This window comes from Bradyrhizobium sp. WSM1253 (genome assembly GCF_000244935.1).
Taxonomy (GTDB): domain Bacteria; phylum Pseudomonadota; class Alphaproteobacteria; order Rhizobiales; family Xanthobacteraceae; genus Bradyrhizobium; species Bradyrhizobium canariense.
Genome location: NZ_JH600073.1, coordinates 7,254,668 through 7,363,874, shown reverse-complemented (window position 1 = coordinate 7,363,874; position 109,207 = coordinate 7,254,668). Strand labels below are relative to the sequence as shown.

The 109,207-nt window shown below is 64.5% G+C and carries 107 protein-coding genes and 1 riboswitch (2 of these 108 cut by a window edge); of the genes, 48 read left to right on the top strand and 59 right to left on the bottom strand.

Annotated features, from left to right (window positions below; genetic code table 11):
- On the bottom strand, positions 1-49 hold the 5' end (the start) of the coding sequence (locus BRA1253DRAFT_RS35510) for a CmpA/NrtA family ABC transporter substrate-binding protein (protein WP_007602251.1). The gene continues 1,331 nt to the left of window position 1, outside the view; 49 of the gene's 1,380 nt are visible here — the first part of the coding sequence; its start codon is at positions 47-49; its stop codon lies off the left edge, out of view.
- A gap of 159 nt (positions 50-208) precedes the next feature.
- Here BRA1253DRAFT_RS35510 and BRA1253DRAFT_RS35505 point away from each other — a divergent pair, with 159 nt between their 5' ends.
- Complete coding sequence (locus BRA1253DRAFT_RS35505; RefSeq protein WP_007602250.1) at positions 209-2,137, top strand: sigma 54-interacting transcriptional regulator; 1,929 nt, start codon at positions 209-211, stop codon at positions 2,135-2,137.
- Positions 2,138-2,143: 6 nt separating this feature from the next.
- Here the strand turns inward: BRA1253DRAFT_RS35505 and BRA1253DRAFT_RS35500 are convergent, their stop codons facing one another.
- Genes BRA1253DRAFT_RS35500 through BRA1253DRAFT_RS35490 form a run of 3 tightly spaced genes read right to left on the bottom strand, consistent with a single transcriptional unit; the run spans position 2,144 to position 4,758 of the window.
- Entirely contained in the window at positions 2,144-3,022 is an 879-nt protein-coding gene (locus BRA1253DRAFT_RS35500; protein ID WP_007602248.1) for a sulfurtransferase, read from the bottom strand.
- 46 nt (positions 3,023-3,068) lie between these two features.
- The gene (locus BRA1253DRAFT_RS35495; protein ID WP_007602246.1) at positions 3,069-4,181 is read right to left on the bottom strand and encodes an acyl-CoA dehydrogenase family protein; all 1,113 of its coding nucleotides are present in this window, start codon (positions 4,179-4,181) and stop codon (positions 3,069-3,071) included.
- Between the two features lie 34 nt (positions 4,182-4,215).
- A complete protein-coding gene (locus BRA1253DRAFT_RS35490) occupies positions 4,216-4,758 on the bottom strand; it encodes an OsmC family protein (RefSeq protein WP_007602244.1) in 543 nt (180 codons plus the stop codon).
- 245 nt (positions 4,759-5,003) lie between these two features.
- Between BRA1253DRAFT_RS35490 and BRA1253DRAFT_RS35485 the strand changes: the two genes are divergently transcribed.
- Positions 5,004-5,669, top strand: a complete 666-nt coding sequence (locus BRA1253DRAFT_RS35485; RefSeq protein ID WP_007602242.1) for a TetR/AcrR family transcriptional regulator — start codon at positions 5,004-5,006, stop codon at positions 5,667-5,669.
- 78 nt (positions 5,670-5,747) lie between these two features.
- Here BRA1253DRAFT_RS35485 and BRA1253DRAFT_RS35480 read toward each other — a convergent pair whose 3' ends face one another.
- Positions 5,748-7,307: an alpha/beta fold hydrolase gene (locus BRA1253DRAFT_RS35480; RefSeq protein ID WP_007602240.1), complete on the bottom strand. Its 1,560-nt coding sequence runs from the start codon at positions 7,305-7,307 to the stop codon at positions 5,748-5,750.
- A 148-nt stretch (positions 7,308-7,455) separates the two neighbouring features.
- Between BRA1253DRAFT_RS35480 and mddA the strand changes: the two genes are divergently transcribed.
- The 4 genes from mddA to BRA1253DRAFT_RS35460 all read left to right on the top strand — a co-directional run bounded on the left by mddA (position 7,456) and on the right by BRA1253DRAFT_RS35460 (position 11,847).
- The gene (gene mddA, locus BRA1253DRAFT_RS35475; protein WP_007602238.1) at positions 7,456-8,217 is read left to right on the top strand and encodes a methanethiol S-methyltransferase; all 762 of its coding nucleotides are present in this window, start codon (positions 7,456-7,458) and stop codon (positions 8,215-8,217) included.
- Entirely contained in the window at positions 8,214-9,188 is a 975-nt protein-coding gene (locus BRA1253DRAFT_RS35470; RefSeq protein WP_007602236.1) for an NADPH:quinone oxidoreductase family protein, read from the top strand. The genes mddA and BRA1253DRAFT_RS35470 overlap by 4 nt, the downstream gene beginning before the upstream one ends.
- 28 nt (positions 9,189-9,216) lie before the next feature.
- Positions 9,217-9,972, top strand: a complete 756-nt coding sequence (locus BRA1253DRAFT_RS35465; RefSeq protein WP_007602234.1) for a PaaI family thioesterase — start codon at positions 9,217-9,219, stop codon at positions 9,970-9,972.
- Between the two features lie 171 nt (positions 9,973-10,143).
- Positions 10,144-11,847 carry an amidohydrolase gene (locus BRA1253DRAFT_RS35460; protein ID WP_007602233.1) on the top strand — a complete coding sequence of 568 codons (1,704 nt, stop codon included), beginning with the start codon at positions 10,144-10,146 and terminating at the stop codon, positions 11,845-11,847.
- Positions 11,848-11,907: 60 nt separating this feature from the next.
- On the opposite strand, the gene BRA1253DRAFT_RS35455 is transcribed toward BRA1253DRAFT_RS35460, so the two are convergent.
- Complete coding sequence (locus tag BRA1253DRAFT_RS35455) at positions 11,908-13,107, bottom strand: TrmJ/YjtD family RNA methyltransferase (protein ID WP_007602231.1); 1,200 nt, start codon at positions 13,105-13,107, stop codon at positions 11,908-11,910.
- Positions 13,108-13,474: 367 nt separating this feature from the next.
- Between BRA1253DRAFT_RS35455 and BRA1253DRAFT_RS35450 the strand changes: the two genes are divergently transcribed.
- Both BRA1253DRAFT_RS35450 and BRA1253DRAFT_RS35445 read left to right on the top strand, forming a co-directional pair.
- A complete protein-coding gene (locus tag BRA1253DRAFT_RS35450; protein ID WP_007602224.1) occupies positions 13,475-14,689 on the top strand; it encodes an NADP-dependent isocitrate dehydrogenase in 1,215 nt (404 codons plus the stop codon).
- A 123-nt stretch (positions 14,690-14,812) separates the two neighbouring features.
- Complete coding sequence (locus BRA1253DRAFT_RS35445) at positions 14,813-15,328, top strand: DUF3455 domain-containing protein (protein ID WP_007602222.1); 516 nt, start codon at positions 14,813-14,815, stop codon at positions 15,326-15,328.
- Positions 15,329-15,332: 4 nt separating this feature from the next.
- Here the strand turns inward: BRA1253DRAFT_RS35445 and BRA1253DRAFT_RS35440 are convergent, their stop codons facing one another.
- A complete protein-coding gene (locus tag BRA1253DRAFT_RS35440) occupies positions 15,333-16,559 on the bottom strand; it encodes a cyclic nucleotide-gated ion channel (RefSeq protein ID WP_007602221.1) in 1,227 nt (408 codons plus the stop codon).
- 4 nt (positions 16,560-16,563) lie between these two features.
- Positions 16,564-19,257 carry an alanine--tRNA ligase gene (alaS, locus tag BRA1253DRAFT_RS35435; RefSeq protein WP_007602220.1) on the bottom strand — a complete coding sequence of 898 codons (2,694 nt, stop codon included), beginning with the start codon at positions 19,255-19,257 and terminating at the stop codon, positions 16,564-16,566.
- 222 nt (positions 19,258-19,479) lie between these two features.
- A riboswitch (glycine riboswitch) is annotated at positions 19,480-19,569 on the top strand.
- A gap of 142 nt (positions 19,570-19,711) precedes the next feature.
- On the opposite strand from alaS, the gene gcvT reads away from it, so the two are divergent.
- The 3 genes from gcvT (at position 19,712) to gcvP (ending at position 24,286) form a co-directional block, all read left to right on the top strand.
- Positions 19,712-20,860 carry a glycine cleavage system aminomethyltransferase GcvT gene (gene gcvT / locus BRA1253DRAFT_RS35430; protein ID WP_007602219.1) on the top strand — a complete coding sequence of 383 codons (1,149 nt, stop codon included), beginning with the start codon at positions 19,712-19,714 and terminating at the stop codon, positions 20,858-20,860.
- 11 nt (positions 20,861-20,871) lie between these two features.
- On the top strand, positions 20,872-21,240 hold the full coding sequence (gcvH, locus tag BRA1253DRAFT_RS35425; protein WP_007602218.1) for a glycine cleavage system protein GcvH: 369 nt from the start codon (positions 20,872-20,874) through the stop codon (positions 21,238-21,240).
- Positions 21,241-21,421: 181 nt separating this feature from the next.
- Positions 21,422-24,286, top strand: a complete 2,865-nt coding sequence (gene gcvP / locus BRA1253DRAFT_RS35420) for an aminomethyl-transferring glycine dehydrogenase (RefSeq protein ID WP_007602217.1) — start codon at positions 21,422-21,424, stop codon at positions 24,284-24,286.
- Positions 24,287-24,551: 265 nt separating this feature from the next.
- On the opposite strand, the gene BRA1253DRAFT_RS35415 is transcribed toward gcvP, so the two are convergent.
- Both BRA1253DRAFT_RS35415 and recA read right to left on the bottom strand, forming a co-directional pair.
- Positions 24,552-25,526 carry a hypothetical protein gene (locus tag BRA1253DRAFT_RS35415; RefSeq protein WP_007602215.1) on the bottom strand — a complete coding sequence of 325 codons (975 nt, stop codon included), beginning with the start codon at positions 25,524-25,526 and terminating at the stop codon, positions 24,552-24,554.
- 105 nt (positions 25,527-25,631) lie between these two features.
- Positions 25,632-26,720, bottom strand: a complete 1,089-nt coding sequence (gene recA, locus BRA1253DRAFT_RS35410; protein WP_007602214.1) for a recombinase RecA — start codon at positions 26,718-26,720, stop codon at positions 25,632-25,634.
- Positions 26,721-27,011: 291 nt separating this feature from the next.
- On the opposite strand from recA, the gene BRA1253DRAFT_RS43075 reads away from it, so the two are divergent.
- Positions 27,012-27,179 carry a hypothetical protein gene (locus BRA1253DRAFT_RS43075; protein ID WP_007602213.1) on the top strand — a complete coding sequence of 56 codons (168 nt, stop codon included), beginning with the start codon at positions 27,012-27,014 and terminating at the stop codon, positions 27,177-27,179.
- A 701-nt stretch (positions 27,180-27,880) separates the two neighbouring features.
- On the opposite strand, the gene BRA1253DRAFT_RS35405 is transcribed toward BRA1253DRAFT_RS43075, so the two are convergent.
- Positions 27,881-28,138, bottom strand: a complete 258-nt coding sequence (locus tag BRA1253DRAFT_RS35405; RefSeq protein WP_007602209.1) for a DUF2798 domain-containing protein — start codon at positions 28,136-28,138, stop codon at positions 27,881-27,883.
- A gap of 260 nt (positions 28,139-28,398) precedes the next feature.
- On the opposite strand from BRA1253DRAFT_RS35405, the gene BRA1253DRAFT_RS35400 reads away from it, so the two are divergent.
- Positions 28,399-28,587, top strand: a complete 189-nt coding sequence (locus tag BRA1253DRAFT_RS35400) for a hypothetical protein (RefSeq protein WP_007602208.1) — start codon at positions 28,399-28,401, stop codon at positions 28,585-28,587.
- Between the two features lie 162 nt (positions 28,588-28,749).
- Positions 28,750-28,983, top strand: coding sequence for a hypothetical protein (locus BRA1253DRAFT_RS35395; protein ID WP_007602207.1), 234 nt, complete (start codon positions 28,750-28,752; stop codon positions 28,981-28,983).
- A gap of 9 nt (positions 28,984-28,992) precedes the next feature.
- Here the strand turns inward: BRA1253DRAFT_RS35395 and BRA1253DRAFT_RS35390 are convergent, their stop codons facing one another.
- Positions 28,993-29,247 (bottom strand): hypothetical protein, encoded by a 255-nt coding sequence (locus BRA1253DRAFT_RS35390; RefSeq protein WP_007602206.1) that lies wholly within the window; start codon positions 29,245-29,247, stop codon positions 28,993-28,995.
- A 104-nt stretch (positions 29,248-29,351) separates the two neighbouring features.
- The gene (locus BRA1253DRAFT_RS35385; protein WP_007602205.1) at positions 29,352-29,663 is read right to left on the bottom strand and encodes a hypothetical protein; all 312 of its coding nucleotides are present in this window, start codon (positions 29,661-29,663) and stop codon (positions 29,352-29,354) included.
- 361 nt (positions 29,664-30,024) lie between these two features.
- Between BRA1253DRAFT_RS35385 and BRA1253DRAFT_RS35375 the strand changes: the two genes are divergently transcribed.
- Positions 30,025-30,489, top strand: a complete 465-nt coding sequence (locus tag BRA1253DRAFT_RS35375) for a PaaI family thioesterase (protein WP_007602203.1) — start codon at positions 30,025-30,027, stop codon at positions 30,487-30,489.
- Between the two features lie 112 nt (positions 30,490-30,601).
- Here the strand turns inward: BRA1253DRAFT_RS35375 and BRA1253DRAFT_RS35370 are convergent, their stop codons facing one another.
- From BRA1253DRAFT_RS35370 to BRA1253DRAFT_RS35360, 3 genes are all read right to left on the bottom strand, one after another.
- Positions 30,602-30,895 carry an HdeA/HdeB family chaperone gene (locus tag BRA1253DRAFT_RS35370; RefSeq protein WP_007602202.1) on the bottom strand — a complete coding sequence of 98 codons (294 nt, stop codon included), beginning with the start codon at positions 30,893-30,895 and terminating at the stop codon, positions 30,602-30,604.
- A 224-nt stretch (positions 30,896-31,119) separates the two neighbouring features.
- The gene (locus tag BRA1253DRAFT_RS35365) at positions 31,120-33,135 is read right to left on the bottom strand and encodes a pyrroloquinoline quinone-dependent dehydrogenase (protein WP_051058491.1); all 2,016 of its coding nucleotides are present in this window, start codon (positions 33,133-33,135) and stop codon (positions 31,120-31,122) included.
- Between the two features lie 33 nt (positions 33,136-33,168).
- Positions 33,169-33,402: a hypothetical protein gene (locus BRA1253DRAFT_RS35360; RefSeq protein ID WP_007602200.1), complete on the bottom strand. Its 234-nt coding sequence runs from the start codon at positions 33,400-33,402 to the stop codon at positions 33,169-33,171.
- A 229-nt stretch (positions 33,403-33,631) separates the two neighbouring features.
- On the opposite strand from BRA1253DRAFT_RS35360, the gene BRA1253DRAFT_RS35355 reads away from it, so the two are divergent.
- Complete coding sequence (locus BRA1253DRAFT_RS35355) at positions 33,632-34,036, top strand: hypothetical protein (RefSeq protein ID WP_007602199.1); 405 nt, start codon at positions 33,632-33,634, stop codon at positions 34,034-34,036.
- Positions 34,037-34,146: 110 nt separating this feature from the next.
- Entirely contained in the window at positions 34,147-34,479 is a 333-nt protein-coding gene (locus BRA1253DRAFT_RS35350) for a hypothetical protein (RefSeq protein ID WP_035994586.1), read from the top strand.
- Positions 34,480-34,554: 75 nt separating this feature from the next.
- On the opposite strand, the gene BRA1253DRAFT_RS35345 is transcribed toward BRA1253DRAFT_RS35350, so the two are convergent.
- Genes BRA1253DRAFT_RS35345 through BRA1253DRAFT_RS35335 form a run of 3 tightly spaced genes read right to left on the bottom strand, consistent with a single transcriptional unit; the run spans position 34,555 to position 35,834 of the window.
- Positions 34,555-34,911, bottom strand: coding sequence for a carboxymuconolactone decarboxylase family protein (locus tag BRA1253DRAFT_RS35345; protein ID WP_007602197.1), 357 nt, complete (start codon positions 34,909-34,911; stop codon positions 34,555-34,557).
- A gap of 21 nt (positions 34,912-34,932) precedes the next feature.
- On the bottom strand, positions 34,933-35,400 hold the full coding sequence (locus BRA1253DRAFT_RS35340) for a YeeE/YedE family protein (protein WP_007602196.1): 468 nt from the start codon (positions 35,398-35,400) through the stop codon (positions 34,933-34,935).
- Between the two features lie 5 nt (positions 35,401-35,405).
- Positions 35,406-35,834, bottom strand: a complete 429-nt coding sequence (locus BRA1253DRAFT_RS35335) for a YeeE/YedE family protein (protein ID WP_007602194.1) — start codon at positions 35,832-35,834, stop codon at positions 35,406-35,408.
- 88 nt (positions 35,835-35,922) lie between these two features.
- Between BRA1253DRAFT_RS35335 and BRA1253DRAFT_RS35330 the strand changes: the two genes are divergently transcribed.
- From BRA1253DRAFT_RS35330 to BRA1253DRAFT_RS35320, 3 genes are all read left to right on the top strand, one after another.
- Positions 35,923-36,243, top strand: a complete 321-nt coding sequence (locus tag BRA1253DRAFT_RS35330; RefSeq protein WP_007602193.1) for a helix-turn-helix transcriptional regulator — start codon at positions 35,923-35,925, stop codon at positions 36,241-36,243.
- A 34-nt stretch (positions 36,244-36,277) separates the two neighbouring features.
- The gene (gene ccoG / locus BRA1253DRAFT_RS35325; RefSeq protein WP_007602192.1) at positions 36,278-37,717 is read left to right on the top strand and encodes a cytochrome c oxidase accessory protein CcoG; all 1,440 of its coding nucleotides are present in this window, start codon (positions 36,278-36,280) and stop codon (positions 37,715-37,717) included.
- A 351-nt stretch (positions 37,718-38,068) separates the two neighbouring features.
- On the top strand, positions 38,069-39,232 hold the full coding sequence (locus BRA1253DRAFT_RS35320; RefSeq protein WP_007602191.1) for a GNAT family N-acetyltransferase: 1,164 nt from the start codon (positions 38,069-38,071) through the stop codon (positions 39,230-39,232).
- An 8-nt stretch (positions 39,233-39,240) separates the two neighbouring features.
- On the opposite strand, the gene BRA1253DRAFT_RS35315 is transcribed toward BRA1253DRAFT_RS35320, so the two are convergent.
- Positions 39,241-39,906, bottom strand: a complete 666-nt coding sequence (locus BRA1253DRAFT_RS35315; protein ID WP_007602190.1) for a DsbA family oxidoreductase — start codon at positions 39,904-39,906, stop codon at positions 39,241-39,243.
- A gap of 67 nt (positions 39,907-39,973) precedes the next feature.
- Entirely contained in the window at positions 39,974-40,795 is an 822-nt protein-coding gene (locus BRA1253DRAFT_RS35310) for a helix-turn-helix domain-containing protein (protein WP_007602189.1), read from the bottom strand.
- Positions 40,796-40,896: 101 nt separating this feature from the next.
- Here BRA1253DRAFT_RS35310 and BRA1253DRAFT_RS35305 point away from each other — a divergent pair, with 101 nt between their 5' ends.
- Together BRA1253DRAFT_RS35305 and BRA1253DRAFT_RS35300 are read left to right on the top strand one after the other, a co-directional pair.
- The gene (locus BRA1253DRAFT_RS35305; RefSeq protein ID WP_198288280.1) at positions 40,897-41,127 is read left to right on the top strand and encodes a hypothetical protein; all 231 of its coding nucleotides are present in this window, start codon (positions 40,897-40,899) and stop codon (positions 41,125-41,127) included.
- Between the two features lie 37 nt (positions 41,128-41,164).
- Positions 41,165-41,563, top strand: coding sequence for a hypothetical protein (locus BRA1253DRAFT_RS35300; RefSeq protein ID WP_007602185.1), 399 nt, complete (start codon positions 41,165-41,167; stop codon positions 41,561-41,563).
- A gap of 143 nt (positions 41,564-41,706) precedes the next feature.
- Here the strand turns inward: BRA1253DRAFT_RS35300 and BRA1253DRAFT_RS35295 are convergent, their stop codons facing one another.
- Positions 41,707-42,267 (bottom strand): SET domain-containing protein, encoded by a 561-nt coding sequence (locus BRA1253DRAFT_RS35295; RefSeq protein WP_007602184.1) that lies wholly within the window; start codon positions 42,265-42,267, stop codon positions 41,707-41,709.
- Positions 42,268-42,432: 165 nt separating this feature from the next.
- On the opposite strand from BRA1253DRAFT_RS35295, the gene BRA1253DRAFT_RS35290 reads away from it, so the two are divergent.
- Positions 42,433-43,053, top strand: coding sequence for a hypothetical protein (locus BRA1253DRAFT_RS35290; RefSeq protein WP_007602182.1), 621 nt, complete (start codon positions 42,433-42,435; stop codon positions 43,051-43,053).
- A gap of 50 nt (positions 43,054-43,103) precedes the next feature.
- On the opposite strand, the gene BRA1253DRAFT_RS35285 is transcribed toward BRA1253DRAFT_RS35290, so the two are convergent.
- The gene (locus BRA1253DRAFT_RS35285) at positions 43,104-43,829 is read right to left on the bottom strand and encodes a TetR/AcrR family transcriptional regulator (protein WP_007602181.1); all 726 of its coding nucleotides are present in this window, start codon (positions 43,827-43,829) and stop codon (positions 43,104-43,106) included.
- A gap of 106 nt (positions 43,830-43,935) precedes the next feature.
- Here BRA1253DRAFT_RS35285 and BRA1253DRAFT_RS35280 point away from each other — a divergent pair, with 106 nt between their 5' ends.
- The 6 genes from BRA1253DRAFT_RS35280 to BRA1253DRAFT_RS35255 all read left to right on the top strand — a co-directional run bounded on the left by BRA1253DRAFT_RS35280 (position 43,936) and on the right by BRA1253DRAFT_RS35255 (position 48,191).
- A complete protein-coding gene (locus BRA1253DRAFT_RS35280; protein WP_007602180.1) occupies positions 43,936-45,333 on the top strand; it encodes a carotenoid oxygenase family protein in 1,398 nt (465 codons plus the stop codon).
- A gap of 40 nt (positions 45,334-45,373) precedes the next feature.
- A complete protein-coding gene (locus tag BRA1253DRAFT_RS35275; RefSeq protein ID WP_007602179.1) occupies positions 45,374-45,637 on the top strand; it encodes a hypothetical protein in 264 nt (87 codons plus the stop codon).
- 77 nt (positions 45,638-45,714) lie between these two features.
- A complete protein-coding gene (locus BRA1253DRAFT_RS35270; protein ID WP_007602178.1) occupies positions 45,715-46,290 on the top strand; it encodes a hypothetical protein in 576 nt (191 codons plus the stop codon).
- A 10-nt stretch (positions 46,291-46,300) separates the two neighbouring features.
- Positions 46,301-46,855 (top strand): inner membrane-spanning protein YciB, encoded by a 555-nt coding sequence (locus BRA1253DRAFT_RS35265; RefSeq protein ID WP_007602177.1) that lies wholly within the window; start codon positions 46,301-46,303, stop codon positions 46,853-46,855.
- Positions 46,856-46,959: 104 nt separating this feature from the next.
- A complete protein-coding gene (locus BRA1253DRAFT_RS35260; protein ID WP_007602176.1) occupies positions 46,960-47,256 on the top strand; it encodes a hypothetical protein in 297 nt (98 codons plus the stop codon).
- 14 nt (positions 47,257-47,270) lie between these two features.
- Positions 47,271-48,191: an SH3 domain-containing protein gene (locus tag BRA1253DRAFT_RS35255; protein ID WP_007602175.1), complete on the top strand. Its 921-nt coding sequence runs from the start codon at positions 47,271-47,273 to the stop codon at positions 48,189-48,191.
- Between the two features lie 161 nt (positions 48,192-48,352).
- Here the strand turns inward: BRA1253DRAFT_RS35255 and BRA1253DRAFT_RS35250 are convergent, their stop codons facing one another.
- Positions 48,353-50,008, bottom strand: a complete 1,656-nt coding sequence (locus BRA1253DRAFT_RS35250; protein WP_007602171.1) for a fumarate hydratase — start codon at positions 50,006-50,008, stop codon at positions 48,353-48,355.
- Between the two features lie 245 nt (positions 50,009-50,253).
- On the opposite strand from BRA1253DRAFT_RS35250, the gene BRA1253DRAFT_RS35245 reads away from it, so the two are divergent.
- From BRA1253DRAFT_RS35245 to BRA1253DRAFT_RS35235, 3 genes are all read left to right on the top strand, one after another.
- Positions 50,254-50,727, top strand: a complete 474-nt coding sequence (locus tag BRA1253DRAFT_RS35245; protein WP_007602170.1) for a hypothetical protein — start codon at positions 50,254-50,256, stop codon at positions 50,725-50,727.
- A gap of 249 nt (positions 50,728-50,976) precedes the next feature.
- Positions 50,977-51,150, top strand: coding sequence for a hypothetical protein (locus BRA1253DRAFT_RS44775; RefSeq protein WP_007602169.1), 174 nt, complete (start codon positions 50,977-50,979; stop codon positions 51,148-51,150).
- Between the two features lie 115 nt (positions 51,151-51,265).
- Positions 51,266-51,940 (top strand): isoprenylcysteine carboxylmethyltransferase family protein, encoded by a 675-nt coding sequence (locus BRA1253DRAFT_RS35235; protein WP_007602168.1) that lies wholly within the window; start codon positions 51,266-51,268, stop codon positions 51,938-51,940.
- Positions 51,941-51,964: 24 nt separating this feature from the next.
- Here BRA1253DRAFT_RS35235 and BRA1253DRAFT_RS35230 read toward each other — a convergent pair whose 3' ends face one another.
- On the bottom strand, positions 51,965-52,672 hold the full coding sequence (locus BRA1253DRAFT_RS35230; RefSeq protein ID WP_007602166.1) for a glutathione S-transferase: 708 nt from the start codon (positions 52,670-52,672) through the stop codon (positions 51,965-51,967).
- A 186-nt stretch (positions 52,673-52,858) separates the two neighbouring features.
- Positions 52,859-53,539: a hypothetical protein gene (locus BRA1253DRAFT_RS35225; protein ID WP_007602164.1), complete on the bottom strand. Its 681-nt coding sequence runs from the start codon at positions 53,537-53,539 to the stop codon at positions 52,859-52,861.
- 327 nt (positions 53,540-53,866) lie between these two features.
- On the opposite strand from BRA1253DRAFT_RS35225, the gene BRA1253DRAFT_RS35220 reads away from it, so the two are divergent.
- From BRA1253DRAFT_RS35220 to BRA1253DRAFT_RS35205, 4 genes are all read left to right on the top strand, one after another.
- Positions 53,867-54,880, top strand: a complete 1,014-nt coding sequence (locus BRA1253DRAFT_RS35220) for an NrtA/SsuA/CpmA family ABC transporter substrate-binding protein (RefSeq protein WP_007602163.1) — start codon at positions 53,867-53,869, stop codon at positions 54,878-54,880.
- 14 nt (positions 54,881-54,894) lie between these two features.
- A complete protein-coding gene (locus BRA1253DRAFT_RS35215) occupies positions 54,895-55,719 on the top strand; it encodes an ABC transporter permease (protein ID WP_007602162.1) in 825 nt (274 codons plus the stop codon).
- Between the two features lie 20 nt (positions 55,720-55,739).
- Complete coding sequence (locus BRA1253DRAFT_RS35210; protein WP_007602161.1) at positions 55,740-56,579, top strand: ABC transporter ATP-binding protein; 840 nt, start codon at positions 55,740-55,742, stop codon at positions 56,577-56,579.
- An 89-nt stretch (positions 56,580-56,668) separates the two neighbouring features.
- A complete protein-coding gene (locus BRA1253DRAFT_RS35205; protein ID WP_007602160.1) occupies positions 56,669-57,394 on the top strand; it encodes a Crp/Fnr family transcriptional regulator in 726 nt (241 codons plus the stop codon).
- Between the two features lie 10 nt (positions 57,395-57,404).
- Here the strand turns inward: BRA1253DRAFT_RS35205 and atzF are convergent, their stop codons facing one another.
- The 9 genes from atzF to flgB all read right to left on the bottom strand — a co-directional run bounded on the left by atzF (position 57,405) and on the right by flgB (position 66,394).
- On the bottom strand, positions 57,405-58,790 hold the full coding sequence (gene atzF / locus BRA1253DRAFT_RS35200; protein WP_007602159.1) for an allophanate hydrolase: 1,386 nt from the start codon (positions 58,788-58,790) through the stop codon (positions 57,405-57,407).
- A gap of 166 nt (positions 58,791-58,956) precedes the next feature.
- Positions 58,957-59,961, bottom strand: a complete 1,005-nt coding sequence (locus BRA1253DRAFT_RS35195; RefSeq protein ID WP_007602158.1) for a Tim44-like domain-containing protein — start codon at positions 59,959-59,961, stop codon at positions 58,957-58,959.
- 205 nt (positions 59,962-60,166) lie between these two features.
- The gene (gene cckA, locus BRA1253DRAFT_RS35190; RefSeq protein WP_007602157.1) at positions 60,167-62,749 is read right to left on the bottom strand and encodes a cell cycle histidine kinase CckA; all 2,583 of its coding nucleotides are present in this window, start codon (positions 62,747-62,749) and stop codon (positions 60,167-60,169) included.
- 154 nt (positions 62,750-62,903) lie between these two features.
- On the bottom strand, positions 62,904-63,983 hold the full coding sequence (gene flhB / locus BRA1253DRAFT_RS35185; RefSeq protein ID WP_007602156.1) for a flagellar biosynthesis protein FlhB: 1,080 nt from the start codon (positions 63,981-63,983) through the stop codon (positions 62,904-62,906).
- Between the two features lie 11 nt (positions 63,984-63,994).
- Positions 63,995-64,765 carry a flagellar biosynthetic protein FliR gene (fliR, locus tag BRA1253DRAFT_RS35180; protein WP_007602155.1) on the bottom strand — a complete coding sequence of 257 codons (771 nt, stop codon included), beginning with the start codon at positions 64,763-64,765 and terminating at the stop codon, positions 63,995-63,997.
- 17 nt (positions 64,766-64,782) lie between these two features.
- Positions 64,783-65,046, bottom strand: a complete 264-nt coding sequence (gene fliQ, locus BRA1253DRAFT_RS35175; protein WP_007602153.1) for a flagellar biosynthesis protein FliQ — start codon at positions 65,044-65,046, stop codon at positions 64,783-64,785.
- 174 nt (positions 65,047-65,220) lie between these two features.
- The gene (gene fliE / locus BRA1253DRAFT_RS35170) at positions 65,221-65,529 is read right to left on the bottom strand and encodes a flagellar hook-basal body complex protein FliE (protein ID WP_007602151.1); all 309 of its coding nucleotides are present in this window, start codon (positions 65,527-65,529) and stop codon (positions 65,221-65,223) included.
- Between the two features lie 16 nt (positions 65,530-65,545).
- Positions 65,546-65,971: a flagellar basal body rod protein FlgC gene (flgC, locus tag BRA1253DRAFT_RS35165; protein ID WP_007602149.1), complete on the bottom strand. Its 426-nt coding sequence runs from the start codon at positions 65,969-65,971 to the stop codon at positions 65,546-65,548.
- A gap of 18 nt (positions 65,972-65,989) precedes the next feature.
- Complete coding sequence (flgB, locus tag BRA1253DRAFT_RS35160; protein WP_007602147.1) at positions 65,990-66,394, bottom strand: flagellar basal body rod protein FlgB; 405 nt, start codon at positions 66,392-66,394, stop codon at positions 65,990-65,992.
- A 352-nt stretch (positions 66,395-66,746) separates the two neighbouring features.
- Between flgB and BRA1253DRAFT_RS35155 the strand changes: the two genes are divergently transcribed.
- Both BRA1253DRAFT_RS35155 and fliP read left to right on the top strand, forming a co-directional pair.
- Positions 66,747-67,718 (top strand): flagellar biosynthetic protein FliO, encoded by a 972-nt coding sequence (locus tag BRA1253DRAFT_RS35155; RefSeq protein WP_007602146.1) that lies wholly within the window; start codon positions 66,747-66,749, stop codon positions 67,716-67,718.
- Complete coding sequence (gene fliP / locus BRA1253DRAFT_RS35150) at positions 67,715-68,476, top strand: flagellar type III secretion system pore protein FliP (protein ID WP_035994574.1); 762 nt, start codon at positions 67,715-67,717, stop codon at positions 68,474-68,476. Before BRA1253DRAFT_RS35155 ends, fliP begins: the two co-directional genes overlap by 4 nt.
- Positions 68,477-68,765: 289 nt before the next feature.
- Here the strand turns inward: fliP and BRA1253DRAFT_RS35145 are convergent, their stop codons facing one another.
- From BRA1253DRAFT_RS35145 to fliL, 7 genes are all read right to left on the bottom strand, one after another.
- Positions 68,766-69,047, bottom strand: coding sequence for a helix-turn-helix domain-containing protein (locus tag BRA1253DRAFT_RS35145; protein ID WP_007602141.1), 282 nt, complete (start codon positions 69,045-69,047; stop codon positions 68,766-68,768).
- Positions 69,023-69,223, bottom strand: a complete 201-nt coding sequence (locus tag BRA1253DRAFT_RS46380) for a type II toxin-antitoxin system RelE/ParE family toxin (RefSeq protein ID WP_311985937.1) — start codon at positions 69,221-69,223, stop codon at positions 69,023-69,025. The genes BRA1253DRAFT_RS35145 and BRA1253DRAFT_RS46380 overlap by 25 nt, the downstream gene beginning before the upstream one ends.
- A gap of 230 nt (positions 69,224-69,453) precedes the next feature.
- Positions 69,454-73,242, bottom strand: a complete 3,789-nt coding sequence (locus BRA1253DRAFT_RS35140; protein ID WP_007602140.1) for a hypothetical protein — start codon at positions 73,240-73,242, stop codon at positions 69,454-69,456.
- Positions 73,243-73,305: 63 nt separating this feature from the next.
- Complete coding sequence (locus tag BRA1253DRAFT_RS35135; protein WP_007602139.1) at positions 73,306-74,064, bottom strand: MotE family protein; 759 nt, start codon at positions 74,062-74,064, stop codon at positions 73,306-73,308.
- Between the two features lie 9 nt (positions 74,065-74,073).
- A complete protein-coding gene (locus BRA1253DRAFT_RS35130) occupies positions 74,074-74,520 on the bottom strand; it encodes a DUF6468 domain-containing protein (protein WP_007602137.1) in 447 nt (148 codons plus the stop codon).
- Positions 74,517-75,719: a flagellar motor switch protein FliM gene (gene fliM, locus BRA1253DRAFT_RS35125; RefSeq protein WP_007602134.1), complete on the bottom strand. Its 1,203-nt coding sequence runs from the start codon at positions 75,717-75,719 to the stop codon at positions 74,517-74,519. The genes BRA1253DRAFT_RS35130 and fliM overlap by 4 nt, the downstream gene beginning before the upstream one ends.
- A 19-nt stretch (positions 75,720-75,738) precedes the next feature.
- A complete protein-coding gene (fliL, locus tag BRA1253DRAFT_RS35120; RefSeq protein ID WP_007602133.1) occupies positions 75,739-76,239 on the bottom strand; it encodes a flagellar basal body-associated protein FliL in 501 nt (166 codons plus the stop codon).
- Positions 76,240-76,618: 379 nt separating this feature from the next.
- Here fliL and flgF point away from each other — a divergent pair, with 379 nt between their 5' ends.
- Genes flgF through flgH form a run of 4 tightly spaced genes read left to right on the top strand, consistent with a single transcriptional unit; the run spans position 76,619 to position 80,106 of the window.
- Positions 76,619-77,380 (top strand): flagellar basal-body rod protein FlgF, encoded by a 762-nt coding sequence (gene flgF / locus BRA1253DRAFT_RS35115; RefSeq protein WP_007602132.1) that lies wholly within the window; start codon positions 76,619-76,621, stop codon positions 77,378-77,380.
- Between the two features lie 16 nt (positions 77,381-77,396).
- Positions 77,397-78,185 (top strand): flagellar basal-body rod protein FlgG, encoded by a 789-nt coding sequence (flgG, locus tag BRA1253DRAFT_RS35110; RefSeq protein WP_007602131.1) that lies wholly within the window; start codon positions 77,397-77,399, stop codon positions 78,183-78,185.
- Positions 78,186-78,195: 10 nt separating this feature from the next.
- Positions 78,196-79,335 carry a flagellar basal body P-ring formation chaperone FlgA gene (gene flgA / locus BRA1253DRAFT_RS35105; protein WP_007602130.1) on the top strand — a complete coding sequence of 380 codons (1,140 nt, stop codon included), beginning with the start codon at positions 78,196-78,198 and terminating at the stop codon, positions 79,333-79,335.
- A 3-nt stretch (positions 79,336-79,338) separates the two neighbouring features.
- Positions 79,339-80,106: a flagellar basal body L-ring protein FlgH gene (gene flgH, locus BRA1253DRAFT_RS35100; protein WP_007602129.1), complete on the top strand. Its 768-nt coding sequence runs from the start codon at positions 79,339-79,341 to the stop codon at positions 80,104-80,106.
- A gap of 299 nt (positions 80,107-80,405) precedes the next feature.
- On the opposite strand, the gene BRA1253DRAFT_RS35095 is transcribed toward flgH, so the two are convergent.
- The 3 genes from BRA1253DRAFT_RS35095 to BRA1253DRAFT_RS35085 form a co-directional block, all read right to left on the bottom strand.
- Complete coding sequence (locus BRA1253DRAFT_RS35095; RefSeq protein WP_007602125.1) at positions 80,406-81,185, bottom strand: 2-keto-4-pentenoate hydratase; 780 nt, start codon at positions 81,183-81,185, stop codon at positions 80,406-80,408.
- Between the two features lie 521 nt (positions 81,186-81,706).
- Positions 81,707-82,072, bottom strand: a complete 366-nt coding sequence (gene dksA, locus BRA1253DRAFT_RS35090) for an RNA polymerase-binding protein DksA (protein ID WP_008554760.1) — start codon at positions 82,070-82,072, stop codon at positions 81,707-81,709.
- Between the two features lie 216 nt (positions 82,073-82,288).
- On the bottom strand, positions 82,289-82,900 hold the full coding sequence (locus tag BRA1253DRAFT_RS35085; protein WP_007602123.1) for an NAD(P)-dependent oxidoreductase: 612 nt from the start codon (positions 82,898-82,900) through the stop codon (positions 82,289-82,291).
- A 149-nt stretch (positions 82,901-83,049) separates the two neighbouring features.
- Here BRA1253DRAFT_RS35085 and BRA1253DRAFT_RS35080 point away from each other — a divergent pair, with 149 nt between their 5' ends.
- Entirely contained in the window at positions 83,050-83,421 is a 372-nt protein-coding gene (locus BRA1253DRAFT_RS35080; RefSeq protein ID WP_007602122.1) for a helix-turn-helix domain-containing protein, read from the top strand.
- 4 nt (positions 83,422-83,425) lie between these two features.
- On the opposite strand, the gene BRA1253DRAFT_RS35075 is transcribed toward BRA1253DRAFT_RS35080, so the two are convergent.
- Entirely contained in the window at positions 83,426-83,839 is a 414-nt protein-coding gene (locus BRA1253DRAFT_RS35075; protein ID WP_007602121.1) for a flagellar assembly protein FliX, read from the bottom strand.
- Positions 83,840-84,109: 270 nt separating this feature from the next.
- Between BRA1253DRAFT_RS35075 and BRA1253DRAFT_RS35070 the strand changes: the two genes are divergently transcribed.
- The 4 genes from BRA1253DRAFT_RS35070 to BRA1253DRAFT_RS35055 all read left to right on the top strand — a co-directional run bounded on the left by BRA1253DRAFT_RS35070 (position 84,110) and on the right by BRA1253DRAFT_RS35055 (position 86,627).
- The gene (locus BRA1253DRAFT_RS35070; protein ID WP_007602120.1) at positions 84,110-85,234 is read left to right on the top strand and encodes a flagellar basal body P-ring protein FlgI; all 1,125 of its coding nucleotides are present in this window, start codon (positions 84,110-84,112) and stop codon (positions 85,232-85,234) included.
- On the top strand, positions 85,234-85,599 hold the full coding sequence (flgJ, locus tag BRA1253DRAFT_RS35065; RefSeq protein ID WP_007602116.1) for a flagellar assembly peptidoglycan hydrolase FlgJ: 366 nt from the start codon (positions 85,234-85,236) through the stop codon (positions 85,597-85,599). Before BRA1253DRAFT_RS35070 ends, flgJ begins: the two co-directional genes overlap by 1 nt.
- Before the next feature lie 11 nt (positions 85,600-85,610).
- A complete protein-coding gene (locus BRA1253DRAFT_RS35060) occupies positions 85,611-86,108 on the top strand; it encodes a hypothetical protein (RefSeq protein ID WP_007602115.1) in 498 nt (165 codons plus the stop codon).
- Positions 86,109-86,267: 159 nt separating this feature from the next.
- Entirely contained in the window at positions 86,268-86,627 is a 360-nt protein-coding gene (locus tag BRA1253DRAFT_RS35055; protein WP_007602114.1) for a hypothetical protein, read from the top strand.
- A 142-nt stretch (positions 86,628-86,769) separates the two neighbouring features.
- Here BRA1253DRAFT_RS35055 and flaF read toward each other — a convergent pair whose 3' ends face one another.
- The 4 genes from flaF to BRA1253DRAFT_RS35035 all read right to left on the bottom strand — a co-directional run bounded on the left by flaF (position 86,770) and on the right by BRA1253DRAFT_RS35035 (position 94,862).
- Positions 86,770-87,138, bottom strand: a complete 369-nt coding sequence (gene flaF, locus BRA1253DRAFT_RS35050) for a flagellar biosynthesis regulator FlaF (RefSeq protein ID WP_007602113.1) — start codon at positions 87,136-87,138, stop codon at positions 86,770-86,772.
- Between the two features lie 291 nt (positions 87,139-87,429).
- Positions 87,430-89,670 (bottom strand): DUF1522 domain-containing protein, encoded by a 2,241-nt coding sequence (locus BRA1253DRAFT_RS35045; RefSeq protein ID WP_007602112.1) that lies wholly within the window; start codon positions 89,668-89,670, stop codon positions 87,430-87,432.
- 243 nt (positions 89,671-89,913) lie between these two features.
- A complete protein-coding gene (locus BRA1253DRAFT_RS35040) occupies positions 89,914-92,226 on the bottom strand; it encodes a DUF1522 domain-containing protein (protein ID WP_007602111.1) in 2,313 nt (770 codons plus the stop codon).
- A 323-nt stretch (positions 92,227-92,549) separates the two neighbouring features.
- Entirely contained in the window at positions 92,550-94,862 is a 2,313-nt protein-coding gene (locus tag BRA1253DRAFT_RS35035) for a DUF1522 domain-containing protein (protein WP_007602110.1), read from the bottom strand.
- Between the two features lie 322 nt (positions 94,863-95,184).
- Between BRA1253DRAFT_RS35035 and flbT the strand changes: the two genes are divergently transcribed.
- Positions 95,185-95,610 carry a flagellar biosynthesis repressor FlbT gene (flbT, locus tag BRA1253DRAFT_RS35030; protein WP_007602109.1) on the top strand — a complete coding sequence of 142 codons (426 nt, stop codon included), beginning with the start codon at positions 95,185-95,187 and terminating at the stop codon, positions 95,608-95,610.
- Between the two features lie 72 nt (positions 95,611-95,682).
- On the opposite strand, the gene BRA1253DRAFT_RS35025 is transcribed toward flbT, so the two are convergent.
- The 9 genes from BRA1253DRAFT_RS35025 to BRA1253DRAFT_RS34985 form a co-directional block, all read right to left on the bottom strand.
- Complete coding sequence (locus BRA1253DRAFT_RS35025; RefSeq protein WP_007602106.1) at positions 95,683-97,179, bottom strand: aspartate aminotransferase family protein; 1,497 nt, start codon at positions 97,177-97,179, stop codon at positions 95,683-95,685.
- Positions 97,176-98,429 (bottom strand): RimK family alpha-L-glutamate ligase, encoded by a 1,254-nt coding sequence (locus tag BRA1253DRAFT_RS35020; RefSeq protein ID WP_007602104.1) that lies wholly within the window; start codon positions 98,427-98,429, stop codon positions 97,176-97,178. Before BRA1253DRAFT_RS35020 ends, BRA1253DRAFT_RS35025 begins: the two co-directional genes overlap by 4 nt.
- A gap of 1 nt (position 98,430) precedes the next feature.
- Complete coding sequence (locus BRA1253DRAFT_RS35015; protein WP_007602102.1) at positions 98,431-100,080, bottom strand: hypothetical protein; 1,650 nt, start codon at positions 100,078-100,080, stop codon at positions 98,431-98,433.
- Positions 100,070-100,852 (bottom strand): hypothetical protein, encoded by a 783-nt coding sequence (locus tag BRA1253DRAFT_RS35010; RefSeq protein WP_007602100.1) that lies wholly within the window; start codon positions 100,850-100,852, stop codon positions 100,070-100,072. The genes BRA1253DRAFT_RS35015 and BRA1253DRAFT_RS35010 overlap by 11 nt, the downstream gene beginning before the upstream one ends.
- Before the next feature lie 71 nt (positions 100,853-100,923).
- Positions 100,924-103,302: a flagellin/flagellar hook associated protein gene (locus tag BRA1253DRAFT_RS35005; protein ID WP_007602098.1), complete on the bottom strand. Its 2,379-nt coding sequence runs from the start codon at positions 103,300-103,302 to the stop codon at positions 100,924-100,926.
- 21 nt (positions 103,303-103,323) lie between these two features.
- Positions 103,324-105,207, bottom strand: a complete 1,884-nt coding sequence (gene flgK, locus BRA1253DRAFT_RS35000; RefSeq protein WP_007602097.1) for a flagellar hook-associated protein FlgK — start codon at positions 105,205-105,207, stop codon at positions 103,324-103,326.
- Between the two features lie 35 nt (positions 105,208-105,242).
- Positions 105,243-107,525, bottom strand: coding sequence for a flagellar hook-basal body complex protein (locus BRA1253DRAFT_RS34995; protein WP_007602095.1), 2,283 nt, complete (start codon positions 107,523-107,525; stop codon positions 105,243-105,245).
- 292 nt (positions 107,526-107,817) lie between these two features.
- Positions 107,818-108,330 (bottom strand): peptide-methionine (R)-S-oxide reductase MsrB, encoded by a 513-nt coding sequence (gene msrB / locus BRA1253DRAFT_RS34990; RefSeq protein ID WP_007602094.1) that lies wholly within the window; start codon positions 108,328-108,330, stop codon positions 107,818-107,820.
- 85 nt (positions 108,331-108,415) lie between these two features.
- Positions 108,416-109,207: the 3' portion of an FAD-binding oxidoreductase gene (locus BRA1253DRAFT_RS34985; RefSeq protein WP_007602092.1), read on the bottom strand. It continues 666 nt past the right edge of the window; the window shows 792 of its 1,458 coding nt (coding positions 667-1,458); the start codon falls outside the window, past its right edge; its stop codon occupies positions 108,416-108,418.

Genomic DNA, 109,207 nt, shown 5'->3' with positions numbered 1-109,207 from the left:
CGGCTCGCAGGTTGCGATTGGGATCAAACGGATTGTCGAAAGTGGACATCGGACCTCCTGCGCGTCGTTGCGAGGAGAATTACGCAAGGAGCATGCCACCACCTTCGCGCCCACCAGTGCCTTGATGACGCAGCACTTTCGCCTGCACTTGGTCATTACGAAAATTCGTGATAAACGAGATCTCGTAGTTGAATAACGAGATTTCGTAATGGCAACGACGCCAATGCTCGCCCACGACGACGTGGCCCCGACCATCGATCCGCGCGTCGCGGCTTTCGAATCCTCGGTCGAAGCGACGCTGCTGATCGACCCCTTCGGCGACCTGATCGTCGATGCCAATCCCGCCGCCTGCGCCCTGCTCGGCTACGACCGCGCGCTGCTGCGCCAGACCAGGCCGAGCACGCTGCATGCCGGCGAACTTCCGGCGCTGACCGTGTTCACCCAGGCCGTGCTGCACAAGGGCGCCTACTGGACCACGGCGCTGAACCCGCGCCATGCCACCGGGCAGAATCTCCGGCTCGAATATGCCGGCTGCGTCCTGCCCCATGACGGGCGCACGCTGGTCCAGCTCACCCTGACCGATCTCGAAGCACGCCGCCGCCGCAATGTCGATGCCGCCGCTGAAGACCACATGCGCAGCGGCATCTCGACCTGGCAGCGGGTCGAGCGCGTGTTCCAGGACATCGAGCGCGAGAACCAACTGATCCTGCGCGCCGCCGGCGAAGGCATTTACGGCGTCAACGCGGAAGGAAAGACCACCTTCGTGAACCCCGCCGCCGAGCGGATGCTGGGCTGGACTGCCGAGGAGCTGGTCGGCAAGGAAATCCATCCCATCATGCACCACACCCACCATGACGGGCGGCACTATCACAACCATGATTGCCCGATCTACGCGGCGTTCCGCGACGGCGCCGTGCACCAGGTCGATGGCGAGGTATTCTGGCGCAAGGACGGCTCGCCGGCCTGGGTCGAATACACCTCCACGCCGATCCGCGATCGCGGCGTGGTGGTCGGTGCCGTCGTGGTCTTTCGCGACGTCAGCCAGCGCCGCGAGGCCGACGAGAAGCTGCACGCCGCGCTCGCCGAAGTCGATCGCCTGCGCGAACGTCTCGAGCTCGAAAACGCCTATCTCCAGGAAGAAATCCGCATCGAGACCAATCCGCGCGGCATCATCGGTGGCAGCGAGGCGATCCAGACGACGCTGCGCCAGGTCAAGCTGGTGGCGCCGACCAGCGCGGCGGTAATGATCACCGGGGAATCCGGCACCGGCAAGGAGCTGATCGCGCGCGCCATTCACGAGGATTCCACCCGCAGCGACCGGCCGCTGATCCGCGTCAATTGCGCCGCGATCCCGCGCGAATTGTTCGAAAGCGAATTCTTCGGCCATGTCCGCGGCGCCTTCACCGGCGCGACGCGCGACCGCATCGGCCGCTTCGAGCTCGCCGATGGCGGCACGCTGTTCCTCGACGAGGTCGGCGAGATTCCACTCGAATTGCAAGGCAAGCTGCTGCGCGTGCTGCAGGAGGGCAATTTCGAGCGCGTCGGCCAGGAGCGCACCCGCGCGGTCGACGTCCGCGTCATCGCCGCGACCAACCGCGACCTCAAGCAGGAGGTGCAGCGCGGCCGTTTTCGCGAGGACCTCTATTTCCGGCTCAACGTGTTTCCGATCGAGACGGTGCCCTTACGCGAACGGCGCGAGGACATTGCGCTGCTCGCTCAGCATTTCCTCACCCGCGAGAGCAAGGCGCTGAAATCGAATCTGCGCCTGTCGGAAGGCGATGCGCGTCGGCTGACGCGCTATGACTGGCCTGGCAATGTCCGCGAACTACAGAACGTGATCGAGCGCGCCGCGATCCTGTCGCAGAACGGCCGTTTGCGGATCGATCTGCCCGACCCCTCGGGCACGCAGGCCCCGGCCGGCGCCGCGCGGCAGAAGGCTGACGCACGGCCCGCTGTGATGACGTCATCCGAAATGCGCGACCACGAGCGCGCCAACATCCTGGCCGCGCTCGAGGGCTGCGCCGGAAAAGTGTTCGGCCCCGGTGGCGCGGCCGAGATGCTGGACATCAAGCCGACCACGCTGGCCTCGCGGATCAAGGCGCTGGGAATCGCGCCCCGTCCGCGTGCCCTCGGTTAGCGGCGATCACGCCGCCTTGGTTGTCACCTCCGATGCGATCGGCAATCCCTGCTCGATCGGCAGCGACGGATCGCGCGACCATTCGTTCCAGGAGCCGAAATACATCCGCACGTCCTTCACGCCGGCGTTTTTCAGCGCCAGGAATGTGTTCGAGGCGCGCGCTCCCTTGAAGCAGTAGAGATAGACCGGCGTGGAGGGCGAGATGCCGACAGTGGCGCATTCCGCCAGGATCTCGTCCTTGGACTTGAAGCGCGGGCCCTCAGCGGTCGGTTTCATCATGCGATACCATTCCAGCCACACCGCGCCGGGGATGCGACCCTTGCGCGGGCAGTAATCCTTCCCATACGGAGACGAGCTGTCGCCGATCCATTCGTCGACGTCGCGCACGTCGAGAATGGCGACGCCCGGCTTGCCGACCGCCGCCAGCATGGTCTTGGCGTCGATCAGGATATCGCCCGCTTCAGGCACGATTCCGAACGACGCCTTCGCCGGCGCCGGCACATCCTTCGTCACCGGAAGACCTGCGGCCGCCCAGGCATCGAAGCCGCCATGCAGCACCTTGATCTTGGGATAGCCGAGCATGGTGAGCAGGTAGTAGCCGCGGCAGGACTGGCCGAAGCCGGAGTTCATCGACTGCTCGTAGATCACGGCGGTCTCCTTGCCGGACAGGCCCGCGCCGCCAAAGGCGTCGGCGAACTTGGTCTTCAGCTCGGCCATGCCCTCCGGCGTCGAGGTCGCAAGAAACGTGAATATCTCATGCACGTTCACGGCGTTGGGAAGGTGCCCGGCGCCATAGGCGTCGGGGTTGCGGGTGTCGATTACGACACAGGGCTCGGTCTTCAAGAGATCGGCAAGTTCGCTGGCAGAGATCAGAACGTCCGTCATTGGCAGCCTCTCCGTTGAGGTTAGATGGTGGGTGGGCTCGTAAAACTCAGGAATCGGCAAGCATCTTGCGCAACTGCTTGGTGGCAGGCGTGACGATCGCGACGAAATAGGCCTCGCGCAGGCGGCGCTGCGCGCGGTGGGACTTGAGGTAGCCGCGCGCGCCACAATGCAGCATCGCCGCATGCGCCGCCGCGACGCTGGCCTCGCCGGCGCGAAGCCTGAGCGCGATCACCTTGCGCCAGTAGGTCTCCTCTTCATTGTAGGGATCGCGCGCCAGCGCCATGGTCTCGGCCTCGAGCTCGGCGGCGAGATCGCGGAAGTGCACCGGCTGTTGCGGCAAATAGCGGTTGATGTGGCCGAGCGGGTTGTCGACCTCGTCCATGATGTTGATGCAGTCCTTGATGAGCCCGAGCGCCATGCCGGCCTGCAGCAGGATGAACCCGGCGCGGATCTTCTTGACGAACGGCGCGGCGGGATCGGCCAGGATCAGCTCGTCAGGCACGAAGGCGTCACGGAACTGCACGCCATAGGTGCCGGTGCCGTCCATGGCGAGGAACGGCTTGCATGGCGTCAGCGAGATCGCGGGATCGGCGCAGTCGGCCAGGAACATGACAGTGCCCGGCTCGTCCTCGCGCTCGAAGATGGTACCGAAATAATGGTCGGGTCCGAGATTGGAGACCCAGGGCAGCGCGCCGCGCACGATGTAGCCGCCGTCGACCTTGCGCCCCTTCAGCTTGAGCTTTTCGATGCCGAAAAAGCTCTTCATCGGATTGGAGAGCCCGGTGCCGCCGAGCACGCGGCCGGTCGAGAACGCATCGCCGAAGCGCTTTGCCAGCTTCATGTTGGTCGAGTTGGCGGCGTACCAGACCAGCGTGTTCTGGCACCACGCCATGAAGGCGGTGCTGCCGCAGACCTCGCCGATCGCCGACATCGCCTGGATGGCACAGCGCAAATCGGCGGGACCTTCGTGGGGCATGTGACTGCCCCAGGCACCGACCTCGCCAAGTTTGCGCAGCACTTCGGCCGGATAGACCGAGCCGTCGTCGATGCCGGCGGCGAGCGGCGCGAGCTGCTCCCGCGCGATTCGCGCCACCTCTCCTGCAATGGACGGTGCGGGCTGATCCAAAACTTCGGTCCGTGATAAAGCCAGTGAACCCATGATCGTCTCCGCACCTTGTCCTGTTGCCGTCAGCTCAGATGCCGACCTCGAGATTGACCGGGCGGGTGAAGGTGTTGGCGACCGGCGACCATTGCTTCACATGGGCCACCAGCGCATTGATCTCGTCCGGCGAGATCCCCTCACATTCCATGTCGACCTTGACGCGGACGTCGGTGAAGCCGACCGGCTTGTCCGACATGTCGCCGGTGCCCCACACCGCGGTAATGTTGAGGTCACCCTCGAGCTCGAGCTCGAGCTTGTTGACGATCCAGCCGCGATGCACGGCGTTGGCGTGCAGGCCGACGGCAAGGCAGGAGCCGAGCGCGGCCAGCGAGGCTTCGGACGGATTGGGCGCAGTGTCGTCGCCCAGAAGCCCCGGCGGCTCGTCGACGATGTAGGGCGGCAAATTGCGGATGTAGTTGGCATGGCGGAATTTTCCTTCCGCGACCGTCTTGCACTTCAAGGTCTTGATGACCTTCGGATTGGCCTTGCCGTTGGCGATCAGTTGCTCGAGGCCATTCTTGTCGATGGGCGCGAGGCAACCCGTCAGCACTGTCTTCTGAACGACGGCAGTCATCATCTTCTCCCTGGCAGAAGTGGAAATCGGCAGGATACCGAACGGTCTGTTTCCATGCATGGAGCGTGCCAGACCAGGCCAAAATCAAAAGGCGAAGCATTGGAGCCGCTTAGCGAACGCTGCCTGCGGATTGATCAGCCGCCGTTTGCTCAAAGGCGATGCAGACCGGCTTTCCCGTGCGAATCTTTTCAGCGCGGACAGATGCGGCTTGCTGATGCAGCGCGGCTGCGGGTAAGTTTGGACTCATGGCCAAGCCCTCACCGAACAAGACGTCTAAGCAGAAGCCTCATTCGCCGCACGGCGGCACCAGCGAAGACGAGTCCGCGCGCGGGCGCCTGCTCAACGCGGCGACGCATCTGTTCTGCAAGAACGGTATCAACGCCACTGGCATCGACGCGATCATCGCGGAAGCCGGCACCGCGAAGACCACGCTCTATAAATTGTTCGGCTCCAAGACCAATCTCGTCAACGCGGTGCTGGAGAGCGAAGGCAAGCAGTGGCGCGAATGGTTCATCGGCGCCATGGAGGAAGGCGGCGGCGATGCGCAAGCCAAACTCACGCGCATCTTCCCGGCCCTGAAGAGCTGGTTCGCCGAAGAGCGCTTCTACGGCTGCCCCTTCATCAACGCGGTCGGCGAGCACGACAAGGACGCCAAGCAGTTCCGCAACATCGCGCTGAAGCACAAGAAGATCGTGCTCGGCCATATCGAGAAGCTCGCCGGCGAGCTCGGATCGAACGAACCCATCGTGCTCGCGCACCAGCTCGGCCTGTTGATCGACGGCGCGATCGTCGCGGCGATGGTGTCGCGCGATCCGGGTGTGGCGGATACGGCGGCGCTGACGGCAGGTCCCCTGCTCAGCCAGTCCAAGGCAAAGAAGAAGCGCGCGGCGGATCAGCTCGAGGCGGTGTGATCGCTCCCATCCCGTAGCCCGCATGAGCGACGCGACATGCGGGACGAGCGTCCCCGGATGTCGCGTCGCTCATCCGGGCTACAGCACTCGCAGCCGCTCGCGCGGTAACGCAGCAATGAACCGCCTGATCGCCCCCAGCACCGGTCCCTGATCGCCTGCAAAGAACCAGTGATCATGGCCGTCGAGCTCGACGAATTGCGCACCTTTGATCCGGCTCGCGAGATCGCGGCCGGCCGCAATCCGTACGGCCTTGTCGTCCCGACGATGCAGCACCAATGTCGGCATGGCAATCTGCGGCAAAAGCTGCCGCACGTCGGCGTCGCGAAACGCCTCGAGCACGGCCGAGATGCCGCCGGGACTGGAGGCCGCGCGCAATAGCCCCGCCCACCAGGCGCGGGCCTGGGGATCGCCGGCAAGGCTGGGCGCGAAGGTTTCAATCTCTACCGGTCCTCCCCATTGCGCAATGAGGTGCTTGCTCCAGGCGTCGTACTGGCTGGCGCGCAACGCGTGCGGATAGTCCTGCGACCAGCAGCCCTTGGCCAATGCACCGAACAGAATGAGTCCGGCCACGAGACGCGGCTCATCGACCGCAAATTTGATGCAGGCTGGCCCGCACTCGGATGCGCCGAACAGCACGACACGGCGCGAATCCGTCGCCCGCAACACGGTACCGATATCCTCCGCGGTGACATCGATACCGGGGGCCGATCCAACCCGGTCCGACAGCCCGATGCCGCGACGATCGAACACGATCAGGCGCCCAAGCTTCATCAGTGAGGCCAGAAACCTCCGGCTCGCGGGATGCTCCCAGGCGCGTTCCACATGCGACACGAAGCCCGGCATGACCAGGATGTCGACCGGACCGCTGCCATAGGTCTGATATGCCAGATGCACGCCGGCGCCCTTGACATAGCGCGTCGCTGGAATCGCATGTGCCGCCGCAGGACTCATTAGCGCCTCGGTCTCGGCTTCGGGCGCAACACCAAGCTCGTCACGCAGCCGCTGCGTCAGTGCCGCGTGGTGCCGCTCTGCCGCGCTGCGGTCGCCCGCCAGCAGCAGGCTGCGGATCAGATGCCGGCCGTAGACCTCGCTCAAAGGATCGAGCTCGGCCAGACGGGTCGCATGTGCGGTCGCGGCAAAGTAGTCTCCGGCAGCAGTCTTGTCCTGCACCAGACGCTCCAGCGCGTGAACGAGACGTCCGCGCAGCGCCTCGCGGCGAAAGAACGCCCAGTCGTCGAATTCCGGACAGTCCTCCGGCGAGAAGCCTGCGAGGAAATCTCCCCGATAAATATGGCAGGCCTCGTCAAAGTCACCGCGATCGCAGGCGCTCTCGAACAGATGTGCATCGACCTGCAGCGCGACTGCCGGAGACCATCGCAGACTAGTCCGATCGGTCTCGAACACCTGCTGACCCAGCGTCAGCTCGATGCGGTGAAGCAGCCGCCGCAATCGCGCAAGGCCGGTCTCGCGGTCGGCCTCGGGCCACAGCTGCGTGGCCACCACGTCGCGGGCCGCAGCGCCCTTGGCTTCCGCGAGATAGACCAGCAGCGCGAGGCCCTTGCGCAGGGCCAACTTGATCGGGCGGCCGTCGGCGTGGACCTCCGGGAACCCGAACGTCCCCAGCGAGAAAACCGTCATGAAAGTCCTCCCTCCCCTCGCGGCGCCCCCGGGGGACGCACAGGGGACGGTCCAGCGATAGCAGTCGGGGCAGATCGAGCCTGCTCGCCGGCGAGCAACTCAGGCTCCTGCATGCGGCACGGCTGCATCAGGCACAATAGGAAAAAACATGATCTCGCGCCTCCTGATCCTGCTCTACGCCATCGTGAGCTACGTCATCTTCACGGTCTCATTTCTCTATGCGCTCGGTTTCGTCGGCAATTATGTCGTGCCCAAGTCGATTGATAAGTCGATCGACATGCCGATCGGCGTCGGCAGCCCGACGGACCTGAGCGTGGCCATCGTCGTCAACTTGCTGCTGATGAGCCTGTTTGCAATCCAGCACAGCGTCATGGCGCGCCCGGGCTTCAAGCGATGGCTGGTCAAATTCCTCCCCGCAGCCTGCCAGCGCAGCACCTATGTGCTGCTCTCCAGCCTGATCTTGCTGCTGCTGTTTTGGCAGTGGCGTCCGATCCCCACGCCGGTCTGGCAAACCAGCGGAACAGCGGCCTGGTTGCTGATCGGCGTACATTGGCTCGGCTGGCTGATCGCGTTCGCCTCGACCCACATGATCGATCATTTCGATCTGTTCGGCCTGCGCCAGGCCTTCGTTGCGTTCCGCGGGAGCGCGATACCAGGTCAATCGTTCAGGACGCCGCTGCTCTACAAGATCGTGCGGCATCCCATCATGCTCGGCTTCCTGCTCGCGTTCTGGGCCACGCCCGAGATGACCATTGGCCACCTTCTGTTTGCGCTCGCAAACACCGCCTACATCCTGGCCGCGCTTCAGTTCGAGGAGCGCGACCTGATCGCCGAATTCGGCGCGACCTATCAGGACTATCGCCGACGCGTTCCCATGCTGCTGCCGCGTCCTTTCGGAGCGCCCCGATGAAAGCGATTCTGTGCACATCGTTCACCGGACCCGGCGATTTGCGCCTCGGCGAGATCGACGAGCCGAAGCCGGCCGGCGACGAGATCCTGATCGACGTCCACGCGGCTTCAGTCAGTTTCATGGACCAGTTGGTGGTCTCGGGGCTCTATCAGATGCGGCCGCCGACGCCCTTCGTGCCTGGCACGGAAGCATCCGGTGTCGTCGTCGCGGTCGGCGACGAGGTCACGGGATTCGCGCCTGGCGACCGCGTGGCGTGCAGCGCCTGGACCGGCGGCTACGCCGAGCGGATGATAGCGAAGGACTCAAAGTGCGTGCGTCTGCCTGAAGGCGTCGCGTTCGAAGCCGCGGCGACGGTCCTGCATAATTACGGCACGGCCTATTATGCGCTGGTCGAACGGGCCCGGGCGCAGCGCGGCGAAACGCTGTTCGTCACCGGTGCTGCTGGCGGAGTTGGCCTTGCCGCCGTCGACCTCGGCCGCCATCTGGGACTGCGTGTCGTCGCCGGTGTCGGCTCCGACGACAAGGCAGCCCTGGTCCAGAGTTACGGCGCCAGCGAAGTCGTCAACTATCGCAGCGAAGATCTGCGCGGCCGGATCAAGGCGATCACGGCAGACGGCATCGATATCGGCTTCGACACTGTCGGTGGCGCGATATTCGAGCAGATGGCCCGCTCGATGAAGTGGGGCGGACGGCTGATGCCCATCGGCTTCACCAGCGGCGAGATTCCCCAGCTCCCGATGAACCTTCCGCTGCTGAAGAACTATTCCATCCTCGGAGTCTTCGTCGGCGCCTGGGCGGAGAAATTTCCCGCGGACGCCGCGCGTATGAATGCCACGCTGATGCAATTGCTGGCCGGCGGAAAAATCCGCCCGCATATCGATCGCGTCCTCCCTTTGGAGGAGGCCGGCGAAGCCATGCGTGCCGTGGCCAACCGAACGGTTCAGGGGCGAATTGTCCTCAAGATCAGGTAAAGTGCACGGGGAAGAGAGAACAAAACCGATGACACAGATCATCATCGACAAACGCTTTTGCGGTCCTCCCAACTCCGGCAACGGCGGCTATGTCTGTGGGCGGCTGGCCCGCCACATCCCGGGGGCTGCGGAGGTGACGCTGCGCGCACCGCCGCCGCTGGACACGCCGCTTGATGCGGTCGCGACGAACGACGGCACATGGGAGCTTCGCGACGGCGACAAGGTCGTCGCGACCGGGCGGCCGGCAAGCGTCGAGCTTGCGCGGCTGGAGACAGCGAGCCTGGAGAAAGCACGCGCCGCCGAATTGCTGGCGCTAGTCCAGCCGCACGAGCATCCGCTGCCGAATTGCTTCGTTTGCGGTCCCGCGCGTGCGAAAGGCGACGGCCTGCGCATCTTCGCCGGGCCGCTCAGCCGTCATGCGCAGATTCCTGTCCTCGCGGCGACCTGGGCACCAGATTCGAACCTCGCCGCCGAGGACGGCCTGGTCGCACCCGAATTCCTCTGGTCGGCGCTCGATTGCCCCACCGGCTTTGCCTGCAATTACGATCAGCAGAGCGGCGGCTTCGAAAAGACCCCGCTCCTGCTCGGGCGGATGTCGGCTCACATCGACGCCCGCCCGCGCCCGGGAGACCGCTGCATCATCACGGCCTGGCCAACCGCCCGCGACGGCCGCAAGCGCATGGCCGACGCCGCGGTGCATGATGGAGCCGGGAAATTGCTCGCGGTGGCGCGCACGACATGGATTGCGGTGGAGCGCGAGGTGCAGCTCGGGCGCCTTTCGTAGAGGGGACATGGGCGCCCGGTACGGAGCCAGCCAGCTTTCGGCTAGCCAAGAGAGCACTCCACCTTGCCCACCGTGCGACGCTGCCAAGCGTCGAGAAGCATTGAACCCCTATTTGATCAAAGATACCCTTGCAGCTGTCGCCAACGCAAAAAAGATCCAAGGGGGTACGCGATGATCCGCAAGTTAACGGCATTTGCAATCCTTGCTACGGGCACGTTCATCGCTGGCGTCGCAAATGCCGAGGCACAGCAGCCGGAGCTTAATGCGCCTGACCTGGTCCTCGTTAATGGCAAGGTTCTGACGTTAGACGACCGATCGACCGTCACGGAGGCAGTCGCCGTCGCGGATGGAAAGATCATCGCGACCGGAACCAGTGCTTCGATCAAGGCGCTTGCAGGCGCCCGGACCCGCGTGCTCGATGTGTCTGGCAAGACCGTCATCCCCGGATTGATCGATACACACGCTCACTTCAAAGCCGCTGGTCTGGGCGACTATGTCGTAAGCCTGGGCCGAGCCAAGACCGTTGCGGACGCGCTCGAGGCCATCAAATCATTCGCCACGAAGAAAAAGCCGGGTGAGTGGATTGTAGGTGGCGCGTGGCATCCACCCTCACAATTGGCCGAGAAGCGCTATCTGACGAGGCAGGAGATCGATAGCGTTGCTCCAGACAACCCGGTCTATCTTCGCACCGTCGGGCATTTCTCGATGGCGAACACCATGGCTCTACAAGTGGTCGGTGTCGACAAGACCACCGCGGATCCGAGTGGTGGAAAGTTTGAACGCGACGCAGCCGGTGAATTGACCAGCGTGCTCGTGGAGACGGCGATCGATCGGGTCGAGAAGGCCGTACCACCCTGGACAGAAGACGACGAAATGCGGCAATTCACCATTGCCGAAGGTGTGCTGAACAGTTTTGGCATCACCAGTGTGATCGAAGGCGCAACAGAGCCACGCGACGTCCGCACGCTGCAGAAGCTTGTCGCAGCCGGGAAGGCCACTTTGCGCACCGGCGTGATGTTTCGACCGGAGCCCCCAGCTGATCTGACTGCATGGGAAGCGATCATGTCAGGCAATGGCGCCTCATCAGGGTTCGGTGACGATTGGCTCAAGTTCGCCGGCATCAAGATCTTTTACGACGGCGGCATGACGCTGAAGACGGCGCTCATGCGTGACGTGTATCCCGATTCACACGACACCTATCACGGCATCACGCAGCAGACTCCCGAGCGGCTGAAGCAACTCATCGCCGTCAGCAACCGTTATGACTGGCGTGTCGGTGTCCACGTGGTGGGCGACCTGGGTGTTGACCAGGTGCTCGATGCCTTCGAGGCAGCGGATAAAGAAAAATCGATCCGCGATCGTCGCTTCGTCCTCATCCACGCCAGCCTGATCCGGCCAGAACAGATGGAGCGTGCGCAAAGACTCGGAATCCGCATCGATTTCCAGAACGTTTTCATGTGGGATAAGGCAGCGACCGTCGAACGATTTCTCGGGAAAGCGACCGCCGACCGCGCCGTGCCGACCAGGACGTTGATCGAAAAAATGGGGCTCAACAGCCTCGGCGCCGGGACGGATTTTCCGGTCAACCCGATCAACCCCTTCCTCAACATGTACATCATGGTGACCAGGAAGGACCCCAACGGAAACGTCTACGGCTTGGCAGAAGCCATCACCCGCGAGCAGGCCCTCCGTCTCTACAGCAGCGCGGCTTCACGCTACACGTTCGATGAAGCGCGCAAAGGGACCATTGAACCCGGAAAGCTGGCGGACATCGTGGTGCTCTCCGCCGACTACGCGACCGTGCCGGAGGAGCAGATCAAGGAGATCAAGGTGGACCTGACCCTGGTTGGCGGCAAGGTTGTCTTCCAGCGCTGAACCGGCGCTGATTGGCCCAGGTGAGCGAGACCGACAATCCGCTTTGCTTTCCGACGAAATTTAAGCGCTCTGCTGTATCATTCCCTGCAGCCGCTCCAGCTCCGCCTCGATATCGCGCTCCACATCCGCCGCCCGAATCTCCAGCACCCGATAATCGCGCGCCTCCAGCCACGCCCGCCGCGACGCACGATCCGCGACGATCGCCTCGTTCTCACCCGCGTTCACCAGCTCGATCGCGATCCGGTGCGGGAACGAGACGAAGTCGGGGATATGCCGCCCCACAGGGGTCTGGCGCTTGAACCCGCCTGCGAAACGGCGGTCGCGTGTGAGCGCCTGCCACAGCAGGCGCTCGGCGTCGGTCGGGTTGCGGCGGAGCAGGCGGGCGAGGCCGCGCACGGTGGAGCCGCTGTCGGGCACCCCGCCGCCCTGCCCGTGCTCGGCCAAAAGCGCGCGCAGCCGCGTGGCCTGCTCGCCGTCGAGCACGCCGCCCTTGGCCGGGCCCTTGCGTCCCTCGGCAATGGCCATCACCACCCCGTGCAGGGTGTGCATGTCCTGCTTGGTCGGCTCCATCCGAGTGAAGATGTTGCGCAGGTTCACCAGCATGGTGTCGCGCTTCTCGGCCGGGCGCAAAAATTCGACCCGGTCGAGCTCGCGGATCAAATTGTCGAAGAAGGCCTGCATCTGGTGCTGCGAGGCGCGCTCGGAGCGCTCCGGCATCGCGTGCGGCAGCTGGCCGGAGGTCGCCCGCTTGAACCATTCGTAGCCGACCAGGAGCACAGCCTGGGCGAGGTTGAGCGAGGCAAAGCCCGGATTGACCGGGAAGGTAATGATGCGGTTGGCGAGCCCGACCTCCTCATTGGTCAGGCCCCAGCGCTCCCGGCCGAACAGGATACCGGCCTTTCCGCCGGCGGCGACGTGCCCGGAAATCTCACTAGCTGCGGCTTCCGGCCCCACCACCGGCTTGGCCTGGTCGTGGGGGCGCGCGGTGGTGGCGAACAGCAAGTCGAGGTCGGCGACGGCCTCACCGACCGTGTCGAACAATTCGACCTTGTCCAGAATATAGTCGGCCCCGGCCGCGGCGCGCTGGGCGGCGATGTTCGGCCAGCCGTCGCGCGGATTGACGATGCGCAATCGGCTCAGTGCGAAGTTACCCATGGCGCGCGCGGCCATGCCGATGTTTTCGCCCAGCTGCGGCTCGACCAGGATGACGATGGGACCGTCGAGGGAAAGGCCCGCCTTGCTCTTGTCAGTCCCCGACATCTCGCTTCGCTTTCACACTGGTTCTCAAGGCCTTGGACAGGCCCTCTTGATGAAATGATTCAAGGCCGGTCCTGACCTGGTCTCGACCCGGTCTTGACCTGCTCTCGGGCCGGCTGCCCGTTCGCCTGTCGTTTGCCTGTCCTGACAAAATTCTCAAGGGAAATAACGGGTTGGATTCGACTTTTGAATCTCGCCTGAAACTTCAGCCCTGCCCTCGCGACGGGGCTCCTCGAACCCCCATCTGCGGGGGCTGGATGAGCTAAAAGTGCATAATCCCTTGGCTTTCGCCCGCTGCTATCAGGTGCTAAGAGGCGGCGGATATTCCCGTGGCGCGCCAAAGCGCCGTTCCCAAGAGGCTTCCCCGATCATGGCAAAAATCAAGGTGTCCAACCCCGTCGTCGAACTCGATGGCGACGAGATGACCCGGATCATCTGGCAGTACATCAAGGACAAGCTGATTAACCCATTCCTGGATGTCGAGCTGCTCTATTTCGACCTGGGGATGGAGTACCGTGACGAGACCAACGATCAGGTGACGATCGACGCCGCCGAGGCCATCAAGAAGGTCGGCGTCGGCGTCAAGTGCGCCACGATCACCCCGGACGAGGCCCGGGTGAAGGAATTCAACCTCAAGCAGATGTGGAAGTCGCCGAACGGCACCATCCGCAACATCCTCGGCGGCGTGATCTTCCGCGAGCCGATCATCTGCAAGAACGTGCCGCGCCTCGTTCCGGGCTGGAGCAAGCCGATCATCATCGGTCGCCACGCCTATGGCGACCAGTACCGCGCCACCGACATCAAGTTCCCGGGCAAGGGCACGCTGTCGATGAAGTTCGTCGGCGAGGACGGCACCGTGATCGAGCGGGAAGTGTTCAAGGCGCCCGGCGCCGGCGTCGCCATGCAGATGTACAATCTCGACGATTCCATCATCGACTTCGCCCGCGCCTCGCTCAATTACGGCCTGCTGCGCAACTACCCGGTCTATCTCTCGACCAAGAACACCATCCTCAAGGTCTATGACGGCCGCTTCAAGGACATCTTCCAGGACATCTACGACCGCGAGTTCAAGAAGGAATTCGAGGCCAAGGGCCTGACCTACGAGCACCGCCTGATCGACGACATGGTGGCCTCGGCGCTGAAATGGTCCGGCGGCTATGTCTGGGCCTGCAAGAACTACGACGGCGACGTGCAGTCCGACACCGTGGCACAGGGCTACGGCTCGCTCGGGCTGATGACCTCGGTCCTCCTCACCCCCGACGGCAAGACGGTGGAAGCCGAGGCCGCCCACGGCACGGTGACCCGCCACTACCGCGAGCACCAGAAGGGCAAGGAGACCTCGACCAACTCGATCGCGTCGATCTTCGCCTGGACCCGCGGCCTGTCGCACCGCGCCAAGCTCGACAACAATGCCGAGCTCGCCAAGTTCGCGAACACCCTGGAGAAGGTCTGCGTCGACACAGTCGAGGAAGGCTACATGACCAAGGACCTCGCGCTCCTGGTCGGCGCCGACCAGCGCTGGCTCTCGACCACCGGCTTCCTCGACAAGGTCGCCGAGAACCTCGGGAAGGCGCTGGCGGCGTAAGCTGCCTCCACCCCGTCATTGCGAGCGAAGCGAAGCAATCCAGACTGTCGCTGCGGAGAGATACTGGATTGCTTCGTCGCAAGAGCTCCTCGCAATGACGAGACTTTTGCCTGAGGAAGCACCATGACGACACTCAAGAGTCTTGCGTTTGCAGTTCTCGTGCTGACCAGCACGCCCGCATTCGCCGCCGACCCGCTCCCCGACGCTATCGCCGCGCCCGGCGAGACAGTCGTGCTCAGCGTCCACGCCGAGGGCGCGCAGGTCTACGAGTGCAAGGCCGGCACCGACGGCAAGCTCGCCTGGGCCTTCCGCGAGCCGATCGCGACGCTGCTGTCCGAGGGCAAGACGGTTGGCCGGCACTATGCCGGGCCGAACTGGGAGCACGCCGACGGCAGCGCCGTGGTGGGCAAGATGACCGGCAGACTGGCGATCGGCAACGCGTCGGGCAAGACCACGGACATCCCGTGGCTCAAATTGGAGGTGACCTCCCGCCGCGGCAGCGGCGTCCTCGGCGATGTCACGACGGTCCAGCGTATTCATACGCACGGCGGCTGGTTGGACGACGGCCCTTGCGAAAAAGCCGGCAACTTTCAAAGTGTGCCCTACTCGGCCGACTACGTCTTCCTGAAGAAGGGTTGAGCCCTCAGCGGTCGGCGCCTTCGCGCTCCGCCTGCGCCAGCTCCGCCACGGCAAGGTCGCCGCTGCCCTCCAGCCGCGCCTTCGCCGTGTTGTGGACGTGCGCGGCGAGCGTCGGCATGCGTTCGATCAGGGCGTGAAAGTCCTGGGCGTCGAGCACCAGCAGCCGGGTCTTGCGTGTCGCCGTCACCGTGCCGCTGCGTTTTGTTTTATGCAGCAGCGCGATCTCGCCGAAGAAGGTGCCATCCGCGAGCCGCACCTGCTGGTTCGGCAGCGCGATCTCGACCTCGCCGGCGGTGATGAAGTACATCGACGAAGCCGCATCGCCCCGCCGCACCAATATCTCGCCCTGCTCGATGGTGCGCGCCCGCAGCAGCCGCATGATGTCGGCGATCTCGGATGCGCTGAGATGCGAGAACAGCGGCACCCGCGCCAGCATGCCCCAGGTGACCACGAAGTCGCGCCGTTTCACCTCTTCCGCAAAGGCCGTCGAGATGATCGCGACCGGCAGCGCGATCATGGCAAAGCCGCTGATGATGGTAAAGACGGAGATGAACTTTCCGAGCGCCGTCACCGGCACGACGTCGCCATAGCCGACGGTGCCGAGCGTCACGATCGCCCACCACATCGCCTGCGGAATGGTGCCGAGCTTGTCGGGCTGCACGTCGCGCTCGATGGCGTAGAGCAGCGAGGCAAACGTCAGAACCGCGCCGATCAGGATGACGATGCAGCCGATCAGCGCCCGCCGCTCGGCGTGCACGGCCGCGAGCAGCGAACGCATCGCCGGCGAGTACCGCACCAGCTTGAAGAACGGCAGCACGCCGAGGGCTGCCAGCGTCGCATGCCGGCCCGTAGCGAGCACGACCGCAGCCGGCAGGAACGCGAGCAGATCGATGATGCCGAGTGCGGAGAACACATAGCCGAGCCGGTCGGACAGCGCGGACGCCGTGCGCTGGGTATGGCCCGCCACCGTCCACAGCCGCGCGGCATATTCCAGCGCGAATACGATCACGGAGAGGATGGAGATGCCCGCGAATAGCGCGCCGAACTGCGCATCCAGCTCCGGCACCGAGGCAAGGATCATCGCAGCGACGTCCAGCACGATGACGCCGATGACCAGCTGGATGAAGCGCGACCCGACCGAGTAGGCCAGCGGATCGTGCTCCAGCAATTCGTAGAGGCGATCCCTCAGATTGGGATCAGTTGAGCCACGCCCTCGCGGAACGGGGCGCACCTGGCTACGCGCCGGCCGATTTTTGTTCAGTCATGGCTTTTTCGATCGCCGTGAGCGCCGCGGCCGCATTCGCGCCATCGGGGCCGCCGGCCTGGGCCATGTCGGGCCGGCCGCCGCCGCCCTTGCCGCCGAGCGCTTCGGAGGCGACCTTCACCAGATTGACCGCATTGAAGCGCGAGGTGAGATCCGCGGTGACGCCGACCACGACGCCGGCCTTGCCGTCCTCGGTCACGCCGACGATGGCGACGACGCCGGAGCCGATCTGCTTCTTGCCGTCGTCGGCAAGGCTCTTGAGATCCTTCATCTCGATGCCCTCGACCGCGCGCGCCATCAGCTTGACGTCGCCGACCTCGCGCACGCCGGAGGCCGCGCCGTTGCTCGCAGCCGCACCGCCGCCCATCGCGAGTTTCTTGCGGGCGTCGGAGAGTTCGCGCTCGAGCTTCTTGCGCTCCTCCATCAGGGCACTGATGCGCGCCGGGACGTCGTCGATCGAGGTGCGCAGTTCGTTGGCCGCCGTCTTCGCCAGCGCCATGGTCTCGTTGGCGTGCTTGCGCGCGTAGTTGCCGGTCAGCGCCTCGATGCGGCGCACGCCGGAGGCAACCGCGCTCTCGCCGGTCAGCGTGATCAGGCCGATATCGCCGGTGCGCCTGACATGCGTGCCGCCGCAGAGTTCGACCGACCAGCCGAGCGCGTTGGCGCCGCGCTCGCGCGCGGTCCGGCCCATCGAGACGACGCGAACCTCGTCGCCATATTTCTCGCCGAACAGCGCGCGTGCGCCGGCCTCGCGGGCCTCGTCCACGCCCATGACGCGGGTCGAGACTTCGTCATTCTCCAGCACCACCTCGTTGGCGATGTCCTCGACGCGCGCGAGCTCTTCCGCCGTGATCGGCTTCGGATGCACGAAGTCGAAACGCAGCCGATCCGGCGCGACCATCGAGCCGCGCTGGGCGATGTGATCGCCGAGCACCTGGCGCAGCGCCTCGTGGATGAGATGCGTGGCCGAGTGATGCGCGCGGATCGAAAAGCGCCTGCCGTGATCCACTTCGAGCTGCAGGGGGGTGCCGAGCTTCAGCTCGCCGCTCTCGACCGTGCCGACGTGAACGAAGAAATCGCCGAGCTTCTTCTGCGTATCGGTGACGCGGAATTTGATGCCGCCCTCGCCCGTCAATACGCCGGTGTCGCCGACCTGGCCGCCCGACTCCGCGTAGAACGGCGTCTGGTTCAGCACGATCGCGCCGGTGTCGCCGGCCTTGAGACTCGTGGCTTCCTTGCCGTCCTTGACCAGCGCGGTCACCACGCCTTCGGCGCTCTCGGTCTCGTAACCCAGGAATTCGGTTGCGCCGAGCTTCTCACGCAGCGGGAACCAGATCGCCTCGGAAGCCGCTTCGCCAGACCCCTTCCAGGATTCGCGCGCCTTGGCCTTCTGACGCTCCATCGCGTCGGTGAAGGAGGCCTGGTCGACGCTGATGCCGCGCGACTTCAGCGCGTCCTGCGTCAAATCGAGCGGGAAGCCATAGGTGTCGTACAGCGTGAAGGCGACGTCGCCGTCGAACATGTCGCCCTTCTTTAAGGAAGCGCTCTTCTCGTCGAGAATGGCGAGGCCGCGCGTCAGCGTCTTGCGGAAGCGGGTCTCTTCCAGCCGCAGCGTTTCCTCGATCAAATTTTCCGCGCGCATCAGATCGGGATAGGCCTGGCCCATCTCGCGCACCAGCGCCCAGACCAGGCGATGCATCAGCGGTTCTTGCGCACCGAGCAGCTGCGCATGGCGCATCGCGCGGCGCATGATCCGGCGCAGCACATAGCCGCGGCCCTCGTTCGAGGGCAGCACGCCGTCGGCGACCAGGAAGGCCGACGAACGCAGATGGTCGGCGATGACGCGGAACGAGGCCACGGTCTTCTTGTCCGGTCCGCTTCCGAGAGCCGACGCGGTCGCGTCGATCAAATGACGGAACAGGTCGGTCTCGAACACGCTGTCGACGCCCTGCATGATGCAGGCCATGCGCTCCAGCCCCATGCCGGTGTCGATCGAGGGACGCGGCAGCGGCACGCGCTCCTCCTTCGTCACCTGCTCGTACTGCATGAACACCAGATTCCAGAATTCGAGGAAGCGATCGCCGTCCTCCTCCGGCGAGCCCGGAGGCCCGCCCCAGATGTGCTCGCCGCGATCGATGAAGATCTCCGAGCACGGGCCGCACGGGCCGGTGTCGCCCATCGCCCAGAAATTGTCCGAGGTCGGGATGCGGATAATGCGATCCTCGGAGAAGCCGGCGATCTTCTTCCACAGTCCGGCCGCCTCGTCGTCGGTGTGATAGACCGTGACGAGCAGCTTGTCCTTCTTGAGCCCGTATTCCTTGGTGATCAGCTTCCAGGCCAGCTCGATCGCGCGCTCCTTGAAATAGTCGCCGAACGAGAAGTTGCCGAGCATCTCGAAGAAGGTGAGATGGCGCGCGGTGTAGCCGACATTGTCGAGGTCGTTGTGCTTGCCGCCGGCGCGCACGCATTTCTGCGAGGTGGTGGCGCGCTGATAGGGCCGCTTCTCGACGCCGGTGAAGACGTTCTTGAACTGCACCATGCCGGCATTGGTGAACATCAACGTCGGATCGTTGCGCGGCACCAATGGCGAGGACGACACGATCTCGTGGCCGTTCTCGGCAAAGAAGTTCAGAAAGGTCGACCTGATCTCGTTGACGCCGCTCATGTTCATCCAATCGGGTGTGCTTGTACCCGCCTTCCAGCCATCCAAACCGCGAGTTTAGGCTGATATCTGCGGGTCAAGCGCTTTTAGACAAGGCCAGCTTCGCTGTCCAGAAACTGTGCAGACAGATCAAGGCGTTGCCGCAGATGCGCAATCCCGTTGGAAAGCCGCCGATGCCGCGTTGACAGGCTTGGCCGGCCTGTGGTCTTTACCTATCTGTATCGTACGGCCACGTCGGGAGAGACCGGCACCTGGTGCCGGCGCCGAAGGAGCAACCGCCCCGGAAACTCTCAGGCAAAAGGACCGCGTGGCTTTGACAGCATCTGGAAAGAGGCGCCGACCGGCTTAACCCGGATGGCGTCCGCCGACGGGATAATACTCTCAGGCACAGCGACAGATGGGGCTTCGACTGGTGTCCACGGGAAATCGTTCCCGGGGAACCGCCGAGGGCCCCCCGATGCTTGCGCGTGACGACAAAGACTCCCTGAAACGCACCCCTCTTTACGACCTGCATGTCTCGCTCGGCGGCAAGATGGTGCCGTTCGCGGGCTATGACATGCCGGTGCAATATCCGGCCGGAGTCCTGAAAGAGCACCTTCATACCCGCAACGCAGCCGGCCTGTTCGACGTCTCTCACATGGGCCAGATCGCACTCAGGCCGAGATCGGGCAAGGTCGAGGACGCCGCCCGCGCGCTGGAACGGCTGGTGCCGCAGGATATTTTGGCGATCGCGCCGGGCCGGCAGCGCTACGCCCAGTTCACCAATGCCGAGGGCGGGATTCTGGACGATCTGATGGTCGCCAATTTCGGCGATCACCTGTTCCTGGTCGTCAACGCCGCCTGCAAGGCCGAGGACGAGGCGCATCTGCGCGCGAATCTGTCCGACGCCTGCGTCATCGATTCGCTGGCCGACCGCGCGCTGATCGCGCTGCAAGGGCCGAAGGCGGAATCCGTGCTGGCGAAATTATGTGCAGAGGCGCCCGCCATGAAGTTCATGGATTCGGGCCCGCACAAGGTCGCCGGCCTCGACTGCTTCGTCTCGCGCTCCGGCTATACCGGCGAAGACGGATTCGAGATTTCGGTTCCTGCCGGCGGCGCCGAGCGGCTCGCCAGGGCCCTGCTGGACAATCCGGACGTCATGCCGATCGGGCTCGGCGCCCGTGACAGCCTGCGGCTCGAAGGCGGGCTTTGTCTTTACGGCCACGACATCGATACCGCGACCACGCCGGTCGAGGCCGCACTGGAATGGTCGGTGCAGAAGAGTCGCCGCACCGGCGGCGCGCGTGCCGGCGGCTTCCCCGGCGCGGAAAAGATTCTCGCTCATTTCGATCACGGCGCATCCCGCCGCCGTGTCGGCCTGCGCACCGAGGGCCGCGCGCCGGTGCGCGAGGGCGCGCTGCTGTTTGCGGACGCAACCTCCAGCGAGCCGATCGGAAAGGTCACCTCGGGCGGCTTCGGCCCGAGCCTGAATGCGCCGGTCGCGATGGGCTATGTGCCCACGAGCCTGAGCGCGCTCGACACAAAACTCTTCGCCGAGGTGCGCGGCCAACGCCTGGCCGTGCAAATCGCCGCCATGCCCTTCGTGAAAAACACCTACAAACGCTGAGGACTGAGAAAATGACCACGACGCTGTACACCACCGACCACGAATGGCTCGCGATCGACGGCGATGTCGCCACCGTCGGCATCACCGACTACGCGCAATCGCAGCTCGGCGACGTCGTGTTCATCGAATTGCCCAAGCTCGGCCGCACGCTGAAGAAGGCCGAACCCGCCGCCGTCGTGGAGTCCGTCAAGGCCGCATCGGACGTCTACGCGCCTGTTAGCGGTGAGGTGCTCGAGACCAACCCCGAGCTCGCGAGCGAGCCGGCGCTGGTAAACTCGGACGCGCAGGGCAAGGCGTGGTTCTTCAAGATCAAGATGGCCGACAAGAGCGAGCTCGGCGGTCTGATGGACGAAGCGGCGTACAAGGCCCACACGGCGTGAGATGATGCGAACTCTGACCTCATATTCGGTGTCATCGTCCGCGAAGGCGGACGATCCAGTACGCCGCGGCCCATCGGCCCTAGCCGAAGCGGCTGCGTTTACTGGATGCCCCGCCCCCGTGCGCAAGTGCGCACTAGGCGGGGCATGACGGCGACAAGAACATCTGAAGCGAGGACCCATGATGACCGCACACCGCAAATCCAACGGCGACACCAGCAGCTTCGTTCGCCGCCACATCGGCCCCTCCACGCGCGACGTCACCGCGATGCTCGAGGCCGTCGGCGCGAACAGCGTCGATGCGCTGATGGCGCAGACGCTTCCCGCTTCGATCCGGCAGGCCGCCCCACTCGATCTCGGCAAGCCGCTCAGCGAGACCGAGGCGATCGCGCATATGGCCGAACTCGCCGCCCAGAACCAGGTCTTCACTTCGTTGATTGGCCAGGGCTATTCCGGCACGATCTTGCCTGCGGTGATCCAGCGCAACATCTTGGAGAACCCGGCCTGGTACACGGCGTACACGCCCTACCAGCCCGAGATCAGCCAGGGCCGGCTCGAGGCGCTGCTCAACTTCCAGACCATGATCTGCGACCTCACCGGGCTCGACGTCGCGAACGCCTCGCTGCTCGACGAAGCCACCGCGGCCGCCGAAGCGATGGCGCTCGCGGAGCGGCACTCGCGGGTCGAAGCAAAGGCCTTTTTCGTCGACAAGGACGTGCATCCGCAGACACTCGCCGTGATGCGCACCCGCGCGGAGCCGCTGGGCTGGACCCTGGTCGTCGGTGATCCCCTCACCGATCTCGACAAGACGGACGTGCTTGGCGCGCTGCTGCAATACCCGGGCTCGTCAGGCGCTGTGCGCGACCTCAGGCCCGCGATCGCCAGCCTGAAGGCCAAGGGCGCGCTTGCGATCATCGCTGCCGATCTGCTGGCGCTGACAGTGCTCGCCTCGCCCGGCGAGCTCGGCGCCGACATCGCCATCGGCTCGGCGCAACGTTTTGGCGTGCCGATGGGGTATGGCGGGCCGCACGCGGCCTATATGGCGGTGCGCGATGCGCTGAAGCGTTCGCTGCCCGGCCGCATCGTCGGCCTCTCCGTGGACTCGCGCGGGATGCCTGCCTATCGCCTCGCACTGCAGACCCGTGAGCAGCACATCCGCCGCGAGAAGGCGACCTCCAACATCTGCACCGCGCAGGTGCTGCTCGCCGTGATCGCCTCGATGTATGCGGTCTATCACGGCCCCGAAGGCCTGACGCAGATCGCGCGCAATGTGCATCGCCGCACGGCGGTGCTCGCCGCGGGCCTGCGCAAGCTCGGCTTTGCGCTGCAGTCCGACAGCTTCTTCGACACGCTCAGCGTGGTTACAGGCGCGAAGCGTGCCGAGATCGTCGCGCGCGCGGCGGCCGAGAAAATCAATCTCGGTGTCGGCGACGACAGCTTGCGCATCGCGCTGGACGAGACCACCACGCCCGCGACGGTGGAAGCGGTCTGGCGCGCCTTCGGCGGCCAGCTTGCCTACGCCGAGATCGACGCGACCACGCGTGAGGCGCTGCCGGAGGCGCTCAAGCGCGCGACCTCCTTCCTCACCCACCCCGTCTTCCATGCGCATCGCTCGGAGACCGAGATGCTGCGCTACATGCGCAAGCTCAGCGATCGCGACCTCGCGCTCGACCGCGCGATGATCCCGCTCGGCTCGTGCACCATGAAGCTGAACGCGACCACCGAGATGATGCCGCTGACTTGGCCCGAGTTCGGCTCGTTGCATCCCTTCGCCCCGCGCGAGCAGGCCAAGGGCTACCACGCGCTGTTCGCGCGCCTGGAGAAGTGGCTGTGCGACATCACCGGCTATGACGCGATCTCGCTGCAGCCGAATTCGGGCGCGCAAGGCGAATATGCCGGGCTTTTGGCCATCCGCGGCTATCACGCGGCGCGTGGCGAGACGCATCGCAAGATCTGCCTGATCCCCTCCTCCGCCCACGGCACCAACCCGGCCTCGGCCGCGATGGTCGGCATGGACGTGGTGGTGGTCGCATGCGAGAAGAACGGCGACGTCGACGTCAACGATCTCCGCGCCAAGGCCGAGAAGCATTCGAACGACCTCGCCGCCGTCATGATCACCTATCCCTCGACCCATGGCGTGTTCGAGGAACATATCCGCGAGATCTGCGACATCGTGCATGGCCATGGCGGGCAGGTTTATCTCGACGGCGCCAACCTCAACGCGCAGGTCGGCCTGAGCAGGCCCGGCGATTACGGCGCCGATGTCAGCCATCTCAACCTGCACAAGACCTTCTGCATCCCGCATGGCGGCGGCGGCCCGGGCATGGGCCCGATCGGCGTCAAGGCGCACCTCGCCCCGTTCCTGCCGGGGCATCCAGCGGCGAACGGGGATGCGCCGGTCGGCCCAGTCTCGGCAGCGCCGTTCGGCTCAGCCTCGATCCTGACCATCTCCTACATCTACATCCTGATGATGGGCGGCGAAGGCCTCAAGCGCGCCACCGAGATCGCGATCCTCAACGCCAACTACGTCGCAGCAAGGCTCGATGCGCACTTCCCGGTTCTCTACAGGAACGAAAAGGGCCGCGTCGCGCATGAGTGCATCGTCGATCCCCGCGCGCTGAAGACGACCTCAGGCGTCACCGTCGACGACATCGCAAAGCGCCTGATCGACTACGGCTTCCACGCGCCGACCATGAGCTTCCCGGTGCCGGGCACGCTGATGATCGAGCCGACCGAATCGGAATCCAAGGCGGAGCTCGATCGCTTCTGCGATGCCATGATCGCGATCCGCAAGGAAATCGCCGAGGTCGAAGGCGGCCGCTTCAAGATCGAGGCCTCGCCGCTCCGTCACGCCCCGCACACCGTGCACGACATCGCTGACGACGATTGGAAGCGCGCCTACACCCGCGCCGAAGGCTGCTTCCCCGCGGGCACCTCGCGCAACGACAAATACTGGTCCCCGGTCGGGCGCGTCGACAATGTCTATGGCGACCGCAATCTGGTGTGCTCGTGCCCGCCGGTGAGCGATTACGCGGAGGCGGCGGAGTAAGACGCTGCGTAGGATGGGTAGAGCGCAGCGAAACCCATCACTGCATTCCGTTCTAAGGATGGAAAGTGCGATGGGTTTCGCTTCGCTCTACCCATCCTACAGCCTACGGCAGACGATTTTATTTATCTAAGGCCCACGGTCCCCAGACCATTCGGCGCTCGATCGCAATCACGAGGTCGGCAAAGCCCGCCCGTTGAATGGCGCCGGCGATGGACGAGTCAGTCGTGATAACGAGCCGTGTCATGCTCGCAGCCTCAAGGTTTCGTCAAACATGGCCGTAACGCCACAGCCGATCATTGGTCAGATGCGTGCCGCCCCACCAGCGGTCGATCGGAGTGTGGCGACTGAAATCCTCCTGGTGGGCCAGGACAGCCTCCCCGAACTCCGTCAGTGACAGTCGGCTGCGTACATATGCGGCGTGGCGATCCCTGTGATTCTCGCGATCGATTGTCCGCAGTTCGTCGTCCAATCCGGCCACTGCGGGCCTGGGGCCGAGCGCGAGCCCGTCGAGCAACCGACCCAACTCAGTCTCTCCAAACACGAACGTGCGCCGATGCGAGCGCAGGTGAAACAACGAACCCGTGTTCGCAAACCCTCTGGCAAGCATCTCCAAGAACCGCATCTCGGTCGCACCGAGTCCGGTCGAAGGCGACGGGAGTTCTGCCAAGAGATCGAGCAAGGCCGGGCGCAGCATCAGCAATGCACTGAGATCCTGGTGAAGGAGATCGACGCACGCCTCAGGGGTCATCGCGCGGTAGGCCGACCACGCCAACCGGGCAGTCTCGAATTCCTGGGCCCTAATAGGCACGACATGAATGTGCGGCTCGGATGCAGCGAGATCCTCACCGTGTGCTGTCGTCAGCTCGGATGAGACGAGTCGAAGTCTAAGCTTTGGCACCAGCGAGGAGCAGGAGCTGAGGTGGTCCAGCAGGCAGACGAGCTGCAATTGATCCCGGGGAGCTGGATCGAACCAAAGTTCAACCACGTCATATTGCTCGCAGAAGTCCGCAAGGGACAAGTCTTTGCGGTCCTTGATGCTCTTGGGCCACCGGATGGCCCAATCAGACCAATGATCACCGGGCCCGAGATTCGCCGAACGCGCCGCGAAATAGGCTACGAGCTTCTCGGGCGAGGGCAGAGGTCCCCACTCAAAGTGAAACGAGGATGAGATGACAAGCTCCGCCAACCCCGATCGTGCGAGCTCGCTTCCGGACGAACTGGTCAAGATCAGACGCTTCATCGCGCCCCCCGAGCACGACCAAACCCAAACGAAACAGGCGCCGAAGACGTCGGCAACTCAACGTCCTCAGCGCCCGCTCCTCGCGAAAAACTTTACTGTTGAAGCTTACTCGTCGCCCGGCTCCTCGCCGTCGGCGTCACGCTCGGGGCTGCCGGCGAGAATCTGTTCGGCGATCAGGCCGGAGTTCTGGCGGATCGAGGTCTCGATCTTGGCGGTGATGTCGGGGTTGGCCTTCAGAAACGCCTTCGAATTCTCGCGACCCTGGCCAAGACGCTGGCTGTCATAGGAGAACCATGCGCCGGATTTCTCGACGATGCCGGCCTTGACGCCGAGATCGAGGATCTCGCCCATCTTGGAAACGCCCTCGCCGTACATGATGTCGAACTCGACCTGCTTGAACGGCGGCGCCAGCTTGTTCTTGACGACCTTGACGCGGGTGGTGTTGCCGACCACTTCGTCGCGCTCCTTGATCGCGCCGATGCGGCGGATGTCGAGGCGAACCGAGGCATAGAATTTCAGGGCGTTGCCGCCGGTGGTGGTTTCCGGCGAGCCGTACATCACACCGATCTTCATGCGGATCTGGTTGATGAAGATCACCATGGTATTGGACTTGTTGATGGACGCCGTCAGCTTGCGCAGCGCCTGGCTCATCAGACGAGCCTGCAGACCCGGCAGAGCATCGCCCATCTCGCCCTCGAGCTCGGCCTTCGGCACCAGGGCCGCGACCGAATCGATCACCAGCACGTCGACCGCGCCGGAGCGCACCAGCGTGTCGCAGATTTCCAGCGCCTGCTCGCCGGTGTCCGGCTGCGAGATCAGGAGCTCGTCGATATTGACACCCAGCTTGCGCGCATAGACCGGGTCGAGCGCGTGCTCGGCGTCGATGAAGGCGCAGATGCCGCCCTTCTTCTGCCCTTCCGCCACCGTGTGCAGCGCCAGCGTGGTCTTGCCCGAGGATTCCGGCCCGTAGATCTCCACGACGCGCCCCTTCGGCAGGCCCCCGATCCCGAGCGCGATATCGAGCCCCAACGAGCCCGAAGAGACCGCCTCGACATCCATCGAGCGGTCGTTCTTGCCGAGCTTCATCACCGAGCCCTTGCCGAACTGCCGCTCGATCTGGGAGAGCGCGGCGGCCAGAGCTTTACTCTTGTCCATGGAAGATCCTTCGACGATACGCAGGGCAGTGGTGGACATTGGGTCGTGCTCCTTATGGCGAGGATTCGCTAGAGGGACAAACGGCTGGCGGGGCGGCGCGGCGATAAAATCAATGTACCCTATTTGTTCTAGGTTCGCAATATGTTCTTTTGCGGATTTTGGTGCTGGCCTGACGCGCATCAAAGACGGATGCCCTGCGCGCCGTCAGAATTCCGTAATCCTGCGGCACCGAACCTTTTCGCGGTCTGCGGCCTTCTCTGGGATGGGACTCTTGCATGGGAGTCTTGCATCGGACTCTTGGACGGGACCGCAACTCTGGGGACCTCAGTCATGACGAACAACACGCATCACGGTACGAACCGGCGCAATCCGCTGCTGGAGGCGGCGCGGGAGGAGATGATCAAGTTCGAGCGCAAGGAGAATGAGTTCCGCAAGAAGGATCGCGAAGAGCGCGCCGCCGAGCTCCATTTGCCGCTGGACGCGATCAAGGTTCATTAGGCCGCGAGGACGAGCGCTTAGGAGCTGACCGAGACCCGCTTGCCGACTCGGCAGGCGTCGGTGTTTGCCAGCGGCAACGCGCTGGCGACGATCCCGGAGCAGCGCCCTTTGATCTCAGGGAATCGGCACGGGAATCGGGATTCGGACGGCCATGGAGGCGAGTCCGTGCCCATATGGTATCTAAATACTACCAGTAAGCCATTGATGGCACGACGGAATTTGTGGGCGGGCTACTGTGCATGGGGTTGTTTTCGCGTTTTTGAAAGGCGCGCATGGGCCTTTCCACCCCGGAGCCGTCTCCCGGCACCCAACCCCGCCTACAGCAGAACCAGCAATCCGATGCCGATCACCAGCACTACGAAGCCAGCCGCCGTCGCGGCGGCGAATGACCGCTCTACGTTGTCCATGATGCCACCCCGTTGCCGGTGCGCCACGTTTCCCCCATGGCAGCACCGTCGCTGCGAAATCTCGCCTGCGGTTGTGTCCTGAGTTGTGCGAACGGATGTCGAAATTGGGACCGGTGCGGGGCCAGTCTGCGGCCCCCGAGCTCCGGCTTTCGCTGTCATCGCCGGGCCTTGTCAGGCTGTCGTAAGCTGAGCCGGCTAGAGTCGCCTGGCTATGGTGTTGCAGCCCAGCACCTCAGCCTCCAATAACCTTCTCCCCGCTTGGCTCTCCCAAGCGGGGTTTTTTCATGCTGATTTTCATGCCGGCCGGCCGGTTTGCGAGCCGCCCTCCTCCTGCGTCAGGCGCAGCGAGAAGGCGCGGATCGCCGGCGCTGCGAGCAGCACGATCGGCAGCATCGCCGCCCATGCGATCAGCCACGACACCAGCCAGTGCGCCAGGAAGTCCAGCGCGTTCCCTGCGGGAAGGCTGGCGATGCCCGCGGCGATCAGCGAGGTCAGTCCGGACTGGATGATTCCGAACACGAAATGAGAATAGCGGCGGGGAATGCCCGGCATGACGCGCCCATGTTGCTGACCGTCATCGGGCCAAGCAAGGCACATGCCGCCGCGTTCGGGAAGGCGCCCTGACCCATCCCAGGAACTCTGTTCTTGGCCGGAGAACCACGGAGAGGCCTCGCGCCGCCGCTGGGCGGCAGCGCGTGCGTTTGCGGGATAGCCATGCGCTATCCGGGGCTTACCGACAGATTTGGCTTTCCCTGGAATATTATGCCGCCCGGCATGTTCTCAGGGTTGGGAGTGAATCGTGGGAGAAGGCCATGAATCACAGGGGCATCGAGTTCACCGTCGCCAAGACGGCACTTCCCGGCATCTGGCAGTGGCAGTTCCGGATCGGCGAGCAGATCAAGACCGGCAGGACCGAGACCAAGATCGATCTGTTGGCGATCCGGCGGGTGCAGCTGCGCATCGATCGGGAGCTGAAGGCGATCGGGCGCAACGCGACCTGAGCGGCCGGACCGAGATCGTCGGCAGCATGGCTTGCAGGGGCGCAGCCGCGTCCATGGGGCTATTCCGTAGCCGCCCGGAATTGATCTGCCGATGGTTTGGGATTGGACTGCCCGCGAATTTGGCCGTGGGGACGGAGCCATCAGGCGCGATCGGTACGAACCATGCCGCTCTACTTCTTTCGCATCCGGAACGGCCGCTATTCCGGCTGCGCCGACCAGGCGTCGGAATTTGCCGATCGCGATTTGGCCTGGAAGGAGATGACCAACGTCTGCGCCGACATGGCCGCCGGCATCGCCCGCAAGCTCCAGGAAAATTCCGAATGGAACATGGAGCTGCTGGACGAGGCCAAGGAGCCCGTGTTCCGGATCCGCATCACATCCGAGACCTTCGAATAGGGGCCGGCCCTAATCCGCGCTGGGCAGCCGTCGCATGGTGAATTCGATGTCGCCGCCGGGCAGCTCGCGCCAAGTCTCGACCGCGCTCATATAGCCGGCCTTGGGGTAGCGGGCGAAGAAGGCCTGCGCCCTCTCCCGCGCCGCCGCGCGCGGCAGCGTGAAGGTCTCGCGCAGATAGCCGTCGCCGGCCGTCGCGCCGGGCTTGCCGCCGATCGTGCGCCGGCGCGCCATCCGCTCGGCGAGATCCCGCGGACGATCGGCCATGTTCCGCCTCCTTTACGCAATACGCTCTCGCGCAATGTAGGAAGCAGGCCGACCGAAGAGGAGTCCCGGCCGGAGGCATCAACCGCCTCCGATCGGGCAGATGGTCAATTGGCAGACGTGCCGGACTTCTTCTTCGGCGCACCGGTCGCGGCCGACGCCTTTGGCGCCGCCGCCTGCTTCGGCGGATCGGAGCGCATGCCGCCCCAGGGATCGTTGGAAGCCTTGGAATCCGGAATCTTCTTCAGCGTTTCCTTGTAGGCCTTGTCGCGCTCGGCTTCCGCGGCCTTCTCCTCGGGGGTCTTGCCAGGCCCCTCCTGCAGCAAATTGAGATTGGGCATTTGCGCATAGACCGGTCCCGCCAGCACGGTCGGTCCCGCCAGAACAGCCAGCACCGCGGCCATACGGAAAAGCTTCATCATTGGCTCCTTGATCATCCATGCGGCGCGGGTCGCCCGCGCCTTGTCGCCCCTGTCACAACCGCAGGGGCCGCTCGGCCCGCTAGAGCCGGTCCGATTTGCACGATTTCGGCGCGTGGAGCCAGTCGTCCCAGATCGGGCCGCACTTGGTGCACCCGTTCAGCAACAGGCCGAGCCCGGCCAGACAAAACACGAGGACATACCGACGCAACATCACCCACCCCATACCCACTCCGTGGCATCATACCGGGCGAAGTCAGGCATTTTCAAGCCGACCGGGACCCGCGGCAGGCCGGGTGACTTTGCCGCGCCGGTCTGCTCGGATTGCCGAACATCCGACAATACGGAGGGAACGACAGCAATGCCATCGCAGCCAGAAGCCGAGTTCGGCATCACTGAGGCCCGACGCATCCTCGGCGAGGTCTTTGCGCCCTGGGTCCAGGATCTCAACCTGTCGGTCGAGCGCATCGAGCACCTGCCGCCGCCGGACGTGCCGGACTGGCAGCCGGCAGCGCTCCTGCGCATGCCGTTCTCGGAGCGCCTGTGCCGCAACGGCGGCGTGGTCTGCGGCCAAGCGCTGATGGCGCTCGCCGACACCGCGATGGTGATCGCGAACCTCGCCGCCAACCGCGGCTATCGACCGATGACGACGGTCGACCAGACCACGCATTTCATGCGCGCGGTCTCCTCGTCGGACGTGCTGGCCGACGCCCGCGTGGTGCGGCTCGGACGCAGCATGAGCTTTGGCCGGGTCACGCTGCTCTCGGCCACCGACAACAAGCCGGTGGCGATGGTGTCGAGCGCGTTCGCGATGCTGCCGGGGTGAGTATCAGCCGAAAAGAGGAAAGCCGCGTGAGCGCAAAGCGCACCGCGGCTCTCGATGGCGTCATGTCGAGACAGGAAGCGCGATCGCGCTTCGCGCCGTCACGCGGGAGACGTTACTTGCCGAGCACTTCGTCAGCCGCCGTGACGATGCTGACGTTCGGATTTTTTCCGCAATAGCTGCCGAACTGCTTGGCGTTCTCGACGAACACGTCGGTGTCGATGATCGCGTTCTCTTCGTCGCCCTTGTACCAGCCGTCCATCCAGGTCAGCACCATCTTGATGGTGTCGTCGCCGCTCTCCAAGAACTGCTTGCAGCTCATGGTCGCGAGATCGAGCTTGGTGGCGTGGGCGGGCATGGACGACAGCGAGAGCGCTGCGGCGAACAGAAGCGAAAACGTGGTCTTCATCAATATCTCCATCGGCGCGTAGCGCCACAAAGGAACGGCTTGGGGGAAAATCGGCGGAGTGACTTCCGGTTCGACGTCGTAAACGAAATCTGAAGCGCTGTGCAAGTAGCGCCAGTATTGAATTTAGTTCAACGTAATTGGCGCAGCGAGAGGCGCATCGGCCTCGCTTTCGTACAGTAGTGCATATGATGTGAATGATGGTTCGCATCGCGCGCGATGCTGCGTCATGTTCGCGCGATACGACCTCGGCGCCGCCAGCGCAGTCCTGCAACCACGAGCGCGATAATCGCGAGCGCGATCGCCGATGATGCCGCAAAAAATCGCCCACCGGGACGATCGATGGTACGCGACCATAACGACGGCCCCTCGCCGGGCCGTGCCAGGCGAAACGCAACGACGCTGTCGCCGATCGAGGTGCCTGCCTCGGAGTGGCCGCCGGCGCCGATCGCGACATACTGCTCGCCCTTCCAGAAATAGGTCATCGGATTGGCGACGCCTGGCACGGGCAGCCGACCCTGCCACAGTTCCCTGCCGCTGCGCGCGTCGAAGGCGCGCAAATAGGCGTCCATCGCTCCGGTGAAGACGAGCCCGCCTGCCGTGACAGCGAGCCCGTTGACGAGCGGCGCACCCCACGGCAGCGGCACGCCGAGCGGGGCCAGATCCTCGGTGGTGCCGACCGTCGAACGCCAGAGGATCTTACCGGCCTTCAGATCGACCGCGACCATCTCGCCCCAGGGCGGCTTGTTGCAAAGAAACCCGAGCGGCGACATTGCCACCGCACGCGACATCGCAAACGGCGCACCATTCTGCTGGCCGAAATCATGACCGGGCGGAGGATCGAATCCGGCCGCCTCCGCCCGCGGAATCAGCTTGATGAGATGAACGGCCCGGCTGGTGTTGGCATAGAGGACCTGGTTGACGGGATCGAAGGCTGCGCTGCCCCAGTTGACGCCGCCGCCGGTGAAGGGAAACTCCAGCGTGCCTTGCGTTGAGGGTGGCGTGTACAGGCCCTCGTTGCGTGCCTCCGCAAACTGCGTCTCGCAAGCTGAGCGGCGCAGGCCAGGAACGAGCGAGAGCGCATCCTCAGTCGAGATTTTTTGCGACATCAGCGGCGGCACATGCGTCGGGAATGGCTGCGTGGGCGACAGCCGTTCGCCTTCCGCGGCCCCCTGCGGGACGCTGCGCTCCTCGACCGGCCACACCGGCTTGCCGGTATCGCGATCGAGCACGAAGACAAAACCCTGCTTGGTCGGCTGGATCACGACATCGCGCTGACCGTCTCCGCTGTCGATGCGCGTGAGCGTCGGTTGCGCCGGCAGATCGTAATCCCAGACGTCGTGATGCACGGTCTGGAATGCCCATACGAGTTCGCCGGTCTCAATGCGCAGCGCGACCACCGAATTGGCATGCTCGTTGTTGCCCGGCCGCTTGCCGCCCCAAAAATCCGGCGACGGCGAGGACGTCGGCAGGAATACCAGTCCGCGCGCCGCGTCGACCGACATCGGCGCCCAGACATTGGCGTGACCGGCTTCGATGCCGTCGCGCTTGAGCGGCTCGAACGTCCAGCGCGGCTGACCGCTACGCGCATCGAACGCGCGCACCACACCGCTCGGCGCGTCGACGCGGCGGTTGTCGCCGATCGCGGAGCCGACCACGACGACCCCGCGGCCGACCGCCGGCGGCGACGTGATCTGGAATTCGCCGGGCCATTCCAGCTTCATGCCGATATCGGGCCTGACCTCACCGCCCTCCCCGAAGCCGGCACAGGGGATGCCCGTCTTCGCATCGAGCGCGATCAGGCGCACATCGTTCGTGCCCATGAAGATGCGCGATCGACATGCGGCATCCGCAGGCGCCTCGTCGTCGATCCAGTAGGTGACGCCGCGGCAGACGTAGCGGTTGGCGGGACGCTGGTTGATTGCGATCTTCGGATCGTAGCGCCATTTCTGCGCGCCCGTGCCGGGATCGAGCGCAATCACCTCGTTGAAAGGCGAGCAGAAGACCAGGCTGTCCTCGACGAACAGCGGCGTCGCCTGGAATTTGGTTCGCCGCATCACTCCGGGCGGCCGCGCCGCGAGATCGCCCGTCTGGAATTCGAAGGCCCGAACCAGGTTGCCGACATTGTCGGGCGTGATCTCTCGCAATGGCGAGAAGCGCGAGCCACCGGGATCGCCACCCCAGCTCTCCCAGGCGAGGCCTGGCCGCGCCGAAAACAAGAGGAGCGTGATGAGAGCTGCCAAATACCGGGGGCGGGTCGCCAGCGCCCGCCTCACCTATTTCGGCTTCTTGGCGGGTTCAGGCGGACGCGCCCCGCTCCAAGGGTCGTACTTCTCCTTGGATTCGGGAATGCGCTCGAGCGCGGCCTTGTAGGCCTTCTCGTCGACCTTGGGCTTGTTGTCCGCCTTCTGGCCGCCCTCGTTAGGCTGACGCCTGCCGCCGCCCATCTGCGCCTGCGCGGAGGCAACCGCCAGCGCCAGCACGGCGGCCGCTATGACCAAAATCCTCATGGGCGCAATCCCCCTCGTCTGGGGTACAAACTAGCCGGCAATTATGGAATAGCCAATGCCGCGGGGTCCAGGGCTTCAGGAAATTCTGGCTCCAGGAAATCTTGCTCCAGGAATCTTGCTCCAGGAAATCTTGGCTTCAAGAAATCCTGGCTTCAGCAAATCTTGATTGGCCGGGTCTTCGTCGGATCGCATTCGTGCCTATATTTTGGCCCGCAGGGGACCTTCACGGATGTTACGGATTATTGCTCACGCCGCGCTGCTGGCCAGCGCGCTCGCGCTCGGGGCCTGCGGCTTTGCCGACAGCCGCGCACCGGTGCCCGAGTTCATGCGCATGAAGGAGGCCGAGCAGCCGCCGCCCGAAGCGGCCCCCGACGTCAAACGCGTCGTGCGCGAGCAGATCGAATTCGTCTTCCTCAGCACGGCCTATCCGCGTGAGGTGCATGTCGCCTCACCCCATCGTGAGGTGCGGGGACCGGGCTGGACAGCTTGCGTCCGCGCCCAGCTCACCTCGGCGACCGGATCGCCGCTCGGGCCACAGACCTACATCGTGACCATATCGGGCGGAAAGGTGGTCGATCGCCGCCGCGCCGAAGCGGACGACATCTGCGGGTCGGAAAGCTACGAGCCGATCTAGGAAGCAGATCAAGCCGACATCCGATCCGGTTCCGGGAAAAACCTGTAATTTTGCCGGAACGATCATGGCCTCCCCTTCTTGTTACCGCCGAGGGCAGTTTCGAGGAGGACATGATGAGGACATTCACGATTGCATTGCTGGCTGGTGTCGGAGCCTTGGCAGCGGTGAGCGGCGCGAAGGCCGCCGACGTCTATACGACCAGCGAATACACCAGCCCCGATCTCGTCCAGCAAGTGCGGCTGGTCTGCGACGATTCCGGCAATTGCTATCGCACCCGCGGCGGCTCGCGCGTGATCGTGCGCGACTCCTATGCGACCATGCCGCGCGACCGCTACTATGAGCGCCGCACCTATCGCGACTGGGACGATGGTCCGCGCGGCGGCGTCGGTATCCGCGCGCCCGGCGTCAGTGTTGGCGTCGGTGTCGGCGGGGACCGCTGGTAATCAATGATGACATGACAGGCGGGACCGAACGAGACAACTCGTCCGGTCCCGCCCATGCGATTCGTGTCGCAGACGTCAGGCGGCAACTGTCTGCTGCTGGAACTGCTCGTAGGCCGCGATCGCATCCGCGGCATACATCAGCGACGGCCCGCCGCCCATGTAGACGGCCATGCCGAGCGTCTCCTCGACCTCCTCGCGCGTTGCACCGAGCTTGACCAGAGCTTCGGTATGGAAGCCGATGCAGCCATCGCAATGCGCGGCAACGCCGAGCGCGAGCGCAATCATTTCCTTGGTCTTCTTGTCCAGCGCGCCGTCGCGCGTGGCGGCCTGTGCAAGCGCGGAAAATCCCTTCATGGTGTCGGGAATGTCGCTGCGCAGCTTGCGCATGTTGGCGGAGATTTGGCGGGTGATCTCGGGGTAATTCTTGTCCATGACTTACTCTCTGCGTTTACTCTAGGTGTCGAACGGATCGGCCGGCGTGACGAAGCGCGTCAATGACGGCAGGTGAGCGACGAAGCGGGCGAGCGCCATGCCGGCACTCATCGCAACGACTAAGATGACGGCAGACACGGAGCCAAATCCGAGCGCGGTCAGCGCCGGCCCCGGACAGAAGCCCGCCAGTCCCCAACCCACACCGAAGATCGCGGGGCCTGCGATGATCCTGGGATCGATGTCGTTGCGCCTCGGAAGATAAAATCGTTCGGCGAAGTAGGGCCGCGCGAGCTTCAGGACACGTTTGAAGCCGGTGAAAGTCACGGCCACCGCGCCGGCCATCACGAAGGCAAGGCTCGCATCCCACGTCCCCGCCGGGATGCCGCCGACGTCGAGGAAGTTCAGGACCTTCGCCGGATTCGCCATGCCCGAGACGATCAGGCCCAGGCCGAAAATCACGCCGATCAAGAATTGAACCGGTATAGCCATCGCCATCAGTTCCAGTGCCGCATCACGAGGACCGTCGCCATGCCGGTCGCCATAAAGGTCATGGTCGCGACCAGCGAGCGCGCCGAGAGCCGCGACAGGCCGCAGACGCCGTGGCCGGAGGTGCAGCCACTGCCCCAGACCGAACCGAAGCCCGTAAGCAAGCCGCCGACAATCAAAACGACCGGATTCGCCTCGATTGTCTGCGCCGGCAGGCTTCCGGTGACGAGCAGCACGAGCACGGGCGCGGCGACGAGGCCTGCGATGAAGGCAAGCCGGCCAGGAAATTGGCGGTCCTCGTAAGGGGGAAACAGCCGCGCCGCGATGCCGCTGACGCCGGCGATCCGCCCCGTCGCCCACATCAGCAGAACGGCAGACAAGCCGATCAGCGCACCGCCAACAAGGGAGGCGATTGGCGTAAATGATGTCGAGACCATGCGACCTCCGGATCGAGCACGCCCGGCGCGGGCGGATACCTTTACTTTAGTTCTTTCGTATTTTCGAATATACTAATATATGTCGGCCATGAAACGCAAGCTCCGCAATCAAGAGTTGGTCGCGCTTGAGGAGAAGGCCGAGGAGGCTTCCCGCCTCCTCACGGCCATGGGCAATCCGAAGCGACTGCTGGTCCTCTGCAACATGCTGGACGGCGAGAAGTCGGTCGGCGAACTCGCCGACATCGCGGGCCTGTCGTCGGCCGCACTATCTCAGCATCTCGGCAAGATGCGCGCATTGAGCCTGGTCAAACCCAGAAGGGATGGTCAGACGATATACTACAGTATCGCGAGCCAGGAAGTCCGCGCGTTGCTGGAGACGCTGTACCGCCTCTTCTGCACTCCCGGATAGGCCTCTCGCTTGCGCTAGACGCGAGGAGCGCAGGATGACCGACGACACCATCATCGAGGGACCGCTCTACGAGAAGCGGAAGAAGGTCTACCCGCAATCGGTCCACGGGCCGTTCCGTCGCATCAAATGGGCGATCCTCTGCGTCACGCTCGGGACCTACTATCTGCTGCCCTTCATTCGCTGGAACCGCGGACCCGGCCTGCCGAACCAGGCTGTCCTGGTCGACTTGCCGCATCGCCGGTTCTATTTCTTCTTCATCGAACTGTGGCCGCAGGAGGTCTATTACTTCACGGGCCTGCTCATCATTGCCGCCATGGTGCTGTTCCTGATGAACGCGGTGGCCGGTCGTATCTGGTGCGGCTACATGTGCCCACAGACGTTATGGACCGATTTGTTCTATGCAGTGGAACGCTGGGTCGAGGGCGACCGGCGCGAGCGCATGCTGGGCGACAAGCGCTACTGGACCTTTGGTCACATCCGGAAGGTCGCAACCAAGCACTTTCTCTGGATCATGATCGCCTGGTGGACCGGCGGCGCCTGGGTGCTCTATTTCGCCGACGCGCCGACGCTGGTGAAGGAGCTCGCCACCTTCCAGGCGCCGTTCATCGCCTATCTCTGGATTGGCATCCTGACCGCAACGACCTACGCCTTTGCAGGTCACGCCCGCGAGCAGATGTGCATCTACATGTGTCCCTGGCCGCGCATCCAGGCGGCGCTGACCGACGAATGGGCGCTCAACGTCACGTATCGCCGCGACCGTGGCGAGCCACGCATGTCGGTGAAGAAGGCGCAGGTCGCCCGCACCCATGGCGACATCGCGGGCGACTGCATCGACTGCCACCAGTGCATCAATGTCTGCCCGACCGGCGTCGACATCCGGCACGGCATCCAGCTCGGCTGCATCCAATGCGGCCTGTGCATCGACGCCTGCGACAACGTGATGCGGGAGATCGGCCGGCCCGCCGGCCTGATCGGCTACGATACCGACATCAACATGCAGCGCCGGAGCGAGGGCAAGGCGCCGATTTACCGCATCATCCGCGCGCGCACCCTGATCTATACCGCGGCCATTGCCATCGCTGGCGGCATCATGCTCTACGCGCTCGCCACGCGTGCGACGATGGACGTCAACGTGCTACACGAGCGCAATCCACTCTTCGTTCAGCTCGCCGGTGGCGGCGTCCGCAACGACTACACCCTGCGCATCCTCAACAAGGGCGAGCAGCGGTCGTTTGCGCTCGAGGTCTCCGGCCTGCCGGGCGCGACAATTCGCGTCGCCGGCATCGAGGTTGGAGCTGACGGCAAGCCCGTCGTCGAGGTCGGGCAGGATCAGACCCGCGAGGTCCGGCTGTCGGTGCAGGTCGGCCCGACGCAGCTGCCGCAGACCTCGCGCGACATCGACATCGGGATCACCGACACTGCCGGCGGCGGACGAGCAAGCGCGCGCGACCATTTCGTGCCGGGTGACCGATAGCCAGCTGTCTCCCGCTGCATGCCAGGCCTATCGCAGCTGAAAGATGCGGCGGAAAGCTTGCTTGCGGCCATCCTTCGAGACGCCCGCCTGGGGCGGGCCCTCAGGATGAGGTCGCGGTTTGCGACGAGATTTCAGACCCTCATGGTGAGGAGCCCGCCCAAGCGGGCGTCTCGAACCATGCAGGCCGAGGTCGTCCGGCAGCCTTCTGCCACCCTATGCAATCGCCATGCGGCGGCTCGTGGCCGCATGCTCAACGGGACGTTAATATTACCACTCGAATTGAAGCGGCGTCCCAACGGTATTTTCCAATCTTTGCGCTAAGCATGGCCTCCTGAACGGGGACGACGGGACGTGGTCGATATCGCGCACCAGGCTGCGATCAATCCGGCATCGGCAAAGCATGCCGCGGCGGCGCGCGCGCGTGTCCCGCTTACGGCGATCGAACCCAGCCAGTGGCGCGCACTCGCTCAGCGCGCGATCGAGCCGAACGGATATTACCTGCCGGGCTGGGAGCTCGCTGTCAGCGCAACCGCGCGCGGCCGCACCGATGCCTCGGCGCTTTCCGCATGCGATGGATCGCGGCTGATCGGGCTGATGCCGGTGATCTCGCTCTGGGGGGCATGGAAGATCCCCCTGCCCGCGCTGGTGAGCGCGCATCCCTATGGTACGCTGTGCAGCCCGCTGATCGACCGCGATGCCCCGATCGAGGCAGCGGCGCGCCTGTTGCAGCAGGCCCGCGCGGCCGGAGCGCATGCGCTCGTGCTGAACGATGTCGCGCTCGATGGGGCCGCAATGACCGCCCTCAACCAGGTTCTGAATCGCGACGGCCTGAAGCCGCGCCTCCTCAACTCCTACATCCGCGCCAGCCTCGACGCGACCCAGGACGGTGAGACGCTGCTTCGCGATGCGCTCGGCACCAAAAAGCTCAAGGAGCTACGCCGCCAGCGCCATCGTCTCGAAGAACACGGCGCGGCCGTGTTCGACGTCGCGCGCAGCCCCGACGAGATCAGGCCGGCGCTCGAGACATTTTTGCAGCTCGAAGCCAGTGGCTGGAAGGGCAAGCGCGGAACCGCGCTGGTCCAGCATGCCGGCGATGCAACCTTCATCCGCCGCGCCGTTCCCGCGCTGGCAGAAACCGCGCAATGCGAGATCGTCACCCTTCGCGCCGGCGCGACGCCGGTGGCCGCCGGCATCGTACTGCGCCATCAGGACCGCGCCTTCTTCTTCAAGCTCGGCATCGACGAGGGCTTCGCAAGATATTCGCCGGGCGTGCAGCTTACGCTCGAGCTCACCCGCCGCCTCTGCGCCGATCCGGCCATTGCCAGCGCGGATTCCACCGCGAGCGCCGATCACCCCATGATCAACCCGATCTGGCGCGGGCGCTTCGCCGTCGGCGACGTGCTGATACCGTTGCGGCGGAACGACCCCATCGTCGCGCTCGTTCACGGAGCGCTCGCGGCGCACGGCATCGCCTACGCGGCGGCGCGCCGCGCAGTTCGCCTGCTTCGTAAATAGGATAGCTCCTACTCAGCCGCCTGGGCGTTGATCTCCGCCGAGACCTCGCGGATGGCGCGCGCGAGCATGTTGGGATCCTGCGCACCGGAGACGGCGTATTTTTGCGCGAACACGTAGGTCGGCACGCCGGAGATGCCCTTCTCGGCGGCTTCCTGCGCGTCCGCCGATACGCGCGCGACGTCCTCGTCGGTGGCGAGGCGCTTGCGCACGTCGTCGGGATCGAGGCCGACATCGGCAGCCGCCTGCACAAGCACGTTCACATCGGTGAGGTCGCCGCCGTCGCGGAAGTAGAGCTCCATCAGGCGCTGCTTCATCTCGGGCGCCTTGCCGATCGCCTCGGCCCAGAGGATCAGGCGGTGGCAGTCGGTGGTGTTGGGCTGACGCGCGACCAGCTCTGGCCGATAGACGAGCCCCTCTTCGCCCGCGGCCGCAACGACGCGTCGCGCAATGCCCTTATAGGCCTCGACCGAGCCGAACTTCTTGGTGAGATACTCCTCCCGGCTGATGCCCTCGGACGGCACCCAGGGATTGAGGAAGAAGGGACGGAAATTGAGCTTGACCGGAACGTCGGGCACCAGCGCCAGCGCGCTCTCGATCCGGTGCTTGCCGATATAGCACCAGGGGCATACCACGTCGGAGACGACGTCAATCTGGAGCGGCTTTAGGGTGCTCATGAGCGCCTCCTTCGGGCGTTGCGGGTTGTGCCCAAAGATAAGCCGAACCCATTCCGAGGCAAGGCCGCTAGCTCATGGCTGCTGCCATTTGTCGGAGCCGCTCGGCAGTGCGCTCGTCGGCCGGGAAGAAGGTTTCCAGAGCCAGCTCCGATAGCGTGATGTCGACCGGCGTACCGAACACCATGGTGGTGGAGAAGAAACTTAGTATCTCCCCGTCGTGGCGCAGCTTGAAGGGGATCGCGACATTGTCGCTCGACAGCGGCGCCGCACGCGCCGGGATCGGATAGCTCTTCAGGTCGTTGTACAGCTTGATCAGCTCGGGATCGGCGGTCGCCTCGCATTGCCGGTGCAACCGCTCCAGGAGATGCCCGCACCATTCCGCGAGATTGACCGTGCGCGGTGCCAGAGCCTCGGGATGGAAGGCAAGCCTCAGCACGTTGAAGGGCTGACCGAGCAGTCGCTGCGGAATGCCGGCGAGCAGCGGCGCCAGCATGCGGTTGGCGGAGACCAGATTCCAGTGGCGGTCATAAGCCAGCGCCGGATTGGGCTCATGCGCCCTAAGGACGAGGTCGATCGCCTGGCGGGCTGATTTCAAGGCGGGATCCTCCAGCGGGCGCTGCGGAAAGGCCGGGGCGTAGCCGGCGGCGACCAGCAGCACGTTGCGTTCGCGCAACGGCACGTCGAGGCGCTCGGCTAATCTGAGCACCATGTCGCGCGAGGGTGCGGCACGGCCGGTCTCGACGAAGCTCAAATGCCGCGCCGAGATTTCGGCCTCGCCGGCGAGATCGAGCTGACTCATGCGCCGGCGCTGCCGCCATTCGCGCAGATGGTCGCCGATATGGACCGGTTGGCAGCGTTCGGCCTGTGCCGTGGATGCATGTGCGTTCATGGTCGAAAACCTAGCACGCAGATTTCGGCCCTTCCATTACGTCGGAGGTAATCGAATTGGGCCTCGGGCCGGCGCATCTTGGGTCGCAACAGGAGACGACCATGATCGCACTGCTGCTCTACCGGACCGTCGCAGACCACCTTGTTCCCTGGGCCATGGCACTCGCAACCCGGATGCTGGCGCGCGGCCTCAACATGCCGGAGCCGCTGGTGCATTCGACTGGCGACTATGTCGTCGCGCAGGTCACAGCCTTCGAGCACGGCGTCGGCAGGAGCCTTTGCCCGTTCCGCCTCGCCCGCCTGCTCCGCGCCTGGTGGCGCGGATTGCACTGACTTTCACCTCGAGCCCAACCCAACCATGGAGACCACGATGATTGACGCATCCACCTTGCTTCGCCGCGCGCTTCTTGCCGACGCGATCTTCAGCGGCGTCGCCGCTCTCGGTTTCACTTTCGGCGCCAGCGCGTTCGCGTCGCTGTTCAACCTGCCCGAAGCGCTGCTGCGCGAGACCGGCCTGTTCCTGATCGCCTACACCGCGCTCGTCGGCTGGCTCGCCTCGCGCGGCTCCGTGGCAAAGCCGCTCGTGCTGCTGGTCGTAGTCGGCAACGCGGCCTGGACGGTCGGCAGCATCGCGCTGCTGCTCTCGGGCGCGGTGTCGCCGAATCTTGCCGGCGAGCTCATGGTCGTGGCGCAGGCGATCGCGACCGGCGTGTTTGCCGAACTGCAATATGTGGGATTGCGCAGGAGCGGGAGTATGCTGGCTGCGTGAGGCCGCATCACTCGCTGTCGTCGCCCGGCTTGACCGGGCGACCCAGTATTCCAGAGGCAGTCGTCGCATACGAAAAGGCCGCGGCGTACTGGATGCCCCGCTTTCGCGGGGCATGACAGTTGTGCCAGAAGCTCGAACTCAGGCTACGCCCGCGCGCGCCCGTTGGCTTTGCCAACAGCGACGCCGTTGAGCTTCTTCTTTTTGGCGGGCTTTGCCCCCGCCTTCTGCGCTTTACGCTCCGCGCGCGCCCTCACCTTGGCGCGCTCGGTCCGCGCTTCGGCGCGCAGCTTCTTGCGCTTCTTCTCGCAAGATTCGCACTTGCAGCCGATCGGCTTCAGATAGGCTTTGAAATAATCAGTGCCGTAGTCGTAATTGATCTCGTCGCCCGGCTCGATGTTCTTGATAGCGCGGATGAAGACCTTGCGCTCGCGCGGCCGGACGTCGGATTCGGCGTTGGGCCGGCACGAGTGGTTGATGTAGCGCGCGAGGTTCTTGCGCACCGAACCGTCGATGGTCCAGCGGCCGTTGAGCTCGAACAAATATTTGTTCTCGATGTCGTCGTGCTCGGGAATCCGGGAGTCCAGGATCGGTCCGTAATAACGGATGATCCGGGTACCCTTCTTGATCGGCTTGGTGGCGAAGAGGCCGAGCCCGGTTTTCGAGCGGCCGACGCGATAAGGTTTGTTCGAGGAGGTGGCTGGCATGATCACGAAAAACGAGGACGCGAACGAGGCTGAAAGAGCCCAAGCGAAGCCGCTCTTCTAGAACGATTCCGTGCCGCTGTCAGGTGTCTGTCGACCCTGTTTGAACCTTGCCCACAATCAAGACGTCTGATGGTACGGAGTTCCCGCTCGATCAAAGGCGTCGTCATGTTCCGCATCACCACCGCAGCCTTGGCCATATTGCTCCTGGCCATGTTGCTGATGTGCAGCGGTCTCGACCGCGCCAACGCCCAATCCGTGGGCAGCCAATATACCTCGACGGCCCCGAAGGATTGCCGCCAGATCGGCAAGCCCAGCGAGCTCGACGGCAGCACCGCGCGGGTCTGCAAGGGCAAGGGTGGCCTCGTGGTCCTGATCGCCGAGGAAGATCTTCGCGAAATCGTCTCCATCGGCCGCAATCGCAGGGCCGCGGCCGAGGAACCGGCGGCAAAAGTCTGGTTCGCCCCGTTCAACTCGTCCGAGACCACCGTCGAATGGCGCACCGCGGCCGCCAAGCCGTTTGCGATGATCCAGCGCTGGCACATTGCCGATGGCACCGATCCCGACAAGGAGGGGCGGCCGAACACCAAAGCCATGCTCATCGTGACCCGACTGCCGCCCGGCCCCGTGTGCCACGTCGCCTATGTCGAGGCGATCGCCAACCCGAACGCCAATGAGCTGGCGCGCAAGGCCGCGGACGAGTTCGCCCGCAGTTTCACGTGCGGCAAGGACGAGGTGAAGATCATCGGCGCGCGCGGCCGAGCCGTCGAGCTCGCGACGATGCGCTAGGCCATCGTCTTGGCGCGACCGTCGCACGGGTTGCGTTCGTCCCGACCGAATCAGGGGCCCGGCGGCTTCCCCGTCACGGGGGACATCAGCATGGCCTCGAGCAGGCGTTCGGGAGTCGTCCCCTCGGGCAGGCGTCCCAGAATATCCTCAAGCCGCCCATCGAGCAGCAGCATGGTAAAACCGTGCACCATCGACCAGGCGCGCGCGATCGCGGCGCCCTGATTGAGCGTCAGCGCGTCGCCGCTGATCTGCTCCTGCCGCATCATGCCGACGGCATTGGCGAGCCCGGCAAAGGACGCCTCGGCGGCCTCGTGCAGCGACGGCCTGGAATAGTCGAGGCGCTCGGTGCGGAACATGATGCCGTACATGCCGGGATGAGCCTGGGCATAGGCAACATAGGCTTTCGGCCGCGCCAGCGCGCGCTCGAGCGGGGTGGTGGCGGAGTCGGAGGACGACGCCATCGCCGCATTGAACTGGCGGAAGCCAACCGCCGCGAGCTCACTGAGAAGCCCGGTGAGGTCGCCGAAATGATGGGTGGGCGCGGCATGCGAGACGCCCGCCTCGCGCGCCACGGCGCGCAATGTCAGGCCGGCGAGCCCGTCACGCTCCAGCACCCGTTCGGCGGCCTGGAGCAGCGCCTCGCGCAGCGCGCCGTGGTGATAGGGCGCCTCGGACTTGACGCTCGCCGTCCGTCGCGCGAGGCGCGCCGGGGCGCTGGCCTTCTTTGGGGTGCCCGCACCGCGCGCGGCTGCTGTCCTGATTTCGCTCTTGCCCATAGGCCAGCTATAAGACGCAATATTTACAGTGTAAAGATTTCACTTGACCAGAACTCCTCGTACGACTATTTGATCTTTACGATGTAAAGATGAGGGAGGATACGCCGTGCAGCAGGACGCCGTTGCCGAACGCCGCCACAATCTCGGTCCGATTCCGTTCGAGGCCGACGCGCCCTTCCTGAAAATCATCGGTGAATTACCGCGCGAGCTGAACGGCACGCTCTATCGCAACGGCCCCAATCCGCAGTTCGAGTCGCCCGGCGCGCACTGGTTCGTCGGCGACGGCATGCTGCACGCCTTTCATCTCGAGAACGGGCGCGCCAGCCATCGCAACCGCTGGATCCGCACGTCGAAATGGCTGGCCGAGCACGATGCCGGCCGCGCGTTGTTCGGCGGCTTTGGCCGCAAGCTGCCGGATGCCCCGGCGAACCTGACCGACGGCGGCGTTGCGAATACCAACATCATCTTCCATGCCGGCAAGCTGCTTGCGTTGGAGGAGTTGCATCTGCCGACCGAGATCGAGCCCGGTACGCTCGCGACGCGCGGCTATCACAATTATCAAGGCCGCATCGCCGGCACCTTCACCGCGCACCCGAAGATCGATCCCGTCACCGGCGAGCTGGTGTTCTTCGGCTACAATGCGGCGGGACCGCTGACGCCTGCCCTCTCCTACGGGTCGATCGATGCGTCCGGCAAGGCGACGCGCTTCGAACGTTTCGAGGCGCCCTATGCCAGCATGGTGCACGACTTCATCGTCACGGAAAACCACCTGCTGTTTCCGATCCTGCCCCTCACCGGCAGCATGGAGCGCGCGATGAGCGGGCGGCCGCCCTATGCCTGGGAGCCGGACAAGGGCGCCTATGTCGGCGTGATCAAGCGCAAGGGCAGCGCGAAGGACATCGTCTGGTTTCGCGCTGAGGCCTGCTACGTCTTCCACGTCATGAATGCGTGGGAGGAAGGTGACCGCATCATCGCCGACGTCATGCAGTTCGAGGAAGCACCACTGTTCACGCATCCCGACGGCACGCCCACCAATCCCGAGAAATCCTTCGCCCGCCATTGCCGCTGGACGTTTGATCTTGCCGGGAATACCGACCGCTTCCAGCAGACCTATCTCGACGATCTCACCGGCGAATTCCCGCGCATCGACGACCGCCGCGCCGGATTGAAGAGCGGTCACGGCTGGTACGCCTGCGCCAATCCGACGCTGCCGATGTTCGGCGCGTTGTCCGGCGTCGTCCATGTCGATGGCAAGGGCAAGCGCCTCGGCCATTATCTGCTGCCGGCCGGCGACACCATTTCTGAACCGGTCTTCGTCCAGCGGTCGAAAGATGCGGCAGAAGGCGATGGCTGGCTGCTGGCGGTGGTCTGGCGCGCGCGCGAGAACCGGAGCGACCTCGCCGTGTTCAACGCTGGAGATATCGAGGCCGGCCCCGTGGCGCTGGTGCAGCTCGGCCATCGCGTGCCCGACGGTTTTCACGGCAATTGGGTCGGCGCGCGGTAGCTGTTCCTCATCATCGCGGATGCCACCAAAGAGGTCTCTGATGCACATGCCATCGATCACTGCGGACTATCTCGTCGTCCTGGTCCTGATCTGCGCCGCCCTCACACTTCAGGTGATCCAGCCGCGGCGGAGCGGCCAAGCCGTCTTCAACGGCGGTATCTTGCTCGCCCTCGTCCTCTCGGTCGCCTGTGCGTTACCTGCGCTGTCCTACCTGCCCTGGGCCGGATTCATCGACGAAATGGCCGACCAAGCCGTTGCAGCAATTCAATTTTTGGAAGTCGCTTACGTCATTTTGACACTGTAAAGATTTTGCTTGACCCCGCTCCGCCCGTGACTTATTGATCTTTACATCGTAAAGATAAGGCCTGACCGAGGCGGACCATGGCGATTTTCCTGATCCTCGCGCCCTACGGCGCCTTCACCTTCCTGATGCTGATGACATCGGCCACGATCAGCGTATTCGTGGCCTCGGCAATCTGTCTCGCCACCGTCGCGATCGATGTCGTGCGCGGTCGATCGGTGAAGATCCTGGCGATGAGCTCGGCGCTGCTATTCGCCGCAATCGGCATCCACCTCGCGCTGTTCGATCCGGCGCTCGGCACACTCGGTGTCAAGCTGTCGGTCGACATCGGCATCTTCGTCATCTCGCTCGGCTCGATGCTGGTCCGCCGTCCATTCACGCTGCAATACGCGCTGGAGGCCGTGCCGGCCGCGACCGCGGCAATGCCTGGCTTTCTCTATGCCAATTACGTCATCACCGGCGCATGGACTGCGGCTGCGCTGCTGATGGCGGCCGCCAATCTCGTGCTGCTCTATGTCCCCGGCCTGCCGCTCTGGTCGAGCCTTGCGGTCGCCTTCGCCGCCCGCAACAGCGCGATGTACTTCACAAAATGGTATCCCGAATATCGGCAGATCAAGTACGGTCCGCCGGCCAGCGCATTGCCCAACTCCCGCTGAAGGATCGACGATGAAGGACGTATTCGCCCGCCTCGCCTCCGACCTCTTCTCCGCCATCGTCTTCCTGGTCATCTACCTCGTGACCGACAACGTCGTCCTGGCAACGTCGGTGGCGATTGCCGGAGCGATCGCGCAGGTGATCTACGCGCGCGTCAAGGGGCAGCAGGTCAATTACATGACCTATGCGAGCGTCGCGCTCGTCGTCGTGCTCGGCACGATCACGCTGCTGACCAACGATCCCCGCTTCATGCTCGCAAAGCCCTCGATCGCGCATTTCGCGATCGGCGCCATCATGCTCAAGCGCGGCTGGATGCTGCGCTACATGCCGGCGATCGTCGTAGAGACCGTTCCGGAATATGTGACGGCTGCAGGTTATGCCTGGGCTGCGCTGATGTTCGTGATCGGCGCCGGCATGATCGCCGTCGCCTCCACAGGCGATCTGAAGCTGTGGGCGTTCTACATCACGGTCGTCGCGGGCGGCGCCAAGATCCTCGCTTTCGCCGTGCAATATGTCGTGCTCCGTCTCATCGTCACCAGCCGACGGCGCGCCGCCGCCCGCGCCTAAATGCCTCCGACGGAGCGTTAGGCGCGGGCGGCGAGTTGCGCTATACGCTCGGCCGGGACTGGCCCGCGGATCGTCGCGGTCCGCCGGGATCTTGGGAGATGCGAATGGCCGTCGACGGCAACTGGACTCTGACCCTGACAACCCCCATGGGCGAGCGCAAGGCGACGCTGAGCCTGACGGCTGCCGGCGGCACGCTCACAGGGACGCAGGGTGCGGAAGGCGATACAGCCGAGATATTCGACGGCACCGTCAGCGGCGATGCCGTCAACTGGAAGGTCTCGATCACCAATCCGATGCCGTTGACGCTCGAATTCATCGGAACCGTCTCGGGCGACAGCATGAGCGGTGAGATGGGCATCGGCCCGATGGGCAGCTTCCCGTTCACCGGCACGCGCGCCTAAGCCGCGCGGCAACCGTGCGCGCGCTCGGTCTCATCGCGGCGACGATCCTGTGTGTCGCGACACAAGCGGCGCGCGCGGACGACGCCAAACCGGCGTGGCAGGCAAGCGCGCTCGCCATGCTACCGGCAGGCTATGTCGCCGGCACGGCCTATCGAACCGAAGGTTCGACGGGCTACCTCGCCGTCTATCCGATCTCGTCGAACGATCCGAAGTCGCCTGCAAGCGTTTTCGGCGCGCGCCAGGCTCTTGTGGTCGCGCTGACGTCGGATGCGACGCGCGCAGTCTCGGCCGCATTGAAGCCGCGTAGCGGGCCGGATCCTGACAACGACGACACCGAATTCGCAAAGCTGCATGCCGATCTCGCCGCCAAGCGCTCGACGCTTCCCGACGGTACCGAGCCCTGCGATTTCGGCGCATGGTCCGTCGACAAGGATCCTGATGGCCTCAACGTGCGTGCCGAACCATCGACCAAGGCGCGTGTGCTCGGCACGCTTCCGCCGCCCTACCTGCTCAAGCTCGGCGGCAGCGAGAACACGCCGGATGGCGGCTGGCTCACCGAATTCCGCATCATCGGCTTCAAGAACGGCTGGTTTCTGATCGAAGGCGCCAAGCCGCCGGGCAAGGACTACGAGGACGACAAGAAATATCCGCGCAGCGCGCCAAAGCCCTATGCCGGACGCGGCTGGGTCGCCTCCAACAAGGTCGGCGCGGCCTACGCCAATGGCGCGACCCGCATGGGCGGCCTGTTCCAGGCGCCCTTCGTCGATGCGAAATGGATGCCGGCCCAGCGCGAGCTCGGCGGTCCGATCGACACCGATGGCGGGCCGAAGCACATCTTTGCTTGCAGCGGCCTCTGGGGCCTCGTCGAGAGCCAGGACGGCGTCCGCGGCTGGTGGCGCGGGCTGTGCTCCAACCAGGTCACGAATTGCAGTTAGCCTGCGGCCCATCCTTCGAGACGCCCGCCTCCGGCGGGCCCTCAGGATGAGGTCATGTTTCGCGGCGAGATATCAGACCCTCATGGTGAGGAGCCCGCCAAAGCGGGCGTCTCGAACCATGCAGGCCGAGCTCTTCCGGCACTCCGGAGCGAGGCGAAGAGCTAGCCCAGATTCAGCTCCTTGAAGAAGTCGTTGCCCTTATCGTCGATGATGATGAACGCCGGGAAGTCGACGACCTCGATGCGCCAGATCGCTTCCATGCCGAGCTCGGGATATTCGAGCACCTCGACTTTCTTGATGCAGTGCTCGGCAAGATTCGCCGCGGCACCGCCGATAGAGCCGAGATAGAAGCCGCCATATTTCTTGCAGGCCTCGCGCACGGCCGGCGCCCGGTTGCCCTTGGCGACCATCACCATCGAGCCGCCGGCGGCCTGAAACTGATCGACGAAGGAATCCATGCGGCCAGCGGTGGTGGGGCCGAACGCACCGGAGGCGTAGCCCTCGGGCGTCTTGGCGGGGCCGGCGTAATAGACGGGATGGTTCTTGAAATAGTCCGGCAGCGGCTCGCCCTTGTCGAGCCGCTCGCGCAGCTTGGCATGCGCGGAATCGCGCGCGACGATCATGGTGCCGGTCATCGAGACCCGCGTCTTGGTCGGGTACTTCGAGAAGGTGGCCAGGATATCCTTCATCGGCTGGTTGAGATCGATCTTGACGACCTCGCCGCCCAGCGACTGCTCGACCTCAGGCAAATACTGCGCCGGGTTGTGCTCGAGCTCTTCGAGATAGACGCCGTCCTTGGTGATCTTGCCGAGCACCTGGCGATCGGCCGAGCATGACACGCCCAGCCCGATCGGCAGCGAGGCACCGTGACGCGGCATGCGGATCACGCGCACGTCGTGGCAGAAATATTTTCCGCCGAACTGCGCGCCGACGCCGAGCGACTGCGTCATCTTCAGGATTTCCTGCTCCATCTCGAGATCGCGAAACGCGTTGCCGTCGGGCGAGCCGTGGGTCGGCAGCGCGTCGAGATAGCGAGCCGACGCCAGCTTCACCGTCTTCATGCAGAGCTCGGCCGAGGTGCCGCCGATCACGATGGCGAGGTGATAAGGCGGGCACGCCGCAGTGCCCAGCGTCAACACTTTCTCCTTGAGGAAGGCGAGCAGCCGGTCCTTGCTCAGCACCGAGGGCGTGGCCTGGAACAGAAAGCTCTTATTGGCGGAGCCGCCGCCCTTCGCCATGAACATGAACTTGTAGGCGTCATCGCCTTCGGCATAGATCTCGCACTGCGCCGGCATGTTGTTGGCGGTGTTCTTCTCCTCGTACATCGACAAGGGCGCGACCTGCGAGTAGCGCAGATTGCGGCGCAGGTAAGCATCGCGCGCGCCCTCCGACAGTGCCGCCTCGTCGTCACCGTCCGTGATGACGTTGCAGCCCTTCTTGCCCATGATGATCGCGGTGCCGGTGTCCTGGCACATCGGCAGCACGCCGCCGGCGGCGATGTTGGCGTTCTTGAGAAAGTCCAGCGCGACGAACTTGTCGTTCGGGCTCGCCTCGCCATCCTCGAGGATCGCGCGGAGCTGCTTCAGATGACCCGGCCGCAAATAGTGGTTGATGTCGCCAAAGGCGGCTTCCGACAGTGCCCGCAGCGCCTCGCGCGACACCACCAGCATGTCTTTCCCCAGCACCTTCTCGACCCGCACGCCCTCGGCTGTGATCTTCTTGTAGGGCGTCTCGTCCTTGCCCAGCGGAAACAGCGGCGTGTGCCTGTAAGGCGGAACGGGCTTTGCGGGGTCGGGGAAGGCGGTGGGAGCGTTCATGGGCTGGAATCTCGGGGTTTTGGAGCCCTCGCGTGGGCCCCTTTCATAGAAGCGTTCTAAGCTTTTTTGCCGCAAAGGGAAGGCGCTCTGGTGCGGTCGGGGCATCCCGATTCGGCGCATGGCGAGCTATTTTCGGCGGCTGTCGGCGGACACCAGGCCCTCATGACGCCAGTGAAGACCCTGATGCACCCCTTGCGCTACGCGCGGGACGACGGTTGAATGCGCCCGCTAAGGGGCTTTTCATCATGACATTGAACTTGCACGTCCGCGGCGCGATCCTGGTCGCCGCCGCCATCACCGGCCTTGTGACCCTCGCCGCACCCGCGCGCGCGGACCGCTGCGATGACAGCGCCAAGGAGCTGGCGAACCAGGTCGATCGCCTCAAGGTGAATTTCCGCGCCGCGAATGTCGTCTACCTGACGCATCCCGCGGCCAAGGAATTGTCCGTGGCTTGCCGTGGCGACAAATATTCGATCGAGCTCTATGCCAAGGGCGATCGCAAGCCGAAACCGGAGTTCTTTGCGCTGGTGGGGTCGATGGCGGCGATCGTCTTCACCGTGACCAAGGACGATACGACGACGGGCGCGACACGCTGCCTGAAGCGGATGGGGCTCTTGCGCGGCGACAAGATCAGCATGCGTTATCGGCGTCTCAACATGGAATGCACCCGCACCAAGACGGATGCGTCCATCGCGATCACGCGCGGCAAAGACGAATAGGCGGCTCCCGCGCGGTGTGCGTCTGACAGCACACCGCCCACTACAGACTCCGTCATTGCGAGCGCAGCGAAGCAATCCAGAATCCCTCCGCGGAGACAGACTGGATTGCTTCGCTGCGCTCGCAATGACGAGGAGAGGTCCGAGAGCACATCCCACCGCACCAGATCCCTCGCATTTTAACGATTGGCTTGAAGGAAATTTCGCTCCTCGCGGCGCAGTGTCAATGTTTCCATGTGCGAGGATTTCTGGATGAGCGTTTCCACCGTTTCGCCGCCGCCGATCGCGATCGTGGTGCCGAGCTACGACTCGACCAAGCAGCAGGACGATCAGATCAAGACCAAGGACAACGACCCGACCTATAAGCCGCCGCCGCCTGCACCGCTGCCGCCGGGTCAGGGTACGCGGATCGATCAGCTCGCCTGATCAACCGCGTCGAAGATGAAATGCCCGATCCGGTCGATCGGGCTTTTCGCGTGTCCGGCCGCATCTTCGCCGGATAGCAGGACCAATATCGTGCGCGGCTACCTGAGACCTGCGCATGATCGCAAGACTGCTGTTACAGAGCACGATCACCACCGCCGCCATGGGCGCGCTGCTGTTCGTGTCCGCCGGAACCCTGCATTGGCCGTCGGCCTGGGTGTTCCTCGCGACCTCCGCCCTGCTCGGCCCGCTCGGCGGCTGGTGGCTTTACCGGGTCGACCCCGCACTGCTCGCCGAACGTCTGCGGCCGGTCCTGCAAAAGGACCAGCCCGCTGCCGACAAGGTGTTCATGACCGTCTTCGTCGTCGCGATGCTGGTCTGGCTGGCGGCGATGGGGCTCGACCGGCGTACGCTGTCCTCCGACATGCCGATGGCGCTGCAGATGCTCGGCCTCGCCCTGTTCCTGCTTTCGACGCTGTTCATCCTCTGGGTCTTCCGCGAGAACTCGTTCGCGGCGCCCGTGGTGAAGCTGCAAGCCGAGCGCGCGCAGCGCGTGATCTCGACGGGGCCTTATGCCCATGTGCGTCATCCCATGTACAGCGGCATGATCCTGTTCTTCGCCGGCGTGCCGCTGCTTCTGGGTTCATGGTGGGGACTTCTGATGGCGCCGCTGTTCATCGCATTATTTGCGGTCCGCATTCGCATCGAGGAGCGCACGCTACGCGAGGGCCTGCCGGGGTATGCCGACTATGTGACGCGCGTGCGCTATCGGCTGCTGCCTGGCGTGTGGTGAGCGCGCGCGTCACTCCGCTGTGCTTTAACCATCCAATTCGCGGTAGCGGCGGAAGATGCCCTGCTCGTTGAAGGGAATGCGGCGCTCGCTATCGAGATAAGCCTTGATGTTCGGCCGCGCGGCGACGCGGTCGTGCAGGCCGACGAGGGCCGGTATCTCTGTCTCGAACGCCTCCATCCGCTTCGGAAACGCATAGCGCAGCCCCGCGACGAGCTGGAACAGCGAGAGATCGACATAGGTCAGCTTGCGGCCGGTGACATAGGCGGCGCCATTGTCCTCGAGGAGCTGCTCGAAATAGCCGAGATATTTCGGCACGCGCTCGCCCCAGAAGTCGGCGGTGCGCTTCTTTGCCGGCGGTTTCTGATCTTCGTAGTAGAGCGAGGGCCCGAGCGGGTGATGGGTGTCGTGAATCTCGACCACGAAATCGGTGATCGTCAGCTGGAGCTGATGCACCCAGAGTTGCCCCGCCTCCGACTTCGGGGCGAGCGCGTGGCGGGCGCCGATATAGAGCAGGATGTTCGCGGTCTGGCCGATGACGAGCTTGCCGGCTTTGAGGAACGGCGGCGCAAAGGGCGGCGTGCCCTTGTGCGCCTCCATCATCTTCATCATCGCAGCTGTGCCGCGTGGGCCACGCGCCGCGTCGACGTATGCCGCGCCCGCCTCCTCCAGCGCCAGCCGCACATATTCACCGCGGCCCTGGATCTCGGGCCAATAATAGAGCTCGTATTTCATGGAAGGGGTCCGTGAGCGTGGAAGCGACAGGACCAATTTATCACGCGCGACAAGGTTCCGTAAGGATGAGGCTGAACGGCGGCACCACACGCTCCGTCATTGCGAGCGCAGCGAAGCAATCCAGACTGTCACCCTGGAGCGACTCTGGATTGCTTCGTCGCTGCGCTCCTCGCAATGACGGCAGCCTCAATTCGATGCGAAGCAATACAGCAGCCCGTCGCCGCCGGTGCTCTTCAGATCGGCCTGCGAGCAGCCGCCGTCGGGACCGCGCGAGGGATGCGAGCTGTTCCACGATTTCGACGGCTCGTCATCGCGCAGGCCTTGACGGTCGGCGTGGCCGACGACCGCCGCGCCTTGCGTGCTCGACGTCCAGTTCTTGCAGGTCTTGTCGTCACCCGCGGGAAATGCGCTGCCGTCGGCTTGCGATCCCGTGAGGATGTCGTGCCGGTTCGGCGTGTCGCCGCGGCCGTTGATGACCTCGCCCTTCTCGCTGAGCGCGGTCTGCCTGGTGAGGTTGTTGGCCGCCCCGTGCAGGTCGGCAACGTCCTTGGCGATTGCAGCGCCCTTGGCGTTCTGCCACGGTCCCTTGCCGATGCGGTCGCGCGCGTTGACGGCCGGCTTGCCGTCGGCGGCCTGCGTGGAGAGATAGGCGCGCCAGGTCTTACTGCCGGCGCCGCCGGCCTGGCCCAGCTTCTGGCACTGCGCATCGGCCCCCTCCAGGCCGCCGAGATCGGCGCCTCTGCCAGGACCATTGGACGTCACGAAGAACGTCATGTCGGCCGACTGCGCTCGCGCCGATGGCGCCGCAAGCAAGGCCGCAGCGAGCGCGAGGCCTGTAATCGTCGCGGATCTCTCGATACGGATCATCCTGTCCTCCCTTTGTGTTTTTGTTGGCCGCCAGATTTCAACCCGACGCCGGCCCGCTTATTCCAATGCCGCGATGCGAGACGCCCTGGTTTTTCATGTCGTCTGCGATCAGTTGGTCAGCGGGATCGCCGACGATTCCCAGCCGCTTCCCGACTGCCATGTCGATTAATTGCTTCCCGGGACAAGGGTGCCGGGCGAGCATACCAAATGGGCCGATCCTCAAGTGATCGTCCAGGGGAGGACGCGGGGACTGTGGCGGGACCGTTCAGGGCGGTATCCGCGATCACATCGGGGCTGCGCAGGGCGCGGCGCAAGGGGGAGATCGTCATGCACCGGACCACCATCCGCCCAATCACGACAATTGCCGGCCGTGCCACCCTTTGCTGCCTTGCCATCGGTCTTGCCATCGGTCCGAACTGCGCCTTGGCCGCGGAACTGCTCAAAGCCCGACTTGCGCAAAACCTCGGACCGATCTCCGGCATTGCGATCGTCGCCAAATCGAAGGGAATCTTCGAAAAGAACGGACTGGACATCACAGTCTCGAACTTCACGTCCGGCAAGCAGTGCCTGGACACGGTGATCGGGGGCGGCGCCGACATCGCGACGACGGCCGAGGCGCCGGTCACCGCTTCGGCGATGGCAAACCAGCCCATCGCGTTCGTCGCCGGCATGGAATATTCCGATCTCAAGACGCTGGTCGCGGCCAAGGCCGGCATCAAGACCAAGGAAGATCTTCGCGGCAAGCGAATCGCCTTCACTGCCGGCACCGGCAGCGAGGTTTACACGGCGACCTTGCTGAAGTCGGTGGGATTGACGCCCAAGGATGTCACCCTCGTCAATCTGCGGCCGCAGGAGATGCTGCCGGCACTTGCAGCCGGAAGCATCGACGCGTTCGACACCTGGGAGCCCCACGTCGCCAACGCGAAGAAGGCCCTGGGCGAAGCCGTCACTGAGGTCGATACAAAGGGCACCTACTCCGAGACGTTCAATATCGTCGTCATGAAGTCCTATCTGGACGCCAACCCCGTGCTGGTCGAGAAGTTCATCGCCGCACTGATCGATGCCGAGGTCTGGATGAAGGAACACCCGGATGAAGCGATCACGACAGTGGCGGACGCGGTTGGAATGAAGCGGGACGAACTCGCGCCCATCTGGGCCGACTATGTTTACCGGGTGCGTCTCGATGACCGGCTGATCGAGATTCTGAAGACCCATTCCGCATGGCGCCTCGAGAGCGGCAACCATCCTCCGGGAGCGGCGATGCCCGACTTCAGCAAGATCATCGTCACCGAGTCACTGAAAAAGGTCGACCCCGCACGCGTCACCCTGTCGTGGAAATAGGCACCCGCGCGGCCATGCAGGAAGCCACTTCAGCGGGACGCGATATTGCCATCCGCGCTGGCGGTCGCGCTCGGCGGCCGAATTCAGTTCGGCTTCGCCGCCTCAATATTCTGGTCGGGGCGCTTTCGCTTCCCTTGTTCATTGGGCTCTGGGAACTGATCTCCCGTTCGGGGACCGTCAACATGGTGCTGTTTCCACCGCCGACGGTGGTTGCTGCGGCCGTGCTTGAGTGGATACGAAGCGGACAGTTCTTTAGCGATCTGTTGGCCAGCCTCTTTCGCGTCACCACGGGATTCATCATAGGCGGCGCGCTCGGCATCCTGCTCGGTGTTCTCACCGGCCAATTCCCCGTTATCTCGAGCTTGCTGTCCCCGCTATTCCATATCTTGCGGCCTATTCCGCCGATTGCGTTCGTGCCGATCGTCATCCTCTGGTTCGGCCTGTCGGAGGCGGGAAAATTGTTCCTCGTCGTATGGGGCGTATTCTTCACGGTATGGCTTTCGACTCACATCGGCGTGCAGAAGGTCGACCGTGGTCTAATTCGGGCGGCGTTGATGCTCGGCACGCCCCGACGGCAGATGCTGCAGGAGATCGTGCTGCTGGGCGCGCTTCCCTACATTGTGGTCGGGTTGCGCACCGCCGTCAGCATCTCCTTCTATACGCTTGTCGCGGCTGAACTGGCCGGCGCTTTCGCCGGCATCGTCTACAGGATCGAGATTGCGCAGCAGAATTTGCAAACGGGCCAGGTCATGGGCGGGCTCGCAGCGCTCGGGTTGATGTCGTTCATCGCCGACCGGCTGTTTGCGGCTCTTGCCGAACGTATCGTCTGGTGGCGCTGATGTCGGGATCTCGATCGGGCATGAAACTGGCGCTGGCAAGTTCGCCTGCCTCCGTCGAATCGGCCCGAAAACAACCGGCCATTCAAGTCTCGAACCTGAGCATCGTCTTCGACACCAAGCGCGGGCAAATGATTGCGGTCGATCGCGTTTCGTTTGACGTGGCGCCTGGCGAGTTCGTTTGCATCGCCGGGCCCTCCGGCTGCGGCAAGTCGACGGTGCTCAATACGATCGCCGGGCTGGAAGTGCCGTTCGAAGGCGAGATCCTGGTCGAGGGCGCGCCCGTCTACAGTCCGCGTCCCGATGTCGGCATGGTGTTCCAGCAGCCGCATCTCTTTCCCTGGAAGTCCGTCCGCAGCAACATCGCCCACGGCCCCCGGATGCTCGGGAAGTCCAAGACGGAAGCGTATGCCATCGCCGACGATCTGATCGCGATGGTTGGCCTCAAGCGTTTCGCCGACGCTTATCCGAACACGCTGTCCGGCGGCATGCAACAGCGCGTGGCGATCGCGCGAGCGCTGGCCAATCAGCCCCGTGTGCTGCTGATGGACGAGCCCTTCGGGGCGCTCGACGCGCAGACCCGCGCGGTGATGCAGGACAATCTGCTGGCGCTGCGCGACCGGATCAAGGCGACAATCGTATTCGTGACGCATGATATCGATGAAGCCATCGTGCTGGCCGACCGCGTTCTCATCATGAGCGCGGGACCCGGCCGCATCCTGCGCGAAGTCGCGGTCAAGCTGCCGCGCCCACGGTCGAGTTCTGTCATGGTCGAGCCAGCTTATCTGTCGCTCAAGAAGGATTGTCTCGACGTCATCCGCGCAGAAGGGTTGCGGGCGTTCAATCAGTCGGACGCGGACTGATGACGCGGAGCCCGCGGGTCTGAGGCGGACGCAGCGGGCTGGCATGGTTCTTGAATATTCGATGCCGGGTCTCACATGCGGAGCCGGCCATGCACAGGGCGAACAGCGCGATAGCGGCAGGTGTGATGCTCGCGGAGTCGGACGATCTCGTCAGACCGCTGCCCGGCTTGCTGGATGGTCTCAACCGGGCTGATTGCAATCGCTTGCGTGCGATCGGACGCGAAAAGATCCTGGAAGCCGGCCAACTGGTTTGGTCTCAGGGCGACGCACAGGCCGGGATCTACCTGATCAGCGAGGGACGCATACGCAGCTACTATGCTGCACCGTCGGGGCGCGAAGTCACGCTCGCCTATTGGTTTCCCGGCAACTTCGTCGGCGGGCCCGACATATTCGGGACGGGCCCGCACATGTGGACATCGGTTGCAGCCGAGCGCAGCCGGTTGACGTTCATGCCCGGACCGGCGCTGCGGCGGCTTGCGCTGGAATCGCCGACGATTGCCGTCGCCTTGCTGGATGCCCTCGCATTCAAGGCGCGATGCTATTCGGCGATGGCCCAGATGCTTGGGACGCGCTCGGTGACCGAGCGGCTGCACAGCCTGCTGATCTTCCTGTCGCACGTCTACGGCGTGAAGCGCGACAACGAGGTCTTCGTCGGCATGCCGTTCACCCACGGGGATCTCGCCAACCTCATCGGATCCACCCGCCAATGGGTGACCGTGCAACTCGCGCGGCTCCAGGACGAAGGCGTGATCAGATACGAAAGATCCGTGATTTCGATCCTGGATATTTCTACGCTCGGGCAGGCGATGGGATAATGTCCGCCCTTTAGCCGCCAGACTTCAATTCGAACGCCGATCCGTCTGCGCCTGCCTCGAACCGCCGCGCCAGTCCGATCAGCGCGCGATCGTGCCAGGCCGGCGCTAGCAGGGTCACGCCCATGGGCATGCCGTTTGACAATTTCGCATTCGGAACGGCGACGCCGCAGAGATCGAGTAGATTGGCAAAGTACGAGTAGTAGCCCAGACGATTGTTGAGGGTGATCGGATCACGATGCATCTCCTCCAGTGTGAACGGCCGCGGTGCAGTCGGAACCACCAGGGCATCGATGCCGGCAAAGATTGCTTCGGCGTCGCGGCGAAGCCGGTGCAGCCGGTGAATGGCGCCAAACGTGTCGATCGCCGAATAGCCGGCGGCTGAGCCCAGCACGGTCCTCGTGACATCAAGCAAGGAGCCGGATTCGACATCGATGAGAGAAGCGATGGCGGAGCGCCGCTCAGCGACCCAGGGACCGCTGAACATCAACTCCCCCGCTTGGCGGAATGGGGCGAAGTCCACCTCGATCGCCGTTCCTCCGATATGAGCAAGACGTTCGCAGGCGCTCTCGTAGAGTTCGCCGCATTCCGACATGCCGAAGCATTCGAGATCTGCTGGCGCAACGCGGCCGAACCGGAATGATGCCGCCGCCCCGTTGGCGGAGAAAAAGGTTCTGGGCAGGCGGCTGTAGGGATCTTCGAAATCAAACCCTTCGATGATGTCGAGGATTGCTTCGCCGTCGCTGACGGTATTGCAGAATACCGACACGCAATCGATCGTCGGACAATTCGGCACCAGGCCACGTGATGACACCAGCCCAACGGTCGGCTTGATTCCGACGATGTTGTTGAACCCGGCAGGTATGCGCCCCGAGCCGCCGGTATCGGTGCCGAGCGCAAAGGCGACGTGCCCCGCCGCCACGGCGACCGCGGAGCCGGAACTGGAACCGCCCGCAACATAGCGGGCATCGGCAACCGACGCGCAGGGGCCATGGGGCGAGCGCACGCCGGACAGGCCTGTGGCGAACTGATCGAGATTGGTCTTTCCGAGGCAAATTGCGCCGGCTGCGGTGAGGCGTTCGACGCTATGCGCGGAATGCCAGGGCGTGTAGCTGAACGCCGGACATGCGGCAGTGGTCGGCATTCCCGCAACGTCGATATTGTCCTTCACACCAAAGGGAATGCCGAGCAGCGGAAGATTTTCGCCCGTCCGCGCGCGCGCCACCAGCTTATGGCATTCTTCGAGTGCCTCCTGCCGTGGGCGAAGATAGATCCAGCAATTGCGGTCGCGCTCGGCCTCGATCCGGTCATACGCCGTTCCGATCGCCTCCAGCAGCAGGGACGAACTCCTGGCAATGCCTTCGTAGTTTGTCCTGAGGCGCGCGACACACTGGCTCACGGAATATCTCCTCATCCAACCGGCAGGCGCGAAATTGCGGCAGCTCTGCGCGGCCAACAAGCAATTAAGTGCTTCGCCCAAATGGCCGCCTGACCGAAACGCGCAGCTCAAACAAAAAGGGCGCCGTGCCGAAGCACGACGCCCTCGTTTGTCGCTATACGCGCGATCAGTTGGTCTGCTGGATTGCCGACAATTCCCAGGCGCCGCCCGGACGTCGGGCAAAGGTCCAGACTTCGGTGGCCTCGCCCGGCTGCTCGCTGCCGGCGACGATTGCGCCGGTATTGCGGTCGAGCGTCTTGTCGGTGAGCGCGAAGCGCAGCGCCACCGTCGCGTAATCGGTCTCGCCTTCGCGCCAGGATTCCGCGAGGTCGCCCTGCAACAGCTTCACGCCGCTGACCTTGTTGACGACATTGCGCGCGCGGTTCTGGCCGAGGTCCTGCTCGAAATAGGAGACCATTTCCGGCGTCGCCAGCGTGTGCAGCTTGGCCACGTCCTCATTCGACCACGCGGTCTGGACATCGCCGAGCAGGCGCTCGAACGCTTCATAGTCGTCCGGCTTGATCTCGAGCGGGGCGTTGTTGGCGCCGAATCCGAAGCCGCCGCCAAGACCGCCGCCAAGACCACCACGGTTATTCGCCTGCGGTCCCGGACCGGCACCGGCGTCAGCGTTGGCATAGGCCGCCTGCGGGGTGTGCCGGCGCTGCCACCAGGACATCGCCAGCCGAACCACGAGCACCACGAGCACGATCTGGATGATCAGGCCGATGATCGACGACAGGCCGCCGAGGCCGCCGAACAGGCCACCGCCGAACAGCATGCCGAGCAGGCCGGCGCCGAGGAACCCGGCCGCAAGGCCGCCCAGGAAACCGCCACCGCGGCCGAACAGGCCGCCACGCGCGGGTGCGGCGGCAGCCGAATTCATGCCTGCGCCCGGCTGGGTGTAGGTCCGATTGAACTGCGAGGTCGAGCCCGGCGCGGTCGTGGTTGATGGCGGGGCCGAATAGGTGCGCGAACCGCGCGAACCAGACGACATGCCGCCACCGACGCGCGCGTCGGCGGACGAGATCGCCAGCGCAGTCGGCAGCGCAAGCGCCAGCACGACGGCAATCGTCTTGAAGAGGCTGCGGGAGCGTTGCGAGAAATTCATGTTGGTTTCCCAGATCCCCGGCATGGGGACGTGCCCCTAAGATGGGCAGCCTTCCGTAAAAAGGAAGCCACTATCGGAACTTATGGCTGCGGCCCTCAGTCGCGGGGATGTGGCAAAAGCCCATCTTTGGCGGCAGCTTGGCCGGGCGTGCGAAGGAGCCGCGGTCGCGGGTTACCGGTCACTTGTGCGACGGGAGTTCCGGTTTCCCGTCGTCATGGCGTCGAGGCCCTCACCCCGCCTTCGCCATCGTCTCCTTCACGGCCGCCACGAGCTGGCTGAGCGTGAACGGCTTGGGCAGGAAGTCGAACTGCTGGCCTTCGGGCAGGCTCTTCTCGAATGCGTCTTCCGCGTAGCCGGAGACGAAGATGAACTTGATGTCGGGATTCTTCTCGCGCATCGCCTTGAGCAGTGTCGGGCCGTCCATCTCCGGCATCACGACGTCGGACACGACGAGATCGATTCCGCCGCTCTGCTCTTCCAGTACCTCCAGCGCCTCGACACCGTTCTCGGCCTCGACCACTGTGTAGCCGCGCGAGCGCAGACCGCGCGCGTTGAGCGCGCGCAGGCCCTCTTCGTCCTCGACCAGGAGGATGGTGCCCTGTCCGGTGAGATCGGTGCGGGGCTTGGCGTCCGTCACGGACCCGGCTTCCTTCGCGGCACCATTGCTGGCGCCAACGACCGGCGCCGGCTGCTCGACCTGCACCTCCGGCTCGGCATGATGGCGCGGCAGGAAGATCTGGAACGAGGTGCCCTGCCCCGGCTCGGAGTCCACATAAATGAAGCCACCGGTCTGCTTGACGATGCCATAGACGGTGGAGAGCCCGAGGCCGGTGCCCTTGCCGACTTCCTTGGTCGAGAAGAACGGCTCGAAGATCTTGTCGCGGATATCGGCGGGGATGCCGGTACCGGTGTCGGCGACCTCGATCCGCACGTAGTCCGCTGCCGGCATGCCCTTGTAGGCCAGCCTGGCCGCTTCCTCGGTGGTGACGTTGGCGGTGCGGATGATCAGCTTGCCGCCGTCGGGCATGGCATCGCGCGCGTTGACCGCGAGGTTGACGATGACCTGCTCGAACTGGGAGACGTCGACCTTGACCGGCCAGAGATCGCGGCCGTGGATGGTCTCGTGCTTGACCTTCTCGCCGATCAGGCGACGCAGCAGCATGGCGAGATCAGAGAGCGCATCGCCGAGGTCGAGCACCTGCGGCCGCAGTGTCTGCCGCCGCGAGAACGCCAGCAACTGCCGCACCAGCGTGGCGGCCCGCGTCGCGTTCTGCTTGATCTGCATGATATCCTGGAACGACGGGTCGGTCGGCTTGTGCGCGTTCAGCAGGAAGTCGTTCGCCATCATGATGGCGGAGAGCACGTTGTTGAAGTCGTGGGCGATGCCACCGGCGAGCTGGCCGACGGTCTCCATCTTCTGCGACTGATTGATCTGGTTCTCCAGCGCGCGCCGCTCGGTGGTCTCGAGCATGTGCACGATGGCGACTTCGGCGTCGTTCTCGGCCGCGTCCACGGGCGTGACGAAGAACTGGCCCCAGCGCTCTCTGGTTCCTTCGAGCGCCACTTCGACCGGCGCGACGTCGGCCTGGCCCTCCGCGGCCTGGTTGATGGCCGCGATCAAAAGATGCCGGTCGCGCGAATTGACCGCGCGGAAGATCGACTTGCTGGCGCTGTCGAGCCCTAGCGCCTGCCCGAGCTTGGCGTAGCGCGCATTGGCGCGCACGACGTTGCCGCCGCGGTCGACGGTGGCGATCGCCATCGGGGTATGGTCGAAGAAGCGCATGAAGCGCACTTCGGCGGCACGGTCCGGGTCACTGCGCTCGTCGCGGGCACGGCTGATCACCAGCGTGCGCGACGGGCCCGGCGCGCCGTCGGCGCCGAAGGCGAGCTTGTGATACAGCCGCACCGGCATGGTCTTGCCGGGACGCATGCGCAGGTCGATGTCGAAGACCTCGGTCTTCACCTCGCCCGGCACCGCCACGATCGCGGTCAGCAGTGAAGCGCCGTCGCCGGAGACGATGTCGGTGAGCTTCAGCCCGCCCGAGCCGATCTCGGCGAGGTCGTAGTCGAGCCAGTTTGCCAGCGTCGCGTTGACATAAGCGAGCTCGCCGGCCGGATTGACCGAGAAAAAACCGCAGGGCGCGTGATCGAGATATTCGATCGCGTGCTGGAGTTCCTGGAACACGTCCTCCTGGCGCTCGCGGTCGCGGGTGATGTCGGCGATCGACCACACCGCGTATCTCGTCTCGCGCTTGCCGGTGCCGAGGGGCCGCACCCGCATGCGCAGCCAGCGGCCCTGGCTGCCGTCGTGGCCGGAGATGCGCACCTCTTCCTGCTGCCGCTTGCCTTCGCGCGCGGCTTTCAACAGGCGGAACACCGCCTCGGAGACGTCGGGATTGCCGATGAAGACGCGTTCCACGGGGCGCACGTCCTGTGGCCCGGCGGCGCCGGTCAGCGTCAGATAGGCCGCATTGGAATAGACCACATGGCCGCGCGGGTCGGTCACGGCGAGGCCGTCAAAGGCGTGGTCGGCGATGCGCCCCATCACGGGATCGTCGAGATTGCGATCGACGAAGCGGATGATGCCGGCGGCGAAGGCGAACAGGTTGAACAGGCCGACCATCGCCAGCACGGCGAGGATGCCGAGGATATAGGGCTGGGCCTGCGCGCGCCCAAGCGTCATCAACCCGACGGCAACGGCGACGAGGCCGGCGGCCACCAGCAGCACCAGCGCAATGCTGCCCGAGCGCGGCGACGGCTCGTGCGCCGCAACGGGCTCGCGTGTGAGGTCGTGGTCGGTCTCAGCAGTCATCTCAAGCTGGCACAGCCTGTCGGCAGAGAATCAACGCGCTACAGGGCGCGCAGGGTCCTCCCTGCCTGAATCGGACCCGCAGGCGCAAGGGCGGCAGGGGCGAAAGGTACGCTGATTCCCAGATTACGGCCATTTCCAGTACTTTTCAGGGGTATTATTGCCGGCTGGCACCGAATCCGCTCTTCAGACGCATGACGTAGCCGATCACTTCGGCGACCGCATGGTAGTGCTCGGTCGGGATTTCCTCGTCGATCTCGACGGTGGCGTAGAGCGCGCGGGCCAGCGGCACGTTCTCGACGATCGGGATGTCGTGCTCGCGCGCGATCTCCCGGATCTTGAAAGCGAGGTTGTCGACGCCCTTGGCGACGCAGATCGGCGCCGACATGCCGCGCTCGTAGGACAGCGCGATCGAGTAGTGGGTCGGGTTGGTGATGATCACGGAAGCCTTGGGAACCGCCGCCATCATGCGCTTCTTCGAGCGCTGCTGGCGCAGCTGCCTGAGCTTGCCCTTGATGTGCGGGTCGCCTTCGGACTGCTTGAACTCTTCCTTGATCTCCTGGAGCGACATCTTCTGCCGCTGGAACCAGCTGCGATACTGGAAGAAATAGTCGCCGATGGCGATGATCGCGAGCGCCGCGACCACCGCGCCGAGCAGGTGAATGGTCAGGCTGGTGGAGGCGCCGAGCAGGGCGGCCGGATCGAGCCTGACCATCGCTTCCATGCGATGCCGCTCCGGCCACAGGATCATGGTCATGACCGCGCCGAGCACGATCAGCTTGCCGAGACCCTTGAGGAAGTTCGCCGCCGCTTGCTTGCCGAAGATGCGCTTGAGGCCCTCGGCCGGCGACAGCTTGCTGAACTTGGGCTTGAGAGATTCGGCCGACCAGACCAGGCGGTGCTGCAGCACGTTGCCGGCAATTGCAGCCAGCACCAGCATCAGCAGCGGCACGCCCACCGCCGCGAGCACAGCGACTTCGATCTGCTGCATCAGGGCGAGCAGCGCCCTGCCGTCGGTCTTGATCATCCAGGAATTGGCGAGCAGGTTGCGCATCGGCGCCAATAGCCCGCTACCGACCGATCCTGAGAAGCTCGAGACCACCAGCGTGGCGCCCGCAATCATGAACCAGGTGTTGATCTCCTGGCTCTTGGCGACGTCACCGCGTTCGAGCGCCTCTTCGAGACGTTTTTGCGTCGGGTCTTCTGTTTGACTCTCTGGATCGTTGTCTTCCGCCATCGATCACCCGGTCACTTGAGTGGCATCATCTGGTGCATGACACCGATGAAATAGTCGAGATAGGTACCCATCATCGCCGTGAGCACCACGGCGAGCACCAGGAAGCCGGCGAAGATCGAGAGCGGCACGCCGACGAAATAAACTTGCATCTGCGGCATCAGCCGCGCCAGCACGCCGAGCCCGATGTTGAAGACGAGGCCGAACACCAGGAACGGGCCGGAAAGTTGCAAGCCCAGGCGGAACGCGGCGGCAAAGGCGCGCGTCGCCAGCGCGGCGACATCGCCGCTCGACACGGTCTCGCCCGGCGCGAAGATCGTGTAGCTGTCGTTCAGTGCCGCGATCACCAGATGATGACTGTCGGTGGCGAACAGCAGCGTGACCCCCAATATCGTCAGGAAGTTGCCGACCAGCACGCCCTGCTGTCCCTGCGTCGGATCGACCGAGGTGACGAAGCCGAGCCCCATCTGCTGCGCGATCACGGCACCGGCAACCTGCAGCGCCGACAACGTCACCCGCGCGGTCGCCCCCAGCACGATGCCGATCACGATCTCATGCAGCATCAGGACCAGCAGCGGCGCGATCGAACCCATGTCGACCTGATAGGCGTTGCGATGCAGCGGCAGGATGATCAGCGTGAGCAGCAGCGCGATCGACAATTTGATCCGTGTCGGGATATTGGTCTCGCCCAGGCCCGGCAACAGCATCACCATCGCGCCGACCCGGGCAAAGGCGAGCATGAAGGAGGCGGCAAGCGCCGGCAGCAGCGAGACGTCGATGCGCATGATGGGCGCATAGTGCCTCAGCCGCCGATGATTCGCGACGATATCCGCAGCATGTGGGAATGCAGTGCGTCGGCCATGAACGGCAAGGCCAACAGCATTGTGGCAAAGATGGCCAGGATCTTCGGCACGTAGATCAGTGTCTGCTCCTGGATCTGCGTCAGCGCCTGGAACAGCGACACGACGACGCCGACCACGAGGCCGACCAACATCAGGGGCGACGACACGATCACGATGGTCCAGATCGCATCACGCGCGACGTCGAGGGTTTCCGGTCCGGTCATTGCACAATTCCTTTGTCTTATTCCTCGCCTCCCACCGCTCTTGCGAGCGATGCGAAGGCCTATCCCCCCGTCATTGCGAGCGTAGCGAAGCAATCCAGACTGCCGCTTCGGAAAGACTCTGGATTGCTTCGCTGCGCTCGCAATGACGGTTGGGGCGGGCGCGAGCGCCAAAAATCAGATCGGCATCTTCATGATGTCTTCATAGGCCGCGATCACACGGTCGCGGACCGAGACCAGCGTCGACACGGCGACGTCGGTGTCTGCGACCGCCGTCACCACGTCCATCACATTGGCCTTGCCGGCAGCCATCGCCACCGTCTGCGCATCGGATTTTCGACCAGACTCCAGGACGCTGCCGACAGTGTCTTTCAGAAGAGAGGCGAAGGACTGCCCGCTCGGCTCGTTGCCCTTGCCGGCACCGCTGTTCTCCAGCACGCGAGCGAGGTTTGCATAGGCGTTGGCGGCAATTGTCGGTGTTGCCATGGTTCAAATGTCCTGTTCAGCTCTTGAGGATGTCGAGGGTGCGCTGGATCATCCGGCGTGTCGCGCTGATGATGTTGAGATTGGCCTCGTACGACCGCTGCGCGTCGCGCATGTCGGTCATCTCGACCACCGAGTTTACGTTCGGATATTTGACGTTACCGGTCGCATCCGCCGCCGGATTGTTCGGCTCGTATTTGGTGCGGAAATTGGACTGGTCGGGCTTGATCCTGCCGAGGGTGACGACCTGCGCGTCGAGTGTACGGTCGAGCGCCGAGGAGAAGGTCGGCACCTTGCGCCGGTAAGGATCGCCGCCGGCGGTCTGCGACGTCGAATCCGCATTTGCGATGTTCTCCGAGATCACCCGCATGCGCCCGGCCTGCGCCCGCAGACCGGAGGTCGCGATCGCCATCGAGCGGGCAAAGTCGCTGCTGTCATTCGCCATGATGCGCTTCCTCTAGCTCTAGCCTTTGCCGATCGCGGTCTTGAGCAGATGCAGGCTCTTCGAATAGAGCGAGGTCACCGCCGCATAATCCATCTGGTTGCTGGCGGCCTTCATCATCTCCTCTTCGAGATTGACGGCGTTGCCCGCGGGGCGGGTCTCAAAACCCGCATTCTTGTTCTGGTCGAATCCGGAGGCCGCGCCTGACGGCGCCATGTGGGAACCGCTGGTGCGGGTGAGCGCCAAGGGGCCCATCGAACCCGTGACGGCACCGCTCTTGTCCAGCTTCGGCTCGACCAGGTCGCGCGGCCGGAATTTGGGGGTGTCGGAATTGGAGACGTTCTCGGAAAGGACGCGCTGGCGCTCCTGGTGCCATTGCATCTTGGTGCGAAGCGCCGATAGCACCGGAAGATCGTTGATGGACATCGTTGCGGCTCCTTCCGCCTCGCAGGACCCATGGGTCCGAAGCTAGGCAGAATTTGCCGCCTGTATGGTTAACAGCTGGTTAAGGAGGTCGCAGGCAGTTGTCCCCCGCCGGGACACGAATGCGCACGCCCCGTGATTCTACCCCTCCAAAAGCGGCATTAACCCAACCGCTTGGCGGCGCATGCACAGGCCAAGAAGTCGTTTTGGATCGAGCGATTCATGGGTTATTAAGAGTTGGGGACGGCAAAACTTGCCGTGGGACGTTAAGAAATCGCAGTTTGGGGCAACGTAAGCCAGTGGTTGGCGCATCTGACCACGGGCCCGAGACAAGCGCCATTTGTCGGGGACAAGTATGCAAGGCAGTCCTATCACCTTCATCGTCGCGTTCATCGTCGTTCTGGCGTTGATCGGCGTCGCTGCATGGCTGGTTCGCCGATTCGCCACCAGCCGGCTCGGCGCCAACACCCAGCGCGGCCGGATGCCCCGGCTCGCCGTGATCGATGCCGCCGCAGTCGACGGCCGCCGCCGTCTGGTGCTGGTCCGGCGTGACAATGTCGAGCATCTTCTGATGATCGGCGGCCCCACGGACATCGTCGTCGAACCCAACATCGTGCGCGCAGCGCCCGGCCGCGACCAGCTCCCGCAGCGCTCCAATGCTGCCGAGCCGCCGCGTCTCGCGCCGATGCCTGATAGCAGCAGCTGGGCCGACGAAGTACCGCGGCCCGAGCTGCTCGATCATCCCGAGCCGCAAATGCCCGAGCCGCCACCGCGGCCCGCGCGCCCCTCCTTTGCCGACGAAGTGCGCCGGCCCGCTCCTGCGCTGGCCGAACGCCGCAACGAGCCGCCACTGGCCGGCTTCACCTCCGAGCCGATCGCGCCGCGCCCCGAGCGCGAGCTTCGTCCCGAACCTGTTCCGCCGCGCGTTGCGCGCAACGAACCCCCTCTGATGCCGCGTCCGCCGCGCCAGAGCGAGCCGGTGAAGGCGCCGCCAGTGCGCGCCGAGCGCGTCGCCGCACCACCTCCGCCCGTGCCGCAGGCTCCGCCCGTTCCGCCGCCGGCGCCCGCTCCTGCGGCGCCATCGAGCGCCGAGCAAAATCTCGCGGAGATGGCGCAGCGACTCGAAGCAGCACTCCGCCGCCCCGCCGGCGAGACGCTTGCCCCTCCGGTCGCCCCGGAGCCCCCGGCCGCTCCTCCGCGTGTGGCCCGCAGCGAGCCGCCGGCTCCCCCGGCCCCTCCCGCAAAGCCGGCTCCGGAAAAGACCAGCTTTGAAAATCTCGAAGACGAGATGGCCTCGTTGCTCGGCCGTCCGAAGCCGTCTTCGTGAGGCTGCCGGCCCTCCCGCGTAGAGTTTTTCTTCTTTCTGTCCTGATCGGCGCGGCTTCGCTCGCGATGCCGGCGCATGCGCAGGATATCAGCATCAATCTCGGCGGAGGAGGCGCTGGCGGTGGCGGCGTCACCGAGCGCGCGATCCAGCTGATCGCGCTGCTGACGGTGCTTTCGATCGCACCGTCGATCCTGATCATGATGACGTCGTTCACGCGTATCGTAGTCGTGCTGTCGCTGCTGCGCACAGCGATGGGCACCGCGACCGCCCCGCCGAACTCGGTGATCATCGCGCTGGCGATGTTCCTCACCTTCTTCGTGATGGGACCCGTCCTGCAAAAATCCTACGACGAAGGCATCCGTCCGCTGGTCGCCAATCAGCTCGGCGTCGAAGACGCGCTTCAGCGCGCCTCCGTCCCCCTGCGCGGCTTCATGCAGAAGAACGTGCGCGAGAAGGACCTCAAGCTCTTCCTGGATCTCTCCGGCGAGCCGCCGCCGGCAACACCCGACGAGCTCGGCTTACGCATCCTCGTCCCCGCCTTCATGATCTCGGAGCTGAAACGTGCCTTCGAGATCGGCTTTCTGCTGTTCCTTCCCTTCCTGATCATCGACCTCGTCGTCGCGTCCGTGCTGATGTCGATGGGCATGATGATGCTGCCGCCCGCAACCATCTCGCTGCCGTTCAAGCTGATCTTCTTCGTGCTCGTCGACGGCTGGTCGCTGGTGGCAGGGAGTCTGGTACAGAGTTACGGAGGTTAGCGGGCGCGTGCCCAGGGGCGAACTGCGGAGCCCGCCTTGCATCCCTCCCGCACTCGACTTGGCCCCGCTATCTCCCCGTCATTGCGAGGAGCTCTTGCGACGAAGCAATCCAGGCTGCCGCCGCGGACAGACGCTGGATTGCTTCGCTGCGCTCGCGATGACGGAGAATGGGGCGACCAGCAGCGCTTCGCGCGATACGGCAGCGCCCGCCCTCCCCCTACACGTCGTGCTGCTTGCTGAACTGATCGCCAATCAGCACCAGCATGCGGTGAGGTCGCATTGACCTGCATCACGCTGCCGAAAGCCTCACATGCATCTTGCTGCCTGTCGCCTCCGCGAAGCGCAGAAGCGTTTTGGTGCTGGGCAGGGTCTGGCCATTTTCGAGCCGGGCAATCGTAGATTGACTGGTGCCCATCCGAGCCGCGAGTTCCGCTTGCGAAAGACCAGCACGCAAGCGGGCCCTGAGCAGTTCGGCAGCGATCTCGAACTCGGGCGCCAGCGCGTCATACTCCGCCTTCACCTTCGGGTTGGCGAGCAGACGCGCCTTCAGCTTCTCAAAAGCGATCGACATGAGACGTCCTTTGCTCTTCGCAGCTCGATCTCGGAACGCGGCGTCTTCTGTGTCTTTTTCACAAACGCGCGCACAACGATCACTCTGCGTCCGATCGCAGTAACGTATAATGCGCGGGCAATTCCATAGCGACCGGCCAAGCGCAGTTCCCAGAGCTTCCCCTCTAGATGTTTCACGTGTGGCTCGCTAAGGCTCTCCAGCCTGCTGAAGCGATGCGCTCTGCGAGCCGCAGAAAACGTGCCTGCATATCGGCCGGCAGAGCCGCAATCTCTGCGGCGGCGGCCTCATCGAGAATTTCAACCCGCCAGGACACGGATCGACATTATCTCATTTTTGAGATTTTGAAAAGCGCAAAGAACCGACGCCGTGGCGGATCCGCTGTGCTGCTGGCTAACGATCTTGCAAACTACCGCGTCATCTTGATCTGCCGCACGACGGGAATCGTGGGCAACGAGCCGGTGTGGTCGGACTCGTCCTTGGCCTGCGGAGAGGCCGGCGCGCGGGCGGTGGCGTCGGGGAAGCGCTGCTTCATCTCGCGCAGGAAGCCGTCGAGCGTGTCGACACTGGCAGCCAGCTTCGCGATATCGGCAAACTCTGCGCTGGAGGCGCCGGTCGGTTTGCTCGCGATGTCGAAGGCGAGCCGATCGGCGCTCTCGCTCATCAGCGGCGCATATTTCTCGCGGAAGCGCGACATGCCGATCGAGTCGTCGGCGAGCGCATAACCGACAGCCGCGCGGATGATGTCGCTTTTCTCCACACTGTTGAGCGGCTTGAAGTCACGGAAGCGCTCGCCGTAATAAAGCTCGATCTGCTCGGCGGATTCACGCCAGCGCCGCGCCGCCCAGAAGATGTCCGAGCGCAGCCGCAGCACCTCGCGTCCTGTAACGTTGGAGACGATGTCGAGCGCGAGATCGTGGCGGCCGACGTCGCTCTGCGCACGCGCCTCCAGCAGCAGCCGTTGCTGCCTGAGCTCGCCCGAGAGGTCGCTGATACGGCTCGCGCGCAACGCCGTGATCGCCATGTCGGGTCTGCGGTTGGCGAGATAGATCATGGAAAGGCGCGCGGCGACTTGCGCACGCGCCGCGCCTTCGAGGCGGTGGTCGACCTGGTATTGCAGGAGCTCGGCGGCCTGGTCGAGCAGATCGATCGAGGCGAGCCGGTCCGAGAGGCGCCGGATCAGTTCGTCGCCGCGACGGCCGATCGGCGTCAGCTCGCGGAACTCGTAGAACATCCCCAGCGCTTCGATCGGCGGCAGCTCGTCGCCCTTGGGTCCCAGGAAGATCTGCGTGAACAGGTCGGAGGCGAGGTCCTGCGCCTGGCGCGAGGCTTCCGCGTTCGGCTGCAGCTTTGTCGCGGTACGCGCCGCGGTGAGCGCATCCCGGTAGCGCCCGTTCTCGGCAAACATCTGGGACAACATCTGGAGCGTCTTGACCTCGATCGAGTCGCCGCGCCAGGTCATCGCGAGCGTTTCGAGCTCGCGCAGCGCGTCTTCCTTGCCGATCTCGTCGCGCTTCTGCCGCAGCGCGACTTCGAGCTGCTTGGCCTCGGCCGCGGCCGGCCGGTCGGACGAGCCGACCGCGAATTTGTAGTCGTCGAGCGCGTCCTTGTCGTGGCCGAGCGCTTCGGCGAGCCGGCCGCGCAGCACCGCGAAGCCGGGCGCTGCCTCGGGCGAGACGCCGACCACCTCGAGCTCGCTGCGGCGCTTGGAGGCACCGGCATAATCCTTCACCTCGAGCGAAGCGCGCATCGCCTCCATCGTTACGATGCGCTGGATGTCGAGCGGCAGCGAGGCGATGGCGAATTCGACGTTCTTGAACTTCTCGCGCGCGTCCGCCCATTTGCCCTGGCGCGCATAGGCGAGCGCCTTCCAAAGCTGAGAATCGTGACTGTTGCCGATCACGGGGTTGGCGAGGTCCTTCAGGCCCTGTGCCGGCCGGCCGATCAGGATGCTCGCGATCGCATGCATGATCAGCGCACCGCTCTCCTCCTTGTTGAGGGGATCGGCCAGCATCAATTCGGTGACGGCCTTGGCTTCGTGATACATCGCGCGCGACATGTAGAATTGCGCGAGGTCGAGCCGCGGCAGCGAACGCATCGCCGGCTCGACGTTGGAGATCGCCGTGATCAGCTCGTTCTGGCGCGCTATGAAGTTCTCCGACTGGCCCTTGCGCCAGGCTTCGGGGCTGAAGACCGGCCGCACTGCGGTCGGCGCGCGCTCGGCCGAGATGTCGACCGGCGACAGCGTCAGCCCGCCCTTCTTGCCGAGGATGACCTTGTCGGCTCCCACCTCGACGCCGACCTCGTCGGAATTCGGCCGGATCGCGATGCCATGTGCGGACTCCAGCAGCGCGAGGTCAACGAGGTCCTGTCGCTTGATGAAGCCGCGCACCGGCCGCTGCGCGGTGACGACATAGAGCGTGTCGCCGGCATCGGGATCGGTAAGCTTGTGCAGGAGGCCCGGATTGGCAAAAGGAATCGCGATGTTGGCGAGCGCCGGATCGGTAATGTTGCGCGAGATCATTAGCGGCAGCGGCGTCGCCTGGATTTTGTCGGCGAGGGTCAAGAGCCAGTTGGTCTGCTTGCCGACCTCCTCGCTCGTCAGCGAATAGACCAGGGGCCGGGTGAGACGGATGCGCACCGCCTGTCCCTTCTCGAGCGGGACGCGGCCGACCTCGCCGATCATCGCACCGCCCTTGGTGCGGATCGCCTCGACGTCGATCGGCTTCGCCGTATCGAACACCAGCCAGACGGTGTCGCCGCGGCGAAACGCTGCCGCAGGCGTTGCGACCTGAAGCGGGAAGGTCACCCGCAGGCCGTCGCTGTCGCGGCGCACATCGACGCTGGCACCAGTCGGCTGCGGCGCGGCGGGCGCTTCTGCCGACGCAGCCTTGGCGGCTTCCTTGACCGGCTCCTTGACGGGCTCCTTGACGGGCTCCCTGGCAGCTTCCTTCACGACCTCTTGAGGCGCTTCGGCCATGACCGGCTTGGCAGGGGCGACCGCAGTTTCCGCAGCAGGGGGCGCAGGCTTCGACATTTCTTTGGGCGCTTGTGCAACTTCGGCCGCAGGAGCCGGCACCGATTTCGGCGCTTCAGCGGGCGACATGGCGGCGGGCGCTTCCGCCTTCACCTCGGGCTTGACGTCGATCCTGGCTTCGCGCGCGATCGCCTCGGAGGTCGGCGGCGCGATCTCGCGCTGCGCGTCCTTCGGCTTCTCGGCCGCCGGTTTTTCGGGCCCAGGCGCCGGTCCATGAGCGGCGGGCTTGGCCTGCGCGATCGCAGCCTCGGCCGAATTGGCCATCTTGCTCTTGTCAGGCTGGAAGGAGATGTCGACGACGTAGTTCTTCTCGTCGCGGAACGAATGCACGTCGGAATCGCCGATCAGCGCGATCTCGACACTGGTCTGGTCGATGTCGGCCTTCTGCTTGATCGAGGCGACGTTCGGCGGCGCCGCGACGACCGCGTCCGCGAGATCGAAATTCAGGTTGGCGTTGAAGGCGAGCGTGAGCTTCTGCTCGTTGAGCACGGAGGATACGCCGACGCCGTCCGGCATCTCGAACACGAAGCGGACGAAGGTCGGCTGCACCGAGGCGCGCACGCGGATCTGCGGACGCTTCTTGCTCTCCGCCGCGGCGCGTTGGGCGCGCAGCGCCCGTTCGGCAACGCGCGCGCGTTCGGCGAGCTCCTTGACCACGTCCATCGGCAGGCTCGGCGGTGGCCCCTTCCACCCCTCCGGCAAGAGGTCGATGAAGGTTCGTTCGCCGGCATTCATGGTGTTGACGGTAACGCGCCGCGCCAGCGACAGGCGGATGGCGCCGCCATCGGGATCGCGGCGGGCGGAGTTGACGTAGTCGGGCGCGCCTTCCGGGATGCGGTCGACGGGCACGTCGACCGCCCGGTCGAAGCGGATGACGAGAATGGAGCCGGCCGTCGTCACCTCGGAGGGGACGTCCTCCCCGAGCTTGATCACGAGACGGGCAAAGCCGCCGCTGGCCGAGAAAGTCGCCTCGCCCCTGACAGCATCGGCCGCCCGGACAGGCGCCGTGAAGCCGATCAGCAGGCTGGCTGCCAGCAGCGGCGCCGCGCGGACATGACGCGACAGCCTCCGCGCCAGGGCGCGGGCTCGCGACACAAATCCAGCGGCAGCCTCTCGCGCCATTGGCGGCATTTCTTCCGGTTCGACGGTCCACGCCGGCATTGGTGCCGGCCCCTGCCCCAGACTGTAGATTTTGGCAATTAAGGACTTCTTAAGTATGAGCCCTCAATTCGGCTTTTGCGTCGGCTTGCCGTCGATCTTGGGCAGCTCGCCGGCCGAAGCGGACTGATCGCCGCCGCCATTGGCCCGGCGGGCCATCTCGACCGTCAGCCGCTCGGCGGCCTCCGGGGACATCAATCCCATGATGTCCGACATTTTTCGCGGCGCGATCTGCGAGGCGATCTCGATCAGCACGCCCATCTCGAGCCGGTCAAAGACCCGCGCGGCGTCCTTGGGCTTCATGCCCTCATACATGGTCACGAGGCCCTTCATGCGCTGGGCTTCGGCGGCCTTCTGCTCGGCCTGTGTCGCGGAGATACGGGTTTCTACCGCCTTCATCTCCTCGACCTTGTTTTCGATGCGCTTCTCGGCGGATTTCAACAGGCTCTCGCGGATGTCGATCTCGCGCTGGCGGGCCTCGATCTCCTGGCGGCGCGACTGCAAGCGTTCCAGGATCGCGCGCTCCGAGGCGGAGATCTGCGACTGGGCTTCCTCCTTGACGGCGGCGCCTTCGGACTTGGTGTCGGGTGCGGCCGGCTTCGGCGCCTCCTTCGGCGCGCCATGGGTCGAGCCGGTGATATCGGGATCCTCGCGGCTGGCCGGGAAGTTCAGATTCTCCTGCGCCCAGGATTTTTTGACCTGGTTCGGCTTGTAGTCGAAGACATAGCCGCCATTGATCACAAGACCCGTGACCTTCAGCGTGGCGAGGCCAGCAACGGCAACCAGCACGATCGGAATGACGCGGATGTTGCGAAAAGACTTCATACCCTGACTTTATGCGGCAAGACCGTTGGATCGTCGGCGCTCGGAGAAGGCTTCGGCCGCAGCCGCCACCGCCTTCGCCGACGAGGGCTTGGCTGCGGGCGCGGCGACCATTTCCGCGTTCGTCACGGGGCGCGCGGCGATTGCGATCTTGGACAGGCGCCGCACCACGTTGTCGGCTTCGCCGAGCTGCTTGTAGAGCTGCTCGGACATCTGGGTCGCCGCAGCGAGCTGGCTGCCGAGGTTCTCGTTGACGTCGCGCACGGCGAGCTTCAGCCCGCCGATCGCGCGCTCGGCGATCTCGGTTGCGGTGATCAGCTCCCCGATGACCGCCTTCAGCGAATGCTCGTCCGCCTTCAGCCGCGTCAGCCGCTTGTTGAGCGTGACGCAGTAGACGATGGTCAGCATCAGCAGGATAGCCACCAGCGTCTCGATCGCCATTCCTAGGGAGTGGTTCATGGGGCCTCCATCATCTTGTTCTGCTCGTCGACCTTTTCGAACATCGCAAGTGTCGTACTTGGCTTGCGCAAGGGTTTCGTCACCCGTATCGCGACGCGATCGCCGACCCGGCCCATGCGTCCTTCGGTGATGGTGACGTCGCCGCAGCGAACGGTGACGTTGGCATCCGCGCGCATGTCCAGCGGCAGCGTGTCGCCGACCTTCAGCCGCATCAACTGCTTGAGCGGAATGTCGGCTTCGTAGAGCACGGCGTCGACGGAGATCTCAGCCTGGACGATCTCGGTGGCGAAATGGCCTTCCCAGATCTGGTCGCGGCCGAACTTTTCGCCCATGAACATCTGGAGCAGGACGCCCCGGATCGGCTCGATGGTCGCGTAAGGCAGCAACAGCTCGATGTTGCCGCCGCGATCTTCCATGTCGATGCGCAGGCGCACCAGGATCGCGGCGTTGGCAGGACGGCTGATCGCGGCGAAACGCGGGTTGGTCTCGAGCCGGTCGATGGTGAAGGTCACCGGCGACAGCGGCCGGAACGCCTGTTCGGCATCGGTCATGACGACTTCGACCAGCCGCTTGACCAACTCCGTCTCGATCGTGGTGTAGGGCCGGCCCTCGATGCGCAGCTGGCTCGAGCCGCGGCGGCCGCCGAGCAGCACGTCGATCATCGAGTAGATCAGGCTGGAATCGACCACGGCCATGCCGAAATTGTCCCACTCTTCGGCCTTGAAGACGGTGAGGACGGCGGGCAGCGGAATCGAATTCATGTAGTCGCCGAAGCGCACCGAGGTGATGCGGTCGAGCGAGACTTCGACGTTGTCGGAGGTGAAATTGCGTAACGAGGTCGTCAGCAACCGCACCAGGCGGTCGAAGACGATTTCGAGCATCGGCAGACGCTCGTAGGAGACCATCGCCGAATCGATGATGGCGCGAATGCCGGAATGGTCGTCGAGCGTGACGTCGCCGACCGCGAAGCCGAGGAGGTTGTCGATCTCCTCCTGCGACAGCACCCGTTCGCCGGAATTCTTGCCGGCGCCGAGATCGCGGCTGCCATCCTCGACCATGGCCGCCCATTGCAGGGCCATGGTCTCGGACAGTTCGTTTTCGGCAGCAGCCTTCGCGGCCTCGGCGGGATCCTCGGAATCGAGCGAGGCCTCCCATTGGGCGGCAATTGCATCCTGGTCTGGTTGGTCGGTGCCTGCCATGATCCCTAGCCCGTCATGCTCACTGGATCACGACTTCCTTGAACAGCACCGCGCTGACCTGGACCGGAGCGACCGCCGCGTTGACGCGCTTGGTCAACTCTTCCTTGAGGCGGAAGATGCCGGCGGAACCGTTGAGGTCAGAGGAGCGCAGCTCGCGCGCATAGGTCTGGAAGATGTCGGTGATGCGCGGCATCGTCGGCTTGATCGCCTCGACCTGCTTCTCTTCCTTCAGCTCCAGCACGATCTTGAGCTTCAGATATTGCACGCGCTCGCCCGGTGCGCCGGCGAGGTTGACCATGATGTCGGGAACCTCAACAAAAGCCGGCGGCTTCGGCGGAGGCGCCGCCTCGGCGTGATGCTCGTCGTCGCCGTGACGGAAAAAGAAGAACCAGGTCGCGGCGCCGCCGCCGAGAACGGCGAGCAGGCCCACCACCATGATCATCAGCTTGAACTTGTTCTTGGGCGGAGCGGCTTCCGCGCCCTCAGCGGCTCCGCCGCCTTCCGCTTCATTCTCTGCCATGATCGCCGCGCTCGCTCATCTCTCAAATGGGTCGAAAGAGCGAAGCTCCTGGCAGACAGTGACGCGATACAAATGCCCCAGCGCAGTGCTCCTCTTACGCGCAAACGCTACGGTAATAATGGTTAACGGAACCTTTCGATTGGGCCTTCACTAGGAAAAATCTGCCGGGCAAACATGGCTAACAGACCCTTTCTGCCGCCTCCCCGCGCCCTCGAAAAACAGACAAGAGACTGAAACAACACAATTTTCCAGCTTGGCACGAGTTTCGCTGAGAAAGGATCGAGACCCAGGGTTTGGGAGAACCCGAGGTCTCGTTCACGGGATCGGCCAAGACGCTTGGGAGAGCGAGCTGGCAGATCTCACTCAGGGGAGATTTCCGATGCAGAACGCGCTTCTGATCGGCTTGTCGCGACAGATGACGTTGGAACGGCAGATGGATGTCATCGCCAACAACGTCGCCAACGCCAACACCAACGGCTTCAAGGCCGACCATTCGCTGTTCGAGGAGTACCTCAACTCGAACGCGCGTGAGGACAATTTCGTCGCCTCCGACCGCCGGGTCTCCTATGTGCAGGACCGCGGCACCTTCCGCGACGTCGGCCAGGGGCCGATGGAGCCGACCAAGAATCCGCTCGACATGGCGATCAGCGGCAACGCCTATTTCGCGGTTCAGGCCAATGGCGCCGAGCGCTACACCCGCGACGGCAAATTCTCGCTCAACAACACCGGCCAGCTCGTCACCTCCGACGGCAACCTCGTGCTGGGCACCAGCGGCCCGATCACCTTCCAGCCGACCGACCACGACATCAACGTCGCGCCGGACGGCACCGTCACGGTGCTCGAGGGCACGGCCAAGAACGACTCGATCCGCGGCAAGATCCGCATGGCCTCGTTCGACGATCCGGCCAAGCTGACCAAGCTCGGCGCCAACCTTTACAACATCGGCTCCGCGGCTCCGCAGGCCGACACCAAGTCGACCGTGCAGCAGGGCTACGTCGAGAAGTCGAACGTGAACTCGGTCGGTGAGATGAGCCGCATGGTCGAAGTCATGCGCAGCTACACCGCCATCGCCAACCTGCTCCAGCAGCAGAGTGACATGCACAAGTCGGCGATCGAGAAGCTCGCCGACGTTCCGGCCTGATTGAGGGAGAACTGACATGCAGGCGCTTCACACCGCAGCAACCGGAATGGCGGCACAGGAACTCAACGTTCAGGTGATCTCCAACAACATCGCGAACCTGCGCACCACCGGCTTCAAGAAGCAGACCGCGGCGTTCCAGGACCTGATCTACGAACACGTCCGCCGCGTCGGCGCCCAATCGTCCGACCAGGGCACCATCCTGCCGGTCGGCGTCGACATCGGCGGCGGCGTCAAGACCGTCGGCACGCCGCGCAGCATGACCCAGGGCACGCTGTCGCAGACCGGCAACGACCTCGACATGGCCATCACGGGCGAAGGCTTCTTCAAGATCCTGATGCCCGACGGCAGCTACCAGTACACCCGCGACGGCACCTTCCAGATGGACAATCAGGGGCGCATCGTCACCGCGCAGGGCAACCCGGTACAACCGACGATCACGATCCCGAACAACGCTTCGGGCCTCACCATCAACGTGCAGGGCCAGGTCTCCGTGACGCTGCCAGGTTCCTCGACCTCGGCCGTCCAGGGCCAGATCGGCCTGACCCGATTCATCAACAAGGCGGGCCTCCAGCCGGTCGGCAACAATCAGTTCACCGAGACGCCCTCCTCCGGCCCGCCGCAGGACGGTACCGCGAGCTCCGAAGGTTTCGGCAACATCACGCAGAGCAGCCTCGAGCAAGCCAATGTCGACGTCGTCTCGGAGATGAGCGACCTGATCGCCGCCCAGCGCGCCTACGAGATGAACGCCAAGGTGATCAGCGCCGCCGACCAGATGATGCAGTCGACCACGGCGTTGTTCCGCTGAGGTGATGACGATGATCCGCACCACCCTCGCCACGATCTCCGCTCTCCTCGTGCTGGCGCTGCCCGCACGGGCCGCCGACGATTTCATCGCGACGCCGACGCTGCGCGCGAGCATCACCGTGACCTCGGACGTGGTGCGGGTCGGCGATCTCATCGACAATGCCGGCTCGGCCGCGCTGATCCCGGTCTACCGCTCGCCCGATCTCGGCACCACTGGTGCGCTGCCGGTCGCCCAGGTGCTGGCGGTGTTGCGCGCAAAGCAGGTGATCGGCGTGATGACCGGCGACATCAAGGAGGTCCAGGTCACCCGTCTCGCCCGCACGCTCGTGAACAAGGACCTCGAAACCGCGGTCGCCTCAGCGCTCGAGCGCCGCTTTGGACTTGGCGATGCTGCCAACATCACCGTCACGTTCGACCGCGGCATTGCCGACATGCGGTTGGATGCCTCCAATACCGGCGTGCTGCAGCCGGTGGCAACCCGCTACGACGCCCGCAGCGGGCGTTTCGACATCGCCTTCGAGATCAACAACGACAACAATCCGGCACCGACCAAGCTGCGTTTCACCGGCACCGCGATCGAGACGGTGGAAGTGGCCGTGCTGACGCGCGATATCGATCGCGTCGATCTCCTGAAGGCGTCCGACGTCGCCATGGAGCGCCGGCCGAAGGCCGAGGTCACCGGTGAGGCCGCCTCGCGCGATCGCACGCTCGGCATGCAACTCCGCCGGCCGATGCGGGCGGGCACTCCCATCCGCGTCGCCGACATCGTCAAGCCCGACTTCGTGCAGCGCGACCAGAACGTCACCGTCATCTACCAGGTCCCCGGAATCTACCTCACCACGCGCGGCAAGGCGATCGAGAGCGGCGCCGAGGGCGACACCATCAGCGTGCTCAATCTGCAGACCAAGCGCACGCTGAGCGGCGTCGTCACCGGCCGCGGCCAGGTGACAGTCCAGGGCGCCAGCCAGGCCGCGCCAATGCCGGCCGCGGTCGAGCAGACCTCCTCGCTCAAGCGCGACGAGGCGCCCGCCCCCGTCGATACCGCAGCCCTCGTCCGGAACCTGGTCCAGACCCCGGCATCCCCGGCCCAGATCGCACAAGCCCAGATCCCGCAAGTTCGCGTCTCGCAAGCTCCAGCCAAGTCAGAGTAAGTCATGTCCACGTTCAGTTCGGCTTTTCCTCTTCGTCGCATCGCGATCTCCGCCCTGCTGCTGGCGACTTGCGCGTTGGCGAGCGGCTGCTCCTCGATCGACCGTTTGTCGCAGATCGGCGAGCAGCCGAAATTGTCGGCGATCGACAATCCGACGACGCAGCCCGGCTACAAGCCGGTGCAGATGCCGATGCCGAAGCCGGAAGTCGCCTCCTACAATCCGAACTCGCTGTGGCGCAACGGCAGCCGTGCCTTCTTCAAGGACCAGCGCGCCCATCAGGTCGGCGATCTCCTGACGGTGGCCGTGAACATCACCGACAAGGCAAATATCGAAAATGACACCCAGCGCAGCCGCACCAACAAGGAAGATTCCGGAATCACCGACTTCATCGGCGCCAAGACATTGGGCGCCCAAGCGCAGAAGGTGTTGCCCGGCCGCATCCTCACCGCCGACTCGACCGCGTCCAGCGAGGGCAAAGGAAGCGTGGACCGCAAGGAAGCGTTGCAGACCAACGTCGCGGCCGTCGTCACCCAGGTCCTGCCCAACGGCAACCTCGTGGTCGAAGGCAAGCAGGAGATCCGCGTCAACTACGAAATCCGCGAGCTCATCGTCGCCGGCATCGTCCGTCCCGAAGACATCCAGAGCGACAACACGATCGATTCCACCAAGATCGCGCAGGCCCGCATCGCCTACGGCGGCCGCGGCCAGATCATGGACGTGCAGCAACCGCGCTACGGCCAGCAAGTCATGGACGTGCTGCTACCCTTCTAGCTTCTCCCGAGCTCCCACATCGTGTTCGCGAACCTAGGCGCGGACGACGATGTACGACGCGGCCCTCGCTAGCTCCCCTGGCGAGGGCCGCATGTATTTTGGCGATGGTGCGGCTGCGTACAGCGCGTCGGGCACGCGCGATTGCAGCGACGCCGCTCCCCCTGTCCGCCCTCTCAACTGTCATCGCCCGCGAAGGCGGGCGATCCAGTATTTCGAGACGTCGGTGATGAACCGAGAAGCCGCGGCGTACTGGATTCCCCGCCTTCGCGGGGAATGACGACGCAGTGCCCGCGGCGCCCTCACGTAAACTCCGCCTCCACCACACCCAGCCCGTCCAGTTCCATCCGCACCTTGTCGCCGGCTTTCAGCCACAGCGTCTTGACCAGGCTCCCCGTCAGCACGAGCTGTCCCGCGTGCAGACCCTTGCCCTCGGCGGCGAGATGGTTGGCGAGCCAGGCGAGTGCGTTGTGGGGATGGCCGAGCACGTCGGCGCCGGTGCCGTGGCTGACCTCTTCGCCGTTGACGATGGCGCGGCCTTTGACGGCCTTCAGGTCCGGCACCGACGAGCGCGGCACGACCTCACCCAGCACGCAGCCGGCGGCGAAGAAATCGTCGGCGATCAGCGTCGGCGCCCCCATCGTTTCCCACTTCACGTAGCGGTCGTCGACGATCTCGATCGCGGGATGATAGGCCTCGACGGCTTCGCCGACCCATTCGGCCGTGAACGGCGCCTCGCCGGCGGCGAGATTGCGCTTCAGCCGCACCGCGATCTCGCATTCGACGCCGACGCGGACATAGTCGGCAGCCGCGAGCTGCACGCCGCTGTCGTGCACGCCCTTCTGGAACACGCCGCCGCCGCATGGGTGTGGAATGCCGATGTAATCCTGCATCACCTGGCTGGTGCAGCCGATCTTGTAGCCGACCAGCGGGCCGACATGCGGCAGCAGCAGATCGTGCAGCGCGCGCTGGACCTGATAGCCCTCGGCTTCATCGGCGGGAGGAACTTCGAGCACTGCGAGGGGTGCATGGTTGCGGCGCGCCAGCGCGATCGCCTTTGCGGCTGCGAGAATTGTGTCCATCGGCGCCGGCTCCTACACACCACAATCGAGGGCGGTACTTCAGCATCCCCGCCGGGGCGTGACAAGCGCAGGGGGCCGTGCGGCCGCACGTCACTGCCAGCCCGAGCTGGAATAAGCTGCGGACGCTGATCGGCCACATCATGGCAAGCCGCACGGGCTGCGCCGGCGTTTAAGGAAATATTGAGCTGGTCCGGGCTTTATGGGGATGCACGCCTTGCAGCGTCGCATCAGGCCTGATTGCAGCAATGCGTGAAGCTGCTGGATCAGCGCCTCAGCATTCGGGTCGATATCCTTGATGCGACTCGCAAAACCTCCCGCACCTGAAGTGAAGGCTGTTTCTCATCCGAACTCACGTGAGCTCGGAGGAGTTGAGTCTAGCCCATTGATCGCGATTCACTTTTCGCGATTGCGCTCGCGCGCCGAAGGGCGCGGTTGCAAGCGACAGGCAAAATGCTGATCACGGCGCGAAAAGGCGCGCCTTGCGTTCAAAAACAAAGAGCCGCATCGCTGCGGCTCGGAATCTATTCGTCGCGATAGACCTTCTCGCGTTTCTCGTGGCGCTCCTGCGCCTCCACCGAGAGCGTCGCGATGGGACGGGCCTCGAGCCGCTTCAACGAGATCGGCTCGCCGGTGTCCTCGCAATAGCCGTAGGTGTTGTCCTCGATACGCTGGAGCGCGGCGTCGATCTTGGCGATCAACTTGCGCTGGCGGTCGCGGGCACGGAGTTCGATGGCGCGGTCGGTTTCGGACGATGCCCGATCGGCGAGATCGGGGTGGTTCACGTTCTCCTCCTGCAGGGCTTGCAGGGTGAGCTTGGACTCTTTGAGGATCTCATCCTTCCAGGCGAGGAGCTTCAATCGGAAGTACTCCTTCTGCCTGTCGTTCATGAAAGGCTCTTTTTCGGTCGGTCGGTAGTTTTTCAACTTTTCCAAGGGCGGCCTATCTGTCTAAGCAACGACTCGTACGCGGAACGGGGTCCGCTGAGCGGGGCGTTATATAGCGGCCTCCTGTGACAGACAATGTTTCCCTGATCGCCCGACCGGCGCCCCCAAGCCCTTGCACAGGAAAGGTTTATCCTGAAGGGCCCGGGAGCAGCCGACAGCCTAGTAGCCGACCGTGAAACGCTGCCTTTCATGGGCCGGCCGCTCGATCTCGTCGGCGAGCGCGATGGCGTAATCCGCGAAGGTGATCCAGCTCTTCCCGTTCGCATCTGCGAGAAGCTGATCGGTCCCAAGCCGGAACTTGCCGGTGCGCTCCCCCTCGATGAACAGGGCCGACGGCGAGATGAAGGTCCAGTTCAGCTCCTTTTCCCGCCGTAGCAGGTCGAGAAAGGCCGAACCCGCCTCCGCCTCGGCCTTGTACTGAGCCGGAAAGCCGGGAGTTGTCACCAGTTTGACGCCCGGAGCGACCTCCAGGCTGCCGGCTCCGCCGACGACGAGGTAACGACCGACCTTGGAGTCCTTGGCCGCACCGATCAGCTTGAGCGCGTCACTGGCCAGGAAGTGCACGGAACTCACGGCGACGTCGTGCCCGGCCCACAGCTTGGCAAGGCCTGGGTGGTCGAGCACGTCCCCCTTGGTGGGGGTGACGTTCGGCAGGGCGGCGATCTGCTCAGGGTTGCGGGCGATGGCCGTAACCGTGTGGCCGCGGCGGGACAGTTCCTTGGTGATCTCCGACCCGGCCCGGCCCGAGGCGCCGGCAACTGCGATTTTCATGGAAGGCTCCTTTGCTTCTGTGGTAACTACAGGTAACTAGATATCGCAAAGAGTGTTGGTGTTAAGAGAGCACTTTGTGCTTACCTGATTACGCAGGAGTAACCGGCGGCGGCCGGCAAATGAGCGGAATGGATCGTGAGGACCCGACGATGAAGCCAGACGTCTATGCAGCGAACTGCCCCACGCGACAGATCCTCGACCGCGTCGGTGATAAATGGGCGGTGCTGATCCTGCTGCTGCTGCGCGAGGAGCCGATGCGCTTCAATCAGTTGCGCCGGACGATTGAAGGCATTTCGCAGAAGATGCTGAGCCAGGTTCTCAAGTCGCTCGAGCGCGATGGATTGCTCAAGCGTCACGCCATCGCAACCGTGCCGGTAACCGTGGAATACTCGATCACGCAACTCGGCGTGACGCTCGCCGCAGCCGTCGATCCGCTGCGCGATTGGGCCGAACAGAATCTGAAAGACGTGCTGGCCGCCCAGCGCCGCTACGATTCGCAGTTGAAGGATGAAGCGGCGTAAGACGCTACGCCTGCCCGGCCTTGGCGAGCTCGACCTCGACGCGCAGCTCGATCTCGGACAGCACCGAATCCAGGCCGGGATCGCCGGAGGACGATTTCAGGTTCGCCGCAGCGTCACGCAGCCGCATCACGGTCGAGGCGTCGAGCTTGCCGGAGAGAAGTCCCATCTTGAGATCGTCGAGCACGTCGAGCGCGGTCTTTCCACGCACGACCGAGCGCTTGCGACGCTCGACCGGATCCTCCTCGATGCCTTGCAGCGCCAGCAGCCCGTCGATGTTGGCGGCGGCCTTCGGCGCCGCGGCGCCCCGCGTCTCCGGCGCCGACGAGGTGTCGGGCAACACGAAGGTGCCGGAGCTCGTCCGCCTGGCCTGGCTGGCCGGCGTTCCAAGCGTGGTGCCGTTCGGTCCGTAGATGCGCATCGGAAGCAATCCGGGTGATCGATGTGCCACATTCGCCGTTTTATGGTTAACGGCCCGTAAACAGCCCGGCAAAATCTGCCGACAGGCGGCAGTTTCGCTCCTCAGAGACAACACAGGCTGAGGTCGCTCGAAACAGATTTATTCAACCTATTCAGCTACCTACCCCCGCTGCCCCGACTTGGCACAGCGCTCGCAAGGACAGCGTCGGACCAGCTCGTCATGGGAGTGTCGCGATGGTTCTTTGATTTGAGGAGCCTCGGGGAGCAGAGGATGCCAAGCGTTCGTTGGGTGAGACTTGTGGGAGTGGCCTGCGCCGCGCTGTCAGCGCTGGTGCTCTCGGTCAATTCTGCAAGCGCGACATCGCGCATCAAGGATCTCGCCAACATCGAAGGCGTGCGGCAGAACCAGCTCATCGGCTATGGCCTCGTCGTCGGCCTCAACGGCACCGGCGACACCCTCAACAACATCCCCTTCACCAAGCAGTCGCTGCAAGCGATGCTCGAGCGCATGGGCGTCAACATCCGCGGCGCCACCATCCGCACCGGCAACGTCGCCGCCGTGATGGTGACAGGCAATCTGCCGGCCTTCGCCACCCAGGGCACGCGCATGGACGTCACCGTCTCCGCGCTCGGCGACGCCAAGAATCTCCAGGGCGGCACCCTGCTCGTCACCCCACTCCTCGGTGCCGACGGCAACGTCTATTCGGTCGCACAGGGCTCGCTCGCGATATCCGGCTTCCAGGCCGAGGGTGAGGCGGCGAAAATCGTGCGTGGCGTGCCGACCGTCGGACGCATCGTCAACGGTGCCATCATCGAGCGGGAGATCGAGTTCGCGCTCAATCGCCTGCCGAACGTCCGTCTTGCGCTGCGCAATGCCGACTTCACCACGGCCAAGCGGATCGCCGCCGCGATCAACGACTATCTCGGCGTCAAGACCGCCGAGCCGATCGACCCATCGACCGTGCAGCTTGCGATCCCACCGGAGTTCAAGGGCAACGTCGTCGCCTTTCTCACCGAGATCGAGCAGCTCCAGGTCGATCCGGATCTCGCCGCCAAGATCATCATCGACGAACGCAGCGGCATCATCGTGATGGGCCGCGACGTCCGCGTCGCCACCGTTGCGGTCGCACAGGGCAACCTCACCGTCACGATCTCCGAGAGCCCGCAGGTCAGCCAGCCCAACCCGCTGTCGCGGGGGCGGACCGTGGTCGCGCCGCGCAGCAGCGTCAGCGTCACCGAGGACGGCAAGAAGTTCGCCGTCGTCAAGGACGGCGTCTCGCTTCAGCAGCTCGTCGACGGCCTCAACGGCCTCGGCATCGGCCCGCGCGATCTCATCAGCATCCTGCAGGCGATCAAGGCCGCCGGTGCGATCGAAGCCGACATCGAGGTGATGTGATGCAGGCCGGCATGGTCAACACCGCACGCGTCGCCAGCTCCGCCTTCTCGGTGGAGAGCCGCAACGGCCGCCCGGACTTCGATCTCGCCGCGGCACTGCAGAAGGTCTCGCCGAAGCAGCAGGTCAAGGCGCAGAAGATCGCCACCGACTTCGAGGCGATGTTCCTCAACAGCATGTTCTCGCAGATGACCTCGGGTCTGAAGGGCGAAGGCCCGTTCGGCGACACCCCTGGCACCGGCGTGTGGCGCTCAATGCTGACCGAGCAATATTCCAAGAACTTCGCCAACGCCGGCGGCGTCGGCATCGCCACCGACGTCTATCGCACCCTGATCATGCAGCAGGCAAAAACGATCCGCACGGCATAAGGTCAAACGAGATGAACCACTTCAACGCCTCGCGTCAGCCGGTGCAAGCGCAGCGCCCGAACACCGCATCCGGCAGCGCCGAGGCGCGCAAGATCGCCGAGCAGTTGATGGATGCGATGAGTGCCCTGCTCGGCCTGATCGAGCGCGAGACCGAGCTGGTACGTGCCGGCCAAGTCCGCGAGGCGATGACCCTCGAGAGCAAGAAGCAGGAACTGTCGCGAAACTATGTCGGCGCCGTCACCCAGTTGAAGGCGAACCAGGCCCAGCTCGCCAAATCCGCGCCCGAGCTGCTCTCGACGCTGCATCGGCACCATGATGCATTCCGCGCGATGCTCCAGGTCAACCTCACCGTGCTCGCAACCGCTCACGCGGTGTCGGAGAGCGTCGTGCGCGGCGTCAACGCCGAGATCCAGAAGCGCAACGTGCCGAACACCTACACGGCCGCGGGACGCCGCGCCACGCCGGGCCCGCGCCACATCACGCCGCTCGCGGTCAGCCGCTCGCTCTGAGCGCGCGCAATAACAAATGACAATTTTACGAAAAACCGCGGGGCAACATCGTCGCGCGGTTAGGCACGTTTCCTTACCGGATGTTCAATCCCGGTGTTCCATGGTTGCGTATTGAGAGGGGTTGGGATTTGACTCACGTGAGGCAACCAGGAGGCTGCCATGAGTACAGATTTCAGCATCAGGCCGGTGGGGATACCGGTTGCCGTGCAGATCGTAACGACGTCGAATGCGGCGGCGAACGAGGCCGTGCAAACCGATCTGCCCGTGAGCCAGACAGTGGCCGCTGGCGATGCGAGCGCGCCTGCACGCAATGATTTGCGAAGCAACGAGAACATCTCACGCCAGGTCGTGTTCGACCAGGCGGCGGCGTCGTTCGTCTTCCAGGTCGTCAACGACAGGACCGACGCGGTGGTGAACCAGTTCCCCGACGAAGCAATGCTGCGCCGGCGGGCCTATTTCCATGCGCAGGATTTGAAATCCGAGCCCTCGCGTCCGGCCAGCACGGACCGCAGCGCCTGACCATCAGGCGTCGAGCCTCGCAACGGCAACATCGAGATCGCTCGAACCGGTCGGTGGACCGGTGACGACGTTGTTGATCTGCGCCTTGCCGCTATCCATCAGCATGAACTTAGTATTGCCGAGGCTAAACGACCGTCCTTGATCACGGACGGCCGGACAGACCAGCGGCGATATTGCGGTTGATCTCGATCAGAGGACGGAAGTGATCGAACTGCGGGCTCATCTGCAGCGCGGCGGTCTGGCTCAGCACGAACACGCTGATGTTGGCGATCTTCTGCCGGACCTCGATCGGCTGCGGATTGTTCTCGCGCATGGCCTCGCCCAGAAAGATCGTCCAGAGCTTGCGATTGAACATCAGGGCCTGCGTGGTCTGCTCGCTGAACGGCTCGGCGCTGTTGATCGCATCCTGAAGCTTGTTCGCGGCCTTGAGCAGGGTCTGCGCTTCGATGTCGCGAGGAGATGCGGTGGTCGTTGCAACACGCGCGTAGGCCGAGGCAGCGGAATTCGACATCAATCACACCCTGGAGGTTACCTAGCCCGTTGAACGCGCTTAAGGATTTCTTTCCCGACCCTAGGCAGCACCGCTTAAGATTTGCTTACATGTGTGCTTGGAAGCACTCCGGATTATTACGGGTCTCGGAGTTCTTCGTCATCGTGAAGCTAGACGCGCATGTGCACGCTGTAAACACGTCACGCGCGGTGTGCGTCGATCTCAGCTAATCCTGCCTTAGCGATCTCCGTAAAATGAACGGCGGAGCCTTAGCCCCGCCGCGAAATCGATGAGCGAGCTTGCGCCGCGAAATTAGCGGAGCAGCTGCAGCACGCTCTGTTGCGACTGATTGGCCAGCGACAGCGCGGACACCGCGATCGACTGGCGGGTCGACAGCGCCTGGCTGTTGGCCGCTTCCTCGTTGGTGTCGGCGAGCGTCAGGTTGGACGAGCCGGTCTGCAGAACGTTGATCAGGTTCTTGGAGAAGTCCTGACGCACCTGCACGATCGACAGGTTGGAGCCGAGCGCAGAACCTTCCGAGCGCAGCGTACTCGAGGCCGCGTTCAGGCTGGTCAGCACCCTGTTGGTGGCGCCGTTGTCGATGAAGTCGATACCGTTGACGAGGTTGCTGAGGCCGAGGCCCGCCGCGTTGAAGACCACGCCGTTGATGCCGAGCGTGGAGCTGCCGGTCTCGTTGAAGATCAGCTTCAGCGTGTCGCCGTTGAGCAGGTTCACGCCGTTGAATGAGGCATCCTGCGACGTCGTATCGATCTGCGCCAGGATGTTGTTGAACTGGTTGACCAGGTTTGAGCGCGCCGTCTGCGCGACCGGATCCTGGATCGGCGGCTGGGCGGTCGTGAAAGCGATCACACCCGTGATGGTGCCGGCGACCGCGCCCCCGGCAGTTATCGAGCCCAGCGTCGAAGAGGCATACTCGTTGACGGTGGTGATCGTGAGCACGCCGTTGGCGTCGATCGTCGCCGTCAGGTGGTTCGCCTGCAGCTGAGAGTTCAGTTGATCAAGCGTCTTGACAGTCCCGTTGGTGCCATCGCCAAAGGTCACGTTGACCGGCGTGCCGCCGTTGAACGAGGTAAAGGTCAAGGTCTTGCCCGAGATGCTGCCCGCTCCGGGCGCGCGGCCCGCGGTGAAGGCCGTGCCGGTGCCGGTCGGACCGGTCAGTCCGAACGAGGACAACGCATTGCCGGTTCCCGTGATCGACAGATCCGCCGTGGTGCCGGTGCTGAGCTTGAGCGCGCCGTTGACGACGGTGGACAGAGACGAACCGCTGGCCGCAACCACGGCGGCGCCGCTGACGATGCCGGCACCCGACGCCAGGTCGATCGCGTTCAGCGAATCCTGAACGCTGGCGCCCTGGAGATAGACGACGGAGTTGCCGTTGTTGTCGGTTACGATGTTGCCGATCTTGGTGGAGCCCGTCGGAGCGGCAGCAGGAACCGCAGCGTTCTTGAACGAGACGGTCTTGCCATCAACGTTCAGCGTGGAGCCGTCATTGATGAGCGTGCCCAGCGTCGTGGGGCTCGTCAGACGCGCCTTGCTCACATTGACATTGCCGGAGCCGGTCGCGGTCGTAAGGCCAAGCGCCTTGAGGAAGTCGGCCTTGCCGGTGATGCTGAGGTCGGCGCCCGTGCCGGTGGTGAGGGTAAGCTGGCCGCCGGCGATGGAGGCGACGGCGCCCGACGAGAGCGATAATGTCGCGGTGCCGCCGGTGATGGCTGCCTTTTGCACGCCGGTCGCGAGATCGATCGCGTCCATCACGTCCTGGACTTTTGCAGCCGGGACGGCGCTTGTCCCGAGGTAAACGGTGGAATTGCCATTGCCGTCGGTGACAACGTTGTTGTTCCTGCCGGAACCGGCGGGAACGCTGGCCGCCGCAGGTGCAGCGCCGGCCCTGAAGGTGATGGTCTTGCCGTCGACGATCACGACATCGCCGTCCGTCGGTGCACCATTGGCCGCAATGGTGCTCGCGCTGGACGGACCGAGAAGGGTGAGGTTTGCAGCAAGGCTTGCCGGAGTGGGGACACCGTCGGGAGCGGCAAGCCCCGTCAGGGATTGCGAAATGCCGCCGAGCGTGGTCGTGCCCGTAATCGGAGTCGTACCGCCAGCAGTACCGTCGGTGACGACGTTGCCGGTTGCGGTGGCGTAGGTGTAGCTCGTGGTGCCGCGCAGATCCGCCGGCGTCGCGCCCGGAATCGTCGTCGTGATGTTCGACTTGGTCGAATAGCCGACCGTGGTCTGCAGCGCCTGGTTCGCGATCGACTTGGCGCTGTCGATCAGCTTTTGCAGCGAGGTGATGCCGGTGTTGGCGGCCTGCAGCACCTGCACACCGTTGTTGATGCCGTCGAGCAGGTTGCTGATGTCGCTCGCCCGGTTGTCCAACCCTTGCGCGGTGAAGAAGTTGGTGGGGTTGTCGAGCGCCGTGTTGACCTTCTTGCCGGTTGAGAGGCGCTGCTGTGTCGTGGCCAGCAGGTCGGCCGTCGACTGCAGTGACAACAGGTTCTGGCGAACGGACGCCGAGAGAACGATGTTGGACATTGGCTGGTCTTCCTCTTGAACCGGGTACGAATCGGGGCTCGCGATCTGGAAAGCGGGCTTTTGTCCACTTTTAGGGGCTGTCCTTTAAAGTATGGTTAACGACGGTTTAAGGGATACGGTTAATGCCGAGTTAGCGCCCCCTCCCCGGCCCCGGCTGCACGTTCTGCACGGTCTCCGCACACGCAAAAAAGCGGCGGAGCCGAAGCCCCGCCGCCATATTTATCTTGTGATTTCAGTTGCTTATTAACGGAGCAGCTGAAGCACGCTCTGCTGCGAGGTGTTGGCCAGCGACAGCGCGGAGACCGCGATCGACTGGCGGGTCGACAACGCCTGGCTGTTGGCCGCTTCCTCGTTGGTGTCGGCCAGCGTCAGGTTGGACGAGCCGGTCTGGAGCACGTTGATCAGGTTCTTGTTGAAGTCCTGACGCACCTGCACCACCGACAGATTCGAACCGAGGGTCGAGGCTTGCGAGCGTAGCGTGCTCGAGGCCGCGTTGAGACTGGTGAGCACCCGGTTGGTCGCCGCGTTGTCGATGAAGTCGGTGCCCCGTACCAGCGAGGCCAGACCCAGCCCCTTCGAGTTGAAGGTCACACCGGTGATGCTCAGGCTCGACTTCGCGGTCTCGTCGAACACCAGCTTGAGCTGATCGCCGTTCAGCAGGTTCACGCCGTTGAAGGACGAGTCGACCGAGGTCGTGTCGATCTGCGACAGGATGTTGTTGTACTGCGACACCAGGTTGGAACGGCTCGCCTGGGCAACAGCATCGACCGTCGGCGCGGTCGCGTTGGTCCAGGTCAGGGCCGTCGTGATCGTGCCGCCGATTGCGCCGCCAGCGACAGCCGATCCGATCGTCGAGGATGCGTAGTCGTTGATCGCGGAGACCGTGAGCAGGCCGTTGGCGTCGATCGTGGCGGCCAGGTTGTCGGCCTGAAGCGCCGTGTTGAGCTGATCGAGCGTCTTGACCGTGCCACCGGTGCCGTCGCCGAAGGTGACGTTGACCGCCGTGCCGCCGTTGAAGGAGGCGAAGGTCAAGGTCTTGCCCGAGACGCCGCCGGCCGACGCCGAGCGGCTCGCCGAGAAGGCCGTGCCGGTGCCGGTGGAGCCGGTGAGGCCGAGCACGGACAAGGCATTGCCCGAGCCGGTGATCGACAGATCCGAGTTCGCGCCAGTCGAGATGTGGAGCGAACCGGCAACAAGCGAGGACGCGGTCTGGCCACTGGCCGTCGCCAAGGTCGCGGCACCCGAAGCGATGGTTGCTGCCTGCACGCCGGTGGCGAGATCGACCGCGCTCAGGATGTCGGCGACGGTGCCCTTGTTCAGGTAAACGATCGAGTTGCCGCTGCCGTCGGTGACGACGTTACCGGTGACGCCGGATCCCGTCGGCACGTTGGCCGCAAGCGGCGTGCCGCCGTTCTTGAACGTGATGGTCTTGCCGTTGACGTTCAGGGTCGATCCGTCGGTGATCAGCGAACCAAGGCTGGTCGAGATGGTTGTTCGGGCGGCCGTCAGGGTCGCGTTGCCGGAGCCGGTCGCGGTGGTCAGCCCGAGCGCCTTCAACAGGTCAGCCTTGCCGATGACGCTGAGATCGGCGCCGGTCGAGCTGTCCAGCGTGATCTTGCCGGCGGTGATGGAAGCCGCGGTCTGGCTGGTGTTGTTGGCGTTGATGGTGGCAACGCCGGCCGCGATCGTGGCACCGCGGGTGCCTGCCGCAAGATCGATCGCCTTCAGGACGTCGCCGACCGTCGCGGTCGAGTTCGTCGCATTGCTGCCTAGATAGATAATCGAGTTGCCACTGCCGTCAGTCGCGACGCTGCTGGTACCACCGCTATCCAAGCCGTAGCCGGTCGGCAGGCTGTTGGTGGACCCCGTGACGCCCGGCGCATCACCGGACTTGAAGGTGATGGAGTGGCCGTCGACGGTGAGGGTCGTGCCGTCGGTGAACTGGGTGACGCCAATCAGGCCCAGACCGCTCTTTGCAGCAGTCGAACCGTCACCGTAGAGCAGCGTGCTCGTGGTGATGGCCGCCGCACCGCCGCCGTTGTTGTCGTTGACCGCGGTGGTTCCGACATAGGCAGCGGCCGTACCGCCGAGCGTGGTCGTACCGGTTGCCGCCGTGGCGCCGCCGGCAGCGCCGGAGAACAGCACGTTGGATTGCGCGGTCGCACTGGTGTAGGTCGTGGTGCCGCGCAGATCGGAAGCGGTCGCACCCGCAATCGTGGTCGAGACGTTCGACTTGCTGGAGTAGCCGACGGTGGTCTGCAGCGCCTGGTTAGCGATCGACTTGGCGGAGTCGAGCAACTTCGACAGCGAGGTGATGCCGGTGTTGGCGGCCTGGAGCACCTGCACGCCGTTGGCAATGCCATCGAGCAGATTGTTGATGTCGCTGGCGCGGTTGTCGAGCGACTGTGCCGTGAAGAAGTTGGTGGGGTTGTCGAGCGCCGAGTTCACCTTCTTGCCAGTCGAGAGGCGGGACTGGGTGGTGGCGAGGAGGTCGGCGGTGGACTGGAGCGAGAGCAGGTTCTGGCGAACCGACGCAGAGAGAACAATACCGGACATAACTCTTACCCTTCTGGTTTACGCGTCTTCGTTCGATCGCTTCGGATCGAGTGACGCGCACAGCCTGAGGGGACATGGCTAACAAAAGGTGAAACCCGTTCCCGCAGCGTAAGCGCCGGTTCACCATAAGGCTGCGGACGCACGCCGAGATCGGCGACGATCGATCTGAAACTCCTCGCCTTTTTGCGGCGTTTGCTCCCCGTTAACCATAACCAACAGTTACTTTTTCAGTGCGGCCGGACCACTGCTCGATCGGACCGCGCAAAAGAAAACGGCGGGGCCGAAGCCCCGCCGCCATGACTTGATTGCGATGTCAGCCGCTATTAGCGGAGCAGCTGGAGCACGCTCTGCTGCGACTGGTTGGCCAGCGACAGCGCGGAGACCGCGATCGACTGACGGGTCGACAGCGCCTGGCTGTTGGCCGCTTCCTCGTTGGTGTCGGCCAGCGTCAGGTTGGACGAACCGGTCTGCAGCACGTTGATCAGGTTCTTGTTGAAGTCCTGACGCACCTGCACGATGGAGAGGTTCGAACCGAGGGTCGAAGCTTCCGACCGCAGAGTGCTCGAGGCCGAGTTCAGATTGGTGAGCACCTTGTTGGTCGCGGAGTTGTCGATGAAGTCGGTTCCCTGCACCAGGCCGGCCAGACCCAGGCCCTTCGAGTTGAAGGTCACGCCGGTGATGTTGAGGTTGGACTTGCCGGTCTCGTCGAACACCAGCTTGAGCTGGTCGCCGTTGAGCAGGTTGACGCCGTTGAACGAAGCGTCCAGCGAGGTCGTGTCGATCTGCGTCAGGATGTTGTTGTACTGGGACACCAGGTTGGTACGGGTGGCCTGGGCAACAGCATCCGCAACCGGCGCAGTCGCGTTCGAGAAGGTCAGCGCCGTGGTGAGCGTGCCGCCGATGGTACCGCCAGCAGCGGCAGATCCGATCGTCGACGACGCAAAGTCGTTGGTCGCCGAAACCGTCAGCCTACCGTTGGCGTCGATCGTGGCCGACAGGTTGTTGGCCTGAAGAGCCGTGTTGAGCTGATCGAGCGTCTTGACCGTGCCGCCAGTGCCGTCGCCGAAGGTGACGTTGACCGCCGTGCCGCCGTTGAAGGCGGAGAAGGTCAAGGTCTTGCCCGAAACGCCGCCCGACGCCGCAGAACGGCTTGCCGTGAAGGCGGTGCCGGTGCCGGTCGCACCGGTCAGGCCGAGCGAGGACAGCGCATTGCCCGTGCCGGTGATCGACAGGTCCGAGTTGGCGCCGGTCGAGACGTGCAGCGAACCGGCGACCAGGGAGGACGCGGTCTGGCCGGCTGCGGTGGTCAGCGTCGCCGCACCGCTGGCGTTGGCCGCGCTCTGCACGCCGGTGGCGAGGTCGACCGCGGTCAGGATGTCGGCGACGGTGCCCTTGTTGAGGTACACGGTCGAGTTGCCGCTGCCGTCGGTGACGACGTTGCCGGTGACGCCAGAGCCGGTCGGCACGTTGGCCGCAGCCGGCGTACCGCCGTTCTTGAACGTGATGGTCTTGCCGTTGACGTTCAGGGTCGAACCGTCGGTGATCAGCGAACCAAGGCCGGTCGAGACGGTTGTGCGGGCCGCACCGATGGTGGTGTTGCCGGAGCCGGTCGCGGTGGTCAGACCGAGCGCCTTCAACACGTCCGCCTTGCCGGTGACGCTGAGATCGGCGCCGGTCGAGCTGTCCAGCGTGATCTTGCCGGCGGTGATGGAAGCCGCGGTCTGGCTGGTGTTGTTGGCGTTGATGGTGGCAACGCCGGCCGCGATCGTGGCACCGCGGGTGCCCGCCGCAAGGTCGACCGCCTTCAGGATGTCGCCGACCGTCGCGGTCGAGTTGGTCGTATCGCTGCCGAGATAGATAATCGAGTTGCCACTGCCGTCAGTCGCGACGCTGCCGGTACCACCGCTATCCACGCCGTAGCCGGTCGGCAGGCTATTGGTGGACCCCGTGACGCCCGGCGCATCGCCGGACTTGAAGGTGATGGAGTGGCCGTCGACGGTGAGGGTCGTGCCGTCGGTGAACTGGGTGACGCCAATCAGGCCCAGACCGCTCTTTGCAGCAGTCGAACCGTCGCCGTAGAGCAGCGTGCTCGTGGTGATGGCCGCCGCACCGCCGCCGTTGTTGTCGTTGACCGCAGCGGTTCCGATATAGGCAGCGGCCGTACCGCCAAGCGTGGTCGTACCGGTTGCCGCCGTGACGCCGCCGGCAGCGCCGGAGAACAGCACGTTGGATTGCGCGGTCGCGCTGGTGTAGGTCGTGGTACCGCGCAGGTCGGAAGAAGTCGCGCCCGCGATCGTGGTCGAGACGTTCGACTTGGTCGAATAGCCGACCGTTGTCTGGAGCGCCTGGTTGGCGATCGACTTGGCAGAGTCCAGCAGCTTCTGGAGCGAGGTGATGCCGGTGTTGGCGGCCTGCAGCACCTGCACGCCGTTGGCAATACCATCGAGCAGATTGTTGATGTCGCTGGCGCGGTTGTCGAGCGACTGCGCCGTGAAGAAGTTGGTGGGGTTGTCGAGCGCCGAGTTCACCTTCTTGCCAGTCGACAAACGGGACTGGGTGGTGGCGAGCAGATCGGCGGTGGACTGGAGGGAGAGCAGGTTCTGGCGAACCGAGGAGGAGAGAACGATACCGGACATACTGTTACCTTTCTGGTAGCTACGCGTCCTGTCTGACCGAAATTGATCAAACGACCGGCGGACGGTTGCGTCCAAGCCTCTAACAATCCGTGAAATGAAACTCCGGGTTTGTCTGCGTCGCGCCTTCGAAGCCCGGTCCGAAATCCCCAGTCCGAAATTTCGATGGAATCAACGCATTGAAATCATTCATGTTCCCGCGACGACGGCCGGCGTTTACAACCCGTTAACCACATTGAGCAAGGATCGGACCCAAATCAGAGCCGGCAGCCGTCAGCGGGGGCACGCACGAGGCTCGTTACAAAAGGGTTGATGGAGAACAGGCATGGCTCTCAAGGTCGAGCTCAAACCACACGAACGCATCATCGTCGGCAATTCCGTGATCACCAACACGGACCAGCGCGCGCGGCTCCTGATCGACGGCGAGAATGTGCCGATTCTGCGCGAGCGCGACATCCTCACGCCGGAGACCGCCGATACGCCGGCCAAGCTCGTCTATCTGGCGGTGCAGCTCATGTACATCTCGCCGGACCCGCAGACCCAGCACGGCACCTATTTCAACCTCGTGCGTGACATTGTCACCGCGGTGCCGAGCTCCTGGCCGATCATCGAGGGCATCAACAACAACATCATGAGCGGCGACCTCTACCGGGCGCTCAAGGAGGCTCGCAAGCTGATCGCTTATGAAGACAAGCTGCGCGACCAGTACGAAGCCAGTCATCCCAAGAGCGACGTCAGCTCGGCCGCCTGAGCACTTCGCGACACCCAAAACAAAACCGCCCCGGACCAGGTCCGGGGCGGTTTTGTTTTGAAGGATCCGCTATCACTGTGCCGCGAGCGGCGGCGCTTCAACCTCGATCACTCCCCCGCTCCGTCGTCCGCCGAATTCCAGCACCGCTGCGATCAGCGCATCGATGTCGGTCTCTTCGGTGCGGTGATTGACGATCGCGGCGCGGATCGCAAACCTGCCGTCCAGCGTCGTGCTCGATGGCGCCGCGATACCGGACTCCTGGATGTCGGCGACGATCTCGCGATTGACCTCGTCGGCAGCGCGGTAGCGGAAGCAGACGATGTTGAGATTGACCGGTGCCAGCAACTCCAGCCGCGGCTCGGCGAGAACGCGCGTCTCCAGATATTTCGCCAGCGCGCAGCTTCGCGCGATCACCGCACCGAGCCGATTTGTGCCGAACGTCTTCAGCGTGAACCATGTCTTCAGCGCGCGGAAGCCACGCGACAGATCGGGGCCGAGATCGCAGGGCCAGACCGCGCCCGCCGCAAGCCCCCTCGCCTCGCGGCGCAGATAGGCCGCCGGCTGCGCAAAGGCCTGCCGGTGCTGCTCGCCGTCCCGCACCAGCAGGAAGCCGGCGTCGTAAGGCACCTGCCCCCATTTGTGGAAGTCGAGCGCAATGGAATCCGCAAGCTCGATGCCGCCGAGCAGCGGCGCAAGCTCGGGCGAGAAGATCGCGAGCGCACCGAAGGCGCCGTCGACGTGAAACCAAATTCCTTCTTCGCGGCACAGTTCTGCGATCGCCTTGAGATCGTCGACCGCGCCGATGTCGACCGTACCTGCGGAGGCAACGACGAGGAAGGGCTTGAAGCCGACATCGCGATCGATCGCGATCTGCGCACGCAGCGCGGCAACGTCCATGCGATGATCGGCATCGACGCCGACCTTGCGCAGTGCATCGGTGCCGAGCCCGGCGATGTCCATCGCCCTCGAGACGCAGCCATGCGCGGCCTGCGATGTATAGGCGGTGAGAAGCGCACCGTCATTGCCGATGCCGTACTGCCGCGCCAGCGTGCCGAGCGCGCTCGTACGTGCCACCAGCACTGCCATCAGATTCGCCATCGACGTGCCCGTGACGAAGATGCCGCTCGCGCTTTCCGGGAAGGCGAACAGGCGGCGCATCCAGTCGACGACCTGGCGCTCCACCTCGATCGGCATGTGGTCGCGGCCGCCGAGATTGGCGTTGAGGCCTGCCGCGAGCATTTCCGCGACCACGCCGACCGCGGTGCCGCCGCCATGCACCCAGCCCATGAAACCGGCATGGACGTTGCCGGTCGCATAGGGCGCAACATGTTCGGAGAAGTCGCGATAGACGTCGGCGAGATCGCTTGCCTCCCGCGGCACGTCGGCCTTGAATGCCGCGCGAACGCCGTCGGGGATCGGCTGCCACACCGGACGCGCGCGAATGTTGGCGATGCCATCGATCGTCTCGTCAAGCATGCGATGGGCGAGCGCGCGAAATTCGCTCCAGTCCTGCGGATCGAGCGAAGTGTGCGTGACAGAGCTTTGGGTGTTGCGGATGATCTCGTTCATGCTGCACTCTCCTCACCCGCTCTTGCGTGCCGCGACAACATCGCCGTGAATGCCGCGAAGATCTTGCGCATCTGCGGCGGCTTGTACGGAAACACGGCCGGCGGATCCATGTTGTGCACGACGGCGGTGTTGTCGGCTTCGAACACCAGCAGCTCGCGCTTCTGGTTCTCGGCGCAATCGACGATGAAGTAATCGAGACCGACGCGCCTGCTCATTTCGTCGAGCGCGATTTTGTGGCGCGCCGCGAATGCATGGTCGAATTCAAGCATGAAGGCGGCTTCCTCGGCCCGCTTCTCCTCGCTGAACGCCATGAAGGCGTTGAGATACCAGATGTCCCAGCGATCGGCGATCGCCATGTGACAGGCATAGGGTTTGCCGTCGACCATGGCGAGACGGTATTTGCGGTAGAGCCCGTCCGGACTCGCATAGTCGACGAAACGTGCGACGAAGAAGTCCTGCTCCTGTCGCTCGGCGAGATAGGCAGCGAGCGCCCCAGCATCGTCGAGCTTCGCGAGACCGACGCCGGCATGCGTACCGCGCGGCCGCACGATCATCGGAAAGCGCAGTTCGCCCGTGATCTCCTCGCAAACGATCTTGCCTTGCGAAAGCTCCGACAATTGCGCGCGCGTCGCGGGCGCGGTCACGGAAATGTCGAGGCCGGGCACGCCTGCCAGCAGACGATACAGCTTGTCGCGATCGAGATTGCCGATGAGATCGGGACGATTGAGCAGCGGTCGCGGCCAGTGTGGCGCGGCCTTCTCGATCAGCGCGAGCGCCTCTCGGCACTCCTCGGAATCGGATGCGATCACAATAGCGACGTCGTGCTCGGGCAGAGTCTCCGGCAGGCCGATGCCCTTGACCACGTAGAGCGTCAACAGCTCGATGTCGGAGTCTTCAAGCAGGAAATCGATCGGCGTGTTGCCGCCCATGTCGATATCAGCGGCGAGCGCGAGCACGCGCAGCCGGGGTTTTGGAGCAGCGCAAGGCGTACGAAACAATTGGTGGAAGGAGAGCACCTCGGTCTGGATCACCAGCCCGGCCTCCTTCTCGCCGAGAAGCTGGGCAATCAGCGAGAGATCGAGGCCTTCGCCGGCCTCGGCCGTCCCCTCCTCGATCCGCGCCAGCAGCCGCTCGCGCAACGGATGCAGGTCGCCGCCCTCGAAGGCGCGGCGCGTCAACTGGGCAAAGCCGATGCGATCGGCATGGTTCGGCGCGGTCACGCCGCTCGGCGCGGAAACTGGATGTTGCATCTCACACCTCGAACGCAGACTTTGCCGGCGCGGCCACGACCGCGCCACGGTCAAGCAATAACTCGATCTTCACCAGCACATGGGCGATGCGATCGAGAACGTGTTGCAGATTGCGTTGCGCCTGCATCGTATCCGGCGTCCATGCCTCGGTCACCAATCGTGCGCCGACGCAGAGGCGCAACACGGCCTGCGGCGCGCCGTCCTGCCGCTCCAGTCGGACCGGCTGGCCGACGAGACAGCGCTGGGCGGCTACTTGCCGATCCGCCGCGCTGCCGCTGATCTCCTCGGCCATGTCGCGCGCCAGCGCCCGATGCACGGCGCTGGTCTCGGCGATCGAGACCGGCTTGCCGCCGCGCAGCAGCGTGAACGGAAAGATCGTGGCTTGCGCGAATTCTTCGTCGTCCGCGACGGACTTCTCGATCGCAGCGGGAACGGCACGAAGCGACGGCGACAACGCGATCATGCTGTCGATGCCGACTGCAAGCTCGGCCAGCATTCTGGCGCGGAAAGCCCCGGGCACGGCGTAGTAGCTGCCGATCTCGGCCAACGCGGCCTCCCAGCGCAACCATTGACCGAAATTCGGCCGGCGCTCGAAGCGCGAGCGTAGCGTCGTCCACGCCACCGGCCAGTCGCAGCGGCCGGCATAGTCGAAGATGCCAGGCGCGATCCCGCCAATCCGGTCGATCGACCGCGACAGGCCTTTCGGCAGCAGCAGCGCACCGCTGAAGGCAGGTCCGCCGAAGAATTTCGAGCCGGTGATCAGCACCATGTAACCGCGGTCGAGATAGGCGCGCAGCCGCCGGCGGCCGATGCGCGCCTGACAGGCATCGACGACGATTTGAACCTTGCGCGGCCAGCGCCGCGCGATCTCATCGAGACAGGCCTCGCTTGGGGCGCGCCAACCGAGTTTTGACGAATCCATGATCTGCAACAAAACGCGGCGGCCTTGCGCGAGGCTGGTCTCGACCGCGCGCAGCACCGCGGCATCGGCATCGGTACGCATCGCAATGCCGGCCACCATGTCGATCAGCGGCACCGCAATGCTATCGCCGGCCAGCCCCGTCACCGCGCCGTCCTTGCGCACGACAATGCCGCCTGCTGTCATCGTGCTGAAATGGTGGCCGCGTGCAGTATGCGGCGTTCCGCTGCCGGTCTGGTCGGCGCCGACCACGATCGTCACCGGCGCCGCGCCGAGCACCGCGCGGGCCACGAACAGGGCGTGAAGCTGGGAGTCCGTGCCGGACGGCGAGAACACGACGTCGATGCGCGACGAGAGCGCAAGGTGGCCGCGTAGCTCCTCGCGCATGTCCTCGCAGCGGGCGTCGAAGGCGATTTCGACCTCGTCGAACAAACATTTGTGCATCAGCTCTTCGCGCGCCAGCGCAGCGCAGTCGTAGGCCATCTGCGAGATCGTCGACGCAGTCGAGGAAGCAAAATTCCAGAGCTCCGGCTCCGGCGAAGCCGCGCAACCATAGGCGTTGACACGGTCGTTCGGATCGAGCGCCAGCCGCGGATCTCCGCCGGAGGCGAGCAGCGTATCCAGCGGTGTGAAGAGGTCGCGCAGGCGATAGCGCGAGCCGCCGTCGGACGCGCGCTCGGTGGCTGACAGACGGGATGCGCCGGCGCTCATCCCGAAAGGCTCACGCCGCATCGGCCGCCGCCGCGGGCGCCGCTGCGAATTGCGAGGTGATGTCGCCGTGGAACACCGACGGTCCGACGTGATCGAGCGAGCTCTCGATATCGGCCCAAATCTCGCCGCCGATGTTCGTCCAGCGCTTGCAGAAGGCGAAGTCCTCGGACAGATAGGTGCCGGTCGCCGCATCGATCGTGCATTCGAACAAGGCAAACCGGTTCTGGCTCCCCGCCAGGGTATCGTGCGAATGCTCGCGGAAGAATTGCAGGGCCGCATAGTCCGGATGGCGGCACATCGTTTCCAGCACGTGGCGCCGGATCATCAGGAAGCCGGTGCCGGCGTAGCGCACGGGCGTAAAGCCGTTGACCACGACAATGCGGTCGGGGTCTTCGATTTCGAGTACGTAGTCGAGCGAGGCGGCCGGCACGTCGGTGCGGCCGGCCTCGAATGCCCGCTTCGCCTTGTCCCAGTTGACCCGCTTGATCGGATAGCAGCCCGCGACGACGTCCGCGCCGCACTCGATCAGCCGGAACACCTGCTCGGGCTTGAACCCGATATCTGCATCGATGAACAGGAAATGGGTCGCCTTGGGATCGTCCAGAAACATCGCGGCTAGATTGGCCCGCGCGCGGGTGATCAGCGCGTCACCGTCGCGCAGCAGCACCTTGAGCTCGAGATTGGGCACGCCATGCACGGCGCGCTGGAGCGCGAAGATCGAACTCGCATAGATGCTCGACACCTGCCCGCCAAAGCAGGGCGTCGCCACCACCAGCTGCATCGTGTCCGACATTGACGGCTCCGCCTCGCTCCAATCCTCACCAAGAGGTAAAGAGGCATGGTTAACGGCGCCTTAACGCATCCTTACAGGAACTTGACGAGCGAGAGCTGCGAGAGGTTCGAGGTCACCTGGTAGGACGCCTGCAGCGCGTTCTGGAGCGACAGGATCTCGCTCGCGACCTGGTCCGGCGAGGCCGATTCCGCCTGGTCGATGATGGTCTGGAGCTGCGCCTTGGCCTGGGTCTGGCGCGTGCCTGCGTCCTTCATCGTGTTTTGGGCCATCGCGAGGTCGGTCTGGATGTCCTCGATGCTCTGCTGGCCGGGCTGCTTGGTCAGGGCCTGCGTCACCCGCACGCTCAGCGCGGCGACCTGCCCGCCTGAATACTGCCCGGTCGGCGAGGTCGAGAACGTCCCGAACACGGCGACCGCCTGCAGCTCCTTGCGGATCGCGTCCTCGTTCGCCTGCGCGCCATACTGCACCGTGACGGAATCGTCGACCCGGGCCATTGCGGTGGAGCGCGGCGAGCCGGGGCCGTCATTGCCCAGGTACCATTGCACGGTGGTGGCCGAGCCGTTCACCAGCGTCGTCGCCGAGCCGAGGGGGGAAGAGCCGACGCGCAGCGGAGCCTTTGCCGCCGTGACCGGGGAGGTCGTGAAGCCGAGCGCCGAGAATGCCGTGCTGTTCGAGCTCGTGATGTTGAGGCTCCCGGGATCGTCCGTGTTGATCGTGATCACGCCGCCATGGATGGTCGACGGCTTCGTGGTGCCGGTGATCTGATCGATCTTGCCAAGCAGAGTTGTGATGTTGTCGGTAATGTTGATCTGGTTTGGGCCGGCGGCGCCCGAGGCGACAAAGGTCAGTGTCTGACCGTTCACCGTGATCGTATCGGGGTTAACAGCAGGCGGACCCGCCGACCCCGCCTGGAACGCCGCTGAGAGGACCTCCGGGCCGCCAGCGGTCGCAGTGCCGCTCAGCACAGTTGAACCGGTGATTGGAGGCGTCGACGGCACGTTGCCGCGCGTCACGCTGCTGAGACCGAGCGCTGTGGCCGCCGAGCCGCCGGTGATCGCCACGTCGGTGCCCGTGCCGGTCGCGATCTGGATATTGCCGCTGGCGCTCAGAGTCACGTTAGCGGCGGGGATGCCGGCGGCCGTCGCGATCGCATTCAAGATATCAGACACGTTCGCGGCGCTGCCCGAAGCCAATCCGATCGTGGTATTGCCGCTAGCCGTCGTGACAGTGGTGACATTAGGGTCGAAGGTGATCGTGTGGGCGCCGCTCGCGCCGGTGATGGTCAGGGTGGTACCGGTCGGAACGTTGGCGAGCGCGTTGAGAATGGTCCCGTTGAGATGGGGTGTCGCCGAAGAATCGAGCGACGTGGTCGTAGACGCAACCGCCAATGCGCTGTCCTGCAACGCGACCGAGCCCGTCCCGGTCGTGGAGGTATAGGAGCGCAGATTGCCGGTGGCCGCCACATTCGCGGTGGCGGATCCCGCCGTATTGAAGAAATTGTCACCGGCCGTGACAGCGGACGCCGCCACCAGCGAGGTGCCGGCAAGCTTCTTGATCGCGGTGTTCAGCGCGGTGTTGAGGTTGGTCGCCGTGTTGTTCGGATTGACCGGGACACTTGCATCGATGGCAAAGCTGCCGACAGGCGTCGGCGTCGCGGTCGACGCCGTCAGGTCGATCTGCTCGGTCGAGCCATCGGGCAGCGTGAACTGCACGCTGAGCTTGTCGCCATTTTTCGGGTTGACGCCGTTGAGGTCGACCGAGAACGACACCGGCGAGCCGCTCGGGCCGGTGACCGTCGCGCCGGTCAGCGTCGAGGAGACTGCGGCGATCTTCAGGCCGAATGGCGATACGGCGGCGTCCTCAGAGACCTTCACCGAGCTCGGCGTCGGTTGTGGCGCCGCCAGCACCAGCCGGCCCATGCCGTTGGCGCCGAGGTCAGCGGCCTGGCGCTCTGCCATGACGGTCTTGAAGCCCGCCTGCGTCGTGGTGCCGTTGATGATGTCGCCGGCATTCGCGACCGACGGCGTGTTGAAGGCGGTTCCGGAGAACAGATAGCGGTTGCCCGACTGCGTGTTGAGAACGCCGACCATCGAGCCGAATTGCGCAGCCGCAGTGTTCTGCGCAACCGTCTGGCCGTTGACGTTGAGATCCTGCGCGGTGTTGGCCGAGCCCGTCTGCACCGTGTTGCGAATCGTGGTCAGCGACTGCAAAGCCGTATTGGCGAGGTTGATGCTGACGTTGACGTTGGTCATCGTGTCGGTATAGGCGGCGATGTTGGAGATCTGCGCGCGCCCGGCGATCGCAAAGCCCTCGTTGGTGCCCATCCCGGAATAGTTCTGCGACAGCTTCCCGGTCGAGAGCTGCGTCGACAGGTCGGTGAGCTGCTGGTTGATGTTGCGGATCTGCGAGCCGAGAACCGACGAGGAATAGTTGATGCTGCTGATCGACATGTTTCAGAGCCCTGTTACTTGTTACACTTGAGCCTGGAGCAGCGTATTCATCATGCTCTGCACCACCGACATCACGTGGGCGTTGGCGGCATAGGCATTCTGCAGCTGGATCAGGTTCGACATCTCCGAGTCCAGGTTGACGCTGGAGGTCGAGTTGAACTTGGCCTGCAGCGTCGAGACCACGACGCTCTGGCCCTGCTGGAGCGCGGTCGCCTGGGTCGCAGCGTTGCCCTGAACGCTCAGGAACTGCTGGAGGTAGTTCGAGACGCTCCCGGTGAAGGGCTGGCTCGCCGAGCCCAGACCGGATTGCGGCGAATAGGAGAACACCGCCGAGGTGAGCTGCGAATAGAGATAGTCCGAGCGCGTGGTGTCGCCGGTGGGCGTCACCGGCGAGGTGTTGTAGACCGACAGCCTGGTCGGGTCGGTGGCGAGCTGCGTATTCACGGCGATGCGTCCGGCAAGGCCGGTCATCTGCGAACCCGATGCCGTGATCGCGCCGGTGTAGAGCGCCTGCCCGCCATCGGTGAACAGCGGCAGTTGCGGATTGCCCGAGGTCAGCGACGAGATCGTCTTGGTGATCGAGGCCGAATTGACCTTGGCGAGGCCGCTGTTGTCGTCGGTCACCCGCAATGTGGTGGCCGTCGCCGGCGACGGGGCGGCGGCGAACGACAGATGCGAGCCGGCAAGCGCGGTGTTGAGCGCCGAGGCGATCGCGCTCATGCCGCCGGAGAAGTTCACCCCGATCTGCATCGGATTGGCGTTGGTGGGGTTCTGCAGCGGCAGCGCCGCCGGATCAGTCACGTTGACCAGCGTGACCTGTCGCTTCGTGTTGGTGGTCGTGTCGGTGTAGCTGAAGTTGACGCTGTTGCCCGGCGCCGCCCCGGCAAGGTCGAGATCGAAGCCGGCCGGCGGGCCGGTGACCGTGCTGCCGGCCGTGGTCTTGTCCGACAACGCGCTCGACATCGTTGCGGCGAACTGGTCGATCTGGTTCTGCGCCTGCACCAGCGTCTGGTCGCGCAGCTTCAGATCGGCCGCGATCTGGCCCGAAGACACCACGCTGTTGGCGACGACGTCGACCGAGGATCCGTTCGGGAGCTTGATGTTGAACGCGCCGACGCCGGATTTGGCCGGATCGATGTTGTAGAGCGAAGTCGCCGACAGCGCACCGGCGGACGCAAAGGTGAATTGCGAGGCCAGCCCGGCGCCGACCAGCTGGATACCGGTGGTGGTGTAAATGTTGGCCTGATTGGACCCGTCGACGGTGACGTGGACGTCGACATATTTCGACAGGTTATTGATGGCCTGGTCGCGCTGGTCCATCAACGTCGCAGCCGAGGGGTCGTGTTCCGACAGGCCCTGGAGTCTGGAGTTGATGTCGGCGACTTGCTGCATCGCCGCGTTGGCAGCTATCGCCGAGGTGCTGAGATCCTGCTCGACGTTGGAGCGCAGCGACTGGATGCCCTTGGTGGTGAGGTTGAGCTGCTGCGCCAGCGTCTGCGCGGCGCCGAGCGCAACCGTTTGCGCCGACGACGAGCCCGCGTTGGTCGACAACGCCTGCAGCGCCGTGGTGAAACTGTTCAGCGCGGTTTCGAGCGTACCGCTGTTGCCGGGCGTGCCATAGACATTCTGAAGCTGCTTCAGAATGTTGGCCATCTGGTCGGCGTAGCCGCCGCCGCCGGTCTCGGTGCGCAGCTGCTTCTGCACATAGGTGTCGAGCTCGCGGCTGACGCCGGTCGTCGTCACCGTCGAGCCGAAGTCGCCGGTGGTGACCTCGATCTGGTTCGGCGTCTGGACGACGTAACCCGGCGTCTGCGAGTTGGCGACGTTCGAGGAAACGATCGAGAGCGCAGCCTGATTGGCACGCAGACCGCTCATCGCACTGGCGAGGGCTGAACTCAAACCCATGTTGACTTGCCGCCTTTGGTTACGTCACGCCCCAATCAGCGCAACACGTTCAAGAGGTCCTGCACCATCGTATTCGCCGTCGTGATCACCTTCGTGTTGGCCGAATAGGCCTGCTGGGTCACGATCAGCTTGGTGAATTCGTCGGCGATGTCGGTGTTCGAGCCTTCCAGCGACGAGCCGCTGATCGAACCGGAAGCGCCATCGATCGCGGCGCCGGACTGTTCGGTCGCTGAGTAAGCGCCGCCGTCCTGCGCCTTCAGGTAGTTGGTGCCGTTGAAGTGCGACAACGAGACCTGTGCGAGGTCGAGGTTTTGGCCGTTGGAGAAAGTCCCGACCACGAGGCCGTTGTTGTTGACGGCGACCGAGCGAAGCTGACCGGCGGCATAGCCGTTCTGGGTGATGGTGTTGATGGTGACCGCGCCGCTGGTGCTGGCATATTGCGTCAGTCCGCCCGAGGAGATATTGAAAGAGACCGAGCCCAGCGATTGGCCGCTGACGCTGACGTTGTTGATGGTGATACCCGAGCCGCTCGGCGAGGTCAGCGAGCCGTCGGCGGCAAAGGTGAAGGCCTGGCCGGTATTGACCCAGCCGACGGTCGTGCCGGTCGCATTCGGGTCGGTCTGGTAGAACATGTTCCAGCTATCGGCATGGCCCGCGCCCAGCGAGGCGCTGTCGGTCTTGGCCCAGCGCAATTGCAGGTTCACCGGCGTGCCGGCCGCGTTGTAGGCGGTCACCGCGCCACCGCTGATCGATTCCTTGGTGAAGGTGGCGATGTCATTGCCGATCACGCCGCCGGTACCGGCAACGCCACCACCGTCACGATTCTTGGCGATGGTCGAGGTGAAGCCGAGCGCGGCGAAGGCTGCGCTGTTGGAGCTCGCCACCGAGAGGTTGGAAGCTGTGCCGGTGTTCAGCGTGATCACGCCGCCACTGCTGACCGACGACCCCGTTGCACCGGCGAGAGCGTCGATCTTGCCGAGCAGCATCGTGATGTTATCCGTGATATTGATCTGGTTCGGGCCTGATGCGCCGGAGGCCATGAATGTCAGCGTCTGACCGTTGACAGTGATCGTGTCGGGAGGAACCACGGGCGGACCTACTGACCCCGCCTGGAAGCCCGATGTGAGCACCTCGGCGCCGCCGGCCGCCGCCGCGCCGCTCAGCACGGTGGCGCCCGAGATCGCGGGCGAGGACAGCACGTTGCCGCCGCGCGTTACGCTGCTGATGCCAAGCGCCGTGGCCGCCTGGCCGCTACCAACCGGTACGTCGGTGCTGGTGCCGCTGGAGATCACGATGTTGCCGCTGGCGTTGAGCGAGGCGCTAACGCCGGGGCCGCCGGCCAACTGGATAGCGGTGATGATGTCGGACACCTTTGTGGTCGTACCCACGCCGAGACCAATCGCGGTACCGCCAAGGCCGTCGGGCGTGCTGGTCAAGCTGCCATCGAAGACGATATTGTGACCGTTGACGACCAGTGTCTGGCCGACCAGCTGGGTGAGAGTGGTGGAGGCGAGATGGGTGCCGGCGGCGCTATTCAAAGACGTGTTCGTGGATGCCACGGCGGAGGAGTTGTTTTGGAGCGCAACTGCGCCCGTCGCGGTGGTCGACGAGTAGGGTGAACGGATATTGCCGGTTGCAGCAGCCCCGGACGTTGTCGCGTTTGCATACGGCGGAGGCGGCGTGCCGACCGGCAGCGGGTTGGCCGCGAAGTCCGACGGGTTCAGTCCGCCGGCCGCCAGCAGCGTCTTGGTTGCCGCCGTCGTGCTCGCCACGGTGTTCGGCTGGGTCGGCAGGTTCGCCGCGTACTGGATCGAGGTGGTCGCCTGCGCCGGGATGAAGTTGTTCTGGAATTTCAGGACTGTCGCGACGTTGCCTTGCGGGTTGCCCGTCTTCGGGTCGACCGTGACGCCCATCAAATAGTAGCCGGCGCCGTTGACCAGATTGCCGTTGGCATTGAGCTGGAAGTCGCCGCGGCGGGTGTAATAAGTGACGCCGCTGAACACCGGCGCGTTGTCGACGACGCCCGTCGCCTTCTGGATCGAGAAGAAGCCGTCGCCGGTGATCGCCATGTTGGTGGCGACGCTGGAGCCCGAGATCGTCCCCTGCGTGGTGATGGTGGCCTTGGCGTTGGCGGTCACGCCGCCCGCGACCTGCTTGCTCGGGACCGATGAGTCGGGAATGAGATCGACGAAGCTGGTGCCGATGCCCTTGTAGGCGGTGGTGGATGAGTTCGCGATGTTGCCGGAAATGTTCTGCAGCGCGTAGGACTGCGCCTGCAGGCCCCCCACCGAGGTGTTCATTGCATCGAAGATACCCATAACTTTGTCTCCAGATCCGATCTCGGCGGCCGGTCGACCATGGCCGCAGTCGGAGGAGACTGTCGCAAGGGCTATGCCAATGCGGGTTTTCTCAAAAAATCAATGGCTTAATGAAAAAGCCCCGGTCTGATGACCGGGGCACAATTGCCGGGACCGGCAACAATTGCCGGTACTTGCCTGTCATTCCGGGGCGGTCCACAAGACCGAACCCGGAATCTCGAGATTCTCAGGTGCGCAATTGCGCACCATAATTCGATGCTCATGCATCGCTCCGGAATGCTCCAGCGACGCCTTACGTCGCCGACGCAGCCGCGGGATGGAAGACCAGCCCGAAACCGTCGATGCAGTAGCGCAATCCGGTCGGCTTCGGACCATCGTCGAAGACGTGCCCGAGATGGCCGCCGCAGCGCCGGCAATGCACCTCGGTGCGGAGCATGCCAAATGTGCGATCCTCGGTCTTGCCGACATTGCCCTCGATCGGCTGGTAAAAGCTCGGCCATCCCGTGCCGCTCTCGAATTTGGTGTCGGACGCAAACAGCGGCAGGTCGCAGCCGGCGCAGGCGAAGATGCCCTTGCGATGCTCCTTGAGCAGCGGGCTGGAGCCCGGCCGCTCGGTGCCTTCCTTGCGCAGGATCTCATATTGCTGCGGCGTGAGCTGGGCACGCCATTCGGCGTCCGTCTTGTCGATCTCGAATTTCTGCGCGGCTTTCTCTCCAGCCTCCGCGGGCGATGCTCTGAGCCAGCGGAAGGCCGCAAGGCCGAACAGGCCGGCGACAGTCGTCAACAGGATGCGGCGGTCAAACATCTCATTCTCCATGCGGGAGCGTCTACGCCCTGAGATACGGGCTCTCACGGCCGACGTTACACTTCCGGGCGGAGTTTTTCTCACCTTATCGCGAGGCGCCGTCGTCCTGCGGGACCGGTTCCACGGCTTCCGCCACAGGCTTCGGCGGTGGGGCCGGCCGGGGCCGAACCCCGGGCAGCGGACGGCGCGGACCGGTCCCGGCGGCCCGGTTGGCTTCGGCCAGCCGCGCCTCGCGTTCCCGGTCCTTGACCCTGGCACGCTCGCGATAGCGGGCAAGCGAGCCTGCGGCGGCGGAACTCGCCCTGCCCCAGATTCCGACCAGTTGCCCGGCGACGCGCCCCGTCGTTCCACCCGCCCAGACCAGCTCGAACGGCGAGAACAGCTTCCAGCGCTCGTCGCCCCACAGGATGCTGCGCGCGATCATCTGCCCGGCCATGGCCGAAGTGTTCATGCCCTGGCGGCCGAAGCCGCTTGCGACCCAGAGGCCTTTGCGCAACTGGCCGATCTGCGGCATGCCGTGCACGGTCTGGCCGGTGGCGCCGCCGAACATGTCGGTGATCTCGACATTGCCGAGCAGCGGGAAGATCGACCGGATCCGCCGCCTGACGGCGCCCGCAAAGCGTTGCGGGTGCGCCGCCCAGGTGGTCTCCGGACTTTCCCACATCAGGCGGTCGCCATCGACGATCCGGAAGTGATCGACGCCGTCGGAATCCATCACCGATTCCTTGAAGGCGATGATCTCGTGCACGCGCTCGCCGAGCGGCGCGGTGATGCCGGCATAGCGCCAGACCGGCAGCAGCGTCTCCGACAGGCGCCGCAACGGCGCACCGAGATGGATGTTGCCGGCGAGCACAATGTGGGTGGCGCGCAGCCGCGC

Excerpts from the sequence above, each read along its gene's own strand:
- BRA1253DRAFT_RS35295 (WP_007602184.1), bottom strand. The coding sequence starts at position 42,267 with ATGCCAGCCACCTCCTCGAACAAACCTTATCGCGTCGGCCGCTCGAAA.
- ccoG (WP_007602192.1), top strand. The coding sequence starts at position 36,278 with ATGACCGACGACACCATCATCGAGGGACCGCTCTACGAGAAGCGGAAG.
- BRA1253DRAFT_RS44775 (WP_007602169.1), top strand. The coding sequence starts at position 50,977 with ATGAGCGTTTCCACCGTTTCGCCGCCGCCGATCGCGATCGTGGTGCCG.
- BRA1253DRAFT_RS35045 (WP_007602112.1), bottom strand. The coding sequence starts at position 89,670 with ATGTCCAACATCGTTCTCTCGGCGTCCGTTCGCCAGAACCTGTTGTCA.
- BRA1253DRAFT_RS35140 (WP_007602140.1), bottom strand. The coding sequence starts at position 73,242 with ATGCCGGCGTGGACCGTCGAACCGGAAGAAATGCCGCCAATGGCGCGA.
- BRA1253DRAFT_RS35330 (WP_007602193.1), top strand. The coding sequence starts at position 35,923 with ATGAAACGCAAGCTCCGCAATCAAGAGTTGGTCGCGCTTGAGGAGAAG.
- BRA1253DRAFT_RS35450 (WP_007602224.1), top strand. The coding sequence starts at position 13,475 with ATGGCAAAAATCAAGGTGTCCAACCCCGTCGTCGAACTCGATGGCGAC.
- BRA1253DRAFT_RS35485 (WP_007602242.1), top strand. The coding sequence starts at position 5,004 with ATGGCCAAGCCCTCACCGAACAAGACGTCTAAGCAGAAGCCTCATTCG.
- gcvP (WP_007602217.1), top strand. The coding sequence starts at position 21,422 with ATGACCGCACACCGCAAATCCAACGGCGACACCAGCAGCTTCGTTCGC.
- flgB (WP_007602147.1), bottom strand. The coding sequence starts at position 66,394 with ATGTCCATCAACGATCTTCCGGTGCTATCGGCGCTTCGCACCAAGATG.
- BRA1253DRAFT_RS35445 (WP_007602222.1), top strand. The coding sequence starts at position 14,813 with ATGACGACACTCAAGAGTCTTGCGTTTGCAGTTCTCGTGCTGACCAGC.
- BRA1253DRAFT_RS35155 (WP_007602146.1), top strand. The coding sequence starts at position 66,747 with ATGCAAGGCAGTCCTATCACCTTCATCGTCGCGTTCATCGTCGTTCTG.
- BRA1253DRAFT_RS35305 (WP_198288280.1), top strand. The coding sequence starts at position 40,897 with ATGATCGCACTGCTGCTCTACCGGACCGTCGCAGACCACCTTGTTCCC.
- BRA1253DRAFT_RS35005 (WP_007602098.1), bottom strand. The coding sequence starts at position 103,302 with ATGTCGATCAGCAGCATCAACTATTCCTCGTCGGTTCTCGGCTCGCAG.
- BRA1253DRAFT_RS35405 (WP_007602209.1), bottom strand. The coding sequence starts at position 28,138 with ATGCCGGGCATTCCCCGCCGCTATTCTCATTTCGTGTTCGGAATCATC.
- BRA1253DRAFT_RS35130 (WP_007602137.1), bottom strand. The coding sequence starts at position 74,520 with ATGAACCACTCCCTAGGAATGGCGATCGAGACGCTGGTGGCTATCCTG.
- fliL (WP_007602133.1), bottom strand. The coding sequence starts at position 76,239 with ATGGCAGAGAATGAAGCGGAAGGCGGCGGAGCCGCTGAGGGCGCGGAA.
- cckA (WP_007602157.1), bottom strand. The coding sequence starts at position 62,749 with ATGACTGCTGAGACCGACCACGACCTCACACGCGAGCCCGTTGCGGCG.
- BRA1253DRAFT_RS35080 (WP_007602122.1), top strand. The coding sequence starts at position 83,050 with ATGAAGCCAGACGTCTATGCAGCGAACTGCCCCACGCGACAGATCCTC.
- BRA1253DRAFT_RS35370 (WP_007602202.1), bottom strand. The coding sequence starts at position 30,895 with ATGAAGACCACGTTTTCGCTTCTGTTCGCCGCAGCGCTCTCGCTGTCG.
- BRA1253DRAFT_RS35455 (WP_007602231.1), bottom strand. The coding sequence starts at position 13,107 with ATGTCGGGGACTGACAAGAGCAAGGCGGGCCTTTCCCTCGACGGTCCC.
- BRA1253DRAFT_RS35340 (WP_007602196.1), bottom strand. The coding sequence starts at position 35,400 with ATGGCTATACCGGTTCAATTCTTGATCGGCGTGATTTTCGGCCTGGGC.
- alaS (WP_007602220.1), bottom strand. The coding sequence starts at position 19,257 with ATGAGCGGCGTCAACGAGATCAGGTCGACCTTTCTGAACTTCTTTGCC.
- BRA1253DRAFT_RS35375 (WP_007602203.1), top strand. The coding sequence starts at position 30,025 with ATGCCATCGCAGCCAGAAGCCGAGTTCGGCATCACTGAGGCCCGACGC.
- BRA1253DRAFT_RS35315 (WP_007602190.1), bottom strand. The coding sequence starts at position 39,906 with ATGAGCACCCTAAAGCCGCTCCAGATTGACGTCGTCTCCGACGTGGTA.
- flgH (WP_007602129.1), top strand. The coding sequence starts at position 79,339 with ATGTCCACGTTCAGTTCGGCTTTTCCTCTTCGTCGCATCGCGATCTCC.
- recA (WP_007602214.1), bottom strand. The coding sequence starts at position 26,720 with ATGTCCACCACTGCCCTGCGTATCGTCGAAGGATCTTCCATGGACAAG.
- flgK (WP_007602097.1), bottom strand. The coding sequence starts at position 105,207 with ATGGGTTTGAGTTCAGCCCTCGCCAGTGCGATGAGCGGTCTGCGTGCC.
- BRA1253DRAFT_RS35275 (WP_007602179.1), top strand. The coding sequence starts at position 45,374 with ATGCACATGCCATCGATCACTGCGGACTATCTCGTCGTCCTGGTCCTG.
- msrB (WP_007602094.1), bottom strand. The coding sequence starts at position 108,330 with ATGTTTGACCGCCGCATCCTGTTGACGACTGTCGCCGGCCTGTTCGGC.
- BRA1253DRAFT_RS35265 (WP_007602177.1), top strand. The coding sequence starts at position 46,301 with ATGAAGGACGTATTCGCCCGCCTCGCCTCCGACCTCTTCTCCGCCATC.
- mddA (WP_007602238.1), top strand. The coding sequence starts at position 7,456 with ATGATCTCGCGCCTCCTGATCCTGCTCTACGCCATCGTGAGCTACGTC.
- BRA1253DRAFT_RS35135 (WP_007602139.1), bottom strand. The coding sequence starts at position 74,064 with ATGAAGTCTTTTCGCAACATCCGCGTCATTCCGATCGTGCTGGTTGCC.
- flgG (WP_007602131.1), top strand. The coding sequence starts at position 77,397 with ATGCAGGCGCTTCACACCGCAGCAACCGGAATGGCGGCACAGGAACTC.
- BRA1253DRAFT_RS35040 (WP_007602111.1), bottom strand. The coding sequence starts at position 92,226 with ATGTCCGGTATTGTTCTCTCTGCGTCGGTTCGCCAGAACCTGCTCTCG.
- BRA1253DRAFT_RS35285 (WP_007602181.1), bottom strand. The coding sequence starts at position 43,829 with ATGGGCAAGAGCGAAATCAGGACAGCAGCCGCGCGCGGTGCGGGCACC.
- fliM (WP_007602134.1), bottom strand. The coding sequence starts at position 75,719 with ATGGCAGGCACCGACCAACCAGACCAGGATGCAATTGCCGCCCAATGG.
- BRA1253DRAFT_RS34995 (WP_007602095.1), bottom strand. The coding sequence starts at position 107,525 with ATGGGTATCTTCGATGCAATGAACACCTCGGTGGGGGGCCTGCAGGCG.
- BRA1253DRAFT_RS35035 (WP_007602110.1), bottom strand. The coding sequence starts at position 94,862 with ATGTCCGGTATCGTTCTCTCCTCCTCGGTTCGCCAGAACCTGCTCTCC.
- BRA1253DRAFT_RS35490 (WP_007602244.1), bottom strand. The coding sequence starts at position 4,758 with ATGACTGCCGTCGTTCAGAAGACAGTGCTGACGGGTTGCCTCGCGCCC.
- flgF (WP_007602132.1), top strand. The coding sequence starts at position 76,619 with ATGCAGAACGCGCTTCTGATCGGCTTGTCGCGACAGATGACGTTGGAA.
- BRA1253DRAFT_RS35385 (WP_007602205.1), bottom strand. The coding sequence starts at position 29,663 with ATGAAGCTTTTCCGTATGGCCGCGGTGCTGGCTGTTCTGGCGGGACCG.
- BRA1253DRAFT_RS35245 (WP_007602170.1), top strand. The coding sequence starts at position 50,254 with ATGACATTGAACTTGCACGTCCGCGGCGCGATCCTGGTCGCCGCCGCC.
- gcvT (WP_007602219.1), top strand. The coding sequence starts at position 19,712 with ATGCTTGCGCGTGACGACAAAGACTCCCTGAAACGCACCCCTCTTTAC.
- BRA1253DRAFT_RS35400 (WP_007602208.1), top strand. The coding sequence starts at position 28,399 with ATGAATCACAGGGGCATCGAGTTCACCGTCGCCAAGACGGCACTTCCC.
- flgC (WP_007602149.1), bottom strand. The coding sequence starts at position 65,971 with ATGGCGAATGACAGCAGCGACTTTGCCCGCTCGATGGCGATCGCGACC.
- BRA1253DRAFT_RS35220 (WP_007602163.1), top strand. The coding sequence starts at position 53,867 with ATGCACCGGACCACCATCCGCCCAATCACGACAATTGCCGGCCGTGCC.
- BRA1253DRAFT_RS35230 (WP_007602166.1), bottom strand. The coding sequence starts at position 52,672 with ATGAAATACGAGCTCTATTATTGGCCCGAGATCCAGGGCCGCGGTGAA.
- BRA1253DRAFT_RS35015 (WP_007602102.1), bottom strand. The coding sequence starts at position 100,080 with ATGCGGCGTGAGCCTTTCGGGATGAGCGCCGGCGCATCCCGTCTGTCA.
- fliE (WP_007602151.1), bottom strand. The coding sequence starts at position 65,529 with ATGGCAACACCGACAATTGCCGCCAACGCCTATGCAAACCTCGCTCGC.
- BRA1253DRAFT_RS35025 (WP_007602106.1), bottom strand. The coding sequence starts at position 97,179 with ATGAACGAGATCATCCGCAACACCCAAAGCTCTGTCACGCACACTTCG.
- BRA1253DRAFT_RS35225 (WP_007602164.1), bottom strand. The coding sequence starts at position 53,539 with ATGATCCGTATCGAGAGATCCGCGACGATTACAGGCCTCGCGCTCGCT.
- BRA1253DRAFT_RS35505 (WP_007602250.1), top strand. The coding sequence starts at position 209 with ATGGCAACGACGCCAATGCTCGCCCACGACGACGTGGCCCCGACCATC.
- BRA1253DRAFT_RS35070 (WP_007602120.1), top strand. The coding sequence starts at position 84,110 with ATGCCAAGCGTTCGTTGGGTGAGACTTGTGGGAGTGGCCTGCGCCGCG.
- BRA1253DRAFT_RS35415 (WP_007602215.1), bottom strand. The coding sequence starts at position 25,526 with ATGAAGCGTCTGATCTTGACCAGTTCGTCCGGAAGCGAGCTCGCACGA.
- dksA (WP_008554760.1), bottom strand. The coding sequence starts at position 82,072 with ATGAACGACAGGCAGAAGGAGTACTTCCGATTGAAGCTCCTCGCCTGG.
- gcvH (WP_007602218.1), top strand. The coding sequence starts at position 20,872 with ATGACCACGACGCTGTACACCACCGACCACGAATGGCTCGCGATCGAC.
- BRA1253DRAFT_RS35060 (WP_007602115.1), top strand. The coding sequence starts at position 85,611 with ATGAACCACTTCAACGCCTCGCGTCAGCCGGTGCAAGCGCAGCGCCCG.
- BRA1253DRAFT_RS35395 (WP_007602207.1), top strand. The coding sequence starts at position 28,750 with ATGCCGCTCTACTTCTTTCGCATCCGGAACGGCCGCTATTCCGGCTGC.
- BRA1253DRAFT_RS35470 (WP_007602236.1), top strand. The coding sequence starts at position 8,214 with ATGAAAGCGATTCTGTGCACATCGTTCACCGGACCCGGCGATTTGCGC.
- BRA1253DRAFT_RS35360 (WP_007602200.1), bottom strand. The coding sequence starts at position 33,402 with ATGAGGATTTTGGTCATAGCGGCCGCCGTGCTGGCGCTGGCGGTTGCC.
- fliQ (WP_007602153.1), bottom strand. The coding sequence starts at position 65,046 with ATGACCGGACCGGAAACCCTCGACGTCGCGCGTGATGCGATCTGGACC.
- BRA1253DRAFT_RS35480 (WP_007602240.1), bottom strand. The coding sequence starts at position 7,307 with ATGACGGTTTTCTCGCTGGGGACGTTCGGGTTCCCGGAGGTCCACGCC.
- BRA1253DRAFT_RS35250 (WP_007602171.1), bottom strand. The coding sequence starts at position 50,008 with ATGAACGCTCCCACCGCCTTCCCCGACCCCGCAAAGCCCGTTCCGCCT.
- BRA1253DRAFT_RS35310 (WP_007602189.1), bottom strand. The coding sequence starts at position 40,795 with ATGAACGCACATGCATCCACGGCACAGGCCGAACGCTGCCAACCGGTC.
- BRA1253DRAFT_RS35465 (WP_007602234.1), top strand. The coding sequence starts at position 9,217 with ATGACACAGATCATCATCGACAAACGCTTTTGCGGTCCTCCCAACTCC.
- BRA1253DRAFT_RS35145 (WP_007602141.1), bottom strand. The coding sequence starts at position 69,047 with ATGTCGATCGCTTTTGAGAAGCTGAAGGCGCGTCTGCTCGCCAACCCG.
- BRA1253DRAFT_RS35300 (WP_007602185.1), top strand. The coding sequence starts at position 41,165 with ATGATTGACGCATCCACCTTGCTTCGCCGCGCGCTTCTTGCCGACGCG.
- BRA1253DRAFT_RS35350 (WP_035994586.1), top strand. The coding sequence starts at position 34,147 with ATGATGAGGACATTCACGATTGCATTGCTGGCTGGTGTCGGAGCCTTG.
- BRA1253DRAFT_RS35495 (WP_007602246.1), bottom strand. The coding sequence starts at position 4,181 with ATGGGTTCACTGGCTTTATCACGGACCGAAGTTTTGGATCAGCCCGCA.
- BRA1253DRAFT_RS35020 (WP_007602104.1), bottom strand. The coding sequence starts at position 98,429 with ATGCAACATCCAGTTTCCGCGCCGAGCGGCGTGACCGCGCCGAACCAT.
- BRA1253DRAFT_RS35055 (WP_007602114.1), top strand. The coding sequence starts at position 86,268 with ATGAGTACAGATTTCAGCATCAGGCCGGTGGGGATACCGGTTGCCGTG.
- BRA1253DRAFT_RS35195 (WP_007602158.1), bottom strand. The coding sequence starts at position 59,961 with ATGCCGGGGATCTGGGAAACCAACATGAATTTCTCGCAACGCTCCCGC.
- flaF (WP_007602113.1), bottom strand. The coding sequence starts at position 87,138 with ATGTCGAATTCCGCTGCCTCGGCCTACGCGCGTGTTGCAACGACCACC.
- BRA1253DRAFT_RS35355 (WP_007602199.1), top strand. The coding sequence starts at position 33,632 with ATGTTACGGATTATTGCTCACGCCGCGCTGCTGGCCAGCGCGCTCGCG.
- BRA1253DRAFT_RS35260 (WP_007602176.1), top strand. The coding sequence starts at position 46,960 with ATGGCCGTCGACGGCAACTGGACTCTGACCCTGACAACCCCCATGGGC.
- BRA1253DRAFT_RS35085 (WP_007602123.1), bottom strand. The coding sequence starts at position 82,900 with ATGAAAATCGCAGTTGCCGGCGCCTCGGGCCGGGCCGGGTCGGAGATC.
- BRA1253DRAFT_RS35095 (WP_007602125.1), bottom strand. The coding sequence starts at position 81,185 with ATGGACACAATTCTCGCAGCCGCAAAGGCGATCGCGCTGGCGCGCCGC.
- BRA1253DRAFT_RS35335 (WP_007602194.1), bottom strand. The coding sequence starts at position 35,834 with ATGGTCTCGACATCATTTACGCCAATCGCCTCCCTTGTTGGCGGTGCG.
- flhB (WP_007602156.1), bottom strand. The coding sequence starts at position 63,983 with ATGGCGGAAGACAACGATCCAGAGAGTCAAACAGAAGACCCGACGCAA.
- BRA1253DRAFT_RS35215 (WP_007602162.1), top strand. The coding sequence starts at position 54,895 with ATGCAGGAAGCCACTTCAGCGGGACGCGATATTGCCATCCGCGCTGGC.
- BRA1253DRAFT_RS43075 (WP_007602213.1), top strand. The coding sequence starts at position 27,012 with ATGACGAACAACACGCATCACGGTACGAACCGGCGCAATCCGCTGCTG.
- BRA1253DRAFT_RS35210 (WP_007602161.1), top strand. The coding sequence starts at position 55,740 with ATGAAACTGGCGCTGGCAAGTTCGCCTGCCTCCGTCGAATCGGCCCGA.
- fliR (WP_007602155.1), bottom strand. The coding sequence starts at position 64,765 with ATGCGCATCGACGTCTCGCTGCTGCCGGCGCTTGCCGCCTCCTTCATG.
- BRA1253DRAFT_RS35390 (WP_007602206.1), bottom strand. The coding sequence starts at position 29,247 with ATGGCCGATCGTCCGCGGGATCTCGCCGAGCGGATGGCGCGCCGGCGC.
- BRA1253DRAFT_RS35205 (WP_007602160.1), top strand. The coding sequence starts at position 56,669 with ATGCACAGGGCGAACAGCGCGATAGCGGCAGGTGTGATGCTCGCGGAG.
- BRA1253DRAFT_RS35290 (WP_007602182.1), top strand. The coding sequence starts at position 42,433 with ATGTTCCGCATCACCACCGCAGCCTTGGCCATATTGCTCCTGGCCATG.
- flgJ (WP_007602116.1), top strand. The coding sequence starts at position 85,234 with ATGCAGGCCGGCATGGTCAACACCGCACGCGTCGCCAGCTCCGCCTTC.
- BRA1253DRAFT_RS35075 (WP_007602121.1), bottom strand. The coding sequence starts at position 83,839 with ATGCGCATCTACGGACCGAACGGCACCACGCTTGGAACGCCGGCCAGC.
- BRA1253DRAFT_RS35235 (WP_007602168.1), top strand. The coding sequence starts at position 51,266 with ATGATCGCAAGACTGCTGTTACAGAGCACGATCACCACCGCCGCCATG.
- flgA (WP_007602130.1), top strand. The coding sequence starts at position 78,196 with ATGATCCGCACCACCCTCGCCACGATCTCCGCTCTCCTCGTGCTGGCG.
- BRA1253DRAFT_RS35010 (WP_007602100.1), bottom strand. The coding sequence starts at position 100,852 with ATGTCGGACACGATGCAGCTGGTGGTGGCGACGCCCTGCTTTGGCGGG.
- BRA1253DRAFT_RS35270 (WP_007602178.1), top strand. The coding sequence starts at position 45,715 with ATGGCGATTTTCCTGATCCTCGCGCCCTACGGCGCCTTCACCTTCCTG.
- BRA1253DRAFT_RS35500 (WP_007602248.1), bottom strand. The coding sequence starts at position 3,022 with ATGACGGACGTTCTGATCTCTGCCAGCGAACTTGCCGATCTCTTGAAG.
- BRA1253DRAFT_RS35460 (WP_007602233.1), top strand. The coding sequence starts at position 10,144 with ATGATCCGCAAGTTAACGGCATTTGCAATCCTTGCTACGGGCACGTTC.
- flbT (WP_007602109.1), top strand. The coding sequence starts at position 95,185 with ATGGCTCTCAAGGTCGAGCTCAAACCACACGAACGCATCATCGTCGGC.
- BRA1253DRAFT_RS35345 (WP_007602197.1), bottom strand. The coding sequence starts at position 34,911 with ATGGACAAGAATTACCCCGAGATCACCCGCCAAATCTCCGCCAACATG.